Annotated in this window: 109 protein-coding genes, 4 tRNA genes and 1 riboswitch (2 of these 114 only partly in view); of the genes, 40 read left to right on the forward strand and 73 right to left on the reverse strand. The window is 63.3% G+C overall.

Going from position 1 to position 112,951, the window contains the following annotated elements:
• From urtE to F7R19_RS03065, 37 genes are all read right to left on the reverse strand, one after another.
• Positions 1-538 carry the 5' portion of an urea ABC transporter ATP-binding subunit UrtE gene (gene urtE, locus F7R19_RS02885; protein WP_150979320.1) on the reverse strand. 155 nt of this gene lie to the left of the window's left edge, so 538 of the gene's 693 nt are visible here — the first part of the coding sequence; its start codon is at positions 536-538; the stop codon falls past the left edge of the window.
• Positions 539-540: 2 nt separating this feature from the next.
• Complete coding sequence (gene urtD, locus F7R19_RS02890) at positions 541-1,389, reverse strand: urea ABC transporter ATP-binding protein UrtD (protein WP_061957834.1); 849 nt, start codon at positions 1,387-1,389, stop codon at positions 541-543.
• Positions 1,386-2,585, reverse strand: a complete 1,200-nt coding sequence (gene urtC, locus F7R19_RS02895; protein ID WP_150979321.1) for an urea ABC transporter permease subunit UrtC — start codon at positions 2,583-2,585, stop codon at positions 1,386-1,388. Before urtC ends, urtD begins: the two co-directional genes overlap by 4 nt.
• 1 nt (position 2,586) lies before the next feature.
• Positions 2,587-4,221 carry an urea ABC transporter permease subunit UrtB gene (urtB, locus tag F7R19_RS02900; protein WP_150979322.1) on the reverse strand — a complete coding sequence of 545 codons (1,635 nt, stop codon included), beginning with the start codon at positions 4,219-4,221 and terminating at the stop codon, positions 2,587-2,589.
• A 198-nt stretch (positions 4,222-4,419) separates the two neighbouring features.
• The gene (urtA, locus tag F7R19_RS02905; RefSeq protein ID WP_061957831.1) at positions 4,420-5,685 is read right to left on the reverse strand and encodes an urea ABC transporter substrate-binding protein; all 1,266 of its coding nucleotides are present in this window, start codon (positions 5,683-5,685) and stop codon (positions 4,420-4,422) included.
• 319 nt (positions 5,686-6,004) lie between these two features.
• Entirely contained in the window at positions 6,005-6,352 is a 348-nt protein-coding gene (cyoD, locus tag F7R19_RS02910; protein WP_150979323.1) for a cytochrome o ubiquinol oxidase subunit IV, read from the reverse strand.
• On the reverse strand, positions 6,353-6,991 hold the full coding sequence (cyoC, locus tag F7R19_RS02915; protein ID WP_150979324.1) for a cytochrome o ubiquinol oxidase subunit III: 639 nt from the start codon (positions 6,989-6,991) through the stop codon (positions 6,353-6,355).
• 5 nt (positions 6,992-6,996) lie between these two features.
• Complete coding sequence (gene cyoB / locus F7R19_RS02920) at positions 6,997-8,970, reverse strand: cytochrome o ubiquinol oxidase subunit I (protein ID WP_150979325.1); 1,974 nt, start codon at positions 8,968-8,970, stop codon at positions 6,997-6,999.
• Between the two features lie 8 nt (positions 8,971-8,978).
• A complete protein-coding gene (gene cyoA, locus F7R19_RS02925; protein WP_084004056.1) occupies positions 8,979-9,947 on the reverse strand; it encodes a ubiquinol oxidase subunit II in 969 nt (322 codons plus the stop codon).
• A gap of 680 nt (positions 9,948-10,627) precedes the next feature.
• A complete protein-coding gene (locus F7R19_RS02930) occupies positions 10,628-11,101 on the reverse strand; it encodes a MaoC family dehydratase (RefSeq protein WP_061957827.1) in 474 nt (157 codons plus the stop codon).
• 49 nt (positions 11,102-11,150) lie between these two features.
• A complete protein-coding gene (locus F7R19_RS02935; RefSeq protein WP_150979326.1) occupies positions 11,151-11,603 on the reverse strand; it encodes a MaoC family dehydratase in 453 nt (150 codons plus the stop codon).
• Between the two features lie 65 nt (positions 11,604-11,668).
• Positions 11,669-12,787, reverse strand: coding sequence for an acyl-CoA dehydrogenase family protein (locus F7R19_RS02940; RefSeq protein WP_150979327.1), 1,119 nt, complete (start codon positions 12,785-12,787; stop codon positions 11,669-11,671).
• A 13-nt stretch (positions 12,788-12,800) separates the two neighbouring features.
• Positions 12,801-14,003: an acyl-CoA dehydrogenase family protein gene (locus F7R19_RS02945; RefSeq protein ID WP_150979328.1), complete on the reverse strand. Its 1,203-nt coding sequence runs from the start codon at positions 14,001-14,003 to the stop codon at positions 12,801-12,803.
• A 92-nt stretch (positions 14,004-14,095) separates the two neighbouring features.
• A complete protein-coding gene (locus tag F7R19_RS02950) occupies positions 14,096-14,563 on the reverse strand; it encodes a DUF1178 family protein (RefSeq protein WP_061957824.1) in 468 nt (155 codons plus the stop codon).
• Between the two features lie 196 nt (positions 14,564-14,759).
• Positions 14,760-15,404 (reverse strand): NUDIX domain-containing protein, encoded by a 645-nt coding sequence (locus tag F7R19_RS02955; RefSeq protein WP_061957823.1) that lies wholly within the window; start codon positions 15,402-15,404, stop codon positions 14,760-14,762.
• Positions 15,405-15,452: 48 nt separating this feature from the next.
• Positions 15,453-15,761 carry a DUF2818 family protein gene (locus tag F7R19_RS02960; protein WP_150979329.1) on the reverse strand — a complete coding sequence of 103 codons (309 nt, stop codon included), beginning with the start codon at positions 15,759-15,761 and terminating at the stop codon, positions 15,453-15,455.
• A 23-nt stretch (positions 15,762-15,784) separates the two neighbouring features.
• Positions 15,785-17,260 (reverse strand): NADH-quinone oxidoreductase subunit NuoN, encoded by a 1,476-nt coding sequence (gene nuoN / locus F7R19_RS02965; RefSeq protein ID WP_061957821.1) that lies wholly within the window; start codon positions 17,258-17,260, stop codon positions 15,785-15,787.
• Positions 17,261-17,279: 19 nt separating this feature from the next.
• A complete protein-coding gene (locus F7R19_RS02970) occupies positions 17,280-18,746 on the reverse strand; it encodes an NADH-quinone oxidoreductase subunit M (RefSeq protein ID WP_061957820.1) in 1,467 nt (488 codons plus the stop codon).
• A 27-nt stretch (positions 18,747-18,773) separates the two neighbouring features.
• Positions 18,774-20,858: an NADH-quinone oxidoreductase subunit L gene (nuoL, locus tag F7R19_RS02975; RefSeq protein ID WP_150979330.1), complete on the reverse strand. Its 2,085-nt coding sequence runs from the start codon at positions 20,856-20,858 to the stop codon at positions 18,774-18,776.
• A 59-nt stretch (positions 20,859-20,917) separates the two neighbouring features.
• The gene (nuoK, locus tag F7R19_RS02980) at positions 20,918-21,223 is read right to left on the reverse strand and encodes an NADH-quinone oxidoreductase subunit NuoK (RefSeq protein WP_029050842.1); all 306 of its coding nucleotides are present in this window, start codon (positions 21,221-21,223) and stop codon (positions 20,918-20,920) included.
• A 16-nt stretch (positions 21,224-21,239) separates the two neighbouring features.
• On the reverse strand, positions 21,240-21,881 hold the full coding sequence (locus F7R19_RS02985; RefSeq protein ID WP_061957817.1) for an NADH-quinone oxidoreductase subunit J: 642 nt from the start codon (positions 21,879-21,881) through the stop codon (positions 21,240-21,242).
• 155 nt (positions 21,882-22,036) lie between these two features.
• Positions 22,037-22,528 carry an NADH-quinone oxidoreductase subunit NuoI gene (gene nuoI / locus F7R19_RS02990; protein WP_061957816.1) on the reverse strand — a complete coding sequence of 164 codons (492 nt, stop codon included), beginning with the start codon at positions 22,526-22,528 and terminating at the stop codon, positions 22,037-22,039.
• Between the two features lie 71 nt (positions 22,529-22,599).
• On the reverse strand, positions 22,600-23,664 hold the full coding sequence (gene nuoH, locus F7R19_RS02995; RefSeq protein ID WP_061957815.1) for an NADH-quinone oxidoreductase subunit NuoH: 1,065 nt from the start codon (positions 23,662-23,664) through the stop codon (positions 22,600-22,602).
• Between the two features lie 18 nt (positions 23,665-23,682).
• On the reverse strand, positions 23,683-26,052 hold the full coding sequence (nuoG, locus tag F7R19_RS03000; protein WP_061957814.1) for an NADH-quinone oxidoreductase subunit NuoG: 2,370 nt from the start codon (positions 26,050-26,052) through the stop codon (positions 23,683-23,685).
• Positions 26,053-26,065: 13 nt separating this feature from the next.
• Complete coding sequence (gene nuoF, locus F7R19_RS03005) at positions 26,066-27,361, reverse strand: NADH-quinone oxidoreductase subunit NuoF (protein ID WP_150979331.1); 1,296 nt, start codon at positions 27,359-27,361, stop codon at positions 26,066-26,068.
• 1 nt (position 27,362) lies between these two features.
• Positions 27,363-27,863 (reverse strand): NADH-quinone oxidoreductase subunit NuoE, encoded by a 501-nt coding sequence (nuoE, locus tag F7R19_RS03010; protein WP_061957852.1) that lies wholly within the window; start codon positions 27,861-27,863, stop codon positions 27,363-27,365.
• 218 nt (positions 27,864-28,081) lie between these two features.
• Entirely contained in the window at positions 28,082-29,335 is a 1,254-nt protein-coding gene (locus F7R19_RS03015) for an NADH-quinone oxidoreductase subunit D (RefSeq protein ID WP_061957812.1), read from the reverse strand.
• 10 nt (positions 29,336-29,345) lie between these two features.
• Positions 29,346-29,945 (reverse strand): NADH-quinone oxidoreductase subunit C, encoded by a 600-nt coding sequence (locus F7R19_RS03020; protein ID WP_150979332.1) that lies wholly within the window; start codon positions 29,943-29,945, stop codon positions 29,346-29,348.
• A 1-nt stretch (position 29,946) separates the two neighbouring features.
• Positions 29,947-30,429: a NuoB/complex I 20 kDa subunit family protein gene (locus F7R19_RS03025; protein ID WP_008643342.1), complete on the reverse strand. Its 483-nt coding sequence runs from the start codon at positions 30,427-30,429 to the stop codon at positions 29,947-29,949.
• Between the two features lie 6 nt (positions 30,430-30,435).
• Entirely contained in the window at positions 30,436-30,795 is a 360-nt protein-coding gene (locus F7R19_RS03030; protein WP_061957810.1) for an NADH-quinone oxidoreductase subunit A, read from the reverse strand.
• 172 nt (positions 30,796-30,967) lie between these two features.
• Positions 30,968-31,052: transfer RNA gene (locus F7R19_RS03035), tRNA-Leu, on the reverse strand.
• Positions 31,053-31,251: 199 nt separating this feature from the next.
• Positions 31,252-31,617 carry a preprotein translocase subunit SecG gene (gene secG / locus F7R19_RS03040; protein WP_150979333.1) on the reverse strand — a complete coding sequence of 122 codons (366 nt, stop codon included), beginning with the start codon at positions 31,615-31,617 and terminating at the stop codon, positions 31,252-31,254.
• A 50-nt stretch (positions 31,618-31,667) separates the two neighbouring features.
• Complete coding sequence (gene tpiA / locus F7R19_RS03045; RefSeq protein WP_084004055.1) at positions 31,668-32,405, reverse strand: triose-phosphate isomerase; 738 nt, start codon at positions 32,403-32,405, stop codon at positions 31,668-31,670.
• Positions 32,406-32,541: 136 nt separating this feature from the next.
• The gene (locus F7R19_RS03050; protein ID WP_061957808.1) at positions 32,542-33,546 is read right to left on the reverse strand and encodes an NAD(P)H-quinone oxidoreductase; all 1,005 of its coding nucleotides are present in this window, start codon (positions 33,544-33,546) and stop codon (positions 32,542-32,544) included.
• Positions 33,547-33,683: 137 nt separating this feature from the next.
• The gene (gene pnp, locus F7R19_RS03055) at positions 33,684-35,852 is read right to left on the reverse strand and encodes a polyribonucleotide nucleotidyltransferase (RefSeq protein WP_061957807.1); all 2,169 of its coding nucleotides are present in this window, start codon (positions 35,850-35,852) and stop codon (positions 33,684-33,686) included.
• A gap of 427 nt (positions 35,853-36,279) precedes the next feature.
• Entirely contained in the window at positions 36,280-36,549 is a 270-nt protein-coding gene (gene rpsO / locus F7R19_RS03060) for a 30S ribosomal protein S15 (RefSeq protein ID WP_061957806.1), read from the reverse strand.
• 150 nt (positions 36,550-36,699) lie between these two features.
• On the reverse strand, positions 36,700-37,983 hold the full coding sequence (locus tag F7R19_RS03065; RefSeq protein WP_211922705.1) for a branched-chain amino acid ABC transporter substrate-binding protein: 1,284 nt from the start codon (positions 37,981-37,983) through the stop codon (positions 36,700-36,702).
• A 214-nt stretch (positions 37,984-38,197) separates the two neighbouring features.
• Here F7R19_RS03065 and F7R19_RS03070 point away from each other — a divergent pair, with 214 nt between their 5' ends.
• Complete coding sequence (locus F7R19_RS03070; RefSeq protein WP_150979334.1) at positions 38,198-38,737, forward strand: hypothetical protein; 540 nt, start codon at positions 38,198-38,200, stop codon at positions 38,735-38,737.
• A 141-nt stretch (positions 38,738-38,878) separates the two neighbouring features.
• On the opposite strand, the gene F7R19_RS03075 is transcribed toward F7R19_RS03070, so the two are convergent.
• The 7 genes from F7R19_RS03075 to F7R19_RS03105 form a co-directional block, all read right to left on the reverse strand.
• Complete coding sequence (locus F7R19_RS03075; RefSeq protein WP_061957804.1) at positions 38,879-40,420, reverse strand: 2-isopropylmalate synthase; 1,542 nt, start codon at positions 40,418-40,420, stop codon at positions 38,879-38,881.
• Positions 40,421-40,723: 303 nt separating this feature from the next.
• Positions 40,724-41,227, reverse strand: coding sequence for a peptidoglycan-binding protein LysM (gene lysM / locus F7R19_RS03080; RefSeq protein ID WP_150979335.1), 504 nt, complete (start codon positions 41,225-41,227; stop codon positions 40,724-40,726).
• Positions 41,228-41,296: 69 nt separating this feature from the next.
• Positions 41,297-42,199 (reverse strand): CDP-diacylglycerol--serine O-phosphatidyltransferase, encoded by a 903-nt coding sequence (pssA, locus tag F7R19_RS03085; RefSeq protein WP_061957802.1) that lies wholly within the window; start codon positions 42,197-42,199, stop codon positions 41,297-41,299.
• Between the two features lie 34 nt (positions 42,200-42,233).
• Positions 42,234-42,887, reverse strand: a complete 654-nt coding sequence (locus F7R19_RS03090; RefSeq protein WP_061957801.1) for a phosphatidylserine decarboxylase — start codon at positions 42,885-42,887, stop codon at positions 42,234-42,236.
• Between the two features lie 262 nt (positions 42,888-43,149).
• Positions 43,150-44,166, reverse strand: a complete 1,017-nt coding sequence (gene ilvC, locus F7R19_RS03095; RefSeq protein ID WP_042884644.1) for a ketol-acid reductoisomerase — start codon at positions 44,164-44,166, stop codon at positions 43,150-43,152.
• 131 nt (positions 44,167-44,297) lie between these two features.
• Positions 44,298-44,789, reverse strand: a complete 492-nt coding sequence (ilvN, locus tag F7R19_RS03100) for an acetolactate synthase small subunit (RefSeq protein WP_008643328.1) — start codon at positions 44,787-44,789, stop codon at positions 44,298-44,300.
• Positions 44,790-46,553, reverse strand: a complete 1,764-nt coding sequence (locus tag F7R19_RS03105) for an acetolactate synthase 3 catalytic subunit (RefSeq protein WP_150979336.1) — start codon at positions 46,551-46,553, stop codon at positions 44,790-44,792.
• 376 nt (positions 46,554-46,929) lie between these two features.
• Here F7R19_RS03105 and F7R19_RS03110 point away from each other — a divergent pair, with 376 nt between their 5' ends.
• From F7R19_RS03110 to F7R19_RS03145, 8 genes are all read left to right on the forward strand, one after another.
• The gene (locus tag F7R19_RS03110) at positions 46,930-47,496 is read left to right on the forward strand and encodes an RNA polymerase sigma factor (RefSeq protein ID WP_061957799.1); all 567 of its coding nucleotides are present in this window, start codon (positions 46,930-46,932) and stop codon (positions 47,494-47,496) included.
• A complete protein-coding gene (locus tag F7R19_RS03115; RefSeq protein ID WP_150979337.1) occupies positions 47,493-47,939 on the forward strand; it encodes a DUF3619 family protein in 447 nt (148 codons plus the stop codon). The genes F7R19_RS03110 and F7R19_RS03115 overlap by 4 nt, the downstream gene beginning before the upstream one ends.
• A 1-nt stretch (position 47,940) precedes the next feature.
• Positions 47,941-48,714: a DUF3106 domain-containing protein gene (locus F7R19_RS03120; protein WP_150979338.1), complete on the forward strand. Its 774-nt coding sequence runs from the start codon at positions 47,941-47,943 to the stop codon at positions 48,712-48,714.
• Between the two features lie 136 nt (positions 48,715-48,850).
• The gene (locus F7R19_RS03125; protein WP_061957796.1) at positions 48,851-49,390 is read left to right on the forward strand and encodes an RDD family protein; all 540 of its coding nucleotides are present in this window, start codon (positions 48,851-48,853) and stop codon (positions 49,388-49,390) included.
• Entirely contained in the window at positions 49,387-50,430 is a 1,044-nt protein-coding gene (locus F7R19_RS03130; protein WP_150979339.1) for an esterase/lipase family protein, read from the forward strand. The genes F7R19_RS03125 and F7R19_RS03130 overlap by 4 nt, the downstream gene beginning before the upstream one ends.
• Positions 50,431-50,529: 99 nt before the next feature.
• On the forward strand, positions 50,530-51,516 hold the full coding sequence (locus F7R19_RS03135) for a UDP-2,3-diacylglucosamine diphosphatase (RefSeq protein ID WP_061957849.1): 987 nt from the start codon (positions 50,530-50,532) through the stop codon (positions 51,514-51,516).
• 91 nt (positions 51,517-51,607) lie between these two features.
• The gene (locus F7R19_RS03140) at positions 51,608-52,726 is read left to right on the forward strand and encodes a glycosyltransferase family 4 protein (RefSeq protein WP_150979340.1); all 1,119 of its coding nucleotides are present in this window, start codon (positions 51,608-51,610) and stop codon (positions 52,724-52,726) included.
• Positions 52,653-53,150: a diacylglycerol kinase gene (locus F7R19_RS03145; RefSeq protein ID WP_150979341.1), complete on the forward strand. Its 498-nt coding sequence runs from the start codon at positions 52,653-52,655 to the stop codon at positions 53,148-53,150. The genes F7R19_RS03140 and F7R19_RS03145 overlap by 74 nt, the downstream gene beginning before the upstream one ends.
• Positions 53,151-53,267: 117 nt before the next feature.
• On the opposite strand, the gene F7R19_RS03150 is transcribed toward F7R19_RS03145, so the two are convergent.
• Both F7R19_RS03150 and F7R19_RS03155 read right to left on the reverse strand, forming a co-directional pair.
• Complete coding sequence (locus F7R19_RS03150; protein ID WP_150979342.1) at positions 53,268-53,852, reverse strand: LOG family protein; 585 nt, start codon at positions 53,850-53,852, stop codon at positions 53,268-53,270.
• Positions 53,849-54,559, reverse strand: coding sequence for a TetR/AcrR family transcriptional regulator (locus F7R19_RS03155; protein WP_150979343.1), 711 nt, complete (start codon positions 54,557-54,559; stop codon positions 53,849-53,851). The genes F7R19_RS03150 and F7R19_RS03155 overlap by 4 nt, the downstream gene beginning before the upstream one ends.
• A 140-nt stretch (positions 54,560-54,699) precedes the next feature.
• Between F7R19_RS03155 and F7R19_RS03160 the strand changes: the two genes are divergently transcribed.
• Positions 54,700-55,434, forward strand: coding sequence for a DUF1120 domain-containing protein (locus F7R19_RS03160; protein ID WP_150979344.1), 735 nt, complete (start codon positions 54,700-54,702; stop codon positions 55,432-55,434).
• Here F7R19_RS03160 and F7R19_RS03165 read toward each other — a convergent pair whose 3' ends face one another.
• From F7R19_RS03165 to F7R19_RS03185, 5 genes are all read right to left on the reverse strand, one after another.
• Entirely contained in the window at positions 55,435-56,037 is a 603-nt protein-coding gene (locus F7R19_RS03165) for a DUF924 family protein (protein ID WP_150979345.1), read from the reverse strand.
• A complete protein-coding gene (locus tag F7R19_RS03170) occupies positions 56,024-56,449 on the reverse strand; it encodes a group II truncated hemoglobin (protein ID WP_061958460.1) in 426 nt (141 codons plus the stop codon). Before F7R19_RS03170 ends, F7R19_RS03165 begins: the two co-directional genes overlap by 14 nt.
• 11 nt (positions 56,450-56,460) lie before the next feature.
• A complete protein-coding gene (locus F7R19_RS03175) occupies positions 56,461-59,034 on the reverse strand; it encodes an ABC transporter permease (protein WP_150979346.1) in 2,574 nt (857 codons plus the stop codon).
• Between the two features lie 38 nt (positions 59,035-59,072).
• A complete protein-coding gene (locus tag F7R19_RS03180; protein ID WP_061958462.1) occupies positions 59,073-59,672 on the reverse strand; it encodes a DUF4126 domain-containing protein in 600 nt (199 codons plus the stop codon).
• Between the two features lie 128 nt (positions 59,673-59,800).
• A complete protein-coding gene (locus tag F7R19_RS03185; protein WP_150979347.1) occupies positions 59,801-60,748 on the reverse strand; it encodes a LysR substrate-binding domain-containing protein in 948 nt (315 codons plus the stop codon).
• A gap of 287 nt (positions 60,749-61,035) precedes the next feature.
• On the opposite strand from F7R19_RS03185, the gene xdhA reads away from it, so the two are divergent.
• The 8 genes from xdhA (at position 61,036) to F7R19_RS03225 (ending at position 71,291) form a co-directional block, all read left to right on the forward strand.
• Positions 61,036-62,532: a xanthine dehydrogenase small subunit gene (gene xdhA / locus F7R19_RS03190; protein WP_150979348.1), complete on the forward strand. Its 1,497-nt coding sequence runs from the start codon at positions 61,036-61,038 to the stop codon at positions 62,530-62,532.
• 11 nt (positions 62,533-62,543) lie between these two features.
• On the forward strand, positions 62,544-64,919 hold the full coding sequence (xdhB, locus tag F7R19_RS03195) for a xanthine dehydrogenase molybdopterin binding subunit (protein ID WP_150979349.1): 2,376 nt from the start codon (positions 62,544-62,546) through the stop codon (positions 64,917-64,919).
• 17 nt (positions 64,920-64,936) lie between these two features.
• Positions 64,937-65,941, forward strand: a complete 1,005-nt coding sequence (gene xdhC, locus F7R19_RS03200; protein ID WP_150979350.1) for a xanthine dehydrogenase accessory protein XdhC — start codon at positions 64,937-64,939, stop codon at positions 65,939-65,941.
• A gap of 43 nt (positions 65,942-65,984) precedes the next feature.
• Positions 65,985-67,049, forward strand: a complete 1,065-nt coding sequence (locus F7R19_RS03205) for an adenosine deaminase (RefSeq protein ID WP_061958466.1) — start codon at positions 65,985-65,987, stop codon at positions 67,047-67,049.
• Positions 67,050-67,132: 83 nt separating this feature from the next.
• The gene (gene guaD, locus F7R19_RS03210; RefSeq protein WP_150979351.1) at positions 67,133-68,467 is read left to right on the forward strand and encodes a guanine deaminase; all 1,335 of its coding nucleotides are present in this window, start codon (positions 67,133-67,135) and stop codon (positions 68,465-68,467) included.
• Positions 68,468-68,641: 174 nt separating this feature from the next.
• On the forward strand, positions 68,642-69,817 hold the full coding sequence (locus tag F7R19_RS03215) for a fatty acid desaturase (RefSeq protein ID WP_150979352.1): 1,176 nt from the start codon (positions 68,642-68,644) through the stop codon (positions 69,815-69,817).
• A gap of 70 nt (positions 69,818-69,887) precedes the next feature.
• Positions 69,888-70,109, forward strand: a riboswitch (yybP-ykoY riboswitch).
• A gap of 30 nt (positions 70,110-70,139) precedes the next feature.
• Positions 70,140-70,715 (forward strand): TMEM165/GDT1 family protein, encoded by a 576-nt coding sequence (locus tag F7R19_RS03220; protein ID WP_150979353.1) that lies wholly within the window; start codon positions 70,140-70,142, stop codon positions 70,713-70,715.
• Positions 70,716-70,859: 144 nt separating this feature from the next.
• Positions 70,860-71,291, forward strand: coding sequence for a YXWGXW repeat-containing protein (locus F7R19_RS03225; RefSeq protein WP_211922706.1), 432 nt, complete (start codon positions 70,860-70,862; stop codon positions 71,289-71,291).
• Positions 71,292-71,410: 119 nt separating this feature from the next.
• Here the strand turns inward: F7R19_RS03225 and F7R19_RS03230 are convergent, their stop codons facing one another.
• On the reverse strand, positions 71,411-72,619 hold the full coding sequence (locus F7R19_RS03230; protein ID WP_061958471.1) for a urate hydroxylase PuuD: 1,209 nt from the start codon (positions 72,617-72,619) through the stop codon (positions 71,411-71,413).
• A 30-nt stretch (positions 72,620-72,649) separates the two neighbouring features.
• On the reverse strand, positions 72,650-73,003 hold the full coding sequence (gene uraH / locus F7R19_RS03235; protein ID WP_061958472.1) for a hydroxyisourate hydrolase: 354 nt from the start codon (positions 73,001-73,003) through the stop codon (positions 72,650-72,652).
• 85 nt (positions 73,004-73,088) lie between these two features.
• Here uraH and F7R19_RS03240 point away from each other — a divergent pair, with 85 nt between their 5' ends.
• The 7 genes from F7R19_RS03240 (at position 73,089) to F7R19_RS03270 (ending at position 79,162) form a co-directional block, all read left to right on the forward strand.
• Positions 73,089-73,316, forward strand: a complete 228-nt coding sequence (locus tag F7R19_RS03240; RefSeq protein ID WP_150979354.1) for a hypothetical protein — start codon at positions 73,089-73,091, stop codon at positions 73,314-73,316.
• A 33-nt stretch (positions 73,317-73,349) separates the two neighbouring features.
• Positions 73,350-74,096: a GntR family transcriptional regulator gene (locus tag F7R19_RS03245; protein ID WP_061958473.1), complete on the forward strand. Its 747-nt coding sequence runs from the start codon at positions 73,350-73,352 to the stop codon at positions 74,094-74,096.
• Positions 74,097-74,304: 208 nt separating this feature from the next.
• Positions 74,305-75,711, forward strand: a complete 1,407-nt coding sequence (locus F7R19_RS03250; RefSeq protein ID WP_061958474.1) for a nucleobase:cation symporter-2 family protein — start codon at positions 74,305-74,307, stop codon at positions 75,709-75,711.
• Between the two features lie 188 nt (positions 75,712-75,899).
• Positions 75,900-76,844 (forward strand): allantoinase PuuE, encoded by a 945-nt coding sequence (gene puuE, locus F7R19_RS03255; protein WP_061958475.1) that lies wholly within the window; start codon positions 75,900-75,902, stop codon positions 76,842-76,844.
• Positions 76,841-77,362: a 2-oxo-4-hydroxy-4-carboxy-5-ureidoimidazoline decarboxylase gene (gene uraD / locus F7R19_RS03260; RefSeq protein WP_150979355.1), complete on the forward strand. Its 522-nt coding sequence runs from the start codon at positions 76,841-76,843 to the stop codon at positions 77,360-77,362. The genes puuE and uraD overlap by 4 nt, the downstream gene beginning before the upstream one ends.
• A gap of 209 nt (positions 77,363-77,571) precedes the next feature.
• Entirely contained in the window at positions 77,572-78,675 is a 1,104-nt protein-coding gene (locus tag F7R19_RS03265) for a porin (RefSeq protein WP_061958477.1), read from the forward strand.
• A 241-nt stretch (positions 78,676-78,916) separates the two neighbouring features.
• The gene (locus F7R19_RS03270; RefSeq protein ID WP_061958478.1) at positions 78,917-79,162 is read left to right on the forward strand and encodes a hypothetical protein; all 246 of its coding nucleotides are present in this window, start codon (positions 78,917-78,919) and stop codon (positions 79,160-79,162) included.
• Between the two features lie 193 nt (positions 79,163-79,355).
• On the opposite strand, the gene F7R19_RS03275 is transcribed toward F7R19_RS03270, so the two are convergent.
• Together F7R19_RS03275 and F7R19_RS03280 are read right to left on the reverse strand one after the other, a co-directional pair.
• Complete coding sequence (locus F7R19_RS03275; RefSeq protein WP_150979356.1) at positions 79,356-81,677, reverse strand: NADP-dependent malic enzyme; 2,322 nt, start codon at positions 81,675-81,677, stop codon at positions 79,356-79,358.
• 229 nt (positions 81,678-81,906) lie between these two features.
• Positions 81,907-82,569 (reverse strand): DUF4136 domain-containing protein, encoded by a 663-nt coding sequence (locus F7R19_RS03280; protein ID WP_223505945.1) that lies wholly within the window; start codon positions 82,567-82,569, stop codon positions 81,907-81,909.
• A 174-nt stretch (positions 82,570-82,743) separates the two neighbouring features.
• Here F7R19_RS03280 and pepN point away from each other — a divergent pair, with 174 nt between their 5' ends.
• The 3 genes from pepN to F7R19_RS03295 all read left to right on the forward strand — a co-directional run bounded on the left by pepN (position 82,744) and on the right by F7R19_RS03295 (position 87,080).
• Entirely contained in the window at positions 82,744-85,437 is a 2,694-nt protein-coding gene (gene pepN, locus F7R19_RS03285) for an aminopeptidase N (protein WP_150979357.1), read from the forward strand.
• A gap of 87 nt (positions 85,438-85,524) precedes the next feature.
• Positions 85,525-86,541 carry a class 1 fructose-bisphosphatase gene (locus F7R19_RS03290; RefSeq protein WP_061958501.1) on the forward strand — a complete coding sequence of 339 codons (1,017 nt, stop codon included), beginning with the start codon at positions 85,525-85,527 and terminating at the stop codon, positions 86,539-86,541.
• Between the two features lie 463 nt (positions 86,542-87,004).
• A tRNA-Thr gene (locus F7R19_RS03295) sits at positions 87,005-87,080 on the forward strand.
• Between the two features lie 135 nt (positions 87,081-87,215).
• On the opposite strand, the gene F7R19_RS03300 is transcribed toward F7R19_RS03295, so the two are convergent.
• From F7R19_RS03300 to F7R19_RS03315, 4 genes are all read right to left on the reverse strand, one after another.
• Entirely contained in the window at positions 87,216-87,638 is a 423-nt protein-coding gene (locus F7R19_RS03300; protein ID WP_150979358.1) for a hypothetical protein, read from the reverse strand.
• Entirely contained in the window at positions 87,635-88,003 is a 369-nt protein-coding gene (locus tag F7R19_RS03305) for a hypothetical protein (RefSeq protein WP_150979359.1), read from the reverse strand. Before F7R19_RS03305 ends, F7R19_RS03300 begins: the two co-directional genes overlap by 4 nt.
• A gap of 136 nt (positions 88,004-88,139) precedes the next feature.
• The gene (locus F7R19_RS03310) at positions 88,140-88,580 is read right to left on the reverse strand and encodes a response regulator transcription factor (protein ID WP_211922707.1); all 441 of its coding nucleotides are present in this window, start codon (positions 88,578-88,580) and stop codon (positions 88,140-88,142) included.
• A gap of 277 nt (positions 88,581-88,857) precedes the next feature.
• The gene (locus F7R19_RS03315; protein ID WP_150979360.1) at positions 88,858-90,471 is read right to left on the reverse strand and encodes a DUF342 domain-containing protein; all 1,614 of its coding nucleotides are present in this window, start codon (positions 90,469-90,471) and stop codon (positions 88,858-88,860) included.
• 228 nt (positions 90,472-90,699) lie between these two features.
• On the opposite strand from F7R19_RS03315, the gene F7R19_RS03320 reads away from it, so the two are divergent.
• Positions 90,700-91,530 carry a class I SAM-dependent methyltransferase gene (locus F7R19_RS03320; RefSeq protein WP_150979361.1) on the forward strand — a complete coding sequence of 277 codons (831 nt, stop codon included), beginning with the start codon at positions 90,700-90,702 and terminating at the stop codon, positions 91,528-91,530.
• 152 nt (positions 91,531-91,682) lie between these two features.
• On the opposite strand, the gene F7R19_RS03325 is transcribed toward F7R19_RS03320, so the two are convergent.
• The 3 genes from F7R19_RS03325 to F7R19_RS03335 are packed head-to-tail and all read right to left on the reverse strand — an operon-like array spanning position 91,683 to position 94,304.
• A complete protein-coding gene (locus F7R19_RS03325; protein ID WP_150979362.1) occupies positions 91,683-92,303 on the reverse strand; it encodes a DUF1415 domain-containing protein in 621 nt (206 codons plus the stop codon).
• A 2-nt stretch (positions 92,304-92,305) separates the two neighbouring features.
• On the reverse strand, positions 92,306-93,928 hold the full coding sequence (locus F7R19_RS03330) for an NAD(P)/FAD-dependent oxidoreductase (RefSeq protein WP_150979363.1): 1,623 nt from the start codon (positions 93,926-93,928) through the stop codon (positions 92,306-92,308).
• On the reverse strand, positions 93,912-94,304 hold the full coding sequence (locus F7R19_RS03335) for a hypothetical protein (RefSeq protein ID WP_150979364.1): 393 nt from the start codon (positions 94,302-94,304) through the stop codon (positions 93,912-93,914). Before F7R19_RS03335 ends, F7R19_RS03330 begins: the two co-directional genes overlap by 17 nt.
• A 177-nt stretch (positions 94,305-94,481) precedes the next feature.
• Between F7R19_RS03335 and F7R19_RS03340 the strand changes: the two genes are divergently transcribed.
• A complete protein-coding gene (locus F7R19_RS03340) occupies positions 94,482-95,960 on the forward strand; it encodes an aminotransferase-like domain-containing protein (RefSeq protein WP_061958487.1) in 1,479 nt (492 codons plus the stop codon).
• A 132-nt stretch (positions 95,961-96,092) separates the two neighbouring features.
• Positions 96,093-97,568: a sensor domain-containing diguanylate cyclase gene (locus F7R19_RS03345; RefSeq protein ID WP_150979365.1), complete on the forward strand. Its 1,476-nt coding sequence runs from the start codon at positions 96,093-96,095 to the stop codon at positions 97,566-97,568.
• A 133-nt stretch (positions 97,569-97,701) separates the two neighbouring features.
• Here the strand turns inward: F7R19_RS03345 and lpxO are convergent, their stop codons facing one another.
• The 3 genes from lpxO to F7R19_RS03360 form a co-directional block, all read right to left on the reverse strand.
• Positions 97,702-98,604: a lipid A hydroxylase LpxO gene (gene lpxO / locus F7R19_RS03350; RefSeq protein ID WP_061958489.1), complete on the reverse strand. Its 903-nt coding sequence runs from the start codon at positions 98,602-98,604 to the stop codon at positions 97,702-97,704.
• A gap of 127 nt (positions 98,605-98,731) precedes the next feature.
• Complete coding sequence (locus tag F7R19_RS03355) at positions 98,732-99,043, reverse strand: hypothetical protein (RefSeq protein ID WP_150979366.1); 312 nt, start codon at positions 99,041-99,043, stop codon at positions 98,732-98,734.
• A gap of 29 nt (positions 99,044-99,072) precedes the next feature.
• Positions 99,073-100,311, reverse strand: a complete 1,239-nt coding sequence (locus F7R19_RS03360) for a DUF2252 domain-containing protein (RefSeq protein ID WP_285846847.1) — start codon at positions 100,309-100,311, stop codon at positions 99,073-99,075.
• 420 nt (positions 100,312-100,731) lie between these two features.
• Between F7R19_RS03360 and F7R19_RS03365 the strand changes: the two genes are divergently transcribed.
• Together F7R19_RS03365 and F7R19_RS03370 are read left to right on the forward strand one after the other, a co-directional pair.
• Complete coding sequence (locus F7R19_RS03365; protein ID WP_061958491.1) at positions 100,732-101,022, forward strand: hypothetical protein; 291 nt, start codon at positions 100,732-100,734, stop codon at positions 101,020-101,022.
• 53 nt (positions 101,023-101,075) lie between these two features.
• Complete coding sequence (locus F7R19_RS03370) at positions 101,076-101,336, forward strand: hypothetical protein (RefSeq protein ID WP_150979368.1); 261 nt, start codon at positions 101,076-101,078, stop codon at positions 101,334-101,336.
• A gap of 217 nt (positions 101,337-101,553) precedes the next feature.
• On the opposite strand, the gene F7R19_RS03375 is transcribed toward F7R19_RS03370, so the two are convergent.
• From F7R19_RS03375 to F7R19_RS03390, 4 genes are all read right to left on the reverse strand, one after another.
• Positions 101,554-101,630 (reverse strand) — tRNA-Met (locus tag F7R19_RS03375).
• 122 nt (positions 101,631-101,752) lie between these two features.
• Positions 101,753-101,998: a hypothetical protein gene (locus F7R19_RS03380; protein WP_061958493.1), complete on the reverse strand. Its 246-nt coding sequence runs from the start codon at positions 101,996-101,998 to the stop codon at positions 101,753-101,755.
• Positions 101,999-102,193: 195 nt separating this feature from the next.
• A complete protein-coding gene (locus F7R19_RS03385; RefSeq protein ID WP_150979369.1) occupies positions 102,194-102,472 on the reverse strand; it encodes a hypothetical protein in 279 nt (92 codons plus the stop codon).
• Positions 102,473-102,718: 246 nt separating this feature from the next.
• Positions 102,719-102,795: transfer RNA gene (locus tag F7R19_RS03390), tRNA-Arg, on the reverse strand.
• A 124-nt stretch (positions 102,796-102,919) separates the two neighbouring features.
• On the opposite strand from F7R19_RS03390, the gene greB reads away from it, so the two are divergent.
• Complete coding sequence (greB, locus tag F7R19_RS03395) at positions 102,920-103,495, forward strand: transcription elongation factor GreB (protein ID WP_150979370.1); 576 nt, start codon at positions 102,920-102,922, stop codon at positions 103,493-103,495.
• Here greB and F7R19_RS03400 read toward each other — a convergent pair.
• From F7R19_RS03400 to F7R19_RS03415, 4 genes are all read right to left on the reverse strand, one after another.
• Positions 103,492-105,912, reverse strand: a complete 2,421-nt coding sequence (locus tag F7R19_RS03400; protein ID WP_061958496.1) for a RelA/SpoT family protein — start codon at positions 105,910-105,912, stop codon at positions 103,492-103,494. The two genes, greB and F7R19_RS03400, sit on opposite strands and share 4 nt — an antisense overlap.
• Positions 105,913-106,246: 334 nt before the next feature.
• A complete protein-coding gene (gene rpoZ, locus F7R19_RS03405) occupies positions 106,247-106,450 on the reverse strand; it encodes a DNA-directed RNA polymerase subunit omega (protein WP_006578656.1) in 204 nt (67 codons plus the stop codon).
• 85 nt (positions 106,451-106,535) lie between these two features.
• Positions 106,536-107,186: a guanylate kinase gene (gmk, locus tag F7R19_RS03410; protein WP_061958497.1), complete on the reverse strand. Its 651-nt coding sequence runs from the start codon at positions 107,184-107,186 to the stop codon at positions 106,536-106,538.
• 4 nt (positions 107,187-107,190) lie between these two features.
• Complete coding sequence (locus tag F7R19_RS03415) at positions 107,191-108,126, reverse strand: YicC/YloC family endoribonuclease (protein ID WP_150979371.1); 936 nt, start codon at positions 108,124-108,126, stop codon at positions 107,191-107,193.
• Between F7R19_RS03415 and F7R19_RS03420 the strand changes: the two genes are divergently transcribed.
• The 6 genes from F7R19_RS03420 to hemW form a co-directional block, all read left to right on the forward strand.
• Positions 108,113-108,310: a hypothetical protein gene (locus F7R19_RS03420; protein WP_150979372.1), complete on the forward strand. Its 198-nt coding sequence runs from the start codon at positions 108,113-108,115 to the stop codon at positions 108,308-108,310. The genes F7R19_RS03415 and F7R19_RS03420 overlap by 14 nt on opposite strands.
• A 45-nt stretch (positions 108,311-108,355) precedes the next feature.
• Complete coding sequence (locus F7R19_RS03425; protein WP_061960268.1) at positions 108,356-109,426, forward strand: serine/threonine protein kinase; 1,071 nt, start codon at positions 108,356-108,358, stop codon at positions 109,424-109,426.
• A gap of 26 nt (positions 109,427-109,452) precedes the next feature.
• The gene (locus F7R19_RS03430; RefSeq protein WP_150979373.1) at positions 109,453-110,367 is read left to right on the forward strand and encodes a PP2C family protein-serine/threonine phosphatase; all 915 of its coding nucleotides are present in this window, start codon (positions 109,453-109,455) and stop codon (positions 110,365-110,367) included.
• Between the two features lie 296 nt (positions 110,368-110,663).
• The gene (rph, locus tag F7R19_RS03435) at positions 110,664-111,380 is read left to right on the forward strand and encodes a ribonuclease PH (protein WP_061959872.1); all 717 of its coding nucleotides are present in this window, start codon (positions 110,664-110,666) and stop codon (positions 111,378-111,380) included.
• 18 nt (positions 111,381-111,398) lie between these two features.
• The gene (gene rdgB / locus F7R19_RS03440) at positions 111,399-112,013 is read left to right on the forward strand and encodes an RdgB/HAM1 family non-canonical purine NTP pyrophosphatase (protein WP_150979374.1); all 615 of its coding nucleotides are present in this window, start codon (positions 111,399-111,401) and stop codon (positions 112,011-112,013) included.
• Positions 112,010-112,951, forward strand: the 5' portion of a protein-coding gene (gene hemW / locus F7R19_RS03445) for a radical SAM family heme chaperone HemW (protein ID WP_150979375.1). The gene runs 318 nt beyond the window's last position; only the first 942 of its 1,260 coding nucleotides appear in the window; the start codon lies at positions 112,010-112,012; its stop codon lies beyond the right edge, outside the window. Before rdgB ends, hemW begins: the two co-directional genes overlap by 4 nt.

Raw genomic sequence — 112,951 nt, forward strand, 5'->3', positions numbered from 1 at the left:
CGTCGACCAGCAGGCGCAGCGCGCGCCCGATGTCCTGGATGATCGACGGCTGGATGCCTTCGGTCGGCTCGTCCAGGATCAGCAGTTGCGGCTCGCTCATCAGCGCCCGGCCGATCGCCAATTGCTGCTGCTGGCCGCCGGACAGATCGCCGCCGCGACGCTGGCGCATCGTGCGCAGCACCGGAAACAACTGGTAGATACGGTCGGGGACGCCCGACGGCTTGCCGCGGCTGGCCGCGCCGATCAGCAGGTTTTCCTCGACGGTCAGGCGAGGAAAGATCTCGCGCCCTTGCGGCACGTAACCGAGCCCTGCCGAGACCCGTTCGTAAGGCGCTTTCCTTTCCAGCGCCTTGCCGTCCCAGCTGATATGGCCGCTGCGCGTGGGCACCACGCCCATCAGGCATTTGAGCAGCGTGCTCTTGCCCACGCCGTTGCGGCCCAGCAGCGTGGTCAGCTTGCCCTGCGGCACTTCAAAAGACACATCGCGCAGGATATGGCTACCGCCGTAGAACTGGTTCAGTGCATTGACCTGCAGCATCGTTATCTTCCCAGGTAGGATTCGATCACGCGTTCATCGCGCTTCACGGCATCGAGCGTGCCTTCGGCCAGCAGGCTGCCTTCGGCCAGCACCGTGACCTTGCCCGCATCGCCGGCCAGCGCGGCGACGAATTCCATGTCATGTTCGACCACCATCATCGAGCAGCTGCCGCGCAGGCTGTTGAGCAGCGCCGCCAGCTGCATGGTCTCTTCGTCGGTCATGCCCGCGACCGGTTCGTCGAGCAGCAGCAGTTGCGGCTGCTGCATCAGCAACATGCCGATTTCGAGCCGCTGTTTCTGGCCATGCGACAGCAATCCGGCCGGCCGGTAGGCCTCGTCCTCGAGCCCGGTCAGCGCCAGGGTTTCCTCGATGCGTCGATGACCCTCCTGCGTCAGCCGCGCGCGCAACGACGACCACCAGCGTTTGTCGGCCTTCATCGCCAGTTCCAGGTTTTCCCAGACAGCATGCTGTTCGAACACCGTCGGCTTCTGGAACTTCCGGCCGATGCCTGTTTGTGCGATGCGCGGTTCCGTCATGCGCATCAGGTCAATGGTTTGCCCCAGGAACACGCGGCCGGAGACGTTGGCATTGCGCGGCCCGGTCTTGCCGGTGATGACGTCCATCATGGTCGTCTTGCCAGCGCCGTTCGGTCCGATCACGCAGCGCAACTCGCCATGGTCGATCGACAGCGACAGCTTGTTCAGCGCGCGGAAGCCGTCGAACTGCACCGTCAGATCTTCGACATAGAGAATCGGCCCGTGCGTGGTGTCGATCACGCCCGGCTCGACAATACGGCCAAGCCCGGTGGCATTGCCGCTTGCAGCCTGCTCCACTCCCAACGCGGCGTTCATGCGTTACTCCCTTGATGCGGCGCGGCCACTGGTTCTTCGGCGGCTGACTCGATCCGTTCGGCCGGCGTGCGCGTGCCGCGCAGGCGCCGGACCAGGCCGACCACGCCATCGGGCAGGTACAGCGTCACGAGCACGAACATCGCCCCGAGCAGGAACAGCCAGTATTCGGCGAAATAAGCCGTGAACATCGTCTTGGCGCCGTTGACCAGGAACGCGCCGACGATCGGGCCAATCAGCGTGCCGCGGCCGCCCACGGCCACCCAGACCGCCATTTCGATCGAGTTGGCGGGCGACATCTCGCCGGGATTAATGATGCCGACCTGGGGTACGTACAGGGCGCCGGCGATGCCGCACAGCACCGCCGAGAACGTCCACACGAACAGCTTGTAGCCGAGCGGGTTGTAGCCGGAGAACATCACGCGCATTTCGGCGTCGCGCACGGCGGTGACGACGCGTCCGAGCTTTGACGTGACGATGTATCGGCACGCGATAAAACCGCCGACCAGCGCCAGGAACGTCAGCACAAACAGCGCGGTACGCGTCTGCGGCGCGGCGATTGCAAAGCCGGCGATCCGCTTGAAATCGGTGAAGCCGTTGTTGCCGCCGAATCCCGTTTCATTGCGGAAGAAAAGCAGCATGGCGGCGTACGTCATCGCCTGCGTGATGATCGACAAGTACACGCCCTTGATGCGCGAGCGGAACGCGAAAAAGCCGAACAGCCAGGCCAGCACGCCCGGCACCAGCACCACCAGCAACAGCGCATACGGCAGGTGTTGGGTGCCATGCCAGAACCACGGCAGTTCCTTCCAGTCCAGGAACACCATGAAATCGGGCAGATCGCTCTTGTACACGCCTTCGCGGCCGATCGAGCGCATCAGGTACATGCCCATCGCATAGCCGCCGAGCGCGAAGAACAGCCCGTGCCCAAGGCTCAGGATGCCGCAATAGCCCCACACCAGATCTAGCGCGATGGCGGCCAGCGCAAAGCACATGATCTTGCCGATCAGCGTCAGCGCGTAGGCCGAAAGATGCAGCGGGTGCCCTTCGGGCAGCAGCAACGCGCAGACCGGCACGCCGACCGCCACGATCGCCGTCAGCGCAATCAGCAGCAGCCACACGCGGCCGGAAAACAGCGGTTGCCGCTGCGGCACGGAAAGGCGGAAAGCCTTGCCGGATTTCGATTGGAAACTGCTCATGTCAGGCCTCCGCGCTGCGCCCCTTGAGCGCGAAAAGTCCCTGCGGGCGCTTCTGGATGAAAAGCACGATCAGCACGAGGACGAAAATCTTGGCCAGCACCGCGCCGTAGAACGGCTCGATGAACTTGTTGATGATGCCCAGCCCAAACGCACCGACGATGGTGCCGGCCAGTTGGCCGACGCCGCCGAGCACCACCACCATGAACGAATCGATGATGTAGGCCTGTCCGAGGTCCGGTCCGACATTGCCGATCTGCGACAGCGCGCAGCCGCCAAGCCCGGCAATGCCGGCGCCGAAGGCAAACGCGTAGCTGTCGACCTTCCACGTGCGCACGCCTACGCAGGCGGCCATCGTGCGGTTCTGCGTCGTGGCGCGCACGAACAGGCCCAGGCGCGTGCGGTTCAGCACGGCCCACGCCACCGCCACCACGGCCAGTGCAAACGCGATGATGACCACGCGGTTGTAGGGAATCACCATCCCGGCCATGGCCTGGAAGCCACCGCTCATCCACACCGGATTGGCCACCTCCACGTTCTGCGCGCCAAAGATCGTGCGCACCGCCTGCATCAGCAGCAGGCTGACACCGAAGGTGGCCAGCAGGGTTTCCAGCGGACGGCCGTAGAGATGGCGCAGCACGATCCGCTCGAGCGCGAAGCCGACCACGCCCGCCCCCAGGAACGACGCCGGCAGCGCGGCCACCAGATACCAATCGAACGCTTGTGGCGCATAAGCGCGAAACAGCGTCTGCACCACGTAGGTGGCATAGGCGCCGATCATCAGGAATTCACCGTGCGCCATATTGATGACGCCGATCAGGCCATATGTGATGGCCAGGCCCAATGCGGCCAGCAGCAGGACGCTGCCCAGGCTCAGGCCGGCAAACAGATTGCCCAACAACTCCGCGCGACGCTGGTCGCTGCGCAGCACATCGATGGCTTGCTGGGCAGCCACGCGCACGCCCTCGTCGGGTTCCTTGTACTTGCCGGAAGCATCCTTTTCGACCAGCGGCATCAGCTTCTGGCGCGATTGCGGATTGCTGTCGCTGCCCATGATGCGGATTGCCTCGAGCCGCGCATCGCGCGTGGCGTCCGTGCCCTGCGCCAATACCGTATTGGCCCAGATCAGGTCCAGGCGCGCGCGCAAACCGGCGTCGGCCTCGGCCTTGCGCGCAGCTTCGACGCTCTCACGCGAGGCATTCTCGGGCTGGTCGAGCAGCGTGTTGATGGCCTGCGTGCGTACCGCGATGTCCGGCGATTGCAGCAGCAGGCTGCTGGCGGCACTGTCGACGATGGTGCGCAGGCTGTTGTTCAGCGTCAGCGATTCCAGCTCGTCGTCCTTCACCGTGACGGGCTGACCGGTGAGCGCGTCGAGCGTCTTGTCGCCGTCCTGGCGCACCAGGCCGACCGACGGCGCGTATTGCAATGCGTCATCCTGCAGCGCCTTCAGAAGCAGGCCGGCCTGCTCCGGTGGCGCCTGCGTCAGCTTGGTCAGCGCGGCGGTCTTGGCATCGAAATCGTCGCCGGCCAGCGGCTTCAGGTCGGCCTGCGTGAGGGGCGTGGCCGCCCACAGCGGCGCGGCTGCCAGCAGCAGCATGGCAAGCATGGCGCGTAGCCACGAGGTCAGGGATCGGTGCATTCAGGAGTCTGGTTCGCGCGATGTCTCGCGTCTTGTGTTGGTGGTGATCAAACCCGCGGTGTTCTGCCGCGCCCGCGCACGGGAATGGATCGGGGCGCGGCATCGCCGCACGCGTCGCCGCCTTCGCGACGCGCGCCGCCGCCCTTCGCCCCGCCTCGTCCCCAGCGCGTGGGAACGAGGCGCGCACGAGGTCCGCGCTTAGTTGCCGCCGACCGACACCTTGTCGGCCTTGCCTTCGTTACCCGCGATGAACGGGCTCCAGGGCTGGGCGCGCACGGGCTTCGGCGTCTTCCAGACCACGTTGAACTGGCCGTCGCCCTTCACCTCGCCGATCATCACGGGCTTGTACAGGTGGTGGTTGTCGCCCATCGTCAGCGTGAAGCCGTCCGGCGCCTTGAAGGTCTGGCCGTACATCGCGGCGCGCACCTTGTCCGGATCGGTCGTGCCGGCCTTCTTCACGGCCTGCGCCCACATGTGGATGCCGACGTAGGTGGCTTCCATCGGATCGTTGGTCACGCGCTTGTCGCCGCCCGGCAGATTGTTGGCCTTGACCCAGTCGGCCCATTCCTTGCGGAACGCGTCGTTCTGGCTGTTCTTGACCGACATGAAGTAGTTCCACGCGGCCAGATGGCCCACCAGCGGCTTGGTGTCGATGCCGCGCAGTTCTTCCTCGCCCACGGAGAACGCCACCACCGGCACATCCTTGGCCTTCAGGCCAGCGTTGCCGAGTTCCTTGTAGAACGGCACGTTCGAATCGCCGTTGATGGTCGAGATCACGGCGGTCTTGCCGCCCTGCGAGAACTTCTTGATGTTGGCGACGATGGTCTGGTAATCGCTATGACCAAACGGCGTGTAGACCTCTTCGATGTCCTTGTCGGCGACGCCCTTGCTCTTCAGGAACGCGCGCAGGATCTTGTTGGTGGTGCGCGGGTAGACGTAGTCGGTGCCCAGCAGGAAGAAACGCTTGGCGCCGCCGCCTTCCTTGCTCATCAGGTATTCCACGGCCGGAATGGCCTGCTGGTTCGGCGCCGCGCCCGTGTAGAACACGTTCTTGGACATCTCCTCGCCTTCGTACTGCACCGGATAGAACAGCAGCGCGTTGAGTTCCTCATAGACCGGCAGCACCGACTTGCGCGACACCGACGTCCAGCAGCCGAAGGTGACCGCGACCTTGTCCTTGGTGATCAGTTGGCGCGCCTTTTCGGCAAACAGCGGCCAGTTCGATGCGGGGTCCACGACCACGGGCTCGAGCTTGCGTCCCAGCACGCCGCCGCTCTTGTTGATCTCGTCGATCGTCATCAACGCGACGTCCTTGAGCGAGGTCTCCGAAATGGCCATCGTGCCCGACAGCGAATGCAGGATCCCGATCTTGATCGGTTCCTTGGTCTGGGCCATCAGCGGGCTGGTACCAATCAGCGCTGCGGCGGCTACCGCCGACAGCTTCAGCATGTCACGTCGTTTCATTGCAGCTCCCATTTCTTCCGATTTGTCGTATGTGGTCAGGGACTACGCACCCCGGGAGATGCTTCTGCAACTAGCGTGCCATGCGACGGGGCGCGCGGTTTCGCGCCTCGGGCAGCGCTGGCGCGACAAAGCGGCAAGGGAACGATTTCGACGCACCAGGACGGTGCTGTGGGGACAGGGGTCGATGCGCTCGCCCATGCACCGCCGGCGTGCATCGGCACGATCCGGTGCATGGGCGGGCAGCGCGGGTGCATGGCGCACCGCGGGCAATAAAAAACGGGGCCCGAGGGCCCCGTTCTTCAATCCACCGTAACGAAGGTTACTTCATCCACGGCATCATGTTGGCGTTCATGTTGTGCATGATCCAGAGCGAACCGGCCAGCACGATGAACAGGATCAGCACCGTGAACAACAGCGCGGTGACATTCCAGCGCTGGCCGTCCGAGCCGTCCAGGTGCAGGAAGTACTTCAGGTGCACGACGATCTGGACGGCCGCCATGCCCAGGATGATCCAGAGCATGGTGCCACGGTCCATCGTACCGTCCATCACAATCTTGAACGGGATCACCGTCAGGATCACGGCCAGCACGAAGCCGATCACATACGACTTGACGCTGCTGTGGCCGTGCGATGCGCCGTGGGCGCTCGTAGCGTGTTGCTGTACCATTTACATTGCTCCCATCAGGTAGACGACGGTGAACACACCGATCCAGACCACGTCCAAGAAGTGCCAGAACAGGCTGAGGCAGTTCAGGCGTTTGGCCACGGCCGGGGTCAGGCCCTTCTTCGACAGTTGCCACATCAGCACCAGCATCCACAGCATGCCGCTGGCCACGTGCAGACCGTGGGTGCCCACGAGCGTGAAGAACGACGACAGGAACGCGCTGCGGCTCGGGCCGGCGCCTTCGTGGATCAAGTGCGCGAACTCGTTGATTTCCATCGCCATGAAGCCTGCGCCAAGCAGGAACGTCACGGCCAGCCAGAACATCACGCGGCCGCGCTGCTGGTTCTGCATCGACACCATGGCGAAGCCGTAGGTGATCGACGACACCAGCAGGATGGCGGTTTCCACGAGCACATAGTTGAGCTCGAAGATCTCCTTGGCCGTCGGGCCGCCAGCCACTTCGCCGCGCAACACGGCGAACGCGGCGAACAGGCACGCGAACAAGATACAGTCGCTCATCAGGTACAGCCAGAAACCAAAGATGGTGTTCTCGCTGGTGTCGTGATGCGCGTGGTCGTGCGCCTCGTCGTGCGAGTGCGCGGGGGCTTGCGCCCCAAAGCGGTCAAGAACTTCTGTCGACATGGTGATCAGCCCTGGGCAGCAATGCGCTGCTGATAGCGCGTTTCGATCTGCTCGACCTCGGAGGCCGGCACGTAGTAATCGATGTGGTCGTCGTTGGCGCGGCGGATGAACGCCACCACCATGCCGATCAGACCCACGGCGGCAAGCCACCAGATGTGCCAGACCAGCGCGAAACCGAGCGCCAGGCTCCAGGCGCCCATGTAGAAGCCGGCAGCCGTGTTCTTCGGCATGTGGATCTGCTCGAAGCTGTCGGTGCGGATGGTTTCGCCGCGGGCCTTCATGTCGGCGAACGCGTCCAGGTCACGCACCACCGGGGTGTGCGCGAAGTTGTAGAACGCGGGCGGCGACGACGTGGCCCACTCCAGCGTACGACCACCCCACGGATCGCCCGTGACGTCGGCCAGCTTCTTGCGGTCGCGGATCGACACAACAATCTGCAGCACCTGGAAGAAGATGCCCAGCGCAACGAACACCACGCCCACCACGGCCAGATGCAGCCACGGCGTCCATTCCGGATTGTTGGTGTGGTTCAGGCGACGGGTCATGCCCATCAGGCCCAGCACGTACAGCGGCATGAAGGCGAAGTAGAAACCGACGATCCAGCACCAGAACGCGCACTTGCCCAGGCGCTCGTTCAGCTTGAAGCCGAACGCCTTGGGCCACCAGTACGTGACGCCGGCCAGGTAGCCGAACAGCACGCCGCCGATGATCACGTTGTGGAAGTGGGCGATCAGGAACAGGCTGTTGTGCAGCACGAAGTCGGCTGCCGGCACGGCCATCAGCACGCCGGTCATGCCGCCGATCACGAACGTGATCATGAAGCCGAGCGTCCACAGCACGGGCGAGGTGAACTGCACGCGGCCACGGTACATCGTGAACAGCCAGTTGAAGATCTTCACGCCCGTCGGGATCGAGATGATCATCGTCGTGATGCCGAAGAACGCATTCACGTTGGCGCCGGAGCCCATCGTGAAGAAGTGGTGCAGCCACACGATGAACGACAGCACCATGATCGCGCTCGTCGCGTACACCATCGACTTGTAGCCGAACAGCTTCTTGCCCGAGAACGTGGCGATGATTTCCGAGAAGATGCCGAACGCCGGCAGCACCAGGATGTAGACCTCGGGGTGGCCCCAGATCCAGATCAGGTTCACGTACATCATGGCGTTACCACCGCCTTCGTTCGTGAAGAAGTGCATGTCGAAGTAACGGTCCAGGCCAAGCAGCGCCAGCGACACCGTCAGCACCGGGAAGGCCGCCACGATCAGCACGTTGGTGCACAGCGCGGTCCAGGTGAACACCGGCATGCGCATCAGCGTCATGCCCGGGGCGCGCATCTTCAGGATCGTCACCAGGAAGTTCACGCCGGTCAGCAACGTCCCCAACCCGGAAATCTGCAGCGCCCACAGGTAGTAGTCGACCCCCACGCCCGGGCTGTAGTCCAGACCCGACAGCGGCGGATACGCGAGCCAGCCGGTCCGCGCGAATTCGCCAACGCCCAGCGACACGTTCACCAGCATCGCGCTGGCCACGAACAGCCAGAAGCTCAACGTGTTCAGGAACGGGAAAGCCACGTCGCGCGCGCCGATCTGCAGCGGCACCACCAGGTTCATCAGACCCGTCATCAGCGGCATCGCCACGAAGAAGATCATGATCACGCCGTGGGCCGTGAACACCTGGTCATAGTGTTCGGGCGGCAGGAAGCCGGTGGCGCCATTGGTGGCAACCGCCAGTTGGGTACGCATCATGACCGCGTCGGCAAAGCCGCGCAGCAGCATGATCAGCGCCACCAGCGAGTACATCACGCCGATGCGCTTGTGGTCGACCGAGGTAATCCACTCGGTCCACAGGTAGCCCCACTTCTTGAAATACGAGATCGCACCGAGCAGTGCCAGCCCGCCAAGGGCGACGCAGGTCAGTGTGATCATGATGATCGGCTCATGAAACGGAATCGCCGACAAAGTCAATTTGCCAAACATCATTGCTCCTAGATTTGCGCGCCCACGGCCGGCTTGGCCGGCGTGGTCATGGATACACGCTCTTCGCCAAGCGTGTTGCGCGACGTGCAGACCGGACCGCCTTCGAAACCTTCGCGGGCCATGGCACGGCCGTCGTGCCCCATGTATTGATGCAGGATGCCGGTGAACAGGCCGTCTTCGACGCGGCCGAAGTACGTCACCGGATCTGCTTCGCTCGGCTTGGCCAGGACCTTGTAGTCCGCCGAAGCGAGCTGTTTGCTGGACGCGCGCACCTGCTCCACCCACTTGTCGAATTCGAAGTTCGACATCGCGATGGCCTTGAACTTCATGCCCGAGAAGCCGCCGCCGCTGTAGTTGGCGGACATGCCGTCGAACGTGCCGGCTTCATTGGCAATGAGGTGCAGCTTGGTTTCCATCCCGGCCATGGCGTAGACCTGGCTGCCCAGTTGCGGGATGAAGAACGAATTCATGATCGAATCCGACGTGATCTTGAAGTTGACCGGCGTACCCACCGGCAGCGCCAGCTGGTTGACCGTCGCGATCTTCAGTTCCGGATAGATGAACAGCCACTTCCAGTTCATCGCCACCGCCTCGACCGTGACCGGCTTGACGTTCGACTCGATCGGCTTGTACGGATCGAGATCGTGCGACGACTTCCACGTGATGATGCCCAGCGCGATGATGATCAGGCACGGGATCAGCCAGACCACCACTTCGATCTTGGTCGAGTGCGACCAGTCCGGATCATAAGTGGCCGACTTGTTGCTGGCGCGATACTTCCACGCGAACACCACGGTCAGGATGATGACGGGCACCACCACCAGCAGCATCAGCCAGGTGGCAATCAGGATGATGCCCTTGATGTCCACGCCGACTTGCCCCTTCGGGTTCATCAGCGCGAAGTCGCAGCCGGCCAGCAGGAGCAGGCCAAGACAAGGCAGGAACCGCGTCAGGCGCGGCATTGTTGGTTTCTTCATGTCACGACGGTCTGGTTGCGCCACGCCTGTGCACAAGCGTGACACCGCCACCTGCTGCACGGGGCAACGGGCTGGCTGGGCTGGGGAAAACCGGGGACGTGTCCAAATGGCGCGTGCGGATGGGGCGATGCAAACGCCGGCGGACCATGCGGCCGGGCAACGCCATGAGCGCGGCTGGACAGATACTGACGACTGCGTGCGCAAAACGCGGGGGGCGCCAAGCGTGCGCTGAGGTGACCGACTGCCTGAACTGCGATCGTTCCCGGTTCGGAGCAGCCACCGGGACAAGCGTTGTGTCACGATGCTCACGCGATTTCCGCCTGCTTTTGACCACCCCGCCAGCGCAGCGAGAACGGTCTCCGAGCGGATATCGCATTACATAAAACATCGTTGGGCGCGACTGTACCGCAACGCAACATTGCGGGTAAACCCAAACACAACAGAAACACTGTTCTTTTAATCGGACAATGTTCGCCGGTGTCGGACGACGGAAACACTCACGACATGATTCATCTTGAAAGCACGAATCTTGTGGACAAAAACAAAGGGCCGCGTTCTAGCGGCCCCGATTTTCACACCCACTTTTTACATCCACTTCTACGCCAAGTTTCCGCGCCTGCCGTCCCACCGGCTGACGGCTGGCCGGCGATGGACGATCGACGCGCGGCGACGCGCCGGCGCTACGAATATCGCCGGCTGATCGATTCCGCCACGCAGACCGGCCGATCGCTGCCCTCGCGCTCGACGGTGACTTCCCAGGTCGACTGCGCACCCACCAGACCGTTCGGTGCCGGTTCGAGCCGCTCTACCTTCAGCAGCTTGATCCTAGCCCGCAGACGGCTGCCCACCGGTACGGGCGCGGTGAATCGCACCCGGTTCAGTCCGTAGTTCACGCCCATCTTGACGCCCTCCATGTGGATCGCGTTCTGCATGAACTGCGGCAGCAACGACAGCGTCAGGAAGCCATGCGCCACCGGCGCGCCAAACGGCGACTCGCGCCTTGCGCGCTCGACATCGACGTGAATCCACTGGTGGTCGCCCGTGGCTTCGGCAAACAGGTTGACCTGCTGCTGGGTGATCTCGAACCAGTCGCTCAGTGCCACTTCCTGACCCTGGAGCGACTCCAGCTCTTCCAGCGAGGCAATGGTGCGCATTGATTGTCTCCTATTGTCTTGATGTCTTTTTGTGGTTCGGGCTCGGGTGTCAGCCGGGGCGGCGCTGGTACATGCCCATGCCCTTGACGGTGCAGACCGTTTCGCCCTTCTGGTTGGTGGCAACCCATTGCGTCAGCACCACGCCGCGGTCCGGTTTTGAACTCGATGGACGCGCCTCCAGGACTCTCAGCACGGCCGTCAGCGTATCGCCGGCATAAACCGGCTTGAGCCAGCGGACCTCGTCGACGCCGGGCGAGCCCATGCTGGTCGATCGGTCGCCCATCGACTGTACCAGCAGCCGCATGATGATGCCGCAGGTCATCCACCCACTGGAAATCAGACCGCCGTAGATACTTTTCTCGGCGGCGGCCTTGTCGATATGGAACGGTTGCGGGTCGTACTGGCGCGCAAACGCGATGATCTCTTCTTCGGTGACGTGATAGCTGCCCAGGGGCAGTTCGCTGCCAACCACATAGTCTTCGAAGTACATCTTGCTGGACATCGGGGGCTCCAAAGCAAAAAACCGCGCTCGGGGTGTCCGGCGCGGTTCAAGGTTTTACCCTGCTATCAGGCAGCTTCCTGGAAACCAGGCTGGCTTGCGAAGCGGGCCAGATGGTGATCGACATCGCCGAACGTGGTGTTGATCAGCGTGAGCCGCTTGAACATGTGCGCGGCCGGCAGTTCGTCGGTGACGCCCATGCCGCCGTGGATCTGCACGGCTTCCTGGCCGACCGAGCGCGCTGCCTGACCGACGCGCGCCTTGGCGGCGGACACATAGCGGCGGCGCTCTTCCGGCGTCGACTCCTCGAAACGCGCGGCGGCAAGCAGTGTGATCGAGCGCGATTGCTCGGCGTGGATGAACATCTCGACCATGCGATGCTGCAGCGCCTGGAAGCGCGCGATCGGCACGCCAAACTGCTGGCGGGTCTTGGCGTATTCGAGCGTGGCGGCGTTAAGTGTATCCATCACGCCCACCGCTTCGGCGCACAGTAGCACCGCGGCGTAGTCGGCGGTGGCTTCGAGCACGTCCCAGCCCTTGCCTTCGGCGCCCAGCAGCGTGGCCGACGCATCGGTCAGCGTCACGTCGGCGGCGCGCAGATTATCGATGGTGCGATAGTCCTGGATGCTGACGCCGGCGCCGTTGGTGTCGACCAGGTACAGCGAAATGCCGTCGCGATCCGACTGAGCGCCGGTGGTGCGGGCCGAAACCACAAGCTTGTCCGCCTGGGCGCCGTGAATCACGACGACCTTGCGGCCATTGAGCTTGCCGCCCTTGGCGCTGACCGTCACGTTGTTCAGCTCGTAGCGCGCCTGCGGCTCGTTGAACGCAGTGGCCAGCTTGACTTCGCCGCCCGCAACCTGCTCCAGCAGCGCTTCCTGGCCACCGGCCAGCTTCAGCGCATGCGCGGCCACCACGGTGGCGAGGTACGGCTCCACCACCAGGCCACGGCCCAGTTGCTCCTGCACCACCATCATGTCGACCGCGGTGCCCGAGAAACCGCCCTGCTCTTCAGGGACCGGCAGCGCCGTCAGGCCCAGTTCGACCAGCGCGCCCCACGCCTGGGCGCCGTAGCCGGCGTCGGTCTTGATGTTCTTCTTGCGCGATTCAAAGTCGTAGCTCTTTTCGACAAAACGGCGGATCGCGTCGGCCAGTTGCTTCTGTTCGTCGCTGAGATTGAAGTTCATGTTGCGTGTCTCCTCACAGCCCCAGAATCATCTGGCTGATGATGTTCTTTTGGATTTCGTTGGAACCACCGTAGATCGACGTCTTGCGGTAGTTGAAGTAGTACGCGGCCAGCGGCGCGGCATCGTCATAGCCGGTCACCGAATGCTCGTGCTCGCATTCGAGATACGCGGTGTCGAACGGCTGGGCATACGGTCCAACCGCCTCGACCATCAGCTCCGTCAGCAACTGCTGGATCTCGGTGCCCTTGATCTTGAGCATCGACGCCTCGGGGCCAGGGCCCTTGCCGGCGGCTTCGCTGGACACCACGCGCAACACGGTGATTTCCAGCGCCATGAGTTCCACTTCCAGCGCGGCAACCTTGGCGCCGAACACCGGGTCTTCCAGCAGCGGCTTGCCGTTCTTCTGCTGCTGACGCGCCACGCGCTTCAGGAAGCCCAGCTCGCGCTTGGAGTTACCCACGCGGGCAATGCCGGTACGCTCGTGGCCGAGCAGGTACTTGGCGTACGTCCAGCCTCGGTTTTCCTCGCCCACGCGGTTCTCGACCGGCACCTTGACGTTATCGAAGAAGACTTCGTTCACCTCGTGCTCTTCGTCGAGCATGATGATCGGGCGCACCGTGATGCCCGGCGTCTTCATGTCGATCAGCAGGAACGAGATGCCCTCCTGCTTCTTGGCTTCCGGGTCGGTGCGGACCAGGCAGAAGATCATGTCGGCATGTTGGCCCAGCGTGGTCCACGTCTTCTGGCCATTCACGATGTAGTGCTTGCCGTCCGGCGTCAGTTCGGCGCGCGTCTTCAGCGAGGCAAGATCCGAACCGGAGCCGGGTTCCGAATAACCCTGGCACCACCAGTCCGTGCAATCGAGGATACGCGGCAGGTAGTACGACTTCTGCTCCGCATTGCCGCACTTCATGATCACCGGCGCAACCATCGCCACGCCGAACGGCAGCACGCCGGGCGCGCCGACGCGGGCATTTTCCTCATCCCAGATATGGCGCTGCGTAGCGTTCCAGCCGGTGCCGCCGAATTCGACCGGCCAGTGCGGGGCCGACCAGCCCTTGCCGGCGAGCGTCTTGTGCCAGCGCACCAGATCGTCGCGGTTGGGGCGGCGATGATTGAGTACCTTTTCGCGGATATCCGCCGGCAGGTTGGCTTCGAGCCAGCTGCGCACTTCCTGACGGAAGGCGTTGTCGGCCGCCGAGTAGTTGAGATCCATGCCCGTCTCCATTGGTGGTGCCGGCGCGGGAACCGGCGGTTTGTTTTACCTGCGCATCACTGCGCGGGTAAAACCGGGCACAGGATGCTTGTTCAGTGGGCCGTCTGCTTCAATGCATCCGGCACGATGAGCGGAAAGGCGTCGATACCCTCGTCGGCCAGCGCCTGCACATCTTCGGCAGTTGCCGAACCGCGAATGCCGCGTTCGGGCGCCTCCTGATAATGCATACGTCGCGCCTCTTCCACGAAACGCTCGCCAACATCCTCGGTCTGGGCCAGCACCTGGCGCACGGCTTTGAGGTATTGCGCTTGCAGCGCCTGCATCATCTGCTGCGCTTGCGCATCGCCCGCATTGCCCGTGCGTGGTTGCGTCGGCGCCTGCCTGGCGGTGGCGCCGGAGAGATTCAGGCGCGGAGCACTGGGCAGGCGGCTGACCGCATGGTCGCCACAGACCGGACATTGGACGAGGTCACGTGAAATCTGCGTTTGCGCATCTTCTTCCGAGGCAAACCAGCCCTCGAAACGATGGTCTTGCGCACAGCACAGGTCGAGCACCTTCATGATCTTTCCAGCCCGTCGGGCAATGTTATCCGTGATTCGAAATTTTGTGAACGGTCGTGCTAATTTTTTTCGTGACCGTTTTCGCCAGGCAGGATGCGTGCAAAACACAATCCTGTCGTCCGCATGCGCCTGGCGTGCCAAACCAAGGGAAAACCCCGTGCCGGCTGCCCGGCAAGCTTATCAGCAATGCAGCAAATCAGCCGGCCGCGCGACGTGCCGGGAATGGCGGCTCGGCCTGCTCGCCCGGCTGCCAGACCCCCGAGACAATTTTCTCCAGCCAGAGCGCGCCGATGATCGTCTTCACGTCGGTGATGCGCCCCTGGCGCACCCAGTCAATGACCTGCCCCACCGGCGTGACAAACGTCTCCAGGAACTCGCCGTCGTCGAGCTTGGCTTCGCCCGCCGTCAGATCGCGCGCGAGAAAAAGGTCGATGAATTCGGTCGAATAGGAAATCACGGGATGAATGCGCGTCAGATAGTCCCAGCGCGTCGCCGTGTAGCCAGTCTCTTCGAGCAGCTCGCGCTGGCCGCAGCGCAACGCACCTTCCTCGGGATCAAGCTTCCCAGCGGGAAATTCGAGCATGACTTCGCCGACTGGATAGCGGAATTGCCGTTCCATCAGAACGGTGCCATCGTCGAAAAGCGGAATCATCATCACCGCACCGGGGTGCAATACGTACTCGCGGCCGGTCTGCTTGCCGTCCGGCAGCCGCACGATGTCCTGTTTGAGCGTAAGGAATTTGCCGCGATGAATCGTCGCCGAAGCGACGGGTACTTCCTTCAGATGATCATCCGATTGATTGGACGATTCGGAAACTGCGGCGGGAGTCTTGTCGGTCATGAACGCTCCGGAGTTGCACGAACCCGGGCGCTGGCAAGGGCCGGCGGATCAGGCCGTGCGATGTTTGACCAGATATTGCCAGGTGAAGCCAGGGAAGGCGAACACCAGCATCATGCACGCGGTGATGGCATAGAATTGCCAGCCCTGCGGAAACGTGTTGCCAAGGCTCGCTTCCACTGCAAAGCCGACCATGCCGGCCACCGCGTACCAGACGACGAGTTCAACCGCGCGCAGCCACAGCGGCTTGCGGGGCCATTTCAGCCCCACCGCTGCAAACAGGCGCTGGTTGACGAACGGCAGGTTGGCACAGATCAGTGCCAACACGATGACAAACCAGCCGCCCGCCGATGAACTCATGTCGTCGCCTTATCACCTAAGTCCTACGAGGCCAGCGTCGCGCGGATGGCCTGGTAGCACAGGTTCATCAGCGCCGCGGGGAACAGGCCCAGCAGAATAACGGCCAGGCCGTTCAGGCTCAACACCGAGCGCAAGCCCATCGATGCTTCCAGCGGCTCTTCGCCAGCCGGTGCGTCGAAGTACATCAGCTTCACGACGCGCAGGTAATAGAACGCACCGATCAGCGAGAACACCACAGCCAGTACGGCAAGCCAGGTCATGCCGGATTTCACCACTGCCTGCAGCACCGCGAGCTTGGCGTAGAAACCGACGGTCGGCGGGATGCCGGCCATCGAGAACATCATCACCAGCATCAACAGCGCAAACCACGGATGGCGGCGCGACATGCCCTTCAGGTCATCGAGCGTTTCGGCTTCGAAGCCCTTGCGCGTACGGATCAGGATCAGCCCGAAGGTGCCGAGCGTGGTCAGCATGTAGGTGATCGAGTAAAACATCGATGCACTGTATGCGTTGGCCGCGCCGTCAGCCTTGTTGGCCACCACACCGGACAGCATGCCCAGCAGGATGAAACCCATGTGCGAGATCGTCGAATACGCCAGCATCCGCTTCAGATTGGTCTGAACGATAGCCGTCAGGTTACCGATGATCAGCGATGCAATCGACAGCACGACCAGCATCGTCTGCCAGTCCGTGGCCAGCGGCAGCAGGCCCTCGACCAGCAAGCGCATGATCAGCGCGAATGCCGCGACCTTCGGACCGGCGGCGATCAGCAGCGTCACCGCGGTTGGCGAACCCTGGTAGATATCCGGGATCCACATGTGGAACGGTGCGGCGCCGAGCTTGAACGACACGCCGGCAACAATGAACACCACGCCGAACGCCAGCATCGTCGTATTGACGCGGCCGGATTCGACCACACGGAATACCTCGCCGAGATTGAGCGAGCCGGTAGCGCCGTACATCATCGACATGCCGTACAGCAGGAAACCCGAAGCGAGTGCGCCGAGTACGAAGTACTTGATCGCCGACTCCGAGGTCACGCGCGAATCGCGGCGCAGTGCAACCAGCGCGTACGACGACAGCGACAACAGTTCCAGACCGAGGTAGAGCGTCAGGAAGTTGTTGCCAGTGATCATCACGATCTGACCGCCGAGCGTGAACAGCGCGAGCATGTAGAACTCGCCCGCGAACATGTCGCGCTCACCGAGGTAGGTACGCGTGTAGACCAGCGTGAGCAGCATGCCCAGCGCACAGAATGCCGACAGCACGTTGGCCATCGGATCGATTACGACCAGGTTGGCGAACGCATAGTGCGTTTCGCCGCCGGCGGCGTTCATGGCGAACCACACCGCAAGCACCAGCGTGGTCAGCAGCGAGAGCGGATAAGCCACGCTCGTGCGGGCCTTGCCACGCGCTAGGTCGATCCAGTTGATCGCCGCAATGGCGATCGCCAGGAAGATGATTGGCGCCACCGGGGCCAGGCTAGAGGACGATTGCATGTTGATTTCTCTCCCCCGCTTACAGCTTGGACTGTGCCACGTGGGACAGCAGGTTCACCACCGACGCGTGCATCACATCGGTGAAGGGTTTCGGGTACAAGCCCATGTACAGCGTCAGGATCGCCAGAAGGCCGAGCATGAGGAACTCACGCTTGTTCAGGTCCAGCAATTCGCGCACGTGCTGGTGCACGATATCGCCAAAGATCACGCGCTTGACCATCCACAGCGAATATGCAGCGCCGAAGATCAGGGCCGTCGCGGCCAGCAGGCCGATCCAGAAATTGAACTTGACCGCACCCAGGATCACCATGAATTCGCCCACGAAGCCCGACGTCGCCGGCAGGCCGCAGTTGGCCATGGCGAAAAACACCGAGAACGCCGCGAACTTCGGCATCACATTGACCACGCCGCCGTAATCGGCGATCTGGCGCGAGTGCACGCGGTCGTACAGCACGCCGATGCACAGGAACATCGCACCCGACACGAAACCGTGCGAGATCATCTGCACGATACCGCCTTCGACGCCGATCTCATTGAAGATGAAGAAGCCCAGCGTCACGAAACCCATGTGGGCAATCGACGAGTACGCCACGAGCTTTTTCATGTCGGCCTGGACCAGCGCCACGAGGCCGATGTAGATCACCGCGATCAGCGACAGCGTGATGATGAACGGCGCCATGTAGTGGCTGGCGTCCGGCGCGATCGGCAGCGAGAACCGCAGGAAACCATACGCACCCAGCTTCAGCATGATTGCCGCCAGCACGACGGAACCACCGGTCGGTGCTTCCACGTGAGCATCGGGCAGCCAGGTATGTACCGGCCACATCGGCACCTTCACGGCAAACGCCATGAAGAATGCCACGAAGATCGCGATCTGCTCCTCGAGCGACAGCTTGGCCTGGTGCCAGGTCAGGATATCGAACGAGCCGGTCTTGTTGTACAGGTACAGCAGCGCAACCAGCGTCAGCAGCGAGCCGAGCAGCGTGTAGAGGAAGAACTTGAACGCGGCGTAGACGCGGTTCGGACCACCCCAGACACCGATGATGATGTACATCGGGATCAGCGTGGCTTCGAAGAACACGTAGAACAGCATGCCGTCCAGCGCCGAGAACACGCCGACCATCAGGCCCGACAGGATCAGGAACGCCGCCATGTACTCGGCCACGCGCTCGGTGATCACTTCCCAGGCCGAGATCACGACGATCACGGTGATGAACGCGGTCAGTACCACAAACCACATCGAGATGCCGTCCACGCCGAGGTGGTAGGCAATATTGAAGCGTTCGATCCAGTTTGCGTGTTCCACGAACTGCATTGCGGCAGTCGAGGTGTCGAAGTGGAGAACCAGCGGCAGCGTCACGACGAAGCTCGCGACGGCGCCGAACAGCGACATCCAGCGCACGAAGCATTTGCTGCGGTCGGAACCGAACATCAATACCAGCAGGCCGAAGAAGATAGGCAGCCAGATTGCGAGAGACAGAACCATTTCTTTGTTTTCCTTACTTGGTGCCTATCACTTGGTGCCTATCACGCCAGTGATCGTCAGCGTCAGGAGCACCAGCATGCCGATGATCATCGCGAAAGCGTAATGGTAGATATAGCCGGACTGCAGATAACGGCTGGCCGAGGCAAACGATGCCACCACGCGGGCCGATCCGTTGACGAAGAGACCGTCAATGAAGCTCTGGTCGCCGCCCTTCCACAAGCCCGTGCCTAGCAGCCGCGCACCGCGCGCAAACACTGCCTGGTTGAACGCATCCATGTAGTACTTGTTGTCGAGCAACTTGTACAGGCTAGAGAAACGCTGCTTGATGGCCTCGGGGATGTCCGGACGCTTCATGTAGAAGAACCAGGACAGCACCACGCCAGCAATGGCCAGCCACAGCACCGGCGTCGTCAGCGAGTGAATCGCCATCGGCACCCAGCCGTGGAACGCTTCCTTGAGCTCTTCCATTGCGTGGTGGTTCTCGCCGACGAAAATCACGTCCTTGAACGCCACGCCGTGCTTGAAGAATTCACCAAACAGCATCGGTTCGATAGCGATGGCGCCAATGATCACCGACGGGATGGCCAGCAGCACCAGCGGCAGCGTCACCACCCACGGCGACTCGTGCGGCTTCTGGCCCGGGGCCAGACCATGATGATGGTCGTCGCCGTGCGCTTCCTCTTCTTCCTCGTGATGGTCATGGTGCGCGTGGACCTTGCCGAAACGCTCCTCACCGTGGAACACCAGGAAGTACATGCGGAACGAGTAGAACGCCGTGACGAACACACCGGCCAGCACGGCGAAGTAGGCAAAGCCCGAACCCGCCAGGTGCGACTCGGCCACCGCTTCGATGATCGAATCCTTCGAGTAGAAGCCCGAGAAGAACGGCGTGCCGATCAGGGCAAGCGAACCGACCAGCGACGTGATCCACGTGATGGGCATGTACTTGCGCAGGCCGCCCATGTTGCGGATGTCCTGGTCGTGGTGCATGCCGATGATCACCGAGCCCGCGGCCAGGAACAGCAGCGCCTTGAAGAATGCGTGCGTCATCAGGTGGAACACTGCCACCGAGTAGGCCGACGCGCCCAGCGCCACGGTCATGTAGCCAAGCTGCGACAGCGTGGAATACGCCACCACGCGCTTGATGTCGTTCTGGATGATGCCCAGGAAACCCATGAACAGCGCAGTGATTGCACCGATGACCAGCACGAACGACAGCGCGGTGTCCGACAGTTCGAACAGCGGCGACATGCGCGAGACCATGAAAATGCCGGCGGTCACCATGGTGGCCGCGTGGATCAGCGCGGAAATCGGCGTCGGGCCTTCCATCGAATCAGGCAGCCACACGTGCAGCGGGAACTGAGCCGACTTGCCCATCGCGCCGATGAACAGGCAGATGCAGGCCACGGTAATCATCAGCCAGTCCGTGCCCGGGAAGATCACCGTCGCCAGTTGCTCGCGCTGGGCGAACACGTCCGTGTAGTTCATGCTGCCGCTGTAGGCCAGCAGCAGGCCGATGCCCAGGATGAAACCGAAGTCGCCCACGCGGTTGACCAGGAACGCCTTCATGTTGGCGAAGATCGCGGTCGGTCGCGTGTACCAGAAGCCGATCAGCAGGTACGACACCAGACCCACCGCTTCCCAGCCGAAGAACAGCTGCAGGAAGTTGTTGCTCATCACGAGCATCAACATCGAGAAGGTGAACAGCGAGATGTAGGCGAAGAAGCGGTTGTAGCCAGGATCCCCTTCCATGTAGCCGACGGTGTAGATGTGCACCATCAGCGAGACGAAGGTTACGACCACCATCATCATCGCGGTCAGCGAATCGACCAGGAAGCCGACCTCGAGCTTCAGCGCACCGATCGTCATCCATTCGTACACGGTGGCGTTGTAGCCGGCGCCGTTCATCACGTCCAGCAGAACCATCACCGACAGGACGAAGGCGATGGCGACGCCGAGAATCGTCGCCGAATGGGCCGCCACCCGGCCGCCGCGCGACTCCGAGGAAAACAGGCCGAAGAACTTGGTACCAAACAGACCGGCTATCGCGGCGCCGGCGAGCGGCGCCAGCGGGATCGCCAGCAGCAGGTTGGGGTTGAGCGTGGTTGCCATAGGACGCTTATTGGTGTGCGGTCAGGGAACAGTCGTGGTTCTGGACGAGGATGGTCATGTCAGCCCTTGAGGGTATCCATGTCATCAACGTTGATCGTGTCCAGGTTACGGAACAGCACGACCAGAATTGCCAGACCGATTGCCGACTCGGCGGCGGCCACCGTGAGGATGAAGAAAACGAAAACCTGTCCGGCCAGGTCGCCCATGTAGTGCGAGAAGGCGACGAAGTTCATGTTGACCGCAAGCAGCATCAGTTCGAGCGCCATCAGCAGCACGATGACGTTCTTGCGGTTCAGGAAGATGCCAACGATGCTGATCGCAAAAAGGATGGCACCGAGCACGAGAAAGTGAGCGAGAGACAGCACAGCGGGTTCTCCGGGCTTAGTTCTTGTTGGCGGTTGCCGCGGCATCCGCTTCGGCCCGGCCCTCGGCCGGCAGTTTCACCAGGCGCACGCGCTCGTCGCGGCGCACGCGCAGCTGCGCGCCCACGTCCTGCGCCTTGACGTCCTTGCGGCGGCGCAGGGTCAGCGCCACGGCCGCGATGATCGCCACCAGGAGGATCACGCCCGCCACTTCGAAGGCGTAGATGTAGTCCGTGTAGATCAGCTTGCCCAGCGCGGCGGTGTTCGAGTAGGTCGGATCCTGCGCACCGGGTGGCAGCACGGCGTTGGTGGTGCCGACGAAGTTACGCACCAGCACGATCGCCATTTCCGCGATGATCAGCGCGCCCACTACCGAGGCCATCGGCACGTAAGTCCAGAAGTCGCGCCGCAGGTGCTCGATGTCGATATCGATCATCATCACGACGAACAGGAACAGCACCATCACGGCGCCGACGTAGACCAGCACAAGCAAGATGGCGAGGAACTCGGCCTTCAGGATCATCCAGATCGCTGCGGCCGTGAAAAACGCCAGGACGAGGAACAGTGCGGAATGCACCGGATTCTTCGCGGTGATGACTTTCAGTGCAGACAGCACCAGCACCAACGCAAAGACATAGAAGATGGTGGTCGTGAGTTCCATGGTCCGTATCGGATCCTCTTTGAGCCGGCCGGCGAGGCGCCCTGCTGGGCGACCCGCTTGCGGCGCGGCATCCTTCCGTGGCCCCTGCGGGGCCGATTCAATTTCGTTTGCCGGGCCGGGACACTGCGTGCCCTGCCCGACCCTGCCTGGATCGCTTAGCGATACTTGGCGTCCGCGGCCTTGGCTGCGGCGATCTGCGGCTCGTAGCGGTCGCCCACTGCGAGCAGCATGTCCTTCGTGAAGTACAGGTCGCCGCGCTTTTCGCCGTGGTATTCGAGAATATGCGTCTCGACGATGGCGTCGACCGGGCAGGCTTCCTCGCAGAAACCGCAGAAAATGCACTTGGTCAGATCGATGTCGTAGCGCGTGGTGCGGCGCGTGCCGTCATTGCGTACATCCGATTCGATCGTGATGGCCAGCGCCGGGCACACCGCTTCGCACAGCTTGCATGCGATGCAACGCTCTTCCCCATTGGGATAGCGGCGCAGTGCGTGCAGGCCGCGGAAGCGCGGCGACATCGGCGTTTTCTCTTCCGGGAACTGGACAGTGATCTTCCGGGCAAAGAGATAGCGGCCAGTCAGAGCCATGCCCTTGAAGAGTTCCTTCAGGAGCAGGCTGTTGAAAAAGTCCTTGATGGCGAGCAGCATGACGATTGCTTCCTAAGTATTTCCGCGCGGTGCGCACGGGCCCATCGGGCGGCGCACCGTCGCCTGGCCTCTTAGTGCCAGATATTCCACGGCGACTTGATCCAGATCGCCACAATGATCAGCCACGCCACGGTCAGCGGAATGAAGATCTTCCAACCCAGACGCATGATCTGGTCATAGCGGTAACGCGGGAACGAAGCACGGATCCAGATAAACACCGACAGCAGCAGGAAAACCTTGGCAATCAGCCAGAAGAAGCCGGGGATCGCATTGGTGATCGCGCTGGAGAACGGCGGTGCCCATCCACCCAGGAACATCAACGCAGTCATCGTCGAGATGACGATCATGTTGATGTACTCGGCCAGGAAGAACAGCGCGAACGTCATGCCGGAGTACTCGATCATGTGACCGGCGACGATTTCCGATTCGCCTTCCACCACGTCGAACGGGTGACGGTTGGTTTCGGCCACGCCCGAAATGAAGTACACGCCGAACATCGGCAGCAGCGGCAGCCAGTTCCACGACAGGATGTTCAGGCCCATGTTGGCGAAGTACCCGGTGTTCTGGCCATTCACGATGGCGGACAGGTTCAGGCTGCCCGACACCATCAGCACCGTTACCAGTGCAAAACCCATGGCGATTTCATACGACACCATCTGGGCAGCGGCGCGCATCGCGCCAATGAACGCGTACTTCGAGTTCGAAGCCCAGCCAGCCAGGATCACGCCGTAGACGCCCACCGAGCTGATGGCCATCACATACAGCAGCCCGGCATTCACGTCGGCCATTACCGCTTCGGCCTGGAACGGAATCACCGCCCACACCGCCACGGCCGGCATCAGCACCATCAGCGGCGCCACCAGATACATGCCCCGGTTGATCTGCGACGGGAACATGACTTCCTTGAGCAGCAGCTTCAGCACGTCGGCGATCGGCTGCAGCAAGCCCAGCGGACCGACGCGGTTCGGCCCGATACGGACGTGCATCCAGCCGATCAGCTTGCGCTCCCAGAGAATCAGGTAGGCCACGCACAGCAGCAGCGGCACCACAATGACCACGGCACGGATCAGGATCCACAGCGGCGTCCAGACGCTGCCGAAGATGGCCTGGCCTTGCGAGGTAATGAAGTCGATCATGTTGCTATCCCGCTCTTCTTATACAGTTGCCGTTGCGGCTGGCTGCCCGGCCGAAAGGTCGATGGCCTTTTCGACAGTGACATTGCCGAACAGGGCGCCCAGCGTGGCGGCTGCCACCGTGGCGGCCGGCACACGAACGGTGTTGGCCGGCAGCGTCTTTTCGAGCGCCGCGGGCAACACCACGCTGGCGCCGTCCTGCGTCACACGCACCGGGTCGCCCGCTTGCACGCCCAGCTTGGCGAACAGGTCGGCAGACAGTGCAACCTGCATGGCGCGGCGAGCGGCGGCGGTCAGTTGCAGCGAATCGGCGCGACGCACGATCGGATCGGCGTGATAGATCGGCACATCGGCGATGCGTTCGATACCATTTGCGGCAGCGGCCGTCACCTGGATCGCGGCCTCGGTCGCATTGTTCAGTTGCTCCGCCACCGGCTTGGCCAGCACGGCGTCGCGCACGGCTTCAGCGGTTTCGAAGTCGAAGCCCGGCACATCGAGCAGGTTGCCCAGCACGCGCAGCACCTTCCAGCCCGGACGCGATTCGCCCAGTGCGCGGACGACACCATTGAAGCTCTGGGCCTTGCCCTCGGCATTCACGAACGTACCGGCAGTTTCGGTGAACGGCGTGATCGGCAGGATCACATCGGCGTATTGCAGCGCGGCTTCCGAGCGGAACGGCGACAACACCACGACCGTACCAGCCTGCTGCAGCGCGGCCAGCGCGCGGCGCGCGTCGGCCGTATCGAATTCCGGTTCAGCGTTCAGCACGATGTAGGCCTTGCGTGGCGCATCGAACATTGCCTGCGCGTGGGCGCCGCCTTGCTGCGGCAGCGCGCCGGCGATGTAGCCACCCACGGTATTCGCCGCTTCGGTCAGGAAGCCCAGCGTGGCGCCGGTTTGCGTTGCGATCCACTGCGCCAGCGCGTGCAGCGCCGAGAACTGCGGATGACGCACGGCTTCGTTGCCGATGAAAACGGCGCGGCGTTCGCCCGAGAGCAACGCCTGGGCCACGGCCTTGGCGGCGTCGCCGCCGTCAAATCCGTCAGTGGCCGCGGGCGCGGTCACTTCCTTGGCCACTGCCACGGCGCGCGCCACGCCAGCCAGCGCAGCCAGCCAGCCCGACGGCGCAGCATCGACGCGCGCAGCAACCGGCATCAGCAGGTCTTCGCCGCCGGCGCCGAGCACCGCGACGCGGGCACCCTTCTTCACAGCCTGGCGCAGACGAGAAGCGAGCAGCGGATGATCCTTGCGCAGCGACGAGCCGATCACCAGCGCGCCTTGCAGCGTGCTCACATCGGCGATCGGCAGACCGAGCCACGGCGCACCCTTCAGCGCTGCCGAGAAATCGGTCTGGCGCAGACGGAAGTCGATGTTGTCGCTACCCAGGCCACGCACCAGCTTGCCAAGCAGGAACAGCTCTTCGAGCGTGCTGTGCGGGCTGGCCACGGCAGCGATCTGGTCGGCGCCGTGATCGCGCTTGATGCTGGCCAGGCCATTTGCCACGTATTCGAGCGCAGTCTGCCAGTCGGTTTCCATCCACTGGCCGCCCTGCTTGAGCAGCGGGCGCGTCAGACGGTCCGCGCTGTTCACGCCTTCGTAGGCGAAGCGGTCCTTGTCGGACAGCCAGCATTCGTTGATGTCTTCGTTTTCCAGCGGCACCACACGCATCACGCGCTGGTTCTTGGTCTGGACGACGAGATTGGCGCCGAGTCCGTCGTGCGGCGACACCGACTTGCGACGGCCCAGTTCCCAGGTACGGGCCGAATAGCGGAACGGCTTGCTGGTCAGCGCGCCAACCGGGCACAGGTCGATCATGTTGCCCGACAGTTCCGAGTCGACAGTCTGGCCCACGAACGTGGTGATTTCCGAATGCTCGCCACGATTGAGCATGCCCAGTTCCATCACGCCGGCCACTTCCTGACCGAAACGCACGCAACGGGTGCAGTGAATGCAGCGCGTCATCTCCTCCATGGAGATCAGCGGACCGACATTCTTGTGGAACACCACGCGCTTTTCTTCCTTGTAGCGCGACTCCGAAGCACCGTAACCAACCGCCAGATCCTGCAGCTGGCATTCGCCGCCCTGATCGCAGATCGGGCAGTCGAGCGGGTGATTGATCAGCAGGAATTCCATCACGGACTTCTGGGCCTTGACAGCCTTTTCGGAGTTCGTGAAGACCTTCATGCCGGGCGTCACCGGAGTGGCGCATGCGGGGAGCGCCTTGGGCGCCTTTTCCACTTCGACCAGACACATGCGGCAGTTCGCCGCGATGGACAGTTTGCGGTGGTAGCAGAAGTGCGGGATGTAGGTGCCCAGCTTGCGGGCCGCTTCCATCACGAGGCTGCCTTCAGCAACCTCGACCTTCTTGCCGTCGATCTCGAGTTCAACCATGTTCTGCCACGCTTCAGGAATGGGCCGGGACCATGCACTGCTTGTGTTCGACGTGATACTCGAACTCTTTCCAGTAGTGCTTGAGCATGCCGCGTACCGGCATCGCCGCGGCATCGCCGAGTGCGCAAATCGTGCGACCCATGATGTTTTCCGCGACGTTATTGAGCAGGTCCAGATCTTCCTGGCGGCCTTCTCCGTGTTCAATACGATTCACCATGCGATACAGCCAGCCGGTGCCTTCACGGCACGGCGTGCACTGGCCGCATGACTCTTCAAAGTAGAAATACGACAGACGCAACAGCGAGCGCACCATGCAGCGCGTCTCGTCCATGACGATCACGGCGCCGGAGCCCAGCATCGAGCCGGCCTTGGCGATCGAGTCGTAGTCCATGGTCGACGCCATCATCAGATCGCCCGGCACCACCGGCGCCGAAGAGCCGCCGGGGATCACCGCCTTGAGCTTCTTGCCGCCGCGCATGCCGCCCGCCAGTTCCAGCAACGTGGAAAACGGCGTGCCCAGCGGGATTTCGTAGTTGCCCGGCCGCTCGATGTCACCCGAAATCGAGAAGATCTTGGTGCCGCCGTTGTTGGGCTTGCCGATCTTCAGGTATTCCTCGGGACCGACTTCCAGCAGGAACGGAACAGCCGCGAACGTTTCAGTGTTGTTGATCGTCGTCGGCTTGCCGTACAGGCCAAAGCTTGCCGGGAAAGGCGGCTTGAAGCGCGGCTGTCCCTTCTTGCCTTCCAGCGATTCCAGCAACGCGGTTTCCTCGCCGCAGATGTACGCACCATAGCCATGGTGCGCGTGCAGCTGGAAATTGAAACCGGAGCCCAGAATGTTGTCGCCAAGATAGCCGGCGGCGCGCGCCTCTTCGAGGGCTTCCTCGAAGATCTTGTATTCGTTCCAGATCTCGCCGTGGATGTAGTTGTAACCCACGGTGATACCCATCGCGTACGCCCCGATGGCCATGCCTTCGATCAGCGAATGGGGGTTGTAGCGGATGATGTCGCGGTCCTTGAACGTGCCCGGCTCGCCCTCATCGGTATTGCAGACGAGGTACTTCTGACCGGGGAACGTACGCGGCATGAAGCTCCACTTCAGGCCGGTGGGGAAGCCCGCACCGCCGCGGCCGCGCAGACCCGATGCCTTGACGTCGGCAATCACCTGCTCGGGCGGTACCTTCTGCTCGAGGATGCGGCGCAGCTGCTTGTACCCGCCGCGCTTGACGTAGTCCTCAAGGTGCCAGTTCTTGCCGTCCAGCCCAGCCAGGATCAGCGGCTTGATGTGACGGTCATGCAGAGAGGTCATGTTACTTGTCCCCCTTGGCGGCGGCTTCAGCCTTCAGTTCGTCGACGAGTGCGTCGAGCTTCTGGTCGCTCATGAAGCTGCACATGCGGGTGTTGTTGACGATCATTACCGGTGCGTCGCCACAAGCGCCCATGCACTCGCCTTCCTTCAGCGTGAAGCAGCCGTCAGCGGTAGTTTCGTTGTAATCGATCCCGAGCTTGCGCTTCAGGTATTCGCCAGCCCGTTCGCCACCGGACAGCGCGCACGGCAGGTTGGTGCAGACGGTGAGTTTGTACTTGCCCACCGGCTTGGTGTCATACATGTTGTAGAACGTGGCCACCTCTTCCACCCACACGGGCGGCATTTCCAGGTAGCTGGCGACGAACTGCATGACTTCGGGGGAAACCCAACCCACTTCGCCCTGGGCCACGGCGAGTGCCGCCATCACGGCCGACTGCTTCTGGTCGGCCGGATACTTCGCGATCGCGCGATCGATTTCCTTGAGAGCTTCTGCTGATAGCATGGTCATTGCAGTAATACGGCGAAGCCCCGCGCATTGCGCGGCTTCACTGGTTTGCAGCCGTCGCTGCCATGTTCTGCCGGCCGGGAGCGCACTTCGCTCCTTACCGGTCCGTCGCAGGCGTTGCCTGCAGCCACCGTTGCAGCCGGGGCCGGCCGAACACGTCCGAATCGTCGTCCGGACAACGGCCTCTGACGGGGCGCCTGAGTTGCTGGCGTCCCTTAACGGTCGATCTCGCCGAACACGATATCCTGCGTGCCGATGATCGTGACCGCGTCCGCAATCATGTGTCCCTTGGCCATTTCGTCAAGCGCGGCCAGGTGGGCATAGCCCGGGGCACGAATCTTCAGGCGGTACGGCTTGTTCGCACCGTCGGAAATCGCATAAATACCGAACTCGCCCTTCGGGTGTTCGACGGCGGCATATGCCTCGCCCGGCGGCACGTGCATGCCTTCGGTGAAGAGCTTGAAATGGTGAATCAGCTCTTCCATGTTCGACTTCATGTCGACGCGCGACGGCGGTGCAACCTTGTGGTTCTCGGTGATGACCGGACCCGGATTGCGACGCAGCCAGTCCACGCACTGCTTGATGATCCGCGTCGACTGGCGCATTTCTTCCACACGCACCAGATAACGCGAATAGCAGTCGCCAGCGGTACCGACGGGAATATCGAAATCGAGCTGGTCGTACACCTCGTAAGGCTGCTTCTTGCGCAGATCCCACTCGATGCCCGAGCCACGCAGCATCGGTCCGGTGAAACCCAATTGCAGCGCGCGTTCGGGGCTCACCACACCGATATCCACCAGACGTTGCTTCCAGATACGGTTATCGGTCAGCAGCGTCTCATATTCATCCACGTACGTCGGAAAACGATTCGTGAAGTCCTCGATGAAGTCCAGCAACGAGCCCGAACGGGCTTCGTTCATGACCTTGATGGCTTTCTCGTTGTGGATCTTCGACGCCCGGTATTGCGGCATCGTATCGGGCAGATCGCGGTAGACGCCGCCCGGACGGTAGTAGGCCGCGTGCATGCGCGCGCCCGACACCGCCTCGTACATGTCGAACATGTCCTCGCGCTCACGGAACGCGTAGAGGAACACTGCCATCGCGCCGACGTCGAGCGCGTGCGAGCCGATCCACATCAGGTGGTTCAGCAGGCGGGTGATCTCGTCGAACATCACGCGGATGTACTGCGCGCGCACCGGCACCTCGAGGCCCAGCAGGCGCTCGATGGCCATCACATAAGCGTGTTCGTTGACCATCATCGACACGTAGTCGAGACGGTCCATATAGGGGACGCTCTGGATCCAGGTCTTCTGCTCGGCCAGCTTCTCGGTGGCGCGGTGCAGCAGGCCGATATGAGGATCGGCGCGCTGGATGACTTCACCGTCCAGCTCAAGCACCAGCCGCAGCACGCCGTGTGCTGCAGGGTGTTGGGGACCGAAGTTGAGGGTGTAATTCTTGATATCTGCCATGGCGCGGTTCTCAGTGCTGCGTGCCGCCGTAGTTTTCCTCACGAATCACGCGCGGCGTAATTTCGCGCGGTTCGATCGTCACCGGCTGGTAGATGACCCGCTTCTGTTCCGGGTCGTAACGCATTTCCACGTAGCCCGAAACCGGGAAGTCCTTGCGGAAGGGGTGTCCGACAAAACCGTAGTCGGTCAGGATGCGGCGCAGGTCGGGGTGACCTTCGAACACGATGCCATAAAAATCGAAGGCCTCACGCTCGAACCAGTTCACCGAATTCCAGACGTCGATCAGCGACGGCAGCACAGGCATGTCGTCGTCCGGCGCGAATACGCGGACGCGCAAGCGCCAGTTGTGCGTGATCGACAGCAGGTGGGTGACCGCGGCAAACCGGGGGCCATCCCACGTGCCGTCCGCATAGTCGGAATAATCGACGCCGCAGAGGTCAACGGCCTGTTCGAAACGCAGCGACGGATCGTCGCGCAGCAACCGCGCGGCTTCGAGATAATCGCCAGGCTTGACGACCAGCGTAAGTTCGCCGGTGGCCTCGGTCAGGCTCTGCACGCGCTTGCCCAGAACTTTTTCGAGGGCGGCCTTGAGGGTGTCGAGGTTCGCCATATCAGCCCTTGCGCGCAATGGTGTTGGTACGCTTGATCTTGTTCTGCAGCTGAATCACGCCGTAGATCAGCGCTTCCGCCGTCGGCGGGCAGCCCGGAACATAGATGTCCACCGGCACGATGCGGTCGCAGCCACGCACCACCGAATACGAATAGTGGTAATAGCCGCCGCCATTGGCGCACGAGCCCATCGAGATCACCCAGCGCGGCTCCGCCATCTGGTCGTAGACCTTGCGCAGCGCGGGCGCCATCTTGTTGCACAGCGTGCCAGCCACGATCATCACGTCGGACTGACGCGGCGACGGACGGAAGATCACGCCGAAACGGTCCATGTCGTAACGCGCGGCGCCAGCGTGCATCATTTCCACTGCACAGCAGGCCAGACCGAACGTCATGGGCCACAGGGAACCCGTACGGGTCCAGTTGATCAGCTTGTCAGCAGTAGTCGTGACAAAGCCTTCGTTGAGAACGCCTTCGATTGCCATTTCACATCACTCCCAATCGAGCGCGCCCTTTTTCCAGATGTAGACGAAGCCCACGATGAATTCCAGCAGAAACACGCCCATGGCGATGAATCCTGGCCAACCGATATCCTTGAGGGCTACGCCCCAGGGAAAAAGGAAGGCAGTTTCGAGATCGAACAGGATAAAGAGGATGGCAATGAGGTAGTAGCGCACATCGAATTTCATGCGCGCATCCTCGAACGCTTCGAAGCCGCACTCGTACGGCGACAGCTTCGCTGCGTCAGGCTTGTAGGGACCGAGAATCCGACCAATGGACATCAGCGCCACACCGAGCACGATGCCAAAGAGGATGAAGATGAGGACGGGGAAGTAGGCTTCGAGTGTCAAGGTACGGCCAGCCTTATCTGGAATGTTGTCAACAGCACCAGCTAGCGGCGTCCTGTTGCCCACCCCAGGCGCCATCCCGTCTTAGCTACGGCGCCGCCTTGCGGACTGCCGGTCAGTCATGCTGAGACCCATCTATGACATGGGTGCGACATGACTTCCCGATCAAGTTGTTTGGTGCCGACGGCGAGACTCGAACTCGCACAGCTTTCGCCACTACCCCCTCAAGATAGCGTGTCTACCAATTTCACCACGTCGGCTGGGGGAGAAACAATATTGCCTTGCGCCGGGTTTTTACACCCTACGAAGCTCGACCAAAAGGAGTTTGTCCTTCGGTTTTTGCCCCGCGCTGGGGAATCGTTTCAAGCCTTGCATTCTAACCTATGAATCCTGATTTGTTCAATGCACAACTTCAAATTAAATCAGGAATCCGTGAACACACTGTTCAATTATTGCGCTTTACTTCGGCACTGCCGGGGCTGCGGATGCCGACGACGCGCCAGCCGGCACCGAAGCGGCCGCAGCCGAGGCCGAGGCCGACTGCGATTGCTGCGCCGCACCCATTACTCCCAACGACGCCTGGGGCTTGTAGTTGCCCAGCAACGTCAGGCCCAGCGTGCACGCAAAGAACAGTCCAGCAAGCACGGCCGTGGTGCGAGAGAGAAAATTTGCCGAGCCGGAGGCCCCGAACAAACTGCCCGATGCGCCGGACCCGAAAGCCGCACCCACATCGGCGCCCTTGCCGTGCTGCAGCAGGACGAGGCCAATCACGCCAAGCGCGGACAGTACCTGCACGATGACCAACAAAGTCTTGAAGATTGCCATTTGGTTAAATTCGTTTCGTACTTGCCTGATCAGACAGTCGCATCCGGCATTCAGGCGTTGCCGATAGCGAGGAAATCATCCGCCTTCAGCGAAGCGCCACCAATCAGCCCCCCGTCGATGTCGGACATGGAAAACAGTTCTGCTGCGTTATCGGGCTTGACGCTGCCGCCATACAAGATGGCCATGCGCGACGCCACACCCGCATCCTTGGCCGCCACCTGGGCGCGCAGCGCCGCATGGACCGCCTGCGCCTGAGCGCTCGACGCGGTCTTGCCCGTACCGATCGCCCACACAGGCTCATAGGCAAGAACAATGCGATCAAGCTGCTCGATAGACAGCGCCTCGAGCACCGCGCCAAGCTGACGCGCCACTACAGCCTCGGTTTGCCCCGCTTCGCGTTCGGCCAGCGTCTCGCCTACGCAAACCACCGGAACAATGCCGGCCTCCAAGGCGCGCAGCGCTTTGGCAGCCACTACCGCGTCGGTTTCGCCGTGATAGGTGCGACGCTCGGAATGGCCGACCAGCACGTATGCGCAACCGAACTCAGCCAGCATAGGCGCAGCAACCTCTCCGGTGAAAGCACCACGCACCTCCGCCGAGACATCCTGCGCTCCCCAGGTCACCTGAGATCCGGCGAGCAACGACTGGCATTGGGCAAGATAGGGAAACGGCACGCAAACGGCCAGCTTGGCGTTGGCCGGCGTCGCCTTGATGGCATCCAGCAACGCCGCATTTGCGGCAAGGCTGCCGTGCATTTTCCAGTTGCCGATGACCAGCTTTTGTCTCACAACGGTCCCCTCTGAAATCAAACCCGCTATTGTAGCGTGCAGAGGGCGTGCGCGGCCAGCAACAGCGACCAATTGCAAACGCAGGGGTCGCCGACCGCCACCGGCGACACAACTGACTCGTCCGATTTCGGCGGCCTTACCAGGTCAGCACGATTTTCCCGATGTGCTCGCTGGATTCCATCAGGCGATGCGCGTCGGCGGCCTGCGCGGCAGGAAACACCTTGTGAATCACCGGCTTGATCTTGCCTGCCGCAAGCAGTGGCCACACATGCTGGTGCAGTGCCTGCGCGATGGCGCCCTTGAACGATGACGGACGCGGCCGCAGGGTCGATCCGGTGACCGTGATCCGACGCCGCAGGATATCGCCGAGAGGAATTTCGGCCTTGGCGCCCCCAAGCAGCGCAATGATGACGATGCGGCCATCGTCGGCAACGCACGACAGCTCGCGCGCCAGATAAGAACCGCCCACCATGTCGAGGATCACGTCGACGCCCTTGCCCTCGGTCAGCGCCTTGATCTCGGCAACGAAGTCCTGGGTCTTGTAGTTGATCGCGCGATCCGCGCCGAGATCCTCGCAAGCCTTGCACTTGTCGTCGCTGCCGGCGGTTGCGAATACCTTGAATCCCATCGCCTTTGCGATCTGGATGGCCGTGGTGCCGATGCCACTAGATCCGCCCTGAATCAACAGCGTTTCGGCTGCGCCGCGCGGACCCTTCCCCAGTTGCCCGCGATCGAACACGTTGCTCCACACCGTGAAGAACGTCTCCGGCAACGCTGCGGCCTCGATGTCGGTGAGACCTTCGGGCACCGGCAGACACTGCTCGATCGGCGCGGTACAGAGTTCCGCATAGCCACCGCCCTGCACCAGCGCACAGACGCGATCGCCGGCCTTCAGGCCGAAACGATTTGCCGCATTGGAGAGATCGCCGCCCACCACCACGCCGGCCACTTCCAGCCCAGGCAGATCGGACGCGCCCGGCGGCACCGGATAGTTGCCCGTGCGCTGAAACACATCGGGACGATTGATGCCAGCTGCCGCAACGCGAATCAGAATCTCCCCGGCCTTAGGCTCCGGATCAGGACGCTGGGTCTCTTGAAGGACTTCCGGGCCGCCGTATTCGCGGATCTCGATGGCTTTCATGATCACTCCTTATCAATGTCGTATGTCGCACCACGCGGCGCCTGGCTGCGAAACCGCGGATAGAAGACTGACCGGCAGTGTAAACAAAAAAGCGGCTGGACATCGCCAGCCGCTTTCGTCACGACAACTACCTCAGCTTACTGCTGTTGCTCCGGCGAGGCAGGCGCGGCAGGCGCATCGCCCTGCGGCGCGATCGGGCTGATGCTGCCACCCTCTTCGGCCAGCGCAGCCTTCAGCGACAGACGCAGACGACCCTTCTCGTCGGCCTGGATCAGCTTGACGCGAACTTGCTGGCCTTCCTTCAGCCAGTCCTTGATGTCCTTCACGCGCTCGTTGACAATCTCGGAGATATGCAGCAGGCCGTCCTTGCCCGGCAGGATGTTGACGATGGCGCCAAAGTCCAGCAGCTTGAGCACGGTGCCAGCATAGATCTTGCCCACTTCGGCTTCAGCGGTGATGCCCTCGATGCGGCGCTTGGCTTCGGCCATACCTTCATTCGAGATCGACGCGATCGTGATCGTGCCGTCTTCCTGAATGTCGATGGTCGTGCCCGTTTCCTTGGTGAGCGCCTGGATGGTCGAGCCGCCCTTGCCGATCACTTCACGAATCTTGTCCGGATGGATCTTCATCGTGATCATGCGCGGTGCATGCGCCGACAGTTCGGTGCGTGCATGACCCATCGCGCCTTGCATTGCGCCCAGGATATGCATGCGGCCTTCGCGCGCCTGCGCGAGTGCAACCTGCATGATTTCCTTGGTGATGCCCTGCACCTTGATGTCCATCTGCAGCGCGGTGATACCCGAATCGGTACCGGCCACCTTGAAGTCCATGTCGCCGAGGTGATCCTCGTCGCCGAGGATGTCAGTCAGCACGGCAAACTTGTTGCCTTCCAGGATCAGGCCCATGGCCACGCCAGCAACGTGCGCCTTGACCGGGACGCCGGCGTCCATCAGCGCCAGGCAGCCGCCGCAGACCGAAGCCATCGACGACGAGCCATTCGACTCGGTGATTTCCGACACCAGACGAATCGTGTATGCGAATTCGTCGTCCTTCGGCAGCACCGGAATCAGCGCGCGCTTGGCCAGGCGGCCGTGACCGATTTCACGACGCTTCGGGCTGCCCACGCGACCAGTTTCGCCAGTGGCGAACGGAGGCATGTTGTAGTGGAGCATGAAGCGGTCGCGATATTCGCCGGCCAGTGCGTCGATGATCTGCTCATCGCTCTTGGTGCCCAGCGTGGCGACGACCAGCGCCTGCGTTTCGCCGCGCGTGAAGAGCGCCGAACCGTGAGCGCGCGGCAGCACCGACGAGCGGATCTCGATCGGGCGGACCGTACGCGTGTCGCGACCGTCAATGCGCGGCTCGCCGGCCAGGATCTGGCCACGGACGATCTTTGCCTCGAGGTCGAAGAGGATGTTGCCGACCTCGACCTTGTCGGCTTCCACGCCGGCTTCGACCAGCTTCGCCTGCACGGTCGCGTAGACTTCCTTCAGCTTGGCGCTGCGGGCCGATTTCTGGCGCAGTTGGTAGGTTTCCTGCAGCAGCGGCAGGCCGATTTCACCAACCTTGGCGATCAGCGCTTCATTCTTGGCGGCAGGCGCCCAGTCCCATTCCGGCTTGCCGCCTTCACGGACCAGATCGTGAATCGCGTTGATGGCGATCTGCATCTGCTCGTGACCGTACACCACGGCGCCGAGCATGACCTCTTCCGACAGCTGGTTCGCTTCGGATTCCACCATCAGCACAGCGCGCTCGGTACCGGCAACCACGAGGTCCAGTTCCGACGTCGCGATCTGCGAGCGCGTCGGGTTCAGCAGATACTGGCCGTCCTTGTAGCCGACGCGCGCGGCGCCGACCGGGCCGTTGAACGGAATGCCCGACACAGCCAGCGCAGCCGACGAGGCAATCAGTGCCGGGATATCGGCCGGCACTTCGGGATTGATCGACAGCACGTGCACCACGACCTGCACGTCGTTGTAGAAACCTTCCGGGAAAAGCGGACGCAGCGGGCGATCGATCAGGCGCGAGGTCAGCGTTTCATTTTCCGACGGACGGCCTTCACGCTTGAAGAAACCGCCAGGGATCTTGCCGGCGGCATAGGTCTTTTCGATGTAGTCGACGGTCAACGGGAAGAAGTCCTGGCCAGCCTTGGGGCTCTTGGCCGCAACCACGGTGGCCAGCACCACGGTGTCTTCCACATCGACGATCACGGCGCCAGATGCCTGGCGTGCGATTTCGCCTGTTTCCATGCGGACCGTGTGCTGGCCCCATTGGAATTCCTTCACGATCTTGTTGAACATAGTCATGAGCGTTCCTTGATTGATGCGTGTCCGCCGTAACGGTACGACGGACAACGCCTGCGCTCACAGCGGCAGGCGGACTGCCGGGAATACCCATCCTCAGTCTCAGGGAAGTGCTATGCCATTCCATCGCGCCACCGGCAATGCCGATGTCGTACGCGATGGAATGACACAAAACCCCATTTCCTTGGCCGGCCCGGTGTCAGAAAGAGCGAGGTAACTTACTCCGTCGCACGGCTTGGCGCAACGACGTCCGGACAAAGCACCCGGTAGATTTGTGAAACAAACACCACTTTTAAATCAACTCTGGCAAAAACCAGCCCGCCAGAAAAGCAAAATGCCTGCCTCAGCGATGCTGACGCAGGCATTGCGGCCTCACGAGAAATCGTGCTCGAACAACTCTTGCAGGATTCGTGCTGCCATCCGCAGAGCCTTACTTGCGCAGGCCCAGGGCTTCGATCAGGGCGCGGTAACGGTCGGCATCGCTGGCCTTGAGGTAGTCCAGCAGACGACGACGACGGCTCACCATGCGCAGCAGACCGCGGCGGCTGTGGTGATCCTTCATGTTGGCCTTGAAGTGGGGGGTCAGTTCGTTGATGCGGGTGGTCAGCAGAGCGACCTGAACTTCAGGGCTGCCCGTGTCGTTGGCGCCGCGGGCGAACTTCTGGATGATTTCAGACTTGTTGATATCGGCAACTGCCATGATGATTTCCTTTCACTTGCGAACGCTGCAGCGCGGGATGCGCCACCGGCGTCGTGCTTTGACTATCGTCAGCCAGCACGAGGCGTGCGGACGACAGCCGCGCATTATATCCGAATCCAGAGGACTGTGACACGCCTCGGAGCCCTGGCCTCAATTTCGGGGCGGGCGCTCCATGCGGCACGTGGTGGGCAGTGTCGTTTGCGCCGCCTTCAGGCGCTTGACCGTCCGGAAGCCGTATCCGGAGCCTTCGTTATCGAATCGGACGTCCCCGCCCTGCCGGGCCATCGCCGACACGTAGAGCGGCTGTAAAACCTGATGATCGTCGGCGCGCACCGTGGCCTCGTGGAATCCGTTCGTGAAGCGCATGTTCTCGAGCGCATACGCCACGGCCACCACATCGGCGGAGCCGGCCTGTTCGATGGCACGGGCCAGCATTTCCACCATCATCTGCATGCGCAGGTGCACGTAGTCGTCGCGCGGGTCGGGATACCGTTTCTGGAAAGCCTGATAGAACGCGTCCGACGCAGCCCCGCCCACGTTCGGATGCCACTCGGCCACCGCCAGCACTCGGCCGACACCGGCGTCGCCCATCGCCGCCGGCGCACCAAGCCCGTTGCCATAGAAGGTGTAGAAGCGCGCGTTCAGCCCGCCTTCGCGCGCGGCCTTGACCATCAGCGTCAGGTCGTTGCCCCAGTTTCCGGTGATCACGGCATCGGCGCCGCTGGCCTTGATCTTGGCAATGTACGGGGCGAAATCCTTGATCTTTCCGATCGGGTGGAATTCGTCGCCCACGATCTGGATGTCTGGGCGCTTTGCCGCCAGCATTTCTCGCGCCGACCGCGAAACCTGATGCCCGAAGCTGTAATCCTGATCGATCAGGTAGATCTTGCGCACGCCGCGCTCGCTGCGAATCGCCTCGGTCAGCGCCTGCATGCGCATGTCCGAACTGGCATCGAAGCGAAAATGCCAGAAGCTGCAATTCTCGTTGGTCAGCGCCGGATCGACAGCGGAGTAGTTCAGGAACAGCACGCGTGCGTCCGGTTGGCGCTGGTTCTGCCGGTTGATGGCGGCGACCAGCGCGCTGGCCACAGCGGAACTGTTGCCCTGAAGGACAAACGAGATGCGCTTGTCCACGACGCTGCGAAACTGGATCAGGCTCTCGTCGACGTTGCCCTTGCTGTCAAAGGTCACGAGTTCGAACGGGTGGGTGCCGTCCGGCAGCCGCACCCCGCCATGCGCGTTGATGCGTTCGACGGCAATGCGCAGGTTGCGGACAACGGCTTCTCCGGCATTGGCAAACGGCCCGGAAAGCCCGTCGATCATGGCGAGCCGGATCGGCACACCGCCTGGCGCCTGCGCGAACGCCGACGCCGCGACGAAAGCCAGCGCCGCCAACAGCCATTTTCGCAGCCCGCGTTTCGGGATTTCCGCCATTACCACTCCTGTTGCCACGCAAAACCGGGGATGGTAAGGCAGTTGCCGCATCGCCCGCAATCACTGCCAACTCGCCGGAATCGCTATTACACCAACCGCGTCGCGAACGGGAAATGAGACGAATCCGAAAATCGGCGCTGCCGTTCACACGGAGCGAGGTGCGCGGCTACACTCTTGGCTATCGCAGGATCTGCTTGGAAAAAGGCTCACGAACATGACCCACCCCACTCGGCGCGCGCGTCGCTGGACTGCCGCCACTGCGCTGGCCGGCGCCATGCTTGCAGGTTGCAGCGCGCTCGGCCCCGCGCTCTTGCCGGTCGACACGGGCATGAAGCTCGTTGGGCAACCCCAGAGCGCCGTCGCCGCAACGTTCGGCCAACCTACGGATGTCTACAAGCTCGACGACGGCACCACGCGCTGGTTCTACTCGAAACAACCGCTAGGCGAATACTCGTACGCGGCCGATTTCGATCGCGACGGCAAGCTGACGAACTTCCGCCAGATGTTGACCACGGCCGAGCTATACAAGGCCCAGATCAACGTGTGGACCAAGAAGGATGTGCTGGAACATTTCGGTGCACCGCGCGAACCCATCGAATATTACTCGCGCCTGAAGCGGGAAGCGTGGAGCTATCGCTTCCTGCATGAAGATCAGTGGTATTCGATGTTCAACTTCATGTTCGACGATGCCGGCGTGTTGCGTCAGACGCTCGTCACGCCGGACCCGTTACGCGATCGCCCGGACCCGCGCTGACGCGGGCTGAACCGGCACGGTGCCATCGCAGGATTCGCGCAAACGGACAAACCGCCCAGCCCTGCGGGATGCGCAACGGGATGGGCGGTCCATGACGGTCGGAGCCTCGTGAGCTCCGCCATCGCATCGCAGGGATCGGGATCAGATCTGCGGGTTGATCTTCTGCACGGCCTTGTCGTGCAGCTTGTTTAGTGCGGCGAGGTAAGCCTTGGCCGAGGCGGCCACGATATCGGGATCGGTGCCCACGCCATTGACGATGCGGCCAGCCTTCGACAGACGCACGGTCACCTCACCCTGCGCCTGAGTGCCTGCTGTAATGGCATTGACCGAATACAGCACCAATTCGGCGCCACTGCTTACGCGGCCCTCGATCGCATGCAGTGTTGCATCGACCGGGCCATTGCCTTCGGCTTCGCCCGTTTGCTCGATGCCATCGACATTGAACACGATGCGCGCATGCGGGCGCTCACCAGTTTCGGAGCGCTGCGAGAGCGAAACAAAACGATAGTGTTCGTTGGCGTTTTCCTGCTCCTCGTCGGAGACGATCGCCATGATGTCTTCGTCGAAGATTTCCGCCTTCTGGTCCGCCAATTCCTTGAAACGTGCGAATGCGGCGTTGATTTCCGCTTCGCTTTCGAGCTCGATGCCAAGCTCCTGCAGCCGTTGCTTGAAAGCATTGCGACCAGAAAGCTTGCCCAGCACGATCTTGTTGGCCGACCAGCCTACATCCTCGGCGCGCATGATTTCGTAGGTGTCGCGCGCCTTGAGCACGCCATCCTGGTGGATGCCCGAAGCATGCGCAAAAGCGTTCGCGCCTACCACCGCCTTGTTCGGCTGCACCACGAAGCCGGTGATCTGCGATACCAGCTTCGAAGCCGGGACGATTTGCGTGGTATCGATGCCAACGTCCATGTCGAAGTAGTCGCGACGCGTTTTCACGGCCATGACAACTTCTTCCAGGCTCGTATTGCCAGCACGCTCGCCCAGGCCGTTGATCGTGCATTCGATCTGACGGGCGCCGCCAAGCTTCACCGCGGCGAGCGAATTCGCCACAGCCATGCCGAGATCGTTATGGCAGTGCACGGACCACACGGCCTTGTCGGAATTGGGAATGCGTTCGCGCACCGAGCGAATCAGTGCCGCATAGCCTTCCGGCACGGCATAGCCCACGGTATCGGGGAGATTGATGGTGGTCGCGCCTTCAGCGATCACACCTTCGAGCACCCGGCAAAGGAAGTCCATGTCCGAGCGGCTGCCGTCCTCAGGCGAAAACTCGATGTCGTCAGTGAACTGGCGCGCGAAACGCACGGCGAGACGCGCCTGCTCGTACACCTGATCCGGCGTCATGCGGAGCTTTTTCTCCATGTGCAACGCCGACGTCGCGATAAACGTGTGGATGCGGAACGAGTTGGCGGGCTTCAGCGCCTCGGCGGCGCGGGCAATATCCTTGTCGTTGGCGCGAGCCAGCGAGCAGATCGTGGAGTCTTTCACCACCTGGGCGATCGAGCGGATCGCCTCGAAATCGCCGTTGGAGCTTGCCGCAAAGCCGGCTTCGATCACATCGACCTTCAGGCGCTCCAGTTGACGCGCAATGCGGATCTTTTCCTCGCGGGTCATGGAGGCGCCCGGCGATTGTTCGCCGTCACGCAAGGTGGTATCGAAAATGATCAGTTTGTCAGACATTTGTGAAGCTCCTGGGCTGTGCCTTTATGCTTGTGTACCGCGCTGTCCCGCCGCGGGGCATTCGATTCAGAATGCAAAACGCCCCGGCGTGCATGGATGCAGGCCGGGGCGTTGAAAAATCCTGGTGATTTCCGCGCTAGGGCGTTATGGCATTCCCTCAGCGCGCGCGCGTCCCGACCTGATGGCCTAGTAGGCCACCTAGGGTGGTGCGGGCGAGTAGGGTCTGGCGCGAAATCATGTCGGCGACTATAGCCGGTTTGCGGCAAGCGTGCAACCGACTTGTTTTGGAATCCAGTGGGCGCATTATTTTGGCGGGATCCGCAATTTCTGGCCGGGATAGATCTTGTCGGGGTGAGTCAGCATTGGCTTGTTGGCCTCGAAAATCTTGTTGTATTCGGCGCCATTGCCGTATGCGACCTGGGCGATCGCCCAGAGCGTATCGCCCTTCACCACCGTGTGCCATTGCGATTCTGCCGTCTCGACATTGACGGACATCTTGTCTTCCACCGACTCGACGCCTTCGACGTTGCCGCAACACAGGATGATCTTCTCCCGCGTCGCCTGATCGGGCGCCACACCAAACACGGTTACCTTGCCTTGCGCCCCGTCCACGGTCACCGTCAAGCCCGTTGCGGTCAATCCCATCTTTGCAATATAGGCCTCGATAGCGTAGCCGGCGGCGCGGTTCGCAGCCTCGCTTTTGTCATTGGCGGTCGGCTCGGCCACGGCCGCATCCTGCGCCGCCTTGGCTTCGCCCTTGCCGAACAGCTTCTCTCCCGCTTCCTTGATGAAGTCGAACATGCCCATGACATTCTCCTTAGGGTGGGTAACACGACAAAAACAAAGGGCGCCACACGGCGCCCCTTTCTCGACAAATCAATTTCCGCTACCTGAACCGTTCCCGGCGCCGCCCGAGCGAGGCTTGCTGACGCCGCCCGGCTGACCGTGAATCGCACGCCAGCCCCACAACACGTACCCGGAAATCGCGTAGGCCACGAACAGGCCGAACAATGCCACCGGCGGGTCGGAAGACACGACGACGAACAGCACGAGCACCAGCACCATCATGCCGAATGGCACGCGGTATCGCACATCGAGCGCCTTGCCGCTATAGAACGGCGCGTTCGACACCATCGAAAGGCCGGCATAGAGCGTGATCGCGAACGCCACCCAGGGCATCCACAATTCCTTTACCGGCAGCTTGTTGTCGATGGCCAGCCATACAAAGCCAGCCACCAGCGCCGCCGCAGCGGGGCTCGGCAAACCCTGGAAAAAGCGCTTGTCGACCACTCCGATGTTGGCGTTGAAGCGCGCCAGGCGCAACGCGGCGCAGGTGCAGTAGACAAAGGCGGCAATCCAGCCCCATTTGCCAAGGTCATGGAGAATCCATTCATACATCACCAGGGCGGGCGCAACGCCGAACGACGTCATGTCGGACAGCGAATCGTACTGCTCCCCAAACGCGCTCTGCGTGTTGGTGATGCGCGCCACTCGGCCATCCATGCCGTCCAGCACCATCGCGGCGAAAATGGCGATTGCCGCCACGTCGAACCGCATGTTCATCGCCTGCACGATCGCGAAGAAACCGGCGAAAAGCGCGGCCGTTGTGAATGCATTAGGAAGCAGGTAAATGCCCCGGCGGCGCGGGCGCACATACTCGATGTCATGCTCGTCCGCGTCGTACGCGGGATCATTGCGCAGCTGATTGTGGCGAAACGGACGCAGATGCGTCACGTTGCCGTTGCTGACCCGCTTGTTGCGTCGATTGAAGGCACCCATGCCGGTCTCCTGTCGCTATCCGATCCAGGGCCGCTCAGGCCTGGACGTCAAGCTCGGCGAGCACTGTCGACGATGCCGACACTTTTTCGCCAATCGTCACACGCGGACGTGCATCCACGGGCAAATACACATCCACGCGCGAACCAAAACGGATGAAACCATAGCGTTGACCGCGCGATAGCGTGTCGCCCACCTTGGTGTAGCACAGGATGCGGCGGGCCACCAGGCCAGCCACCTGCACTAGCGTCACCAGTTGACCGTCCGCGGCGCGGCGGATCACCACGGCGTTGCGCTCGTTTTCGAGCGACGCCTTGTCCAGATCCGCATTGACGAACTTGCCCGGAAAATACTCGAGCTTTTCGACCTTGCCATCGAGCGACGCGCGATTTGAATGCACGTTGAAGACATTCATGAATACGCTGATTTTCAGCGCTTCACGCCCGGCATAGGGATCCTGGGTCTTCTCGACAACGACGATGCGGCCGTCGGCGGGAGCCAGAATCGCATTCGGCGCCGACGGAATCGGCCGGGGCGGATCGCGGAAGAATTGCAGCACGAAAATCGTGATAATCCACAGCGGCAACGCCCACCAGAAACCCGCGCTCGCATGGACGAGCAACGAGATGATGAATGCGCCGGCCAGGAACGGCCAGCCTTCACGGGCGATCAGCGGATGAGGATAGTTCATGCAAGCGTTGTTCTGTTGTTCGCGTAAATTCGACAATCCGGGTGTGCACAACCGCGCGCACATCAAATAAAGGGCCGTCGAGGCGCAATATAGGAAAAATCAGGCCTGCGCCTGAAAAAGTCCGACAAGGATAACAAAAAGCCGCCCAATCTCCGCCGAAATGTCTCCTCAAACGCAGGAGACCGGGGGGCGGACTGGGCGGCTGCGGCGGGTTGGCGCGGCGCCTCGCCAGAGGCAAGGGGCCGCGCGCGGCCCGTAGTGCTTAGTTCTTCGACTGGTCGACCAGCTTGTTCTTGGCGATCCACGGCATCATCGCGCGCAGCTTCGCACCCACTTCCTCGATCTGATGCTCGGCCGTCAGGCGACGGCGGGAAATCAGCGTCGGCGCGCCTGCCTTGTTTTCCAGCAGGAAGCTCTTGGCGTATTCACCGGTCTGGATGTCCGTCAGGCACTGCTTCATGGCCTTCTTGGTCTCTTCGGTCACAACGCGCGGACCGGTGACGTATTCACCATACTCGGCGTTGTTCGAGATCGAGTAGTTCATGTTGGCGATGCCGCCTTCGTAGATCAGGTCGACGATCAGCTTGAGCTCGTGCAGGCACTCGAAATAGGCCATTTCCGGCGCATAGCCGGCTTCCACCAGCGTCTCGAAACCAGCCTTGATCAGTTCCACGGTACCGCCGCACAGCACGGCCTGCTCGCCGAACAGGTCGGTTTCGGTTTCTTCGCGGAAGTTGGTTTCGATGATGCCGGCGCGGCCGCCGCCGTTGGCGGTGGCGTACGACAGTGCGATGTCACGCGCAGCGCCCGACTTGTTCTGGTGCACGGCGATCAGGTGAGGCACGCCGCCGCCTTGCGAGTACGTCGAGCGCACCGTGTGGCCCGGGGCCTTCGGGGCGATCATGATCACGTCCAGATCGGCACGCGGAATCACGGCGCCGTAGTGCACGTTGAAGCCGTGTGCGAAGGCCAGCGCTGCGCCTTCCTTGATGTTGTCGTGCACTTCGTTCTTGTACACGTCGGCGATCTGCTCGTCCGGCAACAGAATCATGACGACATCCGCGCCCTTGACCGCTTCGGCCACTTCCTTGACCTGCAGGCCGGCGTTCGCGGCCTTGTTCCACGACGCGCCGCTCTTGCGCAGACCGACCGTCACGTTCACGCCCGAATCCTTCAGGTTCAGCGCGTGGGCGTGGCCTTGCGAGCCATAGCCGATGATGGTGACGTTCTTGCCCTTGATGAGGGAGAGGTCGGCGTCCTTGTCGTAAAACACTTTCATGATAGTTCCTTCAATTTCTCAAATCTTCGTATAGGGGTGGCGGCAGGACGTTCAAGCCTGATGGCTCGGGGGCGTCATGCCGCATCGGGATACTGCGTGTCGGCTTGTGGCCGTGCTGCCGGGGGCGCCCGTCAGACCTTCAGGATGCGTTCGCCGCGGCCGATACCGGATCCGCCCGTTCGGACGGTTTCCAGGATCGCGGTGCGGTCGATGGCATCGAGGAACGCATCCAGCTTGCCGCCGTTGCCGGTCAGCTCGATGGTGTACGTCTTTTCGGTCACGTCGATGATGCGGCCACGGAAGATGTCTGCGGTGCGCTTCATTTCCTCGCGCTCCTTGCCGACGGCGCGCACCTTGACGAGCATCAGCTCGCGCTCGATGTGTGCGCCTTCGGTCAGATCGACCACCTTGACCACTTCCACCAGACGGTTCAGATGCTTGGTGATCTGTTCGATCACGTCATCCGAGCCGGTCGTGACGATGGTCATCCGCGACAGCGACGCGTCTTCGGTGGGAGCCACCGTCAGCGTTTCGATGTTGTAGCCACGCGCCGAAAACAGTCCCACCACGCGCGAGAGCGCGCCGGGTTCGTTTTCCAGCAGGACCGAGATGATGTGTCGCATTTACAGGTCCTCCGCGCCGAGCAGCATTTCGGAGATACCCTTGCCGGCCTGAACCATCGGCCACACGTTTTCCGTGGGGTCGGTCTGGAAGTCCAGGAACACGGTGCGGTCCTTGAGTCGGAAGGCTTCGCGCAGCGCAGGCTCGACATCGGAAGTCTTTTCGATGCGCATGCCCACGTGGCCATACGCTTCGGCCAGTTTGACGAAGTCAGGCAGCGCGGTCATGTAGGAATGCGAGTAACGGTTGTCGTACTCGATTTCCTGCCACTGACGCACCATCCCGAGGTAGCCGTTGTTGAGCGAACAGATCTTGACCGGCGTATCGTACTGCAGGCAGGTAGACAATTCCTGAATGCACATCTGGATCGAGCCTTCACCGGTAATGGTGACGACTTCCTTGTCCGGGAATGCCTTCTTGATGCCCATTGCGTACGGCAGACCAACGCCCATCGTGCCCAGGCCGCCGGAGTTGATCCAGCGACGCGGCTCGTTGAACTTGTAGAACTGCGCGGCCCACATCTGGTGCTGACCAACGTCGGAGCAGATGAAGGCATCGCCCTTGGTCAGTTCCCAGATCTTTTCGACCACGTACTGCGGCTTGATGATTTCGGAGTTGCGGTCGTACTTCAGGCAATCCACCGAACGCCATTGCTCGATCTGGTCCCACCACTTGGCCAACGCCTCGCGCTTGGGCTTGACGTCGCTGGCTTTGATCTGGGCGATCAGTTCCTGCAACACGTCCTTGACATTGCCGACGATGGGAATATCCACCTTGACGCGCTTCGAGATCGACGACGGGTCGATGTCGATGTGGATGATCTTGCGCGCCTGCGACGTGAAATGCGCGGGGTTGCCGATCACGCGGTCGTCGAAACGTGCACCGATGGCGATCAGCACGTCGCAGTTCTGCATGGCCATATTGGCTTCATACGTGCCGTGCATGCCGAGCATGCCCAGGAACTGCTTGTGCGTACCCGGGAATGCACCCAGGCCCATCAGCGTATTGGTGACGGGATGCCCGGTCAGTGCGGCAAGTTCGCGCAGCTCGTCGCTCGCGTTGGCCAGCACCACGCCGCCGCCGGTGTAGATATACGGACGCTCCGCAGCCTGCAGCAGTGCCACGGCCTTGCGGATCTGGCCCGAGTGACCCTTGTTCACCGGGCTGTACGAACGCATGTCGACGGTTTTCGGGTACTCGAACTTGCAGGCGTTGCGCGACACGTCCTTCGGGATGTCCACCACCACGGGGCCGGGGCGGCCGGTCGCGGCAATGAAGAACGCCTTCTTGATCGTCGCGGCCAGGTCGCGCACGTCCTTCACGAGGAAGTTGTGCTTGACGATCGGACGCGTGATGCCGACGGTGTCGCATTCCTGGAATGCATCCTGGCCAATGGCGTGGGTCGGCACATTGCCGGTGATCACCACCATCGGAATCGAATCCAGATAGGCCGTGGCAATGCCGGTGACGGCATTGGTCACACCCGGACCGGAAGTCACCAGGGCGACGCCCACCTTGCCAGTCGCGCGTGCATAGCCGTCAGCGGCATGCACGGCGGCCTGCTCGTGGCGCACCAGGATGTGTTCGAATTTCTTTTGCTTGTGGAGCTCGTCGTAGATATAAAGCACTGCGCCGCCGGGATAACCCCAGACGTATTCGACGCCTTCTTCGGCAAGTGCGTTGACGAGGATTTCCGCTCCGATCATTTCGCGAGCGGAGGATGAATTGCTGTCTGCGTGGGAGAATTCCGCGCTGGGCATGTTCATTTCAGTCCTTTGCAATTTTCGGCAAAAAATTGTTTGGATGCTCTCTGCCGGGCTTGTGGCTCGGGTTCAAGCGGTGCGCGTCTGCATGAGAAGACCGCCTCATAAGCGGTCCGATGAGACAACCACTGATGTCGTGAACCGACGATGATACTGCAACGCACCAGCGCGGTAAATGAACTTTTTGCTTTGGCGCCCCACCGCGGCGCGCTGACACGACACATTTGCCGTTCCGGCTCTTCGCCCCATGTCTGCAATTGAATACAGCAGTGGCCCAAGTCACCTATTTTTTGCTAGCATCGCAGACACTTCCCGAACGCCGCAGGCCTTACGCGGCACATTCGGCCCGGCTTTGCGCCCAACCGCTGTTTCTGCCTGCATGGCCACCGACAAGGAACTCTCCGACTTTCTCGCCAGTGTCGAGCGCCGCGCCTTCAAACAGGCGGTTTTCGCCGTTCGTGACGACGAGGCCGCACTCGACATCGTGCAGGACGCCATGATCAAGCTGGCGGAAAAGTACGGCGACAAGAGCGCCGCCGAGTTGCCGCCGCTGTTCCAGCGCATTCTGCAGAACACGATCCACGACTGGTTCCGACGCCAGAAGGTCCGCAACACCTGGGTCACGCTGTTTTCGAACCTGCGCGACGAACGCGACGGCGACGACAATGACCTGCTCGACACGCTGGAGGCGCAGGCCGGGTCGCAATCGGCCGAAAGCAGCGCCGACAAGGTCGAGCGGTCCCAGGTGATGAACATCATCGAGCAGGAAATTCAACGTCTGCCGACACGTCAACGCGAGGCTTTCCTGATGCGTTACTGGGAGGATATGGACGTGGCCGAAACCGCAGCGGTGATGGGTTGCTCGGAAGGCAGCGTCAAGACGCACTGTTCCCGTGCAACGCACACTCTGGCACAGGCCTTGCGCGCGCGGGGAGTCCGACTATGAGCAGAAACGAACGAGATATCCAGGAACGGCGCATCGCCCACGAGATCCGCTTGGCACTTGATGCCTCGGCGGAGGCGGTGCCGCAAGACATTGCCGCGCGCCTGGCGGCGGCGCGGCGCATGGCCTTGGCCGCCAAGAAGGCCGAGGCGCGCGCGCACGTGCCGCAGCTCGCGCTGCCGGGCGTCTCGCACAGCCTGTCCTTCGACGACGACGACGACGATTCGCCGCTGCACCGGGCCGGTGCATGGATGCGCAAGCTGGCGCTGGTGTGGACGCTGGTGGCGCTGGGCGCCGGCCTGCTGGGCATCTACCACTGGCAGCAGCAGCAGCGCGTCGAGGAACTGGCCGACGTCGATGCGGCGATGCTGCTCGACGATCTGCCGCCGACTGCCTACGCCGATCAGGGCTTCCACGTTTTCCTGAAACGCGATCGCGATCAATAAGATGGCACGCGCACCTTCCCGTACCGACGCCTTCCGTCGCCGGCTCGCCAGTCTTTGCGCAGCCGGGCTGACGGTCGCTGCACTGGGCGCCGATGTTGTGATCAGTGTGGCCCAAGCGCAGGGCAATGCCGCCAGCCAGCCCGCAGCGCGTCCGGTGCTCAATGCGCATCCGACATGGTCCGAGCTGTCGACCACGCATCAACAGGTGCTCGCGCCGCTGCGGCCGCTCTGGGACACCATCCCCGAACTCAATCGACGCAAGTGGCAGCGCATTGCGGATCTGTATCCGAAACTGAAGCCCGAGGAACAGAAGCGCCTGCAGGAACGCATGGCCGACTGGGTCAAGATGACACCCCAGCAGCGCCGTCTGGCCCGCGAGAACTATCAGATCACGCGCACGCTGCCGCCCGAGAAGAAGGCCGAGGCATGGGATCGATACCAGCAGTTGCCTGAAGAGCAGAAGAAGAAGCTGGCCGCGGCGGAAAAAGTGCCGCGACGCCCCGGAGCCGTCAGCGCCTTGCCGTCCGGCAAGCGCCCGCCGGCCGACACCGCCCGGCAAATTCGTCGACCGGAAACGAAATCGGCCAGCGAGCCGGAGGCGATTTCCGCATCGGCACCGGTCGTGCAGACCGTCAGTGGCGCGGCCGCTGCCAGCCCTGCGCCCGTCGCTGCGCCCCCCGCCGCCCCGGCTCCTGCGCCGACACCGGCGCTGTCGCCGCCGGTCAACGGCGAGGCCGCGACCGATTTCAACCAGACCGATTCCCAGCGTCAGTAAGCGCCCGGTGTTTCGCGGCGTCGCACCGGTGACGTCGGCGCCGAAAGCATCCACCCACATCGGCGCACCCTCCGAAGCGGCCATCCTGCCGTCGCCGCTTTGGCATAATGGCCGCTTCACCTGACCGCCTTGCGCCATGCCCGCCGCGACTCCTGCCGCCGACTCCCGATCCACCACAATGCCGCTGCGCACGCCACCGCTGCGCCGTCGGCTGCTATGCATGCTCTACGAAGGCGTCCTGCTGTTTGGCGTGCTGATGGCGGCCAGTGCGGTCTATGTCGCGGTCCGGCCGCTGCTGCAGCGCGCGGGAATCGACCGTCCCTATATCGACCAGGCGTGGATGTTCATCGTGATGGGCTTCTATTTCGCCTGGTTCTGGCAGCGAAACGGCCAGACGCTGGCCATGCAGACCTGGCGCATCCGTCTGGAGAATGCGCACGGCAGGCCGCCGCGTTGGTCGCAGGCGGTTTTACGCTTCGTGCTGGCGTGGCTGTGGTTGCCACCGGCAGCCGCGGTGGGCCATGCGCTGGGACTGACCAAGGGACCGTTCATCGGTGCCCTGGCCGCCGGATTGGCGATCTGGATTTCGCTGGCCTGGCTGGACCCGCGACGGCAGTTTCTCCATGATCGCCTGGCCGGTACCCGCCTGACGGATCTGCGCCAGCCGCAGCCATGAACCTCACGGCCGCCGCGCTGCGCCGGGCCGCCGTGTTGGTGCAGGCTGCGAGCGCATGCGCGGTGGCCGCCTGCCTGAGCAGCGTGACAGGTTGGCCGTGGCCGCTGGCGCTGGGCGGCGGCATCGTGGTGGTTCTGCTGATTTTCGGCGCCAGCGTAGCGCTCGCGTTCGCCGTCACGCTCGGCGGCTTCGGCATCCCCATGGCGCAGCGCCCGCCCGCCGACATGCGAGCCGACGGCCCGGCCCCAATGCAGCCCCACATGCCGGGCGATATCGCGCGCCGGTCATCGCTTGATCTGCGATCCGCGGTGGTGTGCTTTCTCGCCGAATACCGCGCGGTTTTTCGCATGTTCAATTGGCTGCAGCCTTTCCACTCGCGACTTTCGTTCGCCCCGCCGACGCACCCGTTGCCCGATGCGCCGCCGGTGCTGCTGGTGCATGGCTACGGCTGCAACCATGCGATCTGGCTCGACATGGCGCCCGCACTGGCCGAGGCCGGTTACTGCTGCGAAGGTATCGACCTGACGCCGGTGCTCGGCAATATCGACCAGTACGCAGTGCAGTTGCAGCAACGCATGCGCGCGATCAAGGCGCGCAGCGGCCGCGCTCCGCTGCTGGTCTGCCACAGCATGGGCGGGCTGGCCGCGCGCGCCGCGCAGGTGCTGGCCGCCCGTTCGGGCGATCTCGACGCCTGCGCAGGCATCGTCACGCTGGGCAGCCCACACCACGGCTGCGCGCTGGCGCGCTTCGGCAGCGGTCACAACGCGCGGCAAATGCGCTGGCAGAGCCCCTGGCTGGTGGCGCTGGCAGCCGCCGAAACACCGGCGATGCGCTCGCGCATCGTGTCGGTCTTCAGTTGGCACGATTCCATTGCCGGCCCGCCCGGCACCTCCTGGCTCGACGGCGCCCACCATCTCGCGCTGGATGGCATCGGCCATGTGTCCCTGCTGCGCCACCGCCGCGCGATCGATGCAACGTTGGCCGCGCTGACGATATTGCGTCGCGAAGCGGCGCTGCGCGACGCAGTGGCGCCGCCCTGATTCACCGGGAGTTCAGCATTCATGTGACATTCATGTTTCCGTCACGGCTTCGTCATGACGCGCTGGCCCAATGCTGCCATCGCCGATACCGGGGCCGTCATGGTTCAAGCCATCCGATCTGCTCGCATAAGTTTGACCAGGGTTACGCAACGTCTGCGTGGAAGGCCCGACCCAACGCTCTCGATGTCCGCGGCACTGGCCGCATTCATGCCGCCCCCGACGGAAAGGTCCGCCGCGCCTCCATCGCTGCGCGAGCCCGCCGACCCCGCCACGCTCCCTGCCTCGCCTGAACCGCCCACGCACCGCTATCGCGCCATCTGGCTGTCCGACATCCATCTCGGCACGCCCGGTTGCCAGGCCACGTATCTGCTCGACTTTCTCAAGCACAACGAATCCGACGTGCTTTATCTGGTTGGCGACATCATCGATGGCTGGCAACTGCGCCGTGGCTGGTACTGGCCGCAAAGCCACAACGACGTGGTGCAGAAACTGCTGCGCAAGGCGCGCAAGGGCACCGAGGTGATCTACGTGCCCGGCAATCACGACGAGGCGGCGCGCCAGTTCGATGGCATGGCGTTCGGCGACATCACCGTGCGTGAGGACGCGGTCCATGTCACCGCCACGGGCAAGCGGCTCTGGGTGGTGCACGGCGACCTGTTCGACGGCGTGGTGCAGCACGCCAAATGGTTGGCCTACCTCGGCGACTCGCTGTACACGATGATCCTGGCCGTGAACCGGCATTTCAATCGCGTGCGGGCGCGGCTTGGATTCGACTACTGGTCGCTGTCGCAATACCTGAAGCATCAGGTCAAGAACGCCGTCAGCTACATCAACTCGTTCGAGCACGCGATGGTGGACGAAGCGCGCCGCCGCGGCTGCGACGGCGTGGTCTGCGGCCACATCCACAAGGCCGAAATCCGCGACGTGAACGGACAGCTCTACTGCAACGACGGCGACTGGGTGGAAAGCCTGTCCGCCCTGGTCGAGACCATGGAAGGCGAACTGAAGATCGTCTACTGGACCACGCTGCTCGATCCGCCCGCTCCCGCCGGCCGCCGCCGTCGCGCCGCCAACGTCGCCGCCTGACCGCCATTCCCACCCCGCATCGCGCGCCCGCCATGCAGGCGCGCGATGCGGCGCCTCACCACATACGGCACAGCCGCCGCAAGGAGTTCCGATGAGAGTCCTGATCGTCACCGACGCGTGGGAACCGCAGGTCAATGGCGTAGTGCGCACGCTGAAATCCACGCGCCGAGAGCTCGAAGCCATGGGCCACGAAGTAAATCTGCTCACCCCGCTGGAATTCCGCACGATCCCCTGCCCCACCTATCCCGAGATCCGCCTGTCGATCCTGCCTTCGGCAAAGGTTCGTCGGCGCATCGACGCGTTCCAGCCCGATGCCTTGCATATTGCTACGGAGGGTCCGCTCGGGCTGGCCGCGCGCGCTTATGCGCTGCGTCACAAGCTGCCTTTCACCACGGCCTATCACACGCGCTTTCCGGAATATGTACAGGCGCGCTTCGGCATTCCGCTGGCCTGGACCTATCGATTCTTGCGCTGGTTTCATGGCGCGGCGCGCGCGGTCATGGCGCCGACCCCGGTGGTACTGGACGACCTGCAGCGCTTTGGCATTACCAACGGCGTACTGTGGACGCGCGGCGTTGACCTGGACGTGTTCACGGCGCAGCGAGCGAACGTTTTAAACACCGCGCATCCGATCTTCCTGTACGTGGGACGTGTGGCGGTGGAAAAGAACGTCGAGGCGTTTCTCCAGCTCGATCTGCCCGGATCGAAATGGGTGGTGGGCGATGGCCCGGCGCTGGCGGCGCTGAAGGCCCGTTACCCATCTGCCAACTATCTCGGCGTGCTGAAGCAACCGGAATTGGCCAGGGTGTATGCTTCCGCAGATGTCTTCGTGTTTCCAAGCCGGACTGACACCTTCGGGCTGGTATTGCTGGAAGCGCTGGCCAGCGGCCTGCCTGTGGCGGCATACCCGGTAACGGGGCCGATCGATGTGCTGGGTGACAGTCCGGCCGGCGTCATGCATGAGGACCTGAGAGAGGCATGTCTGGAGGCGTTGCGCATCGACCGCGCGACGGCACGCGCCCACGCGGAGAAGTTTTCGTGGCGCGCGGCCTCCGAGCAGTTCCTCAAACATCTGCGTCCGCTGTCGGCGACAGTGGGCGGATCCGACAATCCGGCATCTCCCGTCGCACCCGATCATGGCCAAGCCCCATCCCACGCTACCGCCCGATCCGTCGCTGCACCGGCCGACCACCACGCAGGTGGCCGCTGAAGTGGAATCGGAATATTCGATCGCCAACAATCCCCACAAAGGCAACCGCGGCCTGACGCGGGCATGGCATGCCGCCATCAACTCGATGTCGGGCCTGCGCTATGCCGTGCTGGAAGAAAGCGCTTTCCGGCAGGAACTGACGCTGGTGATCATCCTCACGCCGTGCGCATTCATCCTGCCGGTGTCGGTGGTCGAGCGCGTGTTGCTGCTGGGCACGCTGCTGCTGGTCCTGATCGTGGAGCTGCTCAATTCGAGTGTCGAAGCGGCCATCGACCGGATCTCGCTGGAACGCCACAGCCTGTCGAAGCGTGCGAAGGATTTTGGCAGTGCGGCGGTCATGCTGGCGCTGATCCTGTGCGGCGGCACATGGATCGCCATCGGCGGACCGCACGTGGTGCGCTGGATCGGGATGCTGGCGAGCTAGCCCGCAAAACAAACACCCCAAGCGCTGGCGTGCAGCCTTGGGGTGTGTTCTGGTCTGGCGACGGCTCCGCAGCGCAACGGCGTGAAACCGTCCCGCCGGTCGTGGGTCTTCGGCGATTCAGGTCTTTTCGCGCGCCGCCTGCCACTTGTCGACGCGCACGCGCGGCGCGGCCGCCAGTTTGCCGAGCAAACCCGACGGCGAACTCGAAACATGCAGCATATCGGCATGGACCTGCTTCAGGAAACCTTCGCTGACGGCATGGCTCAGGAAAGCCAGCATGCCGTCGTAGAAGCCGGCCACGTTGAGCAATCCGACAGGCTTGTCGTGATAGCCGAGCTGCGCCCAGGTGAAAGTCTCGAACAGTTCCTCGAAGGTGCCCACCCCACCGGGCATGGCGATGAATGCATCGGCGCGGTCGGCCATCATCTGCTTGCGCTCATGCATATTGCGCACCACGTGCAGTTCGGTCAGGCCGCGATGTCCCACCTCCTTCTGCATCAACGCATCGGGAATGATGCCGATGGCCATGCCGCCGTGGGCCAGAACGCTGTCCGCCACGATGCCCATCAGGCCGACCTTGCCGCCGCCATAGACCAGCGCGAGGCCCTGTTCCGCCATGGTCTTGCCGAGCACCTTGGCCACCTCGGCATACTCGGGCCGAACACCGGGGCTCGACCCGCAATACACGCAAACCGCTTTCATCTCTTGTCCTTTTCGGCCCTGGCGGCCTCGGCTTCGGCCTTTTGCGTCGCATATTCGCGCGCGAGCTGGTCGAATGCCTCGCGTGCCTTGCCGCGCAGATACGGCGCCAGGATCGAGAAAATGTGATAGCTCGACCCATGCAGATAACCGCGGATCTGCTCGGGATCGTTATATTGCCGCGGATGTTGCACGAACTGGAACGACAGCCAGTAGGTGGCAATCACCACGATGTTGGTGCAGACGGCGTCGACCTGCTCCGGCGTGGCTTCCATGTCGCCGTCTTCCTGGAACTGCCGGCAGATTTCCAGCGCAAAGCGCTTCTTCTGTTCGACGATGCGCTTGAAGTTGGTTTCGAGCATCCGGTTGCGCGCCAACAGATCGTTGATGTCGCGATAAAGGAAGCGGTAGTTCCAAAGAAACTCCGACATGTACTGCAGATAGCCCCAGCTTTCTCCCAGCGTGGCCTTATGGTCCTCCGGCATCTTGAGCCGGCGCTCCATTTCCTGCTCGAAGCGCACGAAGATGGAGTTGATGATGTCGTCCTTGTTGCGGAAGTGGTAGTACAGATTGCCAGGGCTGATCTCCATGGCTTCCGCAATCGTCGTGGTCGTGACATTGGGCTCGCCAAGTTCGTTGAACAGACGTAGCGAAACATCCAGGATGCGGTCTCTGGTGCGGCGCGGACCGGCTTGCGGTTTGGCTTCCATGGGTATCGGACGGACTTTGTATCTGCAGGATTCGGATTATAAGCACAGTGGGCGGGCCGGCCGACGGCATGTGACGTGTGCGCTGCGGACCTTCCAAGCATTCTACGATTCAGACAATTCAGCCAAGACACCACAATCGAGTGTTCGTGAAGCACACTTGCATGCTCGTCTTCCCTTCCACGCTGGAGCCACTCTTGAAGCGTCTTCCGTTTTCTCTTGTCCTTGGTGCGCTCGTCACCGCGTCCGTTTTAGCGATGCAAAGCGCGCCAGCCGCCACCACGTCGGATTTTCGCTTGCGCGCCGATATGCTGCCCGCGTCCTGCGACCTGACGATCTCGAACAACGGCATCGTCGACTTCGGCGTCATCATGGCGGCCAGCCTCAGCGATACCGGCTTCACCCGGGTCGGCAAGCGGGACATCACCCTGAATATCACCTGCGATGCCGCGGCCAAGGTAGCGATTTCCGCCTCGGACGGGCGACCGGGGACCATTCCCGCCGGCATCGGCAAGTTCCTGTATGCGAATCAGGATGACGCCTCGGTGTTCGGCGCAGGCAATGTCGACGGCCACAATATCGGCGGCTATCTCGTATATCACAACGCCGATGGCACCGCGGACGGGGTGCCAGCCTACGTGATCAGTTCGGAGGACAACGGCATCTCGTGGGTGGAGTCGCATGGCAGAACCAATTCGATCACGCCGACGCGGATCCACGGCTGGTCAAGAACCGTTGGCGGCACGCCGGACAGCTTTACGGTGACCTCGCAGCCCTACGTGGTGGAACTGGCGCTCAATCGCAAACAGGACCTGCCCGCGCTAACGGGTCAGATTCCGATCGACGGGCTGGTGACGTTCACCATCCAGTACCTCTGATCAGAACGACGACCCCGGCTGGCTCAGGAAGTGCAGCTCTTCGGTGCTGCTCTGTCTTCCCAGTACCGCGTTGCGATGCGGAAAGCGGCCGAAGCGCGCAATGATCTCGCGGTGCCTTACGGCCCATTCGACGACATCCACCTTGCCGCCGGTCTCGTCGCGCAGCGCTTGCGTCTCGCGCACGGAAATCTCCTGCGCCTCGAGCGATTCGGCATGTTCGAATGGCAGATAGCAGAACACGCGATGCCATGGCGTCGGCAGCTGATGATCGAGCCCTTGCAAAATCATGCGCTGCGCCAGCTCCAGGGCCAACCCATCGGTAGCAAAGCTGCGCGCGTCGCTGCGAAACATGTTGCGCGGGAACTGATCGAGCAGCACGATGCGCGCGCAGGCGCCTTCCGCCGTCACGGACCACTCATCGGCCGCGCCATCGCAGGCGGCCTGCCAGAGCGAAAGAAACCGCGCGCGGATGTTTTCGTCGAATGCGTCGGAATTGGCAAACCATTCCCGGCGCGACACATTCCATGCGGGCGATTCGGGCGTCCCAAACCAGAAGTCGAGCACCGCGCGCGCGGCTTCGGGCGTGCTCTTAGCGCTGGACATTGCGCATCCAGTCCGCGGTTTGGAACAACGCCTGCATCAGCCGCATTTGCAGGTCTTCGGACAACCCGACGTCCTGCATCGCCAGCGCCATGCAACGCATCCACTGGTCGCGCTCGCTGGTGCCGATCTCAAATGGCAGATGACGCGCGCGCAGGCGCGGATGACCGAAACGCTCGATAAAGTAATTCGGGCCGCCCAGCCAGCCGCATAGAAACCAGAACAGCTTGTCGCGCGATCCGTCGAGCGACGGCGGGTGCAGCGCGCGCAATCCGGCGAACTCGGCTTCCAGATCCATCAGGTCGTAGAAGCGGTCCACCAGTTCGCGCACCCGCTTCTCGCCGCCGATCAATTCATACGCGGTGATCTCTTCCCGCTGGTCGTTTTGCGGGGTATCCGCAGATTCATGGCTCATGGCACTGTCACTCAATTCACATCGCGCAGCGTGGCCAGGGCCGGTTGTCGCAACACTTCGCGCAATCCCAGCCAGCCGCCCGCAAAAGCGCACAGCATGCCAGAAACCACACCCACCGGCACGATCCACGGGTTGAAGCGGTATGGGAAATCGAACACGAACTGCGACAGCCCCCAGCCGATCGCGATGGCGCCCAGGCTTGCCAGGAAGCCGGCAAGCCCACCCACCACCAGGAACTCCGCGTACTGGGTCTGCCGCACCAGCGCAGCAGGCGCTCCTAACGCCTTCAACAGCCCGGCATCGCGCTTGCGCTCGTCGCGCGCGCCCGACAACGCCGCGTAGAGCACCGTGACGCCAGCCAGCAACGTGAAGATGAACAGGAATTCAACCGCCGCAATCACCTGGTCGAGAATTTGCTGGATCTGCCGCAGGATCAGGTCCGTATTGACGACGGTGATATTGGGAAATGCCGCGGTCAGCTGATTACCGAGGGCGGCCTTGGCGGGCGGCAGATGAAACGAGGTGATGTAAGTCTCCGGAAGTCCCTGCATCTTCGATGTCGGCAGGATGACGAAGAAATTCACGCGCATCGATCCCCACTCGAGCTTGCGCAGCGAGGTGACCGGAGCTTCGACGATCTGCCCGGCGACATCAAACCGCAAGGTGTCGCCGAGGCTGATATGCAGCGTCTTGGCAATACCCTCCTCCACCGATGCGCCAGCCAGTCCGGCGCCCGCGCCATCCCAGCGGCCAGCCACCACCTCGTTGCCATCCGGCAGCTTGTCCATGTAGGAAAGATTGAACTCGCGCTCGACCAGATTGCGCGCCCGCCCGTCCGGGTAGCTGTCGGCCCGCACCGGCCGCTCGCCGATCTGGATCAGGCGCCCGCGCACCATGGGAAAAAGCAGGTCGTCGACACCGTTCTTTTCCAGCATCGCGCGCAGCGGCTCGCGCTGGTCGGGCTGGATATTGATGATGAAGCGATTGGGCGCGTCGGCCGGCGTGGCGTTGCGCCACGAATCGATCAGATCGTTGCGCGTCATGCCAAGCAACAGCAGCGCCATCAGCCCCACCGCAAGCGCCACGGTCTGCAGCACCGTCACGCCGCGCCGCCGTTCCAGCACGGCCAGCGCAAAACGCCAGCCCACGCTGCCGCGCGCCCGACCGCGCATGCCGCGCGACAACGCCATCAGCAGGCCCAACGCCAGCAGCGCAAACACGATGCCGGCGGCCACAAATCCGCCGGCCGTCGTCACGCCCAGTTTGAGGTCGCGTGCGGCGGCCATCAACAGGGCCACGAAGGCGCCCAGGCCCAGCGCATAGGCGATCCACGCCGAGATTGGCGGCAGGCCGATATCGCGCCGCAGCACGCGCAGCGGCGCCACGCGCGTCAACGCCAGCAACGGCGGCAAGGCGAAGCCGCCGAGCAGCAGCATGCCCGCCGCCACGCCGATCAGCGCCGGCACGATCGACGGATGCGGGAGCGAGACCTGCAGCAGCCCGCCCAGCGACATCAGCAAGCCATAGTGCGCCGCATAACCGAGCGCCACGCCAACCACCGCGCCGCCCAGCCCGAGCATCAGGAATTCAATGGCGAACGCCGCCAGAATCTGCCCGCGCGACAGGCCGAGGCACTTGTACACCGCGCACGCATCGGTATGGCGCTGCATGTAGCGGCGCGCCGACATCGCGATCGCCACCGCCGCGATCATCGACGACAGCACCGCCACGAGCGACAGGAAGCGCTCGGCACGGTCCAGCGTGGCGCGCATCTGCGGCTGGCCCGATTCGAGCGATTCCACGCGTGTATTGCGCAGGTGGCGCCGCGCGATCTCGTCGGCCGCCCACTGGCGATAGTTGGCGGTGGCGGCGTCGGGCCCGGCCACCAGCAGCCGGTACGTCACCCGGCTGCCCCAGCCGATCAGCCGGGTGGCCTCGAGGTCCGACATTGGCAACATCACGCGCGGCGCGAAATTCATGAACCCGGCGCCGCGATCCAGCTCCTGCGTCACGATCCGGTCGATGCGGAACGTCTTGCTGCCGAGTTGCAGTCCATCGCCGATGCGCAGATGCAATGCGATCAACAGCGCTTCGTCCACCCACACTGTGCCGGGCGCGGGAATCGTCCGTGCTTCGGATTCCGCCCCGCCGGGAGATTCGGCCACCTTGGTGCGCCCGCGCAGCGGATAGCCGTCGGTCACCGCCTTCAGCGCGGCCAGCTGGCTCGGCGCTTCGGCCTGCGCGGCAGCGCCCGGCGCGCGCGCGGTGGCCATGCTGGGAAAGGTCACGGTCTGCGCCACCTGCAGCCCATCGCGCCGGGCCCGCTCGGCGAACGCCGGATCGAACGGCTGATCGGCGACCAGCAGCACGTCGGCGGCGATCATCTGGCGCGCGTCGCGCTCGAGGCCCAGGCGCATGCGATCGGCCAGGAAGCCGACGCTTGTCAGCGCCGCCACCGCCAGCACGAGTGCAAACAGCAACAGCGTCAGTTCTCCCGCCAGCCAGTCGCGCCGCGCCATGCGCAGCGCCTGTCTGAATGCGGAAAATTTCACGTTACGTACCACGGGAGAGGAGGCAGTCGACATCGGAGCAGAGGTAGCGGTCGGGCGTCAGGCTGACGGATTCATGGACGGCTGGGCGGCTGGGCCTTGCCACGCAGGCTGGCATGCAGGCGCCGGACGCCGCGCCAGAGCTTGGGCACCAGCCAGATGGCAATCGCCAGGAACAGGGCGAGCATGACGAAGAACACCACGGGCAGGAAAAATGCCAGCAACAGCCCGCCCATCGTGCCGACGTCCTCGGTGAATGAGGCCGCCCAGTTCGAAAATGGTTCAGGCGATACATTGATCAGCGCGCGTGTGCCCGCCTTGGCGGCGTGCGCCGTTCCGGCCAGCGTGCCACCGATCAGCCCGGCGGCCACGGTCCACTGGGCGTCCATATGCCCGAAAGCCGCGGCAGCCAGGATCGCGCCGGCGGGAATCCGGATGAAGGTCTGGATGCTGTCCCAGGCCGTGTCGAATCCGGGCACCTTGTCGGCCACGAATTCGGCCGCCGCCAACGCCCCGGCCACGCCAATCACCCACCACGACGACAGCACATGCAGGCCCGCCGGCAAGTCCAGCCAGCCCAGTCGCGCCAGCACGCCGGCGGTCAGCACGGCCAGATACAAGCGCAGACCGCTGGCCCAGGACATGCCGGCGGCCAGCGCGGCGGTTTCCAGCATGACACCCTCGCATGGTTTTCACTTCGAACGTTCGAGGAGTGTAACGCCAGCTGGCGAGTCGGCGCGCCGGACGCCGTGCCCGCGCCGGGGTGTGGCTTGCAGATTGCGCGCCGCCTCGCGCGGCCGCCCTACCCGGTCGCCGATTCGAGACGCGGCAACTGCGGCAGATCGGAAGCCACCTCGGCGATCATGCGGCGCAGCCACGTGACATCGGGCGCCGCATGGCAGCGCTCATGCCATAACTGGTAAAAACGCATGCGCGGAAACGCCACGGGCGACGGCACCATGCGGATCGGCAGGTATTGCGCATAGTGGGCGGCAAACTGGCGGCCCGTGGTGAAGACCATGTCGGTCTTCATCAGGACATAGGGCACCAGCCCGAAGTACGGCAGCGTGACCTGGATGTTGCGCTTGTAGCCCTGCTCGGCCAGCGCCTGGTCGATCATGCTGCGCTGCATCGACGCATACGGGGCCGGCGCCAGGTGCGGCATCTCCAGGTAGTGCCGCAGCGTGAGCCCATGGCGCGCCAGCGGATGCTGGGCGCCCAGCATGCATACGACCTCGTCGTCGAACAGCGGCGAGATGTGCAGATGCTCGGGCGGCGACAGCCAGTTGCCGACCACGATGTCGAGATGCCCCTGTTCGAGCGCATCGAGAAAATCGGTGGACTGCGTCATCGGATGGACGAACAGCTTGGCGCCAGGCGCCAGACGCCGCACGCGCTCGACGATGTTGGGCAGGAAGAACGCGTCGAGGTAATCGGGCGCGCCGACATGGAACGTCCGTGTGGTGGTGGCCGGGTCGAACTGTTGCGGCGGGCGCGCGATGCGGTCCATCGCCGCCAGACTTTGTTCGGCCAGCAGCAGCAGTTCGCGCCCGCGCTCGGTCGGCACCATGCCGCTTTTGCCGCGCACCAGAATGGCGTCGCCGGTAATTTCGCGCAGCCGTTTCAGCGTATTGCTGATAGCCGGCTGCGACTGCCCCAGGCGGACAGCGGTGCGCGTCACGCTCTGCTCGGTCAGCAGGGTGTGAAGCACGCGCAGCAAATAAGTATCGAGATGATCGCGTCCGTGCATGGCAGGAATTGCCCCGCGCCTGGTCGGCGGCGTAGGTGGCGTGGGGGAAGGGAACGGCGCATAGTGTAAGACAGGCACGCGCAATTCGGTCAAATTCGGCGCCGCGGCCGCCCATCTGCAGGCGGCGTAAGGGAAGACCCGTAGATCGCCGCCAGACCGCCCCTGGCATGGGGTGGCCGCCGCCCGGCAAGACCCGCGGCGCGCCTTGATGGGGCATATCACATGGGCCGAATATTGCATGAAAAGGCCAATGCTATGTTTGGCGCATCCCCGAAAGAGAGAAGATCATGGAGACGCAAACCATCCGCTTTTACCATCGCGGCCAGGTTCAGGAAGTGTCCGACGCCCCTGTCACCCGCACCGTACTGCAATACCTGCGCGAAGACGTACGCTGCACCGGCACCAAGGAAGGCTGCGCCGAGGGCGATTGCGGCGCCTGCACCGTCGTGATTGGCGACTTGCAGGCCGACGGCAAGCTCGAATTCAAGGCCGTCAACGCCTGCATCCAGTTCCTGCCCACGCTCGATGGAAAGGCCCTGATCACCGTGGAGGACCTGCGGCAGGCCGACGGCACCCTGCATCCGGTGCAGGAAGCGATGGTCGAATGCCATGGCTCGCAATGCGGCTTCTGCACGCCGGGCTTCGTGATGTCGCTGTGGGCGCTGTACCAGCAGCACACGCCCGGCGGCGAGCCGCCGGCGCGCGAGCAGATCTGCGATGCGCTGACCGGCAACCTGTGCCGCTGCACCGGCTATCGCCCCATCGTCGACGCGGGGCAGCGCATGATGGCCCTGCCCGCGCCCACCGCCAGCCGCATGAACCCGAAGGAAATTGCCGACACGCTGCGCAACCTCAAGCGCGGCGAAACGTTCCACTACAACGTGCGCGGCCAGCATTTCTACGCCCCGCGCACGACCGCCGAATTCGCCGCCATCAAGGCTGCCGAGCCGGAAATCCGCATCCTGGCCGGCAGCACCGACATCGGCCTGTGGGTCACCAAGCAGTTCCGCGAGCTCGGCAACCTGCTGTATGTCGGCCAGGTCGAGGCACTCAACACGATCGCCACGCGCGACGGCTTCATCGAGATCGGCGCCGCTGTCACACTCGAAAACGCCTACGCGGCGCTGGCCGCCTCGCATCCGGAACTGACCGAGCTGTGGAAGCGCTTTGCCTCGCTGCCGATCCGCAATGCCGGCACGCTGGGCGGCAACGTGGCCAACGGTTCGCCGATCGGCGACTCGATGCCGGCCCTGATCGCGCTGGGCGCCGAGGTGGTGCTGCGACACGCGGACACGCGCCGCACGATGCCGCTGGAAGATCTCTACTTGGCCTACCAGAAGACCGCGATGGCGCCGGGCGAATTCGTCGCCGCGCTGCGTGTGCCCGTGCAAGGGCCGCGATTCTTCCGCACCTACAAGCTGTCGAAACGCTTCGACGAGGACATTTCCGCCGTGTGCGCTGCGTTCGGCATCACCGTCGAAGACGGCATCGTGACGTCGGCGCGCATCGCGTTCGGCGGCATGGCGGCCACGCCGAAGCGCGCCGCGCTGGCCGAGGCCGCGCTGACCGGACAACCGTGGAACGAAGCCACCGCGCGCGCCGGCATGGCCGCGCTGGGCCAGGACTACACGCCGCTGAGCGACATGCGCGCCACGTCGAGTTATCGCGCGCGCGGCGCCGCCAACCTGCTGTATCGCTTCTGGTTGGAAACCCGCGACAACGCGCTGCCGGCCGCCATGGTCAACGTCCGCGCCATCGGCGCCGGTGAAACCGTGAGCGCCTGAGGAGAGCCCGCATGAACAAGCAAACCGAACCCTTCCTGCTCGACGCCAGCGTGGCGGCGGAAGCATCGCCGCAGGTCGGCATCTCGCGTCCGCACGAATCCGCGCACCTGCATGTGGCCGGCACCGCCACCTATACGGACGATATCCCCGAACTGGCCGGCACGCTGCACGCGGCGCTCGGCATGAGCGCCCGGGCCCATGCGCGCCTGAAATCGATCGACCTGGCGCGCGTGCGCAAGGCGCCCGGCGTGGTGTCCGTGCTGACCGCCGCCGACATTCCCGGCGTCAACGACTGCGGTCCGATCATCCACGACGACCCGATCCTGGCCCGCGACACGGTCCAGTTCATCGGCCAGCCGATCTTCATCGTGGTGGCTTCTTCGCACGACGCCGCGCGCCGCGCCGCGCGTCTGGCCGATATCGAATACGAAGACCTGCCGCCCGTGCTGACGCCCGAGGCCGCGCACGCAGCCGGCAGCTACGTGCTGCCGCCGATGCACCTGACGCGCGGCGAACCCGAGCGCCATTTGCACGCCGCCGCGCATCGTCACAGCGGCAAGATCCAGCTTGGCGGACAGGAACAGTTCTACCTCGAAGGCCAGATCGCCTACGCGGCGCCGCGCGAGAACGACGGCATGCACGTCTGGTGCTCGACCCAGCATCCCACCGAAATGCAGCACGCCGTGGCCCATATGCTGGGCTGGCAGGCGCATCAGGTGCTGGTGGAATGCCGGCGCATGGGCGGCGGCTTTGGCGGCAAGGAATCGCAGTCGGCAATGTTTGCGTGCTGCGCGTCGCTGGCCGCCTGGAAGCTGCTGTGCCCAGTGAAGCTGCGGCCGGACCGCGACGACGACATGATGATCACCGGCAAGCGCCACGACTTCGTGTTCGATTTCGACGTGGGTCACGACGACGCAGGCCACATCGAAGGCGTGCGCGTGGAGATGGTGTCGCGCGCCGGCTTTTCGGCTGACCTGTCCGGCCCGGTGATGACGCGCGCGATCTGCCACTTCGACAACGCGTACTGGCTGCCGAATGTGCAGATCGACGGCTACTGCGGCAAGACAAATACGCAAAGCAATACGGCCTTCCGCGGCTTTGGCGGTCCGCAGGGCGCGTTCGCGATCGAGTACATACTCGACAACGTGGCGCGCAACGTCGGCAAGGATTCGCTCGAAGTGCGCCGCGCCAACTTCTATGGCAAGAACGAGCGCAACGTCACGCCGTACGGCCAAACCGTGGAAGACAACGTGATCCACGAGTTGATCGACGAACTGGCGGCATCGTCCGAGTACAAGGCGCGCCGCGACGCCACGCGCGCATTCAACGAGACAAGCCCGATCCTCAAGAAGGGCATCGCCATCACGCCGGTCAAGTTCGGCATCTCGTTCAACGTCGCGCATTACAACCAGGCAGGCGCGCTGGTGCACGTCTACAACGACGGCTCGGTACTGGTGAACCACGGCGGCACCGAAATGGGCCAGGGCCTTAACACCAAGGTGGCGATGGTGGTGGCGCACGAGCTCGGCATCCGCATGGAGCGCGTGCGCGTGACCGCCACCGACACCAGCAAGGTGGCCAATACCTCGGCCACGGCGGCCTCGACCGGCGCCGATTTGAACGGCAAGGCCGCGCAGGACGCAGCGCGCCAGATCCGCGAACGCCTGGCCGCCTTTGCCGCGCGCAAGGCCGGCGTGGAACCAGACGCGGTGCGATTTGGCGATGACCTCGTCGTGGCGGGCGAGTTGCGCCTGTCGTTCGGCGACCTGGCGCGCGAGGCCTACGTGGCCCGCGTGCAATTGTGGTCCGACGGTTTCTACACCACGCCCAAGCTGCACTGGGACCAGAAGGCGCTGCAGGGACGTCCGTTCTATTACTTCGCTTACGGCGCGGCCTGCTCGGAAGTGATCGTCGATACGCTGACTGGCGAATGGAAACTGCTGCGCGCCGATGCGCTGCACGATGCGGGCAAGTCGCTCAATCCAGCCATCGATATCGGCCAGGTGGAAGGCGCGTTCATCCAGGGCATGGGCTGGCTGACCACCGAGGAACTGTGGTGGAACCAGCAAGGCAAGCTGATGACGCACGCGCCGTCGACTTACAAGATCCCGACCATCAACGACTGCCCGGAAGCATTCAACGTGCGGCTTTTCCAGAATCGCAACGTCGAGGACAGCATCCATCGCTCGAAGGCCGTCGGCGAGCCGCCGCTGCTGCTGCCGTTCTCGGTGTTCTTTGCCATCCGCGATGCAATCGCCGCCGTGGCCGACTACGAGATCAACCCGCCACTGCGCGCGCCGGCCACATGCGAGGCCATCCTCGATGCGGTGCAGGCCGTGCAGGACGCGCGGGCTGACAGCGCGGCGGCCGAAGCCGCCATCGTTTGACGCCAGAGAGAACCACCATGCAGGACGCCCCGCTCAAGCCGTTCCGTTTCGAGGATGCCACGCGCTGGATACGTGCCGGCGTGCCCATTGCGATGGTCACCATCGTCGAGGTCAAGGGCTCCGCGCCGCGCGAGCCGGGCATCCGCATGCTGGTCACCGCAAGCGACCTGGTCGGCACGATCGGCGGCGGCCACCTCGAATGGCGCGGCATGGACATCGCACGGGCGATGCTGGCCAATCGCGACGTGCGGGGCAACCCCCGGCGGCGTATCGAGCGCATTGCCCTGGGCCCGACGCTGGGCCAGTGCTGCGGCGGCGTGGTGAAGCTGGCGTTCGAAGTGCTCAGCGAGGACGACCTGGCTTGGCTGGATGCAGTAATTGCCGCGTTTGCGGCCGGCCGGCCCCTGCAGCGCGCGGTGCCGCGCAGCGCAAGCGTCACGTTCGGACCCAGCGCCGCGCTGCTGCCCGCGGTGGCGCTGCAGGCCGACGACACATGGATCGATACGCTCGTACCCGACCGGATGCACGTCGTGCTGTTCGGCGCCGGGCACGTCGGCCACGCGCTGGTCAAGGTGCTGGCGACGCTGCCATGCCGCGTGCACTGGGTCGACGAGCGCGACACGCTGTTCCCGGGCAACCTGCCCGACAACGTGGAGGCCGAGGCGACCGACACGCCCGAGGCGGTGGTCGATCAGGCGCCAGCGGGCGCTTACTTTATTGTCATGACGCACAGCCACGCGCTTGATCAGCAGCTGTGCGAGCGCATCTTGCGGCGCACCGATTTTGCATACTTCGGTCTGATCGGCTCGAAAACCAAGCGCGCCAAATTCGAGCACCGGATGGTCGAGCACGGCATCGACCCGGCACGGTTGCCCGAAATGACCTGCCCGATGGGTGTCTCGGGCATCACGGACAAGGCTCCGGCTATGATTGCGGTAGCCATCGTCGCCCAGTTGCTTCAGGTTCGCGAACAGCGCATTGCCGCGCTGAACGCAGGCCGGCTGGAGACGGTGCATCCGTAACAGAACAGCCGTGATCCGGCTGTCGCCATAGAAAAGAGGCCCCATGACCATCGATGCCGCGCTGGCGGACAAGATCCGCCGTACTCCCAAGGCCGAATTGCACGTGCATATCGAAGGCACGCTCGAACCCGAGCGCATCTTCCGGCTGGCCCAGCGCAACAACGTCAAGCTGGCCTACCCCGACGTCGAGGCGCTGCGCGCCGCCTATGCCTTCACCGACCTGCAGTCGTTCCTGGACATCTATTACGCTGGCGCCAGCGTGCTGCTGACCGAAGAAGATTTCTTCGACATGACGATGGACTACGTCAAGCGCGCCGCCGCCGATAACGTCCGCCACGCCGAGATCTTCTTCGATCCGCAAACCCACACCGCGCGCGGCGTGCCGATCGGCACGGTGATCGACGGCATTGCCGATGCGCTGGCCCAGGCGCGCACAGAATACGATTTCAGCAGCAGCATGATTCTCTGCTTCCTGCGTCATTTGTCCGAAGAAGATGCCTTCGCCACGCTGGAAGCGGCGTTGCCGTATCGCGACCGCTTCGTCGGCGTCGGTCTCGATTCGTCCGAGCGCGGTAACCCGCCCGAGAAATTCGCGCGCGTGTTTGCCCGGGCCCGCGAACTGGGATTGCATCTCGTCGCGCATGCCGGTGAGGAAGGACCGCCGCAATACATCGCCGATGCGCTCGATATCCTGCAGGTCGAACGCATCGACCATGGCGTGCGTGCGATCGACGACGAGGCGCTGGTGCAGCGCCTGGCGCGCGAGCGGATCGCACTGACCGTGTGCCCGCTTTCCAACCAGAAGCTGATGGTGCATCCGGACCTGCGCGATCACCCGATGAAGCGGCTGCTCGACGCCGGCGTCGCGGTGACGCTCCATTCGGACGATCCCGCGTATTTCGGCGGCTATATGAACGCCAACTGGGAGGCATCGTTCGAAGCGCTGCCGCTCGATGCGGCCGACGCGCACAAACTGGCCCGCAACAGTTTCGAGGCGGCCTTTTTGCCCGATGTGCAGAAGGCCGAATTCCTGGCCGAAGTCGACCATTTCTGGTCGGCCACGCCCTCATCACCGCCCGCGACGGCCAACGTGACCGCCACGACCTGACCGGGTACAAACCAAGAACGCCGGTTGCCACGGCCGCTGCCACATCGGCGCGGTCGAGGCGCCGGCCGTCCCGAGACAAGACGATGACGACTTCCCCCGCAACTGGCACGAAAGGTGCCGTGACCCGTGCCATCCGTGGCCGCATCCTCCACTTCCTGCGCGATCCGCAGTTTCACGAGGACGCCTATCAGTATTGGGAAGACGGGCTCATGATCGTCACGGCTGGCCGTATCGCCGCGGTCGGCCCGTATGAAGACCTGTCGCGTGACATCCCCGTCGGCGCCGAGGTGGTCGATCATCGCGGCAAGCTGATCGTGCCCGGCTTTATCGACACGCACATCCACTATCCGCAGACCGATATCATTGCGTCGCCTTCGCCGGGCCTGTTGCACTGGCTGGACACCTACACGTTCCCAGAAGAACGCCGTTTCAGCGACGCACACTACGCGCGTGGCGTTGCCGATTTCTTTACCGATGAACTGCTGCGCAACGGCACCACGACCGCCATGGTCTGGAGCACCGTGCACGCGGCCTCTGCCGATGCGCTCTTTGCGGCCAGCCAGGCGCGCAACATGCGGATGATTACCGGCAAGGTGCTGATGGACCGCAACTGCCCGGACTTCCTGCGCGATACGCCGGAGTCCGGCGCCCGCGATTCGGCCGACCTGATCTCGAAATGGCACGGCAAGGATCGCCTCGCCTATGCCATCACCCCGCGTTTTGCACCGACTTCGACCGAAGCGCAACTGGCCGCCTGCGGCGAATTGGCGCGCGCGCACACGGACGTCTTCGTGCAGACGCACGTGGCCGAAAATCGCGACGAAGTGAAATGGGTGGCCGAACTGTTCCCCGATGCGCGCAGCTATCTCGATGTCTATGATCGCTACGGGCTGCTGCGTCCAGGCGCGTTCTATGGGCACGCGATCTATCTGGACGATGGCGACCGCCGGCGTCTGGCCGATAGCGGCGCGGCGGTGGCGCACTGCCCCACGTCGAACCTGTTCCTCGGCAGCGGTTTTTACGATTTCCACCAGTCCGATGCGAATCGGCTGAACGTGACGCTGGCCACCGACGTCGGCGGCGGCACCTCGTTCTCGATGTTCCGCACCATGAACGCGGCGCACAAGGTGGCACGCATGGGCGGCTATCACCTGACCGCGCTGCGCATGTTTTACCTGGCGACGCGCGCGGCCGCCGAGGCGCTTGGCTGGCAGGACCGCATCGGCAGCTTCGAAGTGGGTCGCGAGGCCGATTTCATCGTGCTCGATCCGCAGGCAACGCCGTTGATCGCGCGGCGCAGCGCGCGCTCTGAAACGCTCGAGGAACAGCTGTTCGCTTTTGCACTGCTTGGCGATGACCGCGTCATCGACTCCGTGTACGTCATGGGCGAGGCCGCGCAGGCAGTGGCAAGCGCCTGATAGCCCGTGGAAATGTGCTGACTTCGGCGCGCATGACGCGGTCGCGGATTAGCCTTCGTCAGCGCGTGGCGTTGACCAAAATCAACACAATCGTCATCAAACCGCTCTAGCCTTTGGCATTCGTGCGCCCTCTCAAATGGGCGCGGACGGAATTACGAACTCGCTGGACCATTGATGACTGCCCGCTCTGACTCACTCTCGCCGGCCGAGGCGCGCGCCCCGGCCGACGTTTCCTGCGCCCCCCGGCGCCCGCATCCTGCCAACCATACCGCGCTACCCGAGCCCATCGCGCCGGACGCGCCCTTCCCCAACCGCAAGACCATCCGCAGCTGGCTGATACCGCTGGGCAGCCGCAGCACGCCGCGCGCGCTGATGCTGTTCGCCTTCGACTACTCACTGTTCGCCGCGCTGCTGGCCGGCCTGGTACTGGCTGCGGACTGGTGGGCCAAGCTCGGGCTTGGCGTGCTTGCCGGGCTGATCATCGCGCGGCTGTTCATCATCGGCCACGACGCCTGCCACCAGAGCCTTACCGCGCGTCGCGGACTGAACAAGTGGCTGGGCCGGCTCACCTTCCTGCCGTCGCTCACGCCGTACAGCCTGTGGGAAGTGGGCCACAACGTCGTGCATCACGGCTACACCAATCTCAAGGGCTTCGATTTCGTCTGGGCTCCGTACTCGCTCGAGGAATTCCGCGCGCTGCCGCGTTATCGCCGCGTGATGGAGCGCATCTATCGCAATGGACTGGGCGCCGGCCTGTACTACCTGATCGAAATCTGGTGGCTCAAGCTGTTCTTCCCCAGCAAGCGCCAAATGAGCACGCGCCGCCCGATCTTCATGTGGGACTGCGCGCTGGTGGCCGCGTTTGGCGCGCTGTGGATCGGCGCACTTGCGTGGGTGGCGGTTGCCACCGGGCAGTCGGTCGCGTTGATGATCGGCACCGGGTTCGTCGTGCCGTTCCTGGTGTGGAATGCGACGGTCGGCTTTGTGCTCTATGTTCATCACACGCATACGAGCGTCGCGTGGTACGACACCAAGCCGATGTGGGCCAAAGCACAGCCGTTCGTCTCGACCACCGTGCATCTGCGCTTCGGCATGGGTATCGGCGCGGCGCTGCACCACATCATGGAACACACCGCGCACCACGTCGACATGAGCGTGCCGCTTTACCGCCTGAAGCGCGCCCAGGCCATGCTTGAGCACGCGCTACCGGGACGCATCATCATCGAGAATTTTTCGTGGCGCTGGTATTTCCAGACAGCGCGCCGCTGCAAACTCTACGATTTCAAGGCGCTGTGCTGGACCGATTTCCGCGGTCGCCAGACCAGCGAAAACGCTCCGGTACCTGTCTGACGATCGTGTTGCAGTGATTGCAATACAACAACGGGCGCGGTGGACTTTGGCTGCCGCGCCCGTTAGAATTGCGCCTTCCATTGGGGAGTAGCCGCCCTGATCTCACCGCGCCGCGCAATGCGGCACCCGGAAGACAGGGGCGTACGTCAACAGACTTGACCAAATGCCACCTCGGCAAGCGGTTATGGCGTGCGCAGCACGGGACCTTGTGTCCAGCGCCTGGCGAGACCGATGACCATACCTTTCTGGCCGGGCCGGGAAAGGTGTGTGTCATTGGCATCTCGCGAGATGCATTTGCGGCCCGGATATTTCACCAACAATAATGGAATCGTTCCTCGTCTCCACAGGTATCGTCGCGCTCGCTGAAATGGGCGACAAGACGCAATTGCTGTCGCTGGTACTGGCCGCGCGCTACCGAAAACCCATTCCGATCATTCTTGGCATCCTGATTGCGACGCTGGTCAACCACGGCTTTGCCGGCGCGCTGGGCGGCTGGATTACCGGCGTGCTGGGCGCAAACCTGCTGCGCTGGATACTCGGCCTGGGCTTTATCGCGATGGCCGGCTGGATGCTGATTCCCGACAAGCTCGACGACGCCGAAGAAGCCAAGCCCGTCAAAGGCGCGCTCGGCATCCTGGGCACCACGATCGTGGCGTTCTTCTTTGCCGAGATGGGCGACAAGACGCAGATCGCCACCGTGGCACTGGCCGCACGCTTCCATGGCGAGGTAATCGCCGTGGTAGCAGGAACCACGCTCGGCATGATGCTGGCCAACGCACCGGCGGTATTGCTGGGCGACCGCTTCGCCAACAAGATGCCGATCGCACTGGTCCACAAGATTGCGGCGGCGATCTTCCTGGTGCTGGGCCTCCTGGCGCTGTTCAACGTCGGCGGCTGATTTCGGTACGGGCGGCACCACCCTCGGCGCACAGGCCTTTGCACGGCGTAACAGAGCCTTACAACTGCCTGTGTGCCGCCGGCACCCACGCCTCGTTAGAGGAAGCATCCGACCCGTTCGGACCATCCCCACAACGAGGAACAGATGTCAAAGCCAAAGAAAAACAACGGACTGGCCCGCCTGCTGCCTGCCTGGTGTCCGGTGCTGATGGTCGTGGCATGCGCCACGGCCCTGACCGGCTGCGTGACCGAGCGCGTCGTGGTGCGCCAGCCGCCGCCCGCGCAGCATCCCGCACAGATGGTGCGAAACATGCCGCCGCCCGTCCACGAGGACCGTGGCACGCCACCGGGGTATGGCTGGAATTGGGTGCCCGGACACTGGAAGTGGGCCGGCAATGACTGGCTCTGGGTGCATGGCAAGTGGGTGCAGCAGCCAGTGCCCCCGATGCCGGCCGTCATCGTCGAGCAAGTCACGGTGGCGCCTGCCCCGCACGCTTATTGGGTGCCCGGCCATTGGGTCTGGCGTTACGAAGGCGGCGGCGGCTGGGCCTGGGTCAAGGGCGCCTGGCACGGCTGATGAAACGCCGCGCATAAAAAAACGGGGCGCGAAGCCCCGTTCAAACCCTCGCCAGTCCGGAACTGCCGGCTGCCGCAATGGCAGCCTCCGGACCGTCGATCACCGATGCTCGGTCAGAATCAGTTGGCGGTCTTTGCGCCGCCCTCGAACCATTGGCCCAGCAACGCGCGCTCGTCGTCCGTGATCTGCGTGACGTTGCCCAGCGGCATTGCCTTCTGCTGCACGGCCTGCTGGTAGATCAGTTGCGCATGCGCCTTGATACCGTCGACGGTATCGAGCTTGATGCCCTTGGCGGCGGTCGGCATCATCTTCGGCTGCTCGGCATGGCACTGCACGCAACGCGTGTTGATGATTTCCTGCACCTTCACGAAGCTCACCGCGTTGGCGGCGGCGTCGCCACCGTTGCTCGCCACCTGCTGGCGCGGCTGCGGCGCGATCATGAAAGCCACCAGACCCAGACAGGCCACGCCGGCCGCCGGCCAGGCGAAATTGATCTTGCCCTTGTGCTTGAGAATGAAAAACTGGCGAATCAGCACGCCGGCCAGCATCAGCATGATCAGCACGGCCCAGTTGTTCTTGGCCGCGTAGGTCATGCTGTAGTGGTTCGACAGCATCGCAAACAGCACCGGCAGCGTGAAGTACGTGTTATGGACGCTGCGCTGCTTGCCGCGCTTGCCGTGGATCGGGTCCACCGGCTGGCCCGCTTTCAGTGCCGCCACCACCTTGCGCTGACCCGGGATGATCCAGAACAGCACGTTGGCGCTCATGATCGTGGCGATCATCGCACCGGTCAGCAGGAATGCCGCGCGGCCCGAGAACACATGGCACGCCACGAAGGCGGCCACCGCCACGTACAACGCCACCAGAATGCCAACGGTGCGATCGCTCTTGCCGAAGAAGCGGCAGATCGAGTCGTACACCACCCAGCCGATCACCAGGTACGACACCGCAAAGCCAACCGCCGCGCCGGGCGACATGTCATATACGTTCTTGTCGATCAGGAACGTGCTGGCGTTGAACAGGTACAGCACCACGAGCAGCGCAAAGCCGCTCATCCACGTCGAATACGACTCCCAGTAGAACCAGTGCAGGTTCTCCGGCAGCGTCTTTGGCGCGGTGAGATATTTCTGAGGGTTGTAGAAGCCGCCGCCGTGTACGGCCCAGAGTTCACCATCGACGCCCTTTTCCTTCAGGTCGCTGGCGTTGGGGCGCGTCAGGCTGTTGTCGAGCCAGACGAAATAGAACGACGATCCGATCCACGCGATGGCGGTGATGACGTGCAGCCAACGCAACAGCATATTGGCCCAGTCGAGAATGTAGCCTTCCATGACTTGTCTCCTTGTTCCCGTCCGCCTCGATCAGCTGCCGCGGTAGGTCGAGTACGACCACGGCGACACCAGCAGCGGCACGTGGTAGTGCGCGGCGGTATCGGCAATGCCGAAGCGCAGCGTGACCACGTCGAGAAACGCCGGCTCGGGCAACTTGACGCCCTGGGCACGGAAATAGTCGCCAGCACCAAAATCAAGCTCGTACACGCCCGGCGCCAGGTCTGCGCCCTCCAGCAAGGGCTGATCGGCACGGCCGTCGTGGTTGGTCTTGATCGACTTCAGCGTCTCGCGCCGATTGTCGACAATTTTATGAAGGGAAACCGACATGCCGGCACCGGGAGTGCCCGCGGCAGTATCGAGAACGTGAGTGGTCAAGCGTCCCATCCTGTTCTTCCTTTGGAGTGTGGGTTGTGAGGGGCGCCGCTGCCTTCACTAGCACCATTCTTGGGAAATAGTGCCCGCTCGGTACGTGTTTCAACGCATCCCGGCGCTGGATTGGTGCGTGGCGACAATGCGCCAGACCCATCCTGGTGACAACTCGGTAAATACCCGCAGTTGTCAAAAACCGTGGTCGGTTTTGTTGACAATGGTGCTTGCATATCCAAATAATTGTCAACAATTTTTAGATCTGCGCTCCCGAATGATCGATATCAGCGCGCTTGATGTCGACGCCGTACCGGATCGCTACGATCGCTGACCATCGCCTCTCCTGCTAAAGCGAGTGTCCAGGATGTCCAAGAATCTCAAGTTGATTGCCGCCGCGACTGACGCCCAGTTGGGCCCCGCCGACAACAAGCCCGCCCGCAAGGGGTCGGTCGAAGAGCGCATGTATCACGAGATCTATGACGCGATCATGGAACACCGGCTGCCGCCGCGCACCAAGCTGACCGAGCATTCCCTTTGCGAGATCTATGCCACCGCGCGACATACGGTGCGCAAGGTGCTGTCGCGGCTGGCCGCCGACGGCATGGTCGATCTGGAGCCCAATCGCGGCGCGTTCATCGCCAGTCCGTCGACCGACGAGGCGCACGACATGTTCGAGCTGCGCCAGATGCTCGAACGCGCGGTGCTCGAAAAGCTCGCCTCGCTGCCCAACGTGCGCAGCGTGATCGCCCCGCTGCGCAAGATGGTCAACGACGAGCGCCAGGCGTTCCTCACGCACGAACGCCCGCGCTGGATCCGCCTGTCGGCGGAATTCCACACCGCGCTGGCCGAACTGTCCGGCAATGCGTTGCTGGTGACGATGATGCGCCGGCTGGTCTCGCGTACCACGCTGATGATTGCCAGCGTGGAAGCCCCCGGCCACAACGCATGCTCGTTCGACGAGCACGATGAAATTCTCGACGCACTGGAACAGGGCGACGCCGCCCTGGCCCAATCGCGCATGGCGCACCACCTTGGCGCCTGCGCGGACCGCGTGCAGCCGGACGAGCCCGGCAACTTCGATCTTCGCAGCGTGCTGGGCCGCTCCACCTAGCGCAATGTTCCCGCCGCCGGGCAACAGTCGTCCCCTGTTGCCGATGCCGGCCCACCGGATTCGCCCCTATTCCGCCCGTCAGAGGCACGGCGAAACACCGGACAAGAACCGTCAACAATTGCCCACGACAAGAGGCAGCGACAGAACGGTCATCAGGGCCATAACCCGGCGCGCGTTCCCATCAAAACCAAAGGAGAGGAGACACACCATGAATTCCGCAAGCACCACGGTCCCCACGGATCTCACAAATGAGCGACTGCCCTCGGGGCGGTTGCTGGCCCTGGGCCTGCAGCATGTGCTGGTGATGTACGCCGGCACGGTGGCGGTTCCGCTGATTGTCGGCGGCGCGCTCAAGCTGCCGAAGGATCAGCTCGCTTTCCTGATCAATGCCGACCTGTTCGCCGCCGGTCTGGCCACGCTGATTCAGGCCATCGGCTTCTGGAAGTTCGGCATCCGCATGCCGGTGATGATGGGCGTCACGTTCGCGTCGGTGGCGCCGATGATCGCGATCGGCAATGACCCCAACGTCGGCCTGCTCGGCATCTACGGCGCGGTGATCGCGTCGGGCCTGTTCGGCATCCTGATAGCGCCGATGATGGGCCGCATGCTGGGGCTGTTTCCACCGGTGGTGACCGGCACCGTGATCACGCTGATCGGCGTGTCGCTGATGCGCGTTGGCATCAACTGGGCTGGCGGCGGTCAACCCACCACGCGCGCCGTGATCGACGGCGTGGTCAAGGAAGTGCCCAATCTTGCGTACGGCGATCTGGCTAACCTCGGCATTGCCGGACTGGTGCTGGTGGTGATCCTGCTGCTGAGCAAGTACGGTCGCGGCCTGGTGTCGAACTGCGCGGTGCTGATCGGCATCGTCGTCGGCACGCTGGTGGCGATGGCGATGGGCAAGGTGTCGTTCGACGGCCTGAACGAAGCCAGCTACATGGCTGTCATCACGCCGCTGCATTTCGGCATGCCGACCTTCCAGCTCAGCGCTGTGCTGTCGATGTGCATCGTGATGCTGATCACGCTGGTGGAATCGACGGGCATGTTCCTGGCGCTGTCGGACATCACGGGCCGTAAGCTCAGCACCCGGGACCTGACCGCCGGCCTGCGCGCCGACGGGCTGGGCACCGTCATTGGCGGCGTGTTCAACACGTTCCCGTACACCTCGTTCTCGCAGAACGTTGGCCTTGTCACGGTCACCGGCGTGCGCTCGCGCTACGTCGCTGCGGCCGGCGGCGTGATCCTGATCGCGTTCGGCCTGTTTCCGAAAATGGCGCACGTAGTGGCATCGGTGCCGCAATTCGTGCTCGGCGGCGCCGGCATCGTGATGTTCGGCATGGTGGCCGCCACCGGCGTCCGCATCCTCGGTTCGTGCGATTTCAATCGCAACCGGCACAACCTGTTCATCGTGGCGATCTCGATCGGCTTCGGCATGATCCCGACGCTGTCGCCCACGCTGTTCCAGTACCTGCCGAAATGGACCGATCCGTTCACGCACAGCGGCATCGTGCTCGGCACCATCGTCGCGGTGGCGCTGAACCTGTATTTCAACGGCATGCAATCGGCTGAAGAAGCCATGCGCAACGCCGCCGCGAATACGCACGGCACGGAGTAACGCGCCGGACAATCGCAGCTCAACAATTAAATTCGACAATCCGGCGACGACAATCCGCACCGCATCGCCGCCTGCTTGTCAAGGCCGCGGGACCACTTCTGGCACGCGCTTTGCGTAAGGGAAAGCGCTGTCAGGACCCATGCCTGCGAGCCAGCGGTTTTGGTTTCTCCTGAAGCAGATATAACGAGATGACACACGATAACTATCCACGCGATCTCATAGGGTACGGCGCCCAGCCACCGCACGCCCGCTGGCCGGGCGGCGCGCGCATCGCGCTCCAGTTCGTGCTCAATTACGAGGAAGGCGGCGAGAACTGCGTGCTGCACGGCGATGCCGCATCCGAGCAGTTCCTCTCCGAGATCGTTGGCGCGGCAGCCTATCCCGCGCGACACATGAGCATGGAGGGCATCTACGAGTACGGCTCTCGCGCCGGCGTCTGGCGCATCCTGCGCGAGTTCGAGCAGCGCAAGCTGCCGCTGACGGTGTTCGGCGTTTCGATGGCATTGCAGCGCCATCCGGAACTGACGCGCGCGTTCGTCGAACTGGGCCACGAAATCGCGTGCCATGGCTGGCGCTGGATTCACTACCAGGGCATCGACGAGGCCACCGAGCGCGAGCACATGCGCATCGGCATGGAGATCATCAAGGAACTGACCGGCGAGATGCCGCTGGGCTGGTACACCGGCCGCGACAGCCCCAACACGCGCAAGCTCGTCGTGGAACACGGCGGACTGCTCTATGACGCCGATTACTACGGCGACGACCTGCCGTTCTGGACCGAAGTGGAAGTCACGGGCGGCGAAAAGAAGCCCCATCTGGTGGTGCCCTACACGCTCGACACCAACGACATGCGCTTTGCCACGCCACAGGGCTTCAACACGGGCGAGCAGTTCTTCCAGTATCTGAAGGATGCATTCGACGTGCTCTACGCCGAAGGCGATCCAAGCGGCCTCGATCAACCGAAGATGCTGTCGGTCGGCATGCATTGCCGCCTGCTGGGAAGACCGGGACGATTCCGCGCGTTGCAGCGCTTCCTGGACTACGTGCAGTCGCATGACAAGGTATGGATCTGCCGGCGCATCGATATCGCGCGCCATTGGATCGACACCCACCCGCACCGGAGCCAGGCATGAGCCAGACCACCTACACGATCACGCAACTGAACGCAATGCCCGAGCCCGAGTTCGTCAAGGTACTCGGCGGCATCTATGAACACTCGCCCTGGTTTGCCCAGGCTGCCGCACAGCAGCGTCCGTTTTCCGATATGGCGGAACTCGCCGCTGCGCTGCGCCGCGCGGTGGACGATGCGGGCCGCGAGGCGCAACTCAAGCTTGTGCGCGCTCACCCGGAGCTTGCGGGCAAGGCCGCCGTGCGCGGCGAACTCACCGCGGAGTCCACGCGTGAGCAGGCGGGCGCGGGGCTCGATCAATGCACGCCAGAGGAATTCCAGCGTCTCCAGAATCTGAATGCGTCATATAACCAGAAGTTCGGCTTCCCTTTCATTCTGGCAGTCCGTGGCTATGATCGACACGGCATCATCGACGCCTTCGCAAGACGCCTCGATAACGCACCCGATGTCGAGTTGCAAACTTGCATCAACCAGATTCATCGAATTGCGCAATTCCGTCTGAACGACTTAGTATCCGCCTGAATAAAAAATCCATAGCGGTAAAAGAGAGAGAGAAATTCAGGAACGTTCAGCGAGATACATCGCTGTCCAACATGTAACCCGGCCGTGACGGTCCCCACTGCATCGTCAGACTTCCGCGCACGGCCGGGGAACACCGCAGAAGAAGATCCATCAGGATCCGGCACACAAGAAACGTTCTGAGCAGCATCACAACCACGGAGGTCTTAAACATGAAGAAGCAGTACAAGCCGGCTATCAAGCTGGCGGCAATCGCGGCCACCCTTTTTTCCGGCGCAGCCATGGCCCAGTCCAGCGTCACGCTGTACGGCCAGGCTGATATGTTCGTCGGCGGCATCAAGAATCCTGGCAACCCGGATCGCGCGTTCGTTGCCAACTCGGGTGGCATGCAAACCTCGTACTGGGGCATCAAGGGTACCGAGGATCTGGGCATGGGTACCAAGGCCATCTTCGACCTGAACGGATTCTTCCGCACCGACAGCGGCAGCATGGGCCGCTTCAACGGCGATTCGATGTTCAGCCGCAATGCGTACGTCGGTCTGCAGAACGACCGTTACGGCGCGCTCAAGCTGGGCCGCAACACCACGCCTTACTTCGTGTCGACGATCCTGTTCAATCCGCTGGTTGACTCGTACGTCTTCAGCCCGATGATTTTCCACACGTACTTCGGCGCAAACAACGGCCGCGTGTACGATCCGGGCATCATCGGCGATTCGGGCTGGAACAACTCGCTGGTCTATTCGACGCCGAATTTCGGCGGCCTGACTGCCAACTTCATCTACAGCGCGGGTGAATCGGCCGGCAACAACAGCAAGAACAAGTGGGGCGGCAACGTGACCTACTTCTCTGGCAACTTCGCCGCGACGGTGGCATTCCAGCAGGTCAAGTTCGACAACACCCCGTTCGATCTGGCCAACCCGCCGGCCACCCCGAACGCGAACACGCCGTTCATCGTCGGATTCGACAAGCAAACCGCCGTGCAGGCGGGCGCTTCGTACGACTTCAAGATCGTCAAGGCTTTCCTGCAAGGTCAGTACATCAAGACCAACGTGAACGCCAACCCGTTCGGCGATATCAAGCACATCGACGGACAGGCAGGCGTGTCGGTGCCGGTGGGTGCTGGCAACGTTCTCGCGTCGTACTCGTACGGTCGCGTGCTGAACGAAGTGTCGAGCTTCAAGCGCAACACGTTCGCAGTGGCCTACGACTACAACCTGTCGAAGCGCACCGACGTGTACGCCGCGTATTACTACGACAAGACGACTGGCATCGAACACGGCGACAGCTTCGGCGTCGGCGTTCGCCACAAGTTCTGATGTTCTGATCGCGCGCTGCATGCGACACAGGCCTGCCCTCGCGGCAGGCTTTTTTATGTGCGCACGCAATTACCCAAACGCGCCGCAATGCTGCGCCGCAGCGCCCAATTAAGCCACTGCAACAGGATGGAAAGCGACCCTTCCATAGGTGGATTCAATTGGCAGAGGGGCGCGCTAAAACCTAGATTAAGTGTCCGGACTGTGTGCCGGACCACGTAAACCAGGACGAGTGAGGTGACGCATGCGGCGCTATGTGAAATCCCGATCGGAACTGATGGCTATCCTGAGCCAGTGCCTGGACAACAATCCCGAATGCGGCGAGGTGGAGTTGCACGCGATGCGTGTGCACCAGCCCGACCATACGGGTTGCAACTGGAGCGCTGAGGTCGACGTTCGCCAGGACACCTTTAACGATCTGGCACAGAAGATGGCCGCAGCCCGTTCGATCATCGTGGTAATGCGAGAGCAGTACAACGTGCTGCAGTAGCCATCAGGCAAGCGGCGGCACGGAAACCGTGCGTACTGACCCGCCGACGCGCTGACACCCCGGCAGACGTGCCAGCGCACCGACAAAAGAATTCGGGCCGCATATGCGGCCCGAATTCTTTTTGTGTCGACCAGAGCTGCAGAATCTGCAGATCTGGTCGACCCAGTCACACGGAACGACACGCGTGCAGCAATCAGCGAATCGCGCTCGACTCCGCCACGGCCACGGCCGTCATATTGACGATGCGGCGCGTGGTGGCTTGCGGGTTCAGGATGTGCACCGGCTTGGCCGCACCCAGCAGGATCGGGCCCACCGTCACGCCCTGGCCGCCCGTGATCTTGAGCAGGTTGAACGCGATGTTGGCCGCGTCCAGCGTGGGCATCACCAGCAGGTTGGCGCTGCCCGCCAGCTTGGTGCTCGGCAGGAAATGACGGCGCACGTCCTCGACCAGCGCGGCATCGCCTTGCATCTCGCCCTCGACTTCGAGTTCCGGTGCGATACGCGACAGGATCGCCGCCGCTTCGCGCATCTTGACGGCCGACGGACGGCTCGACGAGCCGAACATCGAATGCGACATCATCGCGACCTTCGGATGCAGGCCGAAGCGCGCAATTTCCTTTGCCGCCAGTTGCGTGATTGCGGCCAATTCCTCGGCGCTCGGATCGTCATTCACAAACGTGTCCGTGATGAACAGCGTGTACTTCTCGAGCATCAGCGCATTCATCGCGGCGAACACCTTGGCGTCGGGCGCGAGGCCGATCACGTCGCGCACGTGTTCGAGGTGCGCTTCGAAACGGCCGACCGTGCCGCGCAGCAGCGCATCGGCGTCGCCCATGTGCACCAGCATCGTGCCGATCAGCGTGTTGGAACGGCGCAGCATGACCTTGGCCACATCGGGCGTCACGCCGTCGCGACCACGCAGCGCGTGATATTCCTCGTGGTACGCGCGGTAACGCGGATCGTCCTCGGGATTGACCAGTTCGAAATCGACACCGGGGCGCAGACGCAGACCGGCCTTTTCGATACGCATCTGGATCACGTGCGGACGTCCGATCAGAATCGGCTTGGCCAGGCCTTCGTCGACCACCGATTGCACGGCGCGCAGCACACGCTCTTCTTCGCCTTCGGCGTAGACCACGCGCTTGGGCGCGGCCTTGGCGGCCGAGAACACCGGCTTCATGATCAGCCCGGTGTGATAGACGTAGCTCGACAGTTGCTGGCGATACGCCTCCAGGTCCTTGATCGGACGCGTGGCGACGCCCGACTCCTCGGCTGCCTTGGCCACCGCCGGGGCAATCTTCTCGATCAGACGCTGATCGAACGGGGTCGGGATGATGTAGTCCGGACCGAACTTCAGCTCGCGGCCACCGTACGCGGCAGCCACCGCGTCGTTCAGTTCCGCTTCGGCCAGTTCGGCGATCGCCTTCACGCACGCCAGCTTCATTTCTTCCGTGATCTTGGTGGCGCCGCAATCGAGCGCGCCGCGGAAGATGTACGGGAAGCACAGCACGTTGTTGACCTGGTTCGGATAATCCGAACGGCCCGTGGCGATGATGCAGTCAGGACGCGCGGCCTTGGCGATCTCGGGGCGGATTTCCGGCTCGGGATTGGCCAGCGCCAGGATGATCGGCTTGTCGGCCATGGTCTTGACCATGTCGGCCGTCAGCACGCCGGCCGTGGAGCAGCCCAGGAAGACGTCGGCATCCTTGACGATGTCGGCCAGCGTGCGGGCCGAGGTGTCCTGTGCGTAGCGCGCCTTGTTGGCTTCCATGTTGGCGTCGCGGCCCTGGAAGATCACGCCCTTGGAATCGACCACGAAGACGTTTTCGCGCTTCACGCCGAGGCTGACCATCGTATCGAGGCAGGCAATCGCCGCCGCGCCGGCGCCCGACACTGCGAGCTTCACCTTGCCGATTTCCTTGCCAACCACCTTGAGGCCATTGAGCAGCGCCGCGGCCGAGATGATCGCGGTACCGTGCTGGTCGTCGTGGAAGACCGGGATGTTCATGCGCTCGCGCAGTTGCTTCTCGATATAGAAGCACTCGGGCGCCTTGATGTCTTCCAGGTTCACACCGCCGAGCGTAGGCTCCAGCGCCGCGACGATTTCGACGATCTTGTCCGGATCGCGCGCATCGAGTTCGATATCGAATACGTCGATCCCGGCGAATTTCTTGAACAGGCAACCCTTGCCTTCCATGACCGGCTTGCCGGCCAGCGGACCGATGTCGCCCAGCCCCAGCACAGCCGTGCCGTTGGTGATCACCGCCACCAGATTGCCACGCGAGGTGTACTCGGCAGCCATCGAGGGATCCTTGTGGATTTCCTCGCAGGCGTATGCCACGCCAGGCGAATAGGCCAGCGACAGGTCGCGCTGGTTGGACAGCGCCTTGGTGGCCGTTACCTGGATCTTGCCCTTGGTGGGGCTGCGATGGTATTCCAGCGCGGCCAGCCGCAGTTGTTCCTCGGGGCTGTTGGGGGCATGTTGCGGTGCATCACCGCTGGTCTTGCTGCTCATCTGCTTGTCCGGAAAGAGAAGGCGAAAAAAAACGAGGAGCCATTCTAGCCCAGCCATCACGCCTCGACAGGGCTTTACCGGCGTACACGCGGGGATTTTTCGGCCGCGGCCATCAAAAGTGTTTTTACCGTGTGGTACGCAATCCGCATTGATTCATCTGCAAACCATTCCCCGACAAATGCGTCGACGAATGTCGACCAATGCATGCGCTCAAGGCCGCTCTTCCACCCTACTTCTTTTCCTTGTCGACTTCCAGCGTGACGCGCCGCGGTCGACCGCTCTCGCCGGGAAAGTCGACGAACGCGCTGCGGATCATGTAGGGCATCACGGCCGTCAGGCTGCCGCCTTCGGTGGTATTGCGCGCCGTCACCTGATAGACGCGCTGCCCGCTGTGCGCGTCGTTGAAAAACACCCGCAGGTTCGAGAACGTTACCGGCACGTCGCGCACGACCGTTTGCGGCGGCCAGTAGCCCGGCCCCCAGCCGTAAGGACCCCATGGCCGATACCACCCGTACGGCCCGTAGTACGGACCCCACGGACCGTACCAGGGATCGGGATAGACGGTTTCCGCCACACGGACCAGCCCGGGCGCGCTGTCGTACTCCATCGACACTAGATAGCGCGCCTGCCTTGCCGGCGCCTGTTCGAAGCCGACGCCGGCCAGCGCCTGGGCCAGCCATGCTTCGTAGGTCTGGCGATCGAGCTGGACGTCCTGTTGCGGCGCGTGGTCGAACGCATAGGTGCGCGGCGCATCGTTGGACCAGCCGGTCTGGCGGAACGACGTGACCTCGGTGGTCACCGTGCTCGCGCAGCCCGACAGCCAGAATGCCGCCGCCGCCATCAGCGCCCAGACGCCCCCGCGCCTGCCCCAACCCGCCAAACCTTGCCACATCATCGCGATACCTCTTGTTCTCGATCCGTTCACGTTTCCTGAGACACGAACGCGCGCGCCAAATTCCCGCGCCGAAGCGGCCCGGCGCAGCCCGGCACCCCCTTGGCTACAATGGGGGCTTCCGGGCCGTTGTCGCACGGCCCACGCCCCCGGTCACCAGAAGACAGGATCCCCATGCTGCGCACCGACACGCCCGTTACCGTCTATCGCAAGGACTATACTCCGCCCGCGTTTGCCATCGACCACGTCGACATGGTGCTCGACCTGGACCCACAGCGCACCGTTGTCACCAGTACGCTGACGCTGCGGCGCACAGGCGCCGCCGATGCGCCGCTGGTGCTCGCCGGAGAAGCGCTCGAACTCGTCGGCATCAAGCTGGACGGCCAGCCGTTCACCACGTTCACGGTCGATGACGAAACCCTGACGCTGACCGGCCTGCCCGCGCGCGGCTCGCTCGAGATCACCGCGGCCTGCAATCCGGCGGCCAATACCACGTTGTCGGGGCTCTATGTCTCGAACGGCAACTTCTTCACGCAATGCGAAGCCGAAGGGTTTCGCCGCATCACGTATTTTTTGGACCGTCCCGATGTGATGGCCACCTACCGCGTCACGCTGCGCGCCCAGCGCTCGACGAGTCCGGTATCGCTGTCGAACGGCAACCTGCTGTCGCAGCGCGAGCTTCCGGACGGCCGCCACGAGGCGGTCTGGGAAGACCCGTTCCGCAAGCCGTCCTACCTGTTTGCACTGGTGGCCGGCAAACTCGAATGCATCGAGGAAAAGATCGTTTCCGCGTCGGGCAAGGAAAAGCTGTTGCAGGTCTGGGTAGAACCGCAGGACCTGGACAAGACGCGCCACGCGATGGATTCGCTGATCCACTCGATCCGCTGGGACGAACGGCGCTTCGGGCTGGAACTCGATCTGGACCGCTTCATGATCGTCGCGGTCAGCGACTTCAACATGGGCGCGATGGAAAACAAGGGCCTGAACATCTTCAACACGAAGTACGTGCTGGCCAACGCGCAGACCGCCACCGATGTGGACTTTGCCAACATCGAATCGGTGGTGGCGCACGAGTACTTCCACAACTGGACCGGCAATCGCGTCACCTGCCGAGACTGGTTCCAGCTGTCGCTCAAGGAAGGCCTGACCGTATTCCGCGACCAGGAGTTTTCGGCCGACATGATGGGATCGGAATCGGGCCGCGCGGTCAAGCGCATCGAGGACGTGCGCGTGCTGCGCCAGGTGCAGTTCCCCGAAGATGCGGGCCCAATGGCGCATCCGGTGCGGCCCGACAGCTACGAGGAAATCAACAATTTCTACACGGTCACCGTCTATGAGAAAGGCGCCGAAGTCGTGCGCATGTACCAGACGCTGCTCGGCCGCGACGGCTTTCGCAAAGGGATGGACCTGTACTTCGAGCGTCACGATGGCCAGGCTGTGACGTGCGACGATTTCCGCGCGGCCATGGCCGACGCGAACGGGCGCGACCTGACCCAGTTCGGGCTCTGGTACAGCCAGGCTGGCACGCCGGTGGTCACGGCGAAGACGCAGTGGGACGGCGCCGCCGGGGCGCTGACGCTGATACTCACGCAGCGCTGCCCCAAAGTCGGCATCGAGACCCGCGCCGGATCGCCAGCCAAGCAACCGTTCCACATTCCGTTCGCGCTGGGCCTGATCGACGACAGCGGTAACGACCTGCCTCTGCAGCTCGACGGCGAAACGCAGGCCTCGGGCACCACGCGCGTGCTCGACTTCACGCAGGCCGAGCAGTCGTTCCGGTTTATCGGACTTCCCCCGGGCGACCAGGCGCCGCTGCCATCGCTGCTGCGCAATTTCTCCGCGCCGGTGATCGTCGACTACGAATACAGCGACGCGGAACTGACTTTCCTGCTGGCCCACGACAGCGACGCGTTCAATCGTTGGGAAGCCGGCCAGCGGCTGGCCACGCGCGCGCTGTTGCAGCTGGTTGGCGATGCGCAGGCCCGGCGCGAACTGAAACTGGACCCCGCGCTGGTCGCGGCATTCCGCACGGTGCTCACCGATGACACGCTGAATCCGGCTTTCCGCGAACAGGCACTGATGCTGCCCGCCGAAGCGTATCTTGCCGAACGCATGGGCGTAGCCGATCCGGCCGCGATTCATCGCGCGCGCCTGTTCCTGCGCGAGGGTCTGGCGCGTGCGCTCAAGGCCGAATGGCTGGCTGCCTACCAGGCCAACGAGACGCCCGGCGCGTATAGCCCTGACGCCGATTCGATGGCCAAACGCGCGCTGCGCAATCTCGCGCTCGGCTATCTGGCCGACAGCGGCGATGCCGACATGCAGGCGCTGGCCGAGCACCACTATCAGCAAAGCGACAACATGACCGATCGCTTTGCCGCACTGTCCGCACTGGTCAACAGCTTCGCACCGGGGCGCGAGCATGCCCTGGCAGATTTCTACGAGCGCTTTGAAAACGACGCACTGGTCATCGACAAATGGTTCTCGCTGCAGGGCATGCAACGCGGCGAAGTAGGCCCGCACGCGGGCAAACGCACGATCGACACGGTGCGCGCGCTGATGGAGCATCCTGCGTTCAACCTGCGCAACCCCAACCGCGCCAGGTCGCTGATCTTCAGCTTCTGCTCCGGCAACCCCGCGCAGTTCCATGCCGAAGACGGCTCCGGCTATGTGTTCTGGGCCGACCAGGTGCTGGCGCTGGACGCCATCAACCCGCAGGTCGCGGCGCGTCTTGCGCGCGTGATGGATCGCTGGCAGAAGTACGAGATCCCGCTGCGCGACCGGATGCGCGCCGCGCTGGAGCGCGTGGCGGCATCGTCCACGCTGTCGCGCGATGTGCGCGAAATCGTCAGCAAATCGCTGGCGAGTTGAAGTGAGGCAGGCGGCACGCTCGTCGGGATTTGGGGCTATCCATGGCGGCGGCCCTGTAGAATGGCGGCCATCCAAGGAGAACCCACCATGACACGCATCAGCCTCACCCGCTATCTTGTCGAGGAGCAGCGCAAACACAACACGATCCAGCCGGAGCTCCGGCTGCTGATCGAGGTGGTTGCCCGCGCCTGCAAGGCCATTTCCAACGCCGTCAGCAAGGGCGCCCTCGCGGGCGTGCTGGGCTCGGCCGGCACCGGCAACGTCCAGGGCGAAACCCAGCAGAAGCTCGACGTGATCGCCAACGAAGTGCTGCTGGACGCCAATGAATGGGGCGGCCATCTGGCGGCCATGGCATCGGAAGAAATGGACTCGTTCTACGAGATTCCGAATCGCTACCCGAAGGGCGAATACCTGCTGCTGTTCGATCCGCTCGACGGCTCGTCGAACATCGACGTGAACGTGTCGATCGGCACGATCTTCTCGGTGCTGCACATGCCCAAGCCCGGCCAGACCGTGACGGACAGCGACTTCCTGCAGCCGGGCACGCACCAGGTGGCCGCCGGCTACGCCGTGTACGGCCCGCAGACCACGCTGGTCCTGACGGTTGGCAATGGCGTGCACATGTTCACGCTGGACCGCGAGGCTGGCAGCTTCGTGCTGACCCAGTCGGATGTGCAGATTCCTGAAGACACCAAGGAATTTGCTATCAACATGTCCAATATGCGCCACTGGGCGCCGCCGGTGCGCAAGTACATCGACGAATGCCTGGCCGGCGAAGAAGGTCCGCGCGGCAAGAACTTCAACATGCGCTGGATTGCGTCGATGGTGGCCGATGTGCACCGTATTCTGACGCGCGGCGGTGTGTTCATGTATCCGTGGGACAAGCGCGAGCCGGACAAGCCAGGCAAGCTGCGCCTGATGTACGAAGCGAATCCGATGGCGTTCCTGGTCGAGCAGGCCGGCGGCGCGGCCACCAATGGCCACGAGCGGATTCTCGATGTCACGCCGACCAAGCTGCATCAGCGCGTTTCCGTCATTCTCGGCTCGAAGAACGAAGTGGAGCGCGTGACGCGCTACCACCAGGAAGAAGCCGCCAAGGGTTGATACGCTGAGCGGTCGGTTACAGACGGGGCGCCATGGCGCCCCGTTTTCATTGGCGCGCGAGGTGCGGGGGATGCGCACGAATTGCGCGAGGTGCGCGAGATGCCTGAGACGTGGCCGATCCGGCCGCGCACTCACACTGCCGACGATCTTGCGTCCGATCCGGGTCAACACCGAACAGCGGGTAACTTCGCCGGCTTCTCTGGATTTGACGCAGGGCGCCGCCGTGCGATCCTTACGCCTGTCGATGCCGCACTGACTGGTGGCGATTGGCAGCGCAGCGACGCACCGCGTGCGGCTCTCGTCGAAAAATCTGCGAGGGGGCTTCACAAGTCCAAAAGTCGCTGATATTATTGCGGGCTCTATCCGATTCGACGCAAACGCAGCGAATCCGGCCGAAATGCCTGGTTTCTTGGGCATATGGCAGATAGCACGGATAGAACAGGTTTTTACAAGTTAAGGTTTCGCCGGTGTAGCTCAGTTGGTAGAGCAGCGCATTCGTAATGCGAAGGTCGTAGGTTCGACTCCTATCTCCGGCACCACTTGAACAAAAAGGGCAGCCCATCCGGGTTGCCCTTTTTGCCTTGGCGCCCCGTCTTCCAGTGTGCATCGCATCGTCGGCCGCCGCCTGCGGGACCCGCGCCCTCCCCTGATCGCCCCGCTCCCCTCGTACACCACTAGAGCGTCATGCATTGGACCTCCTGCGACGGCTGCGCCGCGCATTGCCTGACGATCACCAGACTATTCACCAGTGCTTCCGCCATCTGCGTCCGGTCGATATCGACATCGATGCGATAGTCCGCCAGCACGCGAAGTTGCCTGCCCCGATTGAGCATGCGGGCCAGCGCGATCGATCGCCAGAAAGACGGATGGGCGGCAGGCAAGCGCGGATGGTAGAGCTGGTGCACCAGCGTCTCGTGCCGGCCAGTCTCACGCGGGCCGCGGTATCCAGGCGCGGGCAAGGCGGCATGCCATGCGTATGCCGCGTGAAAGGCAGCGAAATAGCAGCGACTAATGGCCGAGCGGAAGTTGGCTTCGCCGTGGGCAGCCTCGGCGATGACGGCCGCGCACCGCAGCATCGCACCGGCATCGACGCTCATGACTGGAACACGACGTCAAGTCGTGCCGAAGGGGACAATCCGCGCACCAGCTGCATCGCCGTGACGGCTTCGTTCAGGGCGTAGATATCGACGCCGGCCCCGACGCGAATGACATAGGACACGGCATCGTCATCGACATTCAATCCATGACGCACGCGCGACACACTGCATGCGGCCAGCGACAGGCCGTGCCGCTGCAACAATTCCGCAGCAGCCTCGAGATGCGCGGCCTCGGCATCCTTCGGGCAGCTCGGATCTTCCCGGCCTGCACCGGCCGCTCGCCCCTCTTTAGGCCGAAGCGCATGCTGTGGCGCAGTAGGCAAGGCATGCGCGGTGCACGCGCAATCGAGAGCAATTTCCATCATGAGGCCTCCTTGTCGAAAATCGTCATCCGCAGTGGATGACGAAAATTCTAGACAGAGACGGCGCGCGAAAACCGTCGAGACCGCAAAATCGGATTTGTCTCAATCGCCTGCATCAACACGCCACGGCGTTACGACATCACAGCACGGGGGCGGTGCGCGGCAGTAGAGATGCCGGCCGCCAGCGTTCGTTGCTGCTTTCCGGCGGCGGGACAAAATCCTGGCATCCCAGCATCTGCAGGATGGCCGCTTCCATGCGCTCAATCGATGCGGACTTGGGCAAATGCTCCGTCACGCCGCACGCCTGCAATGACTCTGGTACACGCAGCCACATGTTGTCGGACAGCAGCAGAATCCGCGCATTGGGCAGCGACAGATGCAACCGGCGCAGCAGATACCAGTTATCGGTAGCGTCCTCAGACATGCCGTAGAGCACGATCGCCGGCGCGCTATCGGGCTGCAGCGCCACGATGGCAGCCGGATCCAGTGCGCGCACGGCGCCGCATCCCGGCACGCGCTCGAGCAGCCGCTCCATGCCCAGGCGGAAAAGCGGCTGGGCGTCGATCACGAGTGCAGTCATTTGCTGTCTCCCCATATCTGTTGTGATTGTCGGGAAGAAACCGCAAGCGTCATGCCAACTGGAATCGGACGCGTGCGCCGTGTGTGTGGCGTGCCGCCGCCGACCGCAAACCGTTGTGCCGCATGGGATGGCGGGAGATAGCGGCGCGCCTCGCATCACCGGCACGAACGTGCCCCACGTTACGCCCGGCGTAACGTGGGGCCGCGCAACGTAACGTAACGCCAGGCCCACGCTGCCACCAAGCCGCACGGCCGCGAAGCACCGGCGCCGCCGTCGATCAGGTGACCGTGATGCGATCCTCGATTACACGCACCTGGCCGCCGCTCTTGTCTTCCATGACCTTGAGCACCTTGTGGCCCACCTGCAGCATCACGCCGCCGTGAATGCGGCGCCCCACGGCGATTACCGCATCGGCCGCGGGCTTGATCTGTTCGCTGAGCCGGGCGATTTCGGCGTCGAGTTCGAACAGATCGCGGTTGATCTTGAACATCGTCGCGCGGGCTTTTTCGCGGACATCGCCCTGGGCGCGCTCGGGATGCTTGGCAAAAAACGCTACCAGTTGCTGTAGCTTGGCTTGATCGTCCAGCACCTTGCGCCGCCGCGCCTCGAGCTCGGCCTTCTGTTCGTCGGCAAACGGATTGAGCCCCACCTGCACCACGGTCGCAGTGCCGGCCGGTGCGCCGAGTATGGCCGCTCTCACCGCCTGCAGCGCACGCGTGCGCCCGCCGCTAATACTCCCCTGACCCGTGGGCGAGCCCACGACCACGCGCTCGCCAGCGGACACGTCGCTCTGCCGGATGCCGCTTTCGACCACCACCTCGGTGGCGGCCTCGACCACGGCATTCTGGATGAAGCGCGCATGCACGGCGCCCTTGGTGCGCACGCTGGCAATGTCGTTGGCGTCCATGCCGTGCGCGGCTTCGGCCTTGCCGATGATGCCGCCCTTGACGATCACGTCACCGCCCGCTTCCACATGCGCCGCTTCGATGGTGCCCTGCACCACCACGTCGCCGGTCACGCGGACCGACATGCCGGTGCGGATATCGCCGGACACTCGCAGCGATCCATCGAACGTAACGTTGCCGGAGTGCAGATCGACCGCCTCGACATCGACCACCGGGCTGACGCTGACGCCGTTGGGCAGCACGCGCGGCGACCCGGCGATCACGGCCAGCAAGCGGTTCGGGTCGTTGGGATCGGCGGCCACGCCGGACAGGTCCGCGGCAAAAGACATGTCGACGACAGGATCGGCGGCGATCGGCTTGCCCAGGACGTCCATCCCGTCCTTGCCCGGCTTGGCCGGGGTGCGGCGCATCAGCGCGGTGCCGGGATTCACCAGCAGCAGGCTGCCAAGGTCGCGCAGGTCAACGCGGTCGTCTTCGTTTTCGATCTGCGCCGGCCGCGGCTGCTGCACCAGGCTTTCGAACTTGGCCGGCTCGCCCTGGACTGGCGCTACGCCGCGAGCGATCTCGCGGCTTTCACAACTGCCCGCCTCGAGCGCAACGCCGATCGCCGCGGCGTCAAGCAGGGCGACCACGCCCATCGACGCCGCCGCCGCCGCAATGTCTTCGGCGGCAATCGGGCGGCCGCCTTCGGGCGGCATCAGCGTCAGCAGCAGGCGCAGTTTGTCGCCGGTGATTTCGAGCTCGAAGGCGCCGTCCAGCACAACGCCGATCACCGCATCGATCTCGCGGTCGGTCAACTGGCACTGCGTGAGGAATCCGGTGACAGCGGCCTGGTCGAGCCGCGCGCCTTGCCAGCCCTGCTCCGCCAGCAAGGCCTCGAGCGCAGCGCGATCCGGCGGCATGCGTCCGGGCTGTGGCGTGAAGCACGCCCTTACCTGATCGCCGGGCTGACTAAGCTCCAGGCGCAATCCCACGTCCGCTGTCATGGCTCCCCACTTTCTCTTTCTATGTGGCGACAGCCGGCCGGAGATTCATCGCCCCGAAGGTCTTTCCGCAAAGACCCGCCTGTTCGGCACCTAATCCGCTCGCCAACTCTGCTTGTCGTGATCCTTGCAACAACGGCGCATTTCGAGTGAACTTTAGCCCACAAAAGTGGGGACTCCGGGATTTCGTTAAACTGTCGGCCTTTCCGAAGTCCCGGCAGAACCCGCAAGATGTCCAATCAACACGAAGTCCGTCCCGGTCAATCGATCGAACTGCTCAAGGCGCTTCATATCCTGACGCGCGACGGCAAGATGAACCAGGATAGCCGCCGCAAGCTCAAGCAGGTGTATCACCTGTTCCAGTTCATCGAGCCGTTGCTGCAGGAAGTGAAGGATGCGCGGGGCGCGGTGTCGCTGGTCGACCATGGCGCGGGAAAGTCGAACCGGGGATTTATCCTCTACAACCTGTTCTTCAAGGACCTGCACGACCAGTCGCATATCTTCGGCATCGAAACGCGCGAGGAACTGGTTGCCAGCTCGCAGGCGCTGGCGGCGCGGCTAGGCTTTTCGGGGATGTCGTTCCTGAACTTGTCCGTGGCCGATTCGATCACCTCGCCCGCCCTGCCCGAAACCGTCGACGTGGTTACCGCGCTGCACGCCTGCAATACGGCCACTGACGATGCCATCCGCTTTGCGCTGGCCAAGCGCGCCCAGCACATCGTGCTGGTGCCGTGCTGCCAGGCCGAAGTGGCCAGCGTGCTGCGCAAGCACAAGGGCAAGCTGCTGGCAGGCAATCCGCTGACCGAGATCTGGCGCCATCCGCTGCATACGCGCGAATTCGGCAGCCAGTTGACCAACGTGCTGCGCTGCCTGCAACTGGAAGCGCACGGTTATCAGGTAAGCGTGACGGAACTGGTGGGCTGGGAACATTCGATGAAGAACGAACTGATCATCGCCCAATACAAAGACTTGCCGCGCCGCCGTCCGGCCGAACGATTGCAGCAGGTGTTGGAGTCGGTCGGACTCGAGGAACTGAACGAGCGCTTCTTCACGCCCGCGTGAGGCAGCGGACGCGCCGGACGCGCGCGTCACGCAGCGCCGCCGGGATGGCCTGGCCGCGCCGGATTTTCGCCGGCATCAGCGCGGCATCACGCCGGGCGCCATGACGCCCACCGGGCCGATCGCAACAGCAATCGCAATCGGGCCCGGATCGTTCAAAGATCGCTTTTTTCCGACATCCACTTGAGCCAGCCGGCGTGGCCCAGTTGGCGCAGCGTTTCCATATTGCGCGCATAGATGTCCTCGGCGTCGGGAAACGCCTCGGCGGCGCGCGCAATGCTGTCCTCACGCAGCAGATGCAGGATCGGATACGGCGCGCGATTCGTATAGTTCTCGATATCGTCGGGCGACGTACCGTCGAACTGATACTGCGGATGAAAGCTCGCGATCTGCAACGTGCCCGCCAGCCGCATGCTGCCCAGCAGGCGATCGGCAAAATACAGGAAGTCGTTGTAGGCGAGAAAATCGAGCAGCATATGCGGCACGATCAACAGCGTGGTGTCGACCTGCGCGGGGTCGCTGTCGGCCAGCGCGCGCAATTCGCGCTCCAGTTCTTCCAGCAGTTGCTCGTCGCGCGTCGCGTCGCTGACCACGTAGCGGACCTGATCCTTGACGTACACGCTCTTGGCGAACGGACACAAGTTCAATCCGATCACCGCGCGCGCGAGCCAGTGGCGCACGTCGGCGACGATCCGCTCACGCTCGCCCGCCTGCGCGCTATCGGCCTGTCCGGCCTGTCCGGCCTGATCGTTAGTCTGAGCGCCCTGATCGTTCATCGTCACTGTCCGCCCGCGATATGCAGCGCGACGGCTTCGGCCACCTCGATGCCATCGATCGCCGCCGAGTAGATGCCGCCCGCATAGCCCGCGCCTTCACCGGCTGGATACAGGCCGCGTACATTGATGCTCTGGTAGTCGTCGTTGTTGCGCCGGATGCGCAGCGGCGACGACGTGCGCGTCTCCACGCCCGTCAGCACCGCATCGTGCATCGCAAACCCGGCAATCTTCTTGTCGAGTTCGGGCAGCGCTTCGCGGATCGCGTCGATCACGTAGTCCGGCAGCGCCGTGCTCAAGTCCGTCGGCGTCACGCCAGGCTTGTACGAAGGCTCGACCGAGCCCAGCGCCGTGGACGGACGCCCGGCGATGAAGTCGCCGACCAGTTGGCCCGGCGCGCGATAGTCGCTGCCGCCCAGCTCGAACGCGCGCTCTTCCCACTTGCGCTGAAACGCGATACCGGCGAGCGGCCCGCCCGGGTAATCCTGATCCGGCGTGATGCCGACGACGATGCCGGCGTTGGCATTGCGTTCGGCACGGTAGTACTGGCTCATGCCGTTGGTCACCAGCCGGCCCGGTTCCGATGCGGCCGCCACGACGGTGCCGCCCGGACACATGCAGAAGCTGTACACCGCGCGACCATTGCTGGCGTGATGCACCACCTTGTAGTCGGCGGCGCCCAGCAACTTGTTGCCAGCAAACTTGCCGAAGCGGCTGCGGTTGATCAGGCCCTGCGGATGTTCGATGCGAAAGCCCAGCGAAAAGGGCTTGGCCTCCATGAATACGCCACGCTCGTGCAGCATTTCGAAGGTGTCGCGCGCGCTGTGGCCAACGGCCAAGATCACATGGTCGCAGGCCAGGTAATCGCCGTTCGACAGTTTCAGGCCGCGCACCTGACCCCGATCGATGTCAATGTCGTCGACGCGCGTTTCGAAGCGGATTTCGGCGCCCAGTTCGAGCATCTCGGCGCGCATCTTTTCGACCATGCTCACCAAACGGAACGTGCCGATGTGCGGACGCGCCTTGAACAGGATGTCCTCCGGCGCGCCGGCGCGCACGAATTCGTTGAGCACCTTGCGGCCGTAGTGCTTCGGATCCTTGATCTGGCTGTACAGCTTGCCGTCCGAAAACGTGCCCGCACCGCCTTCGCCAAACTGCACGTTCGATTCCGGGTTGAGCACGCTCTTGCGCCAAAGTCCAAACGTGTCCTTGGTGCGTTCGCGCACTTCCTTGCCGCGTTCGAGGATGATCGGGCGAAATCCCATCTGCGCCAGGATCAGGCCGGCCAGCAGGCCGCACGGGCCCAAGCCGATCACGACCGGACGCGAGCGCGGACCGCCTTCGGGCGCGCGGGCAACAAACCGATACGTCATGTCCGGCGTCACGCTCCAGTTCGGCTTGCGCGCCATGCGCTGGATTGCCGTGGGCTCGTCCTTGACCTCGATGTCGATGATGTAGGTCAGCTTGATGTCGTCGCGCTTGCGCGCATCGTGCGCGCGGCGAAACACCGTGAACTTGACGAGACCGTCGCCCTTCACGCCGATTTGAGCGAGATGGCTGCGCACGGCAGCTTCCAGATCGCTCTCGGCATGATCGAGCGGGAGTTTGACTTCACTGAGACGTAGCATGGGGAACCGATTGTTCTGCGGCCTTCGTGTCTGGTGGCCGGGAGTTGCCCAGCAGGAGGCCAGAACGGCCGAAGCGCGATTTTATCAGCCGCCACAGGCCGGGGCGCGGCGCCGGCGCGACGATCCGCAATTGCGCGGACTGCTGCGCCACAAACCCATGCCAGCCCGCCGCGTCGATCACAACCAGCTCGCCGGCGCCTAGCAGGCGCGACGCATGCGTCATCTGTCCGGCGAGCCAGCGCGGCGCGGCAATGGCCTCGATCCGCCCGTGCTCCACAAGGACCACGGCGCCTGTTTCGAGGTGAAGGGTAAGGCACTGGCCGCTGGCCAGTCTGACGGAGCGGGCTGCATCCGCAAGGGTTTCGGGGGTCGACATGGCTTGCGCTCCTGGCTGAAAAATCATGCCTTCAGCCTATCGACGCGCAACCCGGGCCAACAGGCACAAGCGACGACGGCCCGCACCAGAACAGATGACAAAGTTTTGCGCTGTTACGATACAGGGTCGCCCTATCTGTATCTGTTCCGAAGCCCGCCCGTGCGGGATGATTGCGCCATGTCGACCGTCGCCTTGCCCACCCAGCCACCGCAAGACCTGCCTGTTGCTTCGTCCCTGCCGCTCTACCAGCGGCTGGCGGGCCACTATCGACAGGCCATCGCCGCGGGCACGCTGGCGCCCGGGGACCGCATGCCGTCGGTGCGCGCGCTGATGGGGCTGCACGATGTGAGCCTGTCGACCGCGCTGCAGGCCTGCCGCGAACTGGAAGCCGCGGGCTTGCTGGAAGCGCGGCCGCGCTCGGGCTACTTCGTCAGTCCGCCCGCGCATGCGGCACTCGCGCCGATCGAGGAGCCCGCGCCCGGGCTGCCCGATCCTGCGCAGTACGTGGGGATTCACCAGCGCATTTCGGCGATCCTGGCGCGCAGCAAGCATCATCGGATCAATCTGGGCGGCGCCTGCGGTGCGCCGGAGTTGTATCCAACCGCCGCGCTGCGCCATGCCGCCGTGCGCGCCCTGCGACAGCATCCCGACCTGTTCGGCAGTTCTGTCGATTCCGACGGTCACCCGGCGTTTCGCGCCGCGCTGGCGCGGCATGCGCTGCGTTCGCGCATCAATGTCTCGCCCGACGAGATCGTGGTCACCCATGGCGCCACGGAAGCGCTGACCCTGGCGCTGCGCGCCGTGGCCGGGCCAGGCGATGTCATTGCGGTCGAATCACCGACCTACTACGGCCTGCTGCAGATTCTGGAAAGCCTCGGCATGCGCGCGCTGGAAATCCCATGCAGCCCGCAGACTGGCATTTCGCTCGAAGCGCTCGAGCTGGCCGCGCAGACCTACGACAACATCAAGGCGGTCTGCGTGGTGCCCAACCTGCAGAATCCGCTCGGCTGCGTGATGCCCGACGCGCACAAGCAGCGGCTAGTGCGCTGGTGCGCCGCGCGCGGGATCGCGATGATCGAGGACGACTGCTGCTCGGCCACCTTCGACGAGGACGTCACGCCAGCCGCTGCGAAATCGTGGGACACCACCGGTACGGTGATCCACTGCGCTTCGCTGCACAAGGTGCTGGCGCCCGGCATGCGTCTGGGGTGGATCACCGCGGGCAAATGGCAGGCGCGCGTCGAGATGTTGAAATTCGGCCTGTCGCGCCCCAACGAAATGCTGACGCAGATCGCCGTGGCCGAGTACATGGGCACCGGCGCGTTCGAAAGGCATCTGCGGCGGCTGCGCACACAGTTGCGCAGCCAGCGCGAATGGGTGGCGCAGAAGGTGGCCGCCACCTTCCCAGCCGGCACGCGCTTGACGCTGCCGCGCGGCGGCTTGCACCTGTGGGTGGAAATGCCGCTGTGCGTTTCGTCCGAAGCCGTGTTCGAACAGGTCCTGCGAGAAGGTATCCGCGTCATGCCCGGCGCGATGTTCTCGAATTCCAACCGCTTCAATCACTACCTGCGGCTGAACTGCGGCAATCTGCGCACACCCGAACTGGAACGCGCGCTCGACACGGTCGCCGCCGCGGTGCGCCGCCTGGCAGGCTGACCGCGCCGGGCCCGCCGGCCGTGGCGCGGACGCCAACGCCGGCGTGCTTCCTGCTAGATTTCTCCCCCATTTGGCACGCCCTCGCCTATCCTAGTGCGCGGTACGCCATCCATCGAAAAAAGGGAGAAAAACTTGGGGCACGCAAGCGCCGTCGCACGGCTCGACAACGACTATCAAACGCTGTTCCAACTGGCGCCAGTTTCGCTGTGGCTGGAAGACTTCAGCGCGGTACGCCAGGCGTTTGACCGGCTGCGTGCCGACGGCGTGACCGATCTGCGTGCTCACCTGCGCGCCAATCCGGCCGAAGTGGCGCGCTGTTCGGCGCTGATCCGCGTGCTCGATGTGAACCGCCGCACGCTGGAACTGTTTCGCGCGCGCGACCTGGACCAGTTGATCGCCAATCTCGATAGCGTGTTCCGCGACGACATGTTCGACCAGCACGTGGAAGAACTCGGCCAGCTATGGGACGGCGGCCGGCATTTCGCCAGCCAGACCGTCAACTACACGCTCGACGGAGAGCGGCTCGACATTCGCCTCGAAGCGAGCGTGATGCCGGGCCACGAGCAGGACTGGGCGCGCGTGCTGCTGTCGATCGAGGACATCACGGCGCGCGTGCGGTCCGAGCGCGAACTGCGCCGCAGCCAGCAATATGCGCAAGGATTGTTCGAACACTCGCCGGTGTCGCTCTGGGTGGAAGATTTCAGCGCCGTGAAAGTGCTGCTCGACGAAGTGCGCGCGGCGGGCATCACCGATTTCCGCACCTTCCTCAATGTGCACCCCGATTTCGTTTCGCGCTGCATGCAGGAAATCCGCGTACTCGACGTGAATCAGCAAACGCTGACGATGTTTGGCGCCCCGAGCAAGGAGATTCTGCTGTCGCGCCTGGGCGACGTGTTCCGGGACGACATGCGCATCCATTTTGCCGAGCAACTAATCGATCTCTGGCACGAAAAACTTTGGCAACAGCGCGAGGTCATCAACTACGCGCTCGATGGGCGCTCGGTCGACGTGTTCATGCAATGGTCGGTGTTTCCCGGCCGCGAAACCGACTGGGATCAGGTGCTGGTGTCGCTGACCGACATCACCGCACGCAAGAAGGCCGAGGCCTATGTCGAATTCCTGGGCAAGCACGACGTGCTGACCAAGCTCTACAACCGCGCCTATTACGAAGACGAGCTGGCGCGGCTGGGACGCAAGGGCCCGTGGCCGGTGAGCGTGATCGCGGTGGATCTGAATGGACTCAAGACGGTCAACGATCAGTTCGGACATGCCGACGGCGACGCGCTATTGCGCCGTACCGGCGAAGTCCTGAAGAAGGCGGTGGGCGAACAGGCCTGCATCGCGCGCACCGGCGGCGACGAATTCATGGTGCTGCTGCCCGGCCGCGATGAGCGCGCCACGGCCACCGTGGTCGAACAGATCGAAGAAGTGGTGGGCCTGAACAACCAGTTCTATCCCGGCACGCGGCTTTCGTTCTCGATTGGGGTGGCCACCTGCGTGCAGGGCGAACGCCTCACCGATGCCGTCAAGCTTGCCGACGGGCGCATGTACGAAGCCAAGCGCGCCCATTACGAAGCTTTAGGCAACGAACGTCGCATGCGCGACTAGCCAACCTGACGCGGCCCAGAGCGATCCGCGCCGACCAACGCCACCCAACGCGCCGGACGCGGCGCGGATCGCGAGGGCAAGAAAAAACCGGCAGCGAGCTGCCGGTTTTTTTCTTCGAGCCGTCACCTGCGGATCAAAGGAACACGATCAACGCGATGCCGCCAATGATCAGACCAAACTTGGTCACGTAGTACACGTTCTTGTTCCACGACTTGAAGCGGCGGCGATATTGGCCGCCGAGCCAGACAAAGCGGAACAGCTTGTTGATGGCGCCGGTCTGGTCCGATTCCTCATTCGGGGAGCTGGCCGCCGTCATGACCTTGCGGCCCATCCAGTGATTGACGGCCGCAGCCCAGCGGTAGCGCATCGGACGCTCGATATCGCAGAACAGGATCAGTCGATCGGTGTCGCTCTTGTTCTCAGCCCAGTGCAGATAGGTCTCGTCGAACACCACGCCCTGGCCATCGCGCCAGCTGTGGCGCTCGCCATCGACTTCGATGAAGCAGCGGTCATCGTTCGGCGTGGACAAGCCCAGGTGATAGCGCAGCGACCCCGCAAACGGATCGCGGTGCGGGTTCAGCTTGCCGCCCGGCGGCAGTTCCGCGAACATCGCCGCCTTGACCGACGGCATCTCGCGCAGCAGCGCCACGGTATTCGGGCATAACGTCTCGGCCGACGGATGGTGCGCTTCGTACCACTTCAGGTAGAAGCGCTTCCAGCCGTACTTGAAAAACGAGTTGAAGCCCGCGTCATCGTTCTTGTCGGCCGCCTTGATCTTGCGCATCGCGATCAGGGCCAGGCCCTCGTCGCGAATCTGCGGCCACGCGCTGCGCAGCTTCTCGAGTTCAGGGAAACGTTCGACCGGAATGTACGGCGTACGCGGCACCCCGGAAAACATGTACATGAAGCAGTTGACCGGCGCCACCAAGGCCGAGTGGTCAAGCATCTGCCGCATGAAGGGCAGCCTAACCTTGCCGCGGAAGTGCACATACAGGATGGCACCCAGGTAGGCCGCGACGATTATCCATTTGATCACCCGAAATTCCTCCAGGACAGACTCCGCCCCAGGGAACACTGACCCTTCCGGCGGCAAGGCGCTATTTTAGCGAATCGCCGCCCCCCGCGCACCGTGTGATGCACGGGCCGCGTCAAGGTTTTGCGCGTCAGGATTTGCCGCGCGACTGGCGGGAAATCCGGTCGATCAGCACGCGCGCATCTTCGGGCTTGCCTTGCAGCGTCAGCAGGCGCGCGTTGAGCACGATATTCTCGAGCACCAGCTTAGCCGTGGAGGCCCACAGCGTCGCCACCAGCGCCTCCTGCGACAGCCCCGAGGTTTCCAGTTCGATCGACCGTTCCGCGATCAGCCTGCACGCCAGCGCGCGCAGCGCCTCGTCGTCGAACGGCAGGTTGGCATAGTCGATGGGATCGGCCTTTTCCACTTCGACCATCAGCTGCAGCAGCATATCTTCGGTCATTGGCAAACTCCTGAAGGCATCGCCTCGGTTCACACCCGGAAGTCGGCGGTCATGTCGGTATCGGTGCGGGCTTCCAGGCGCCCGGAACGGCACGCTTTGACGAAGACCTCGTAGTCGCGTTCGACCTGATCCGCATACGCGTTAGAGTACGCCACCATCGATTCCGCCATGCGGTCGCTGGCGCCAAGGTATCCGCTGATCTCGGGCGCCAGCCCGCCCGCCTTGGCGTGCGCGCGCGCTAAGACCCAGCCGCAGACGCGGCCGTACATCGCCAGCATTTGGGCGTCCATCAGCTCGATGTCGGCGGAGAACTTCATGTCGCGGAGCTGGCGCAAGTAAAAATGTCGCCCGAATGGCCCGTTGGACCAGCCCAGGAACGGATCGCTGGCCGCCTGCATCAGTCGCTGCCCTTCCACCACGCGCTGGCCTTCGTGCCGCACAGCCGGCGACTTGAAGAAACGCGCGACCACCGACTTTGTCGCTTCCTTGACCTGCAGGAACAGCGGCTTGCCGTGGCTGTCGATCATCAACTGGATCAGACAGCGCGTGCCCACGCTGCCGACGCCAACCACCTTGAAGGCCATGTCGTGAAGCTTGAAGTGGGCCAGCAACTGCTGACGGTCCGGTGCCAGCGTGCGGGTGTAATCGCGAAAGCACTCTTGCACGACCGTAGCGGGATCGTCGATGCTGAGCCAGTCGTCCTTCGCATCGAACAGCGTTTGCTCGCCGCGCACGTGGAAGATGGCCGGCGGCGCGTCGAGGATGCGCCAGCGCTCCCCTTCCCGCTCGGTCAGCTTCGGCAAGAGCGCCTCGTGGGTGCGCGCCGATGCGCGTTCCATCGCGCGCCGAATGCGTTTCTGGACTTCCGGATCGATCGAGATCTCGAGCAGACGCTCGAAGGTGATGTGGTCATACCAGGTATCGAGCACCCCCATTTCCGCATAGTCGGCCATGTGGTTGCGGTAGCTGTTCACCACCTCGAAGACCATCTCGTCGGCCGCCGCCGCGCTGTGTTTCAGATGGCGCGCCGCCACCACGAAGCTGGCGGCGAGGCGTTTGAGGTCCCATTCCCATGGGCCCGGGCTGGTTTCGTCGAAGTCGTTCAGGTCGAATAGCAGCGCGCGTTCCGGCGTGGCGAAACCGCCAAAATTCGACAAATGACAGTCGCCGCAGATTTGCAGCGTCAGACTGGAGTTTGGCGTGCCTGCCAGATCGTGGGCCTGGATGATGGCGCTACCGCGATAGAACGTGAACGGCGAGGCAATCATCCGCCCGTACCGCAGCGGTATCAGCCGCTCGACGCGCCCGGCGCTGCTCTGCTCCAGGAGCCGGATGGGATCCCGATCGACGTTGCCGATCGCCTCATGCGCGCGCCGAGGCACTTTTTGGCGGAGGGATTTTCCATGCCCGCGCCGCTTTTCAACTTCCGACACACTTTCCACACACCCTCCATGCTTGGATCAAAGCCGGGGAACGTCAGATTTGTGCAGCATATGCAACCAAGCTAAGGCAACCGCAACAGCTTGTCAATTTGGCGCCCCACACTGGCACAGACGTCACTTCGATGAACCTGAATCGACACCGCGTCGTGTGCCACGGAAAATCAGACGCTCCCCTACAAAAACGTCACAACTATCCGTGTAAGCTGCGGTCTCATCTAGCGTCGCCAACGAGAAGAGCAACCATTCATGACCAAGCGTTTTCTTGCAGCCATGCGTCAATACGTGTGGTTCAGAGGGGTGAAGCACCATGTGGTCCAAGGCGTGGAAGCGCTGGCGGACCTGCTGAAGTCTCCGTCCGTCGCGGCGCGCGCAGTCGCCGCCATCGTCTCGGAAACGGAGCAAGGCGTTCAGGTGTGGGTGTCCTATTTCGGCAAGCCAATGGATCCGCATACCAACTATGTGTTGTGGCCAAACCGCGTACTAAAGCCGGCGCGCCGACGCGTAGCAGCACCGCCGCAACTGCCGTTCCGCCGCTAGCACGTCCTGGCACATAACCGCAGTGTTTTTTCCGTGTTGGACAAGGAGCCCTCATGCCCGAACCGCAACATGACGAAGCGCTGGTCAACAATTACCTGGAACGTGTGTCGGCGCTGTCCGTCAGCGCGTTTGATGGCGCCGATGTGGGACAGGAGCTATCGCAGCTGATGCAGGAAGCCCGGCAGCAATGCAAGGGCGACAATCTCGTCGTATTGGCTGCGCGCCTGACAGACCGCGCCGAATCTGCCGAGCGCGAATCGCAGCCGCAAGTGCGCGACACATTCGCCGCGGCCGCATCGATGATCAAACCCTGAAGTCATCCCGTAGCGAGACGTCAGCGCGAGCCATGGCATAGCAATCGCCCGCATCGATGCGCGCGCACGACAAGAGGAGCAAGCGAACTCTGCCTCTGCGAGGAGGACCATCGCGCTACTTCACTGCTGCGCTATGTATTCGGGATATTTACTTCGGGAAGATTTGACCGAACGGTCGAGAGAACTACTGAATCTCTTGTTACCAGACCAAAGGTCTTGGTTGCGGGGGTAGGATTTGAACCTACGACCTTCGGGTTATGAGCCCGACGAGCTGCCAGACTGCTCCACCCCGCGTCTGAGAAAAGAGATTATGCCGCAATATGGCGCACGTGGCAAGCGTTATATGCACCATAAACGAGAAAACGCCCTCGCATCGTTTTGCCGAGGGCGTTTTGCATGCATCGTCAGGCCTGCGCTCATGCGATGCGGCGCCGCTTCGCGGCGATATCCTCTTCGAGGCTCTTCACCGTCTCGGCGACATAACGGTTCACGTGGTCCAGCGCTTCGAGCTTGGTGTCGAACGGCTGGCGGGCGAATGGGTTGTGCCGCGCCATCAGAACCGCGCCATCCTCGCGACGAATGATCTCGACGAGGATGGCCCACTTGTCCTTCGGCAACGCCATCACTTCATAGACGATCGTGAAATCTTCGTACTCTGGCATGGTGCGCTCCTGTTTTTCTGCTGCTGGCGCGCACTAGGCGCGCATCAGTTTCAGACTAGGAGCGGGCTGCCAAATCAAAAATGATCTCGATCAATCTGCAGCCAATCAACGAGCGGGGGCATTGATATGGGACATTGCATGTTTTGCAAGGAACTTTGCAGCGCGATTGGATTGGATCACCGACGCTTGATGGACTCAGCGTGCTGGGCCCAAGAGTTTGTCGATCAGCGCGTAAGCCGCACCGAACGCCGCGACTTCCGCCGCATGCCGCGAAGCAAAAACGTGCGTGCCACTGGAAAGCACTTCGGTATCACCTGCATCGCTTGGATCCGTGCCCTCCTGCGCGACGCGCACCTCATAACCCCAGGTCTGCGTGTCGCCAACCGCGCCGGCGGACGCATCGTGATGCGATGTCACCAGTACGTATGCGTCCATGCCGCGATAGCCTTCGACGCGCCAGTCTTCCGATTGCATGAGATGCCTCCGCTGAGAGTCATGATGGAAAGTTCGGCAGCAGGATCGCGATGATGTTCCCGCTGCATCTGCAAGCAGGATAGTCAGACTAAGCCAACAGGTGACGGGAGACTGTGCACGGAGCGTGCGATGCGGGCGGCGCGCGGCTGACGGCGCTGGGAGGAGATTGCGACGACCAGGCTGGAAAGCGTGCCCGCGCAATGCAAAAAGGGCTTCCATTTCTGGAAGCCCTTTTCACGTATAGGTTGGCGCGGCTGGCAGGATTCGAACCCACGACCCCTTGGTTCGTAGCCAAGTACTCTATCCAACTGAGCTACAGCCGCAACCGAGAAACAAGATTATATAGAAGTTTTCAGTTTTGTGAAGCCCCCTCGCGCATCTTTTTCACGCGACGAAGTCCGCGCGCGCAACTTCCTATAATGAGAATCCTATGAAGTGATTCGGACCATGAACAAGGCTTTTGTCAAAGAGTCGTCCAGCGATGACGACGACGATCTTCCCGAAGGCGCCACGCCGCTGCCCCCCGGCACCAAGAACTACATCACCGCCGCAGGCTACAAGCGGCTACGCGACGAGCTGATGCATCTGATCGATGTGGAACGGCCCGAGGTGGTGCAGATCGTTTCCTGGGCCGCGTCAAACGGCGACCGTTCGGAAAATGGCGACTACCTCTACGGCAAGAAGCGCCTGCGCGAGATCGATCGGCGCATTCGCTTCCTGACGCGCCGCCTCGACAAGGCCGAGGTGGTCGATCCCGCCGCACAGGGCGACAACGATCAGATCTTTTTCGGCGCGACCGTGACATACGCAAACCAGGCAGGCGAGGAAACCACGATCACGATTGTCGGCATGGACGAGGTGGATCTCGACAACAACCACGTGAGCTGGATTTCACCGATCGCCAAGGCGTTGATCAAGGCGCGCGAAGGCGACACCGTGGCGCTGCGCACGCCGGCCGGCGTCGAACAAATCGATATTCTGGAGGTCCGCTATCCGCCCAAGGACGCGGGAGCGCAAGCCTAGCCGTCGTTGCGGTCGCGGAAGATCCGGATTACGTCGGGGTTGCGCCGCAACGCGCGCATGACGTTGGCCAGATGCAGGCGGTTCTGCACCTGAATCACAAACTGCATGTAGGTGGCTTCCTGATGGCCGCTTTGCTGCTGCTCCATGGCGACGTGCGCCACGTTGGCATCGGCCGACGTGAGATCGGCGGCCACGCGCGCCACGATGCCCTTCACGTTGCGCACCATGATCTTGATCGATACGTCGAACGCGCGCGTCGTCTTCTTGGCCCACATCACCTCGATCCAGTGCTCCGGATCCTTGCTGTGCAGGCGCTTGGCCACCTTGCAGTCCTGCACGTGGATCTGCAGGCCTTCGCCCTTGCCAAGATATCCGACGATGGAATCGCCCGGAATCGGGCGGCAGCAGGCCGAGAAAATCATCGACATGCCTTCGTCGCCGGTAATCGGCACGGCCGGCGCTTCCTCGCCGGCAAAGGTCTGCACCGCGGCCAGCAGAGCGCTGTCGACGTCGCCGGACAGTTCCTGCAGCAGGATTTCCATGCGGCGCGCGACCACCGCCGGAACGCGCCGTCCCAGCGCCAGGTCGGCGAAAATGTCTTCCTTGGCCTTGTTGCCGGTCCACTGGATCATGCGATCCCATACCGACTGCGGCACGGCCTTGAGTTCGATGCCCAGCTGGCGCGCCGCTTGTTCCAGCAGACGCTCGCCCAACTGGATCGCCTCGTCGAGCTTGGTGGTCTTCAGATAGTGCCGGATCGCCGCGCGCGCCTTGCCGGTGCGCACGAATGCGAGCCAGGCCGGATTAGGTTTCGAATACGGCGCGGTCACTACTTCGACGATATCGCCGCTCTTGAGCTCGGTGCGCAGCGGCAGCAATTCGTTGTTGATCTTCACGGCGACGCACTGATTGCCAAGGTCGCTGTGGACCGCATAGGCAAAATCGAGCGCTGTGGCGCCGCGCGGCAGCGCGCGGATATGTCCCTTCGGCGTGAACACGTACACGGCGTCGGGGAACAGGTCGATCTTTACGTGCTCAAGGAATTCCTGCGAATCGCCGGTCTGGCTCTGGATATCGAGCAGCGACTGCAGCCACTGGTGCGCCTGCTGCTGGATGTCGTTGGCATGATCGGCCTGATGCTTGTACATCCAGTGCGCCGCCACGCCGGCCTCGGCGATCTGGTGCATGCCGCGCGTGCGGATCTGAAATTCCACCGGCGTGCCGAACGGACCCACCAGAGTGGTATGCAGCGACTGGTAGCCGTTGATCTTCGGAATCGCGATGTAGTCCTTGAACTTGCCGGGCATCGGCTTGTACAGGCTGTGCAGCGCGCCCATCGCCATGTAGCAATGCATCTGCGTTTCCACCACCACGCGGAAGCCGTAGACGTCGAGCACCTGCGAGAACGACAGCTGCTTGTCGTGCATCTTGCGATAAATGCTGTACAGCGTTTTTTCGCGCCCGGAAAGCTCCGCCACGATGCCGGCCTGGGCCAGCGCGGTCTGCGCGGCTTCCAGGATGCGCTTGACCACCTCGCGGCGATTGCCGCGCGCAGCCTTCACCGCCTTTTCCAGCGTGGCGTAGCGGAACGGCGAGCCAACCTTGAACGACAGTTCCTGCAGCTCGCGATAAATCGTATTGAGACCCAGCCGATGCGCGATCGGCGCGTAGATCTCCATGGTTTCGAGCGCGATCCGGCGCCGCTTTTCGGGCGGCACGAAATCGAGCGTGCGCATGTTGTGCGTACGATCCGCCAGCTTGACCAGGATGACCCGCACGTCGCGCGCCATCGCCAGCAACATCTTGCGGAAGCTTTCCGCCTGCGCCTGCTCGCGGCTCTGGAATTCGAGCTTGTCCAGCTTGGTCAGGCCATCGACGAGTTCGGCAACCTTGGGTCCGAATTTCTCGGCCAGTTCGCTTTTCGTGATGCCCTGGTCTTCCATCACGTCGTGCAGCAGCGCCGCCATGATGGATTGCACATCGAGCTTCCAGTCGGCGCATAACTCCGCAACAGCCACCGGATGCGTGATGTACGGCTCGCCGCTTTGCCGATACTGTCCGAGATGCGCTTCGTCCGAAAACTGGAAAGCCTCGCGCACCAGCGCCTGGTCAGCCGGCTTCAGATAAGCCAGCTTCTCCATCAGCCGCGAGATCGAAATGACCTGCTGGCGCGGAGGCACCGCCGGTTGCGAGGTCGGCCCGAAGAAATGCCGGTACGACTGCGCCAGCACCGCATCGATGAACAACTCGCCGCCCGCCGTGGCCGGAACGGTGCCGGCCACCGGCTCGGCTACCAGGTCGTTGGCCAGCGCGGCGCGCGCCTTGCCCTGCTGGATCGGCGGGACGACGGCGCGCTCGCCGACGACGTTGTCGCCGAGCGGATCGGGCAAATTGGGAGCACCGGTACGGGCGTTCACTGGATGTTGTCCGGAATGCCTACGTCCGGGTGTGGACGACGGTGCGGGAGGCAGGGAATTCGATACCGGCAGCGATACCGGCAGAGCGCCGGGCAGCGGTGCTCCGGGCGCCACTGTGGTGGCCGAAGCCGCCACGGCCGTGGGAGCGGCAGCCCCGCTGAGAGCGTCCGGCGCCTTCGAGGTGCGCAACGACCCGTCGTCCGGCTGGGCCGGTGGGGCGATAGCGGGATCGAGTGGCGACGAAGGCATGGCGGCGGCCCCTGGAATTCGACTGAATGCTTGGCTGAATGCGCACGCACGCGAAGCAAGGATGAACCACGGGCCGCCCGGGCAATCAGGTCGGGACCTTCTTCAGCATTTCGATGCCGACCTGGCCCGACGCGATTTCGCGCAGCGCCACGACAGTGGGCTTGTCCTTGGCCTCGACCTTGGGCGTGTGACCCTGCACGAGCTGACGTGCGCGGTACGTCGCCGCGAGCGCGAGCTCGAAGCGATTCGGGATGTGTTTCAGACAATCTTCGACGGTAATACGCGCCATATGAAATCCACCTTGGGATGAAACCTGTTCGACAGGCCGGTATTTTACAGCACCCAGCCGGAACGCTCCGGCTGGCGCCCTGGCTTCAGTGAATTCCGAGCTCGATGAAGAGCTCGGCATGCCGCGCCTTTTGCGACGAAAAGCGCAAACGGGTGGCACGGACGACGGTTTGCAGCTGCTGCAGCGCGTCCTCGAAGACCTCGTTGATGATCACGTAATCGGACTCCGAAGCATGCGCCATTTCGCTGCCTGCTGCCAGCAGCCGACGCACGATCACGTTCGGTTCGTCCTGGCCACGCTTCTTGAGCCGATCCTCGAGAGCGGTCAGCGAAGGCGGGAGGATAAAAATCTCCATGGCGTTCGAGAACCGCTTGTGCACCTGCTGCGCGCCCTGCCAGTCGATTTCCAGCAGGACGTCGTTGCCCTGGGCCATCTGCTGCTCGATCCAGACGCGCGACGTGGCGTAGTAGTTGCCGTGCACCTCGGCCCATTCCAGGAAATCGCCGCGATCTCGCGCGACGCGGAATTCGTCGATGGTGGTGAAGTGGTACTCGCGCCCGTTCTGCTCGCCCGGACGCGGCTTGCGCGTGGTGTGCGAGATCGACAGGCGGATCGACTTGTCCTGCGCCAGCAAGGCATTGACCAGTGTGGACTTGCCGGCCCCTGACGGCGCCACCACCATGAACAGGTTGCCGGGGTAGACCGTATCGATGGCGGTGTGGGTGGTTTCGCTCATGATCTTATTCGAGGTTTTGAATCTGTTCGCGCATCTGCTCGATCAGCAGCTTTAGCTCCATCGAGGCGTCGGCGAGCTCCTTGGCGGCGGCCTTCGAGCCCAGCGTATTGGCCTCGCGGTTGAGCTCCTGCATCATGAAATCGAGCCGCTTGCCGACTTGCCCGCCCTTCTTCAGGATATGCCGCGTTTCGTTAAGGTGCGCCTGCAGCCGCGAGAGTTCTTCAGCGATGTCGATGCGGATGCCGTAGACCGTGGCTTCCTGGCGGATGCGCTCGGCGATTTCGTCGCGGCTCATCGACGGCATGCCGTTGGGCGCGGCCAGGTTGAACGCTTCCTGCAGCCGCTCGGTCAGCTTTTCCTGGTGATGGGCGATCAGTTGCGGAATCATCGGCGTCAGGCGCTCGACGATCGCCAGCATGGCGTCGATACGTTCTTCCAGCGCGGCCTTGAGCGCAGCGCCTTCGCGGCGGCGCGCCTCGATCAACTGGTTCACGGCCTCGCGCGCGGCGCCGAGCACCGCTTCGCGCAGCGACTCCTGCGACAGTTCCGGCTCGACCAGCACGCCCGGCCAGCGCAGGATCTCGCCCATGCGCATGGTGCCGGCACCCGCGAACGTGGCGGTCACGGTCGATTCGAGCGCGCGGATTTGTTCGAGCAAACCGTGATTGAGCGCCAGCGTTGCGCCGCCGGCGTCGGTGCGCTGCAGGTTGATACGGCATTCGAGCTTGCCGCGCGACAGCTCGCCCATCAGCATTTCGCGCAGGGCGGGTTCGAAGGCGCGGCATTCTTCAGGCGCGCGGAACAGCAGGTCGAGAAAACGCGAATTGACAGTGCGGAATTCCACCGAAACCGACGCGGTACGGCCGCTTGGCTCCCCTTGGGCGTTTGTCAGCGGCGCCTGGCGTGTCGCCATGCCATAGCCTGTCATGCTGTGGATCATTGTCGTTTATCTCGAGAAAGAGTCGAAAAAGCGGGTGTTTGGCATGGGGCCGGCGCGGCGCATCCCGCAACGCCCGGCCAACCGGATCGGGCAAGCTTGTTTGCCCGGAAAATCAATGGAAATCAGCGAACCGAAAGCGCGGATATTTGGCAACACACCCCGCCACGGATTCCTTTACAAGTGACCGATTAGCCCGGAGAATCCGGGAGCAAATGAGGTCCCGAATCCTATGACAGAGTCCAAGGGCGCCAACCCACCCAAGAGCGCGCCGCTCCCAATCGGCACGCTGCTCGCCAACTACCGTATTGTAAAGAAGTTGGCCAGCGGGGGGTTCAGTTTTGTCTACCTTGCCACGGACGACACGGGGGCTCCGGTCGCCATCAAGGAATACCTGCCGTCATCGCTGGCGCGCCGCAATCCCGGCGAACTGATTCCTGTCGTGCCCGAGGAAAATGCCGCGTCGTTCCGGCTGGGCCTGAAGTATTTCTTCGAGGAAGGCCGCTCGCTGGCGCGTATTTCTCATCCAAGCGTGGTTCGCGTGGTGAATTTTTTCCGCGAAAATTCCACCGTCTACATGGTGATGAACTACGAATTGGGCAAAACGCTGCAGGAGCATATCCTGCAGGCCCGCCAGCAGGGCAAGGCCAAGGTCCTGCGCGAGCGCTTCATCCGCACGGTGTTTCACAACCTCATGAGCGGCCTGCGGGAAGTGCATATCCACAAGCTGCTGCACCTCGATATCAAGCCCGGCAACATCTACCTGCGCGAGGACGAATCGCCGATCCTGCTCGACTTCGGCGCCGCGCGGCAGATCCTGACGATGGAAGCCGCACGTTTCCAGCCGATGTACACGCCCGGTTTCGCGGCGCCAGAACTGTACGGCAAGCATTCCGATCTGGGACCCTGGACCGACATCTATAGCCTGGGCGCCACGCTGTATGCCTGCATGGCCGGCATGCCGCCCCAGGAAGCCAACCAGCGCGAAAAAGACGACCGCATGGCCGAATCCATCGCGCGCCTGCGCGCCACCTACACCAACGGCCTCGTCGATCTGGTCGAATGGTGCCTGCGCCTGGCGCCCTCCGAACGGCCCCAGAGCGTTTTCCGGCTGCAGAAGGAATTGCGCGATCAGAGCAACGCGCTGGGAGAACAATCCGCCGCGGCGTCAAGCGCTCCGGCCGGCCCGGCGACTGAACGCCTGAACGCGACCAGCCGCTTTATGACGCTGCTGCGCCGCCGCGAAGAAAAGCCTGCCGAGAAGCCCGCCCACGCCGTGCAAACCGGCGAAAGCGGCGACTAACGCACGAACCGACACAAATTCCCGCAATGCGATTCTCCGTCTATCAGGAAAGCCGGAAAGGCGGCCGCCGCATCAACCAGGACCGCATGGGCTATTGCTTCACGCGCGACGCCCTGCTGATGGTGCTGGCCGACGGCCTGGGCGGCCATGCCTTTGGCGAAGTGGCCGCGCAACAGGCGCTGCAGACGCTGGCGCGCCAGTTCCAGACGCAGGCGCGACCGGCGATCCGCAATCCGGCCGATTTCCTGCAGGACACGATCATGCTCGCGCACCGCGAGATCCACCGATACGCGGAGGCCAATCGCCTGGCCGACGTGCCGCGCACGACCGTGGTGTGCTGCCTGATCCAGCATGGCCAGATCCACTGGGCGCATGCCGGCGACTCGCGCTTCTACCTGATGCGCAAGGCCGCCCTGCTGACCCGCACGCGCGACCACTCCAAGATCGAAAACCTGCTGCAGCAGGAACGCGTGTTACCGATGGAAGTGGCCAACCATCCGGAGCGCAACAAGCTCTATAACTGCCTGGGATCGCCGAACCTGCCGCTGATCGATATCGGCGGCCCGGTGCGCCTGGAGCCAGGCGACGTCGCCATGCTGTGCTCCGATGGCCTGTGGGGCGCGATCGACGAAAAGGTCATCGTCGACAAGCTGACGCAACTGTCGGTGGTCCACGCGATCCCCGACCTGATCGAGCAGTCGCTGGCCAACGCGGGCGAAGGTGCCGATAACACCACAGCAATCGCCATGATGTGGGAAGCGGACGCCACGGTGACCAACGACGATGCGGTGCTCACTGACACATTGCCGTTGAACGCCTTCACGACGTCGATCCTCGAACGCACCGGCAACGACACCGATCTGCTTTCGGAAGAGGAAATCGAACGCTCGATTGCCGAAATCCGCGCAGCGATCGACAAGACCAGCAACCTGATGCGGTGACGCGTCGGCGCCCCACGGCGGGCGCCACCGGCGGCTCCGCAGCCAATCTCACCGCGGGCCGACCGCGGCCGGGTTGCCTTTGGACTGCCTCGGCGCGGCCTCCAGCGCCACGGCTGCGCCCCGCCCTGTTTGTCGACCCCGTCACTCCGCCGTCTGCCGCACGGCCGCGGTCGCCCTGTTCGATACGGCCAAGCGGGTTTCGCGGCGCCCGTTCGCATGTATCGGGCACGTATCGGGCACGGCCGGCCTGCCAGCGTTAGAATCGCGGTCTCACACGATTCCGACAAAGACTCCCCATGCGACCCAGCGGACGCGCAGCCGATGCGCTGCGACCCATCACCCTGACCCGCCACTACACCCGCCACGCCGAAGGCGCGGTGCTGAGTGCTTTTGGCGATACCAAGGTGCTGTGCACCGCCAGCGTCCTGAGCAAGGTGCCGCCGCACAAGAAAGGCAGCGGCGAAGGCTGGGTCACGGCCGAATACGGCATGCTGCCGCGCGCCACGCATACGCGCTCGGACCGCGAGGCCGCGCGCGGCAAGCAGACCGGGCGCACCCAGGAAATCCAGCGCCTGATCGGCCGCGCCATGCGCACGGTGTTCGATCTGTCGGCACTGGGCGAATACACGATCCACCTCGATTGCGACGTACTGCAGGCCGATGGCGGCACGCGCACGGCTGCCATCACCGGCGCGTTCGTCGCCGCGCATGACGCTGTCAGCAAGATGATGCGCGACGGCCTGATCGCCGCCAGCCCGATTCGCGATTTCGTCGCAGCGGTGTCGGTCGGCATGGTCGACGGCGTACCGGTGCTCGATCTCGACTACGCCGAGGACAGCAACTGCGACACCGACATGAACGTGGTGATGACCGGCAGCGGCGGCTTTGTCGAGGTCCAGGGCACCGCCGAAGGCGTTCCGTTCAGCCGCGCGGATCTGGACGCGATGACGCGCCTGGCCGAGGCCGGCATCGCCGAACTGGTACGGCACCAGAAGCAAGCGCTCGGCGTCTGAGGGCGGGAGGGATCGACGATGCAACGCCTGGTGCTGGCCTCCAACAACGCGGGCAAGCTGCGCGAGTTCAACGCGCTGCTATCGCCGCTCGGTTTCGACGTCGTGCCGCAGGGCGCGCTCGGCATTCCCGAAGCGGAGGAACCGTATGCCACCTTTGTGGAAAACGCGCTGACCAAGGCGCGCCATGCCAGCCGGCTGGCCGGCATGCCCGCGCTGGCCGATGATTCCGGGATCTGCGTGGACGCGCTCGACGGCGCGCCGGGCGTCTATTCGGCGCGCTATGCGCAGATGGTCGGCAAGCCAAAGACCGACGCCGCCAACAACGCCCATCTGATCTCGCAGTTGGCCGGCAAGCTGAACCGGCGCGCGAACTACTATTGCGTGCTGGTATTGGTGCGCCACGCCGACGATCCACGCCCGATCATCGCCGAAGGCACGTGGGCCGGCGAAGTGGTCGACTCCCCGCGCGGCGCGGGCGGCTTTGGCTACGATCCGCATTTCCTGCTGCCAACGCTGGGCAAGACCGCCGCCGAACTAAGCGCCGAGGAAAAGAACTCGGTCAGTCATCGGGCCGTGGCGCTGCAAGGTCTGGTCGCGCGCCTGCAGGCGGCGCAACTCAAGGTCGGCGCATGATTCCGATCATTCCGGCCGGCAGCGGCAAGCCGGCGCCCGCCGCGCAGGTTTCACCGGCCGACAACCAGCAACTGTGGCTAAAGCCGGGCCAGATCGCGCTGCCCGGCTCGCCGCCGCTGTCGCTGTACGTCCACGTTCCGTGGTGCGTTCGCAAGTGCCCGTACTGCGATTTCAATTCGCACGCGGTGCCCGGCAAGCCTGATAGCCACGACATTCCCGAAGACGCTTATCTGGACGCCTTGCGCGCCGATCTGGAGCAGTCGCTGCCATTGGTCTGGGGCCGACCGGTGCACACGGTGTTCATCGGCGGCGGCACGCCAAGCCTGCTGTCGGCGGCGGGCATGGATCGCCTGCTGTCCGATATCCGCGCGCTGCTGCCGCTCGACGCCGACGCCGAAATCACGATGGAGGCCAACCCCGGCACGTTCGAAGCCGAGCGCTTCGCCAGCTATCGCGCCAGCGGCATCAACCGGCTTTCGATCGGCATCCAGAGCTTCAACGACCAACACCTGCAGTCGCTCGGGCGCATCCACGGCGAGCGCGAAGCGCGCGCCGCCATCGACATCGCGCTGACGCATTTCGATAACGTCAACCTCGACCTGATGTACGCGCTGCCGGGCCAGTCGGTGGAACAATGCCTGCGCGATCTCGAAGCGGCGTTGTCATACGGCACCACGCATTTGTCGCTCTATCATCTGACGCTCGAGCCGAACACGCTGTTCGCGAAGTTTCCGCCCGCGCTGCCTGACGAAGACCTGGCCTACGAGATGCAGGACATCATCGAAGCACGCACCGCGCAGGCCGGCTATCGTCACTATGAAACATCGGCGTATGCAAAGCCGCATCGGGAAGCGAAGCACAATCTCAACTACTGGCGCTTTGGCGACTACCTCGGGATTGGCGCGGGCGCGCATGGCAAGCTGTCGTTTCCGCATCGC

The organism is Cupriavidus pauculus, assembly GCF_008801835.1.
In the GTDB taxonomy this organism is placed as follows: domain Bacteria; phylum Pseudomonadota; class Gammaproteobacteria; order Burkholderiales; family Burkholderiaceae; genus Cupriavidus; species Cupriavidus pauculus.

Excerpts from the sequence above, each read along its gene's own strand:
- urtD (WP_061957834.1), bottom strand. The coding sequence starts at position 1,389 with ATGAACGCCGCGTTGGGAGTGGAGCAGGCTGCAAGCGGCAATGCCACC.
- urtC (WP_150979321.1), bottom strand. The coding sequence starts at position 2,585 with ATGAGCAGTTTCCAATCGAAATCCGGCAAGGCTTTCCGCCTTTCCGTG.
- urtB (WP_150979322.1), bottom strand. The coding sequence starts at position 4,221 with ATGCACCGATCCCTGACCTCGTGGCTACGCGCCATGCTTGCCATGCTG.
- urtA (WP_061957831.1), bottom strand. The coding sequence starts at position 5,685 with ATGAAACGACGTGACATGCTGAAGCTGTCGGCGGTAGCCGCCGCAGCG.
- cyoD (WP_150979323.1), bottom strand. The coding sequence starts at position 6,352 with ATGGTACAGCAACACGCTACGAGCGCCCACGGCGCATCGCACGGCCAC.
- cyoC (WP_150979324.1), bottom strand. The coding sequence starts at position 6,991 with ATGTCGACAGAAGTTCTTGACCGCTTTGGGGCGCAAGCCCCCGCGCAC.
- cyoB (WP_150979325.1), bottom strand. The coding sequence starts at position 8,970 with ATGTTTGGCAAATTGACTTTGTCGGCGATTCCGTTTCATGAGCCGATC.
- cyoA (WP_084004056.1), bottom strand. The coding sequence starts at position 9,947 with ATGAAGAAACCAACAATGCCGCGCCTGACGCGGTTCCTGCCTTGTCTT.
- F7R19_RS02930 (WP_061957827.1), bottom strand. The coding sequence starts at position 11,101 with ATGCGCACCATTGCCTCGCTGGAAGAGCTGGAGTCGCTCCAGGGTCAG.
- F7R19_RS02935 (WP_150979326.1), bottom strand. The coding sequence starts at position 11,603 with ATGTCCAGCAAGATGTACTTCGAAGACTATGTGGTTGGCAGCGAACTG.
- F7R19_RS02940 (WP_150979327.1), bottom strand. The coding sequence starts at position 12,787 with ATGAACTTCAATCTCAGCGACGAACAGAAGCAACTGGCCGACGCGATC.
- F7R19_RS02945 (WP_150979328.1), bottom strand. The coding sequence starts at position 14,003 with ATGGATCTCAACTACTCGGCGGCCGACAACGCCTTCCGTCAGGAAGTG.
- F7R19_RS02950 (WP_061957824.1), bottom strand. The coding sequence starts at position 14,563 with ATGAAGGTGCTCGACCTGTGCTGTGCGCAAGACCATCGTTTCGAGGGC.
- F7R19_RS02955 (WP_061957823.1), bottom strand. The coding sequence starts at position 15,404 with ATGACCGACAAGACTCCCGCCGCAGTTTCCGAATCGTCCAATCAATCG.
- F7R19_RS02960 (WP_150979329.1), bottom strand. The coding sequence starts at position 15,761 with ATGAGTTCATCGGCGGGCGGCTGGTTTGTCATCGTGTTGGCACTGATC.
- nuoN (WP_061957821.1), bottom strand. The coding sequence starts at position 17,260 with ATGCAATCGTCCTCTAGCCTGGCCCCGGTGGCGCCAATCATCTTCCTG.
- F7R19_RS02970 (WP_061957820.1), bottom strand. The coding sequence starts at position 18,746 with ATGGTTCTGTCTCTCGCAATCTGGCTGCCTATCTTCTTCGGCCTGCTG.
- nuoL (WP_150979330.1), bottom strand. The coding sequence starts at position 20,858 with ATGGCAACCACGCTCAACCCCAACCTGCTGCTGGCGATCCCGCTGGCG.
- F7R19_RS02985 (WP_061957817.1), bottom strand. The coding sequence starts at position 21,881 with ATGGAACTCACGACCACCATCTTCTATGTCTTTGCGTTGGTGCTGGTG.
- nuoI (WP_061957816.1), bottom strand. The coding sequence starts at position 22,528 with ATGCTGCTCGCCATCAAGGACTTTTTCAACAGCCTGCTCCTGAAGGAA.
- nuoH (WP_061957815.1), bottom strand. The coding sequence starts at position 23,664 with ATGATCGACTTCATTACCTCGCAAGGCCAGGCCATCTTCGGCAGCGTC.
- nuoG (WP_061957814.1), bottom strand. The coding sequence starts at position 26,052 with ATGGTTGAACTCGAGATCGACGGCAAGAAGGTCGAGGTTGCTGAAGGC.
- nuoF (WP_150979331.1), bottom strand. The coding sequence starts at position 27,361 with ATGACCTCTCTGCATGACCGTCACATCAAGCCGCTGATCCTGGCTGGG.
- nuoE (WP_061957852.1), bottom strand. The coding sequence starts at position 27,863 with ATGCTATCAGCAGAAGCTCTCAAGGAAATCGATCGCGCGATCGCGAAG.
- F7R19_RS03015 (WP_061957812.1), bottom strand. The coding sequence starts at position 29,335 with ATGGCAGATATCAAGAATTACACCCTCAACTTCGGTCCCCAACACCCT.
- F7R19_RS03020 (WP_150979332.1), bottom strand. The coding sequence starts at position 29,945 with ATGGCGAACCTCGACACCCTCAAGGCCGCCCTCGAAAAAGTTCTGGGC.
- F7R19_RS03025 (WP_008643342.1), bottom strand. The coding sequence starts at position 30,429 with ATGGCAATCGAAGGCGTTCTCAACGAAGGCTTTGTCACGACTACTGCT.
- secG (WP_150979333.1), bottom strand. The coding sequence starts at position 31,617 with ATGGCAATCTTCAAGACTTTGTTGGTCATCGTGCAGGTACTGTCCGCG.
- F7R19_RS03050 (WP_061957808.1), bottom strand. The coding sequence starts at position 33,546 with ATGAAAGCCATCGAGATCCGCGAATACGGCGGCCCGGAAGTCCTTCAA.
- pnp (WP_061957807.1), bottom strand. The coding sequence starts at position 35,852 with ATGACTATGTTCAACAAGATCGTGAAGGAATTCCAATGGGGCCAGCAC.
- rpsO (WP_061957806.1), bottom strand. The coding sequence starts at position 36,549 with ATGGCAGTTGCCGATATCAACAAGTCTGAAATCATCCAGAAGTTCGCC.
- F7R19_RS03065 (WP_211922705.1), bottom strand. The coding sequence starts at position 37,983 with ATGGCGGAAATCCCGAAACGCGGGCTGCGAAAATGGCTGTTGGCGGCG.
- F7R19_RS03070 (WP_150979334.1), top strand. The coding sequence starts at position 38,198 with ATGACCCACCCCACTCGGCGCGCGCGTCGCTGGACTGCCGCCACTGCG.
- F7R19_RS03075 (WP_061957804.1), bottom strand. The coding sequence starts at position 40,420 with ATGTCTGACAAACTGATCATTTTCGATACCACCTTGCGTGACGGCGAA.
- lysM (WP_150979335.1), bottom strand. The coding sequence starts at position 41,227 with ATGGGCATGTTCGACTTCATCAAGGAAGCGGGAGAGAAGCTGTTCGGC.
- pssA (WP_061957802.1), bottom strand. The coding sequence starts at position 42,199 with ATGGGTGCCTTCAATCGACGCAACAAGCGGGTCAGCAACGGCAACGTG.
- F7R19_RS03090 (WP_061957801.1), bottom strand. The coding sequence starts at position 42,887 with ATGAACTATCCTCATCCGCTGATCGCCCGTGAAGGCTGGCCGTTCCTG.
- ilvC (WP_042884644.1), bottom strand. The coding sequence starts at position 44,166 with ATGAAAGTGTTTTACGACAAGGACGCCGACCTCTCCCTCATCAAGGGC.
- ilvN (WP_008643328.1), bottom strand. The coding sequence starts at position 44,789 with ATGCGACACATCATCTCGGTCCTGCTGGAAAACGAACCCGGCGCGCTC.
- F7R19_RS03105 (WP_150979336.1), bottom strand. The coding sequence starts at position 46,553 with ATGAACATGCCCAGCGCGGAATTCTCCCACGCAGACAGCAATTCATCC.
- F7R19_RS03110 (WP_061957799.1), top strand. The coding sequence starts at position 46,930 with ATGGCCACCGACAAGGAACTCTCCGACTTTCTCGCCAGTGTCGAGCGC.
- F7R19_RS03115 (WP_150979337.1), top strand. The coding sequence starts at position 47,493 with ATGAGCAGAAACGAACGAGATATCCAGGAACGGCGCATCGCCCACGAG.
- F7R19_RS03120 (WP_150979338.1), top strand. The coding sequence starts at position 47,941 with ATGGCACGCGCACCTTCCCGTACCGACGCCTTCCGTCGCCGGCTCGCC.
- F7R19_RS03125 (WP_061957796.1), top strand. The coding sequence starts at position 48,851 with ATGCCCGCCGCGACTCCTGCCGCCGACTCCCGATCCACCACAATGCCG.
- F7R19_RS03130 (WP_150979339.1), top strand. The coding sequence starts at position 49,387 with ATGAACCTCACGGCCGCCGCGCTGCGCCGGGCCGCCGTGTTGGTGCAG.
- F7R19_RS03135 (WP_061957849.1), top strand. The coding sequence starts at position 50,530 with ATGGTTCAAGCCATCCGATCTGCTCGCATAAGTTTGACCAGGGTTACG.
- F7R19_RS03140 (WP_150979340.1), top strand. The coding sequence starts at position 51,608 with ATGAGAGTCCTGATCGTCACCGACGCGTGGGAACCGCAGGTCAATGGC.
- F7R19_RS03145 (WP_150979341.1), top strand. The coding sequence starts at position 52,653 with ATGGCCAAGCCCCATCCCACGCTACCGCCCGATCCGTCGCTGCACCGG.
- F7R19_RS03150 (WP_150979342.1), bottom strand. The coding sequence starts at position 53,852 with ATGAAAGCGGTTTGCGTGTATTGCGGGTCGAGCCCCGGTGTTCGGCCC.
- F7R19_RS03155 (WP_150979343.1), bottom strand. The coding sequence starts at position 54,559 with ATGGAAGCCAAACCGCAAGCCGGTCCGCGCCGCACCAGAGACCGCATC.
- F7R19_RS03165 (WP_150979345.1), bottom strand. The coding sequence starts at position 56,037 with ATGTCCAGCGCTAAGAGCACGCCCGAAGCCGCGCGCGCGGTGCTCGAC.
- F7R19_RS03170 (WP_061958460.1), bottom strand. The coding sequence starts at position 56,449 with ATGAGCCATGAATCTGCGGATACCCCGCAAAACGACCAGCGGGAAGAG.
- F7R19_RS03175 (WP_150979346.1), bottom strand. The coding sequence starts at position 59,034 with ATGTCGACTGCCTCCTCTCCCGTGGTACGTAACGTGAAATTTTCCGCA.
- F7R19_RS03180 (WP_061958462.1), bottom strand. The coding sequence starts at position 59,672 with ATGCTGGAAACCGCCGCGCTGGCCGCCGGCATGTCCTGGGCCAGCGGT.
- F7R19_RS03185 (WP_150979347.1), bottom strand. The coding sequence starts at position 60,748 with ATGCACGGACGCGATCATCTCGATACTTATTTGCTGCGCGTGCTTCAC.
- xdhA (WP_150979348.1), top strand. The coding sequence starts at position 61,036 with ATGGAGACGCAAACCATCCGCTTTTACCATCGCGGCCAGGTTCAGGAA.
- xdhB (WP_150979349.1), top strand. The coding sequence starts at position 62,544 with ATGAACAAGCAAACCGAACCCTTCCTGCTCGACGCCAGCGTGGCGGCG.
- xdhC (WP_150979350.1), top strand. The coding sequence starts at position 64,937 with ATGCAGGACGCCCCGCTCAAGCCGTTCCGTTTCGAGGATGCCACGCGC.
- F7R19_RS03205 (WP_061958466.1), top strand. The coding sequence starts at position 65,985 with ATGACCATCGATGCCGCGCTGGCGGACAAGATCCGCCGTACTCCCAAG.
- guaD (WP_150979351.1), top strand. The coding sequence starts at position 67,133 with ATGACGACTTCCCCCGCAACTGGCACGAAAGGTGCCGTGACCCGTGCC.
- F7R19_RS03215 (WP_150979352.1), top strand. The coding sequence starts at position 68,642 with ATGACTGCCCGCTCTGACTCACTCTCGCCGGCCGAGGCGCGCGCCCCG.
- F7R19_RS03220 (WP_150979353.1), top strand. The coding sequence starts at position 70,140 with ATGGAATCGTTCCTCGTCTCCACAGGTATCGTCGCGCTCGCTGAAATG.
- F7R19_RS03225 (WP_211922706.1), top strand. The coding sequence starts at position 70,860 with ATGTCAAAGCCAAAGAAAAACAACGGACTGGCCCGCCTGCTGCCTGCC.
- F7R19_RS03230 (WP_061958471.1), bottom strand. The coding sequence starts at position 72,619 with ATGGAAGGCTACATTCTCGACTGGGCCAATATGCTGTTGCGTTGGCTG.
- uraH (WP_061958472.1), bottom strand. The coding sequence starts at position 73,003 with ATGGGACGCTTGACCACTCACGTTCTCGATACTGCCGCGGGCACTCCC.
- F7R19_RS03245 (WP_061958473.1), top strand. The coding sequence starts at position 73,350 with ATGTCCAAGAATCTCAAGTTGATTGCCGCCGCGACTGACGCCCAGTTG.
- F7R19_RS03250 (WP_061958474.1), top strand. The coding sequence starts at position 74,305 with ATGAATTCCGCAAGCACCACGGTCCCCACGGATCTCACAAATGAGCGA.
- puuE (WP_061958475.1), top strand. The coding sequence starts at position 75,900 with ATGACACACGATAACTATCCACGCGATCTCATAGGGTACGGCGCCCAG.
- uraD (WP_150979355.1), top strand. The coding sequence starts at position 76,841 with ATGAGCCAGACCACCTACACGATCACGCAACTGAACGCAATGCCCGAG.
- F7R19_RS03265 (WP_061958477.1), top strand. The coding sequence starts at position 77,572 with ATGAAGAAGCAGTACAAGCCGGCTATCAAGCTGGCGGCAATCGCGGCC.
- F7R19_RS03270 (WP_061958478.1), top strand. The coding sequence starts at position 78,917 with ATGCGGCGCTATGTGAAATCCCGATCGGAACTGATGGCTATCCTGAGC.
- F7R19_RS03275 (WP_150979356.1), bottom strand. The coding sequence starts at position 81,677 with ATGAGCAGCAAGACCAGCGGTGATGCACCGCAACATGCCCCCAACAGC.
- F7R19_RS03280 (WP_223505945.1), bottom strand. The coding sequence starts at position 82,569 with ATGTGGCAAGGTTTGGCGGGTTGGGGCAGGCGCGGGGGCGTCTGGGCG.
- pepN (WP_150979357.1), top strand. The coding sequence starts at position 82,744 with ATGCTGCGCACCGACACGCCCGTTACCGTCTATCGCAAGGACTATACT.
- F7R19_RS03290 (WP_061958501.1), top strand. The coding sequence starts at position 85,525 with ATGACACGCATCAGCCTCACCCGCTATCTTGTCGAGGAGCAGCGCAAA.
- F7R19_RS03300 (WP_150979358.1), bottom strand. The coding sequence starts at position 87,638 with ATGAGCGTCGATGCCGGTGCGATGCTGCGGTGCGCGGCCGTCATCGCC.
- F7R19_RS03305 (WP_150979359.1), bottom strand. The coding sequence starts at position 88,003 with ATGATGGAAATTGCTCTCGATTGCGCGTGCACCGCGCATGCCTTGCCT.
- F7R19_RS03310 (WP_211922707.1), bottom strand. The coding sequence starts at position 88,580 with ATGACTGCACTCGTGATCGACGCCCAGCCGCTTTTCCGCCTGGGCATG.
- F7R19_RS03315 (WP_150979360.1), bottom strand. The coding sequence starts at position 90,471 with ATGACAGCGGACGTGGGATTGCGCCTGGAGCTTAGTCAGCCCGGCGAT.
- F7R19_RS03320 (WP_150979361.1), top strand. The coding sequence starts at position 90,700 with ATGTCCAATCAACACGAAGTCCGTCCCGGTCAATCGATCGAACTGCTC.
- F7R19_RS03325 (WP_150979362.1), bottom strand. The coding sequence starts at position 92,303 with ATGAACGATCAGGGCGCTCAGACTAACGATCAGGCCGGACAGGCCGGA.
- F7R19_RS03330 (WP_150979363.1), bottom strand. The coding sequence starts at position 93,928 with ATGCTACGTCTCAGTGAAGTCAAACTCCCGCTCGATCATGCCGAGAGC.
- F7R19_RS03335 (WP_150979364.1), bottom strand. The coding sequence starts at position 94,304 with ATGTCGACCCCCGAAACCCTTGCGGATGCAGCCCGCTCCGTCAGACTG.
- F7R19_RS03340 (WP_061958487.1), top strand. The coding sequence starts at position 94,482 with ATGTCGACCGTCGCCTTGCCCACCCAGCCACCGCAAGACCTGCCTGTT.
- F7R19_RS03355 (WP_150979366.1), bottom strand. The coding sequence starts at position 99,043 with ATGACCGAAGATATGCTGCTGCAGCTGATGGTCGAAGTGGAAAAGGCC.
- F7R19_RS03360 (WP_285846847.1), bottom strand. The coding sequence starts at position 100,311 with ATGATTGCCTCGCCGTTCACGTTCTATCGCGGTAGCGCCATCATCCAG.
- F7R19_RS03365 (WP_061958491.1), top strand. The coding sequence starts at position 100,732 with ATGACCAAGCGTTTTCTTGCAGCCATGCGTCAATACGTGTGGTTCAGA.
- F7R19_RS03370 (WP_150979368.1), top strand. The coding sequence starts at position 101,076 with ATGCCCGAACCGCAACATGACGAAGCGCTGGTCAACAATTACCTGGAA.
- F7R19_RS03380 (WP_061958493.1), bottom strand. The coding sequence starts at position 101,998 with ATGCCAGAGTACGAAGATTTCACGATCGTCTATGAAGTGATGGCGTTG.
- F7R19_RS03385 (WP_150979369.1), bottom strand. The coding sequence starts at position 102,472 with ATGCAATCGGAAGACTGGCGCGTCGAAGGCTATCGCGGCATGGACGCA.
- greB (WP_150979370.1), top strand. The coding sequence starts at position 102,920 with ATGAACAAGGCTTTTGTCAAAGAGTCGTCCAGCGATGACGACGACGAT.
- rpoZ (WP_006578656.1), bottom strand. The coding sequence starts at position 106,450 with ATGGCGCGTATTACCGTCGAAGATTGTCTGAAACACATCCCGAATCGC.
- gmk (WP_061958497.1), bottom strand. The coding sequence starts at position 107,186 with ATGAGCGAAACCACCCACACCGCCATCGATACGGTCTACCCCGGCAAC.
- F7R19_RS03420 (WP_150979372.1), top strand. The coding sequence starts at position 108,113 with ATGCTGTGGATCATTGTCGTTTATCTCGAGAAAGAGTCGAAAAAGCGG.
- F7R19_RS03415 (WP_150979371.1), bottom strand. The coding sequence starts at position 108,126 with ATGATCCACAGCATGACAGGCTATGGCATGGCGACACGCCAGGCGCCG.
- F7R19_RS03425 (WP_061960268.1), top strand. The coding sequence starts at position 108,356 with ATGACAGAGTCCAAGGGCGCCAACCCACCCAAGAGCGCGCCGCTCCCA.
- F7R19_RS03430 (WP_150979373.1), top strand. The coding sequence starts at position 109,453 with ATGCGATTCTCCGTCTATCAGGAAAGCCGGAAAGGCGGCCGCCGCATC.
- rph (WP_061959872.1), top strand. The coding sequence starts at position 110,664 with ATGCGACCCAGCGGACGCGCAGCCGATGCGCTGCGACCCATCACCCTG.
- rdgB (WP_150979374.1), top strand. The coding sequence starts at position 111,399 with ATGCAACGCCTGGTGCTGGCCTCCAACAACGCGGGCAAGCTGCGCGAG.